A 111,104-nucleotide genomic window follows, 5' to 3' on the forward strand; every position below is an offset into this window, starting at 1 on the left:
TGCGGGACACGGGATCCGCGATCGGCAGCTCGATGTCGATCGTCGGGACGTTGTGGTCCTCGGTCGCGATGGTGAGGTCGGGGCGGCGCAGTTTCCGGCCCGCCAGGCGGAGTCCGTCGAACGCCTGCGGGCTGGTGACCTCGTGCAGCAGGTGGAGATCGATGTAGAGCAGGTCGGGCTCGGCCCCCTCGCCGCGCCGCACCAGGTGCGACTCCCACACTTTCTCGGCCAGTGTCCGGGGCATTTCCGGCTCCTCACATGCGGTGAAATCGGTACTTCCCACCATCTGGACATCTCAAACTTCGGGAAGATAGTATCGGCTTGTGGGACAGCATAGCGGTATCGGAGTACTCGACAAGGCCGTGGCCGTGCTTCAGGCCGTGGCCGAAGATCCTTGTGGCCTGGCGGAACTGTGCACGCGGACCGGTTTGCCGCGCGCGACGGCGCATCGGCTCGCGGTCGGCCTCGAAGTGCATCGCCTGTTGCGCCGCGGCCCCGACGGGCGCTGGCGTCCGGGTACCGCGCTCGCGGAACTGGCGGGCGGTTCGACCGACCCGCTGCTCGACGCGGCGAGTTCGGTGCTGCCGAAATTGCGCGACATCACCGGCGAAAGCGTTCAGCTGTACCGCCGCGACGGCGTCCAGCGCGTCTGCGTTTCGACCGCCGAACCGCCGAGTGGGCTTCGTGACACGGTGCCGATCGGTTCACGGCTGCCGATGACCGCGGGCTCCGGCGCGAAGGTGCTCGCCGCGTGGTCGGATCCGCACACGCAGCGCACGATCCTCACCGAGGCGGTGTACGGGGAGCGCACCCTGCTCGAAGTCCGCCGCCGCGGCTGGGCCCAGAGCGTGGCGGAGCGGGAACCCGGTGTGGCGAGTGTCTCGGCGCCCGTACGGGATTCGACGGGCACCGTCGTCGCCGCGGTGTCGGTTTCCGGGCCCATCGAACGTATAGGGCGTAAACCGGGGGCGCGCTGGGCCGCGGACCTCCTCGCCGCCGCGGACGCGCTACAGGAGCGTCTCTGAGCTCAAGACGAGTGAAGGCCCCCTGCGGCGCAGGGGGCCTTCACTGTTCCCGTCCCGAAAGGACGGGCCGGATCAGAACTCGTCGGCCTTGGTGAGCTCGTGTTCGAAGGTGTCGGCACGCGTGACGAGGGCCTTCAGCGGGTGTTCGAACTCGTTGACCAGATTCAGATCGACCAGCGGGATCGTGTGCTTCAGCAGCGCGACACCGTCGACCACCGCCGCGCCGCCGACCGAATTCCCGCCCGCCAGTTCGAGCAGGCGCCGCAGATCGATCTTGTCGGCCCAGCCGACCGGAGACGAGATCTCCACCCACTCCGCGCCGTCGTGGTCGGGCAGGTGGTGCAAGGAGACCTGCTGTCCGCGGCCGTCGCCGGTGTCGACCCGGAACCGGAGCCAGTCCCCCCGCTCTTCGAGCACCTCGTACCGCGCCCGGACGAAATTGATCACGCCTGCCCAGATGGACACCCTCGTCACCTCTCGGTTTCGCCGCCTCGTGCGCTGTCGAGCATGGCACATCCGGGGCGGGCGGGGCGCGCGGGAGGGAGCTGTGACCCCAGTGGCGTGAGTGACTACTGAAGCGGCGCCATCCGGTAACCCGACCCTCGCACGGTGTGGATCAGCGGCGGGTCCTTGAGCTTCCGCCGCAGCCGCGCGATCACGACGTCCAGCACGTTGGACGCCGGATCCGCCATCTCGTCCCACGCGTACCGGATGAGTTCCCGCCGCGAGACCGGCCGCCCGGTCGCGGCCATCAGCCGCTCCATGACGAGATACTCCTTGCGCGTCACGGTGAGCAGCACGCCCGCCCGGGAGATCTGATGCCTGCCGGTGTCGAGTTCGACGTCGGCGCAGCGCAGGACCACCGCCTGCCCGGCCATGTCGCGGCGGCACAGGCTGCGCACCCGCGCGATCAGTTCCGGCATCGCGAAGGGTTTGACCAGGTAGTCACCGCCGCCGACGCGCAGGCCGTCGATCCGGTCGGCGACGCTGTCGCGCGCGGTCAGGAACAGCACGGGCATCGGCCAACCGGCGCTGCGCCGGTTGCGCACGTAGGCCAGCGCGTCGCCCGAAGGCAGCATCCGGTCGAACACCGCGCAGTCGTAGGCGTTCACCATCAGCGCCTCGTCCGCGCCGGGGAGGTCGGCGGCGGTGTCCACCGCGAACCCGTCCCCGCGCAGCGCGAATTCCAGCGCCACCCGCAAGTTTTCGTCGTCCTCGGTCACCAGCACCCGCACACCGGAACGTTATCGCGCGATGGCCGCCTCCACGTCGGCCACGTGCAATCCGCGCAGTTCTTCGATCGCGGGCATCCGGCCCAGCAGCCGCAACCGTTGCGACTGAGCCGTGCGCGCCTTCTCGAACAACAGGCGCGCGTCCCGGGCGTTGCCGAAGTTGACGTCGCCGGAGACGCGCTGGAAATGGCCGGTGAGCACGGGGCCGGCGGCGGGATCGACTTCGTAGTCGCCCGCGGACGCCATCCGCCCGAAGATGGCGAGCAGTTCGTCGGGGCTGTAGTTCTCGAACTCGATCGTCTTGCCGAAACGGGACGCGAGACCGGGGTTCGCGGCGAGGAAATCGACCATCTCGCCGGTGTATCCGGCCACGATCACGGCCACTTCGTCGCGATGCTCCTCCATCAACGGGACCAGGGTGTCGATCGCCTCCTGGCCGAAATCGCCGCCGGAGCCGGCGAGCCGCGTCAGCGTGTACGCCTCGTCGATGAACAGGACGCCGCCCTTGGCCTCCTCGAACACCGTCGCGGTCTTTTCCGCGGTGTGCCCGATGTACTGCCCGACGAGATCCCGGCGGGACACCTCCCGGAACTGGCCGACCGGCAGGACTCCCAGCGCCTTCAGGAGTTTGCCGTAGATCCGCGCGACGGTCGTCTTCCCGGTGCCGGGCGCGCCCGCGAAGATCAGATGGTGCCCGGCCGCGCCGACGGGCAGCCCGGCCCGGCGGCGCCATTCGTTGACCTGCAACTCGTCGACCAGCGAGCGGACCTCTTCCTTGACCCCGGGAAGGCCGATCATCGCGTCGAGTTCGGCGAGCATCTCGTCCAGCGCGTTGTCCCCCACGGCGCCGGGATCCGCGGCCTCACCGATCGTCGGCGTCGCCCCTTCGGCGATCGCGATCCCCGGTTCCGCGGTGTTCGAGACGCGGCATCCGGAGATCTCGCCGCCGCAACCGGAAGCGAACGAGATCCCCGGACCCCGGGTGTCGGTGACCGTGCACCGCTTGAGAACCGGCACCCCGTGGTGCGCGACGGCGATGCCTTCGTGACCGGTGTGCGAGACGGTGCAGCCTTCGACGACCGGCCGGGCGTACTGGTAGACGTAGATCCCCCTCAGCCCGCAACCGGTGACCGTGCACCGGAGCACGACCGGATCGGCGCCCTGCCCGAGGGTGATGCCGTCGCCCGTCACGTCTTCGACGGTGGTGTCCTCGATCCGCCCCGGCGAGCCGTCGACGACGATCCCCTGTTCCGCCCCGGAGATCACGCAACCGCTCACGGTGAACGCCGTCGTGCCGCGGATCGCGATCGCCGGGCCGCGTCCGCCGGAGACGGTGCAGTTCCGGACCGCGAGTTCCGTGTCGTCGGCCTGGATCGCGGACGCGGCGCCCGCCAGGACTTCGATCCCTTCGAGGACTAGCGCTCCGCCGGTGGCGCGGAAAACGGGCCGGTCCGCACCCCGGCCGTCGACGACGACGGTGGCTCCGTCCGCCGCGGCCAAGGTCACCCGGAGGCCGGCCAGTTCGACGGTCTCCGCGTATTCACCGCCCGCGATGGTGATGACGGCGCCGTCGGACGCTTCCGTCAAAGCGTCACCGATGGTCGGGTACGCGCCTGGCCGCTGGGCCACCAGAAGGACACGGCCGGGAGTCGAAGTCGTCATCAGCCCGCCTTCGCCATCAGCCAGCCGCGGTCGACGGCCTTGGCGCCCGCCTGGAACCGGCTGCGCGCGCCGAGCCGGTTCATGATGTCGGCGACCATCCGGCGCACCGTGCGCACCGAGACACCGAGACGCGCGGCGGCGGATTCGTCGGTGGTGCCGGAGAAGAGCAGCGTCAGCAGTTCCTGCTCGCGGCAGGTCAGGATCGAGGCGTTCCCGGAGTCCGGGAGATCCAGCGGGACGAGCGGGGCGGCGGCCTGCCAGATCCGCTCGAACAGCCCGACCGTCGCGGTGACCACGCCGGGCAGCCGGAACACGGCGGAACCGGCCTGCCTGCCTTCCGCCGGGAGGACGACCGAGGTCCGGTCGATCACCAGCGCGTCCATCGGTACCTCGGCGTCGGTCCGCACCTCGGCGCCTGCCCGCGACAGGCGGTTGAGCGCGCCGGACATCCGCGCGGAGTCGGGGAAGAGCACCTTGTGCCGCACGCCGGGCCGGACGTTCGCGAGCGCGATCCGCTGGAACGCGGTGTCCGTTCCCGTGCTCATGACGAGCACCTCGCCGGTCGCTTCCGCGAGAAGCTCGCCGAGTCCCGCCCGGTCGCCGCCCGGGCCCGTTCCCGTGACCAGGCTGAGCTGGCCGGTCTGCACGGTCATCGCAGGTTCCTCCCTCTTCCCCCGGCGCGGTGCCGCCGACGACGTCCTGTTCATGCCAGTTCCCCGCCGTCCGGGCGGCCGCGGGCACCCGACGCGTTAGCGTTCAGGTGCTCCGGGAACTGCACGCGTCTACTTTCGCTGTCCGAACATGAGGTTTTGATGACACGGGTGATGGTCGTCGAAGACGACGAGAATCTGCGGCTCGCGCTGGTCACGCAGCTCCACGCGGCCGGCTACGTCGTCGACGAGGCGGGTGACATCGCGACCGCGGACCGGCTGCTGCGCGGAACGCACCACGACTGCGTGGTGCTGGACCGGATGCTGCCGGACGGCGACGCCATCGAGTACGTCCACATGCGACGGCAGCTGGGCTGGCGGGCGCCGGTGCTGTTCCTCACCGCCCGCGACGCGCTCGCCGACCGGGTGGCGGGGTTCGAGCACGGCGGCGACGACTACCTCGTGAAGCCGTTCGTGATGGCCGAACTGACCGAACGGGTCGCCAACCTGTGTCACCGGTCGGCCTTCGACCGGCCCTCGGTGCTGCATCACGAAGACCTGGTGATGGACTGCGCGCGGCGCGAGGTGCGCCGGGCGGGCGTGCTGCTCACCTTGACCAACAAGGAGTACGCGGTGCTCGAATACCTGCTGACCAGGGCGGGCCTGCCGGTGCAGCGGGCCGACCTGATCGAGCACTGCTGGGACGCGCAGGCCGATCCGATGTCCAATGTGGTCGATGTGGTGGTGAAGCGGTTGCGCCGCAAGCTGAAGGAACCCGAACTGATCCACGCCGTCCGAGGCCTCGGCTACCGGCTGGGCGCGCGGTGAACACCCACTCCTCGGCCGATCGGCTGCGCAAGCTGCGCTGGACGCTGACCGCGTTGTTCACCGTGATGAACACCCTCGGGCTGGTCGTCTTCGCGTGGCTGCTCATCACCGAGGACGGTGACCAGGGCGAGGAACGGACCGACGCCGCGCTGACCCAGGTCACTTCGTCGGTCAGCAGGCTGGTCGCCTACGACGACGGCACCGTCGGCTTCGGCTTGGTCAACACCGACGTGCTGAACGACCGCTGCCCCCAGTTCGCGATCCTGCCCGGTGGGGCGCCCGCGTTCCAGCCGCATTTTTCGCGGGCGAACTGCGTCCAGATGAGCATGCACCTGGTGAACGGCCTCGCCACCGAGGCGGTGAAGACCGGCAAGCTGGTGCTGGGGCATCAAAAGGCCGCCGACGGCGCCATGGTCAAGGTCCGCGCCGAACCGCTGCGCGACGGCGACGGCAAGACGTTCGCGGCCGTCGTCGCGGTGCAGTCCACCGAGGCCGAAGACGCCGCGCACACGCGGTTCACGCTGCTGGTGATCGGCGGCACCGTGCTGCTGGTCGCGGTACTGGGCTTCGCGGGCCACCTGCTGTCCGGCCGCTCGATCCGCCCCGCGGCCGCGGCCTTGCAGCAGCAGGAGGTCCTGCTCGCCGAAACCGCGCACGACCTCCGCACCCCGGTCGCCGCCCTCCGCGCGCTCGCCGAAACCGCGATGGCCAACCCCGCGCAGTCGGCGGAACTCCTGCCGCGCACCGTCCGGCTCGCCGCGAGAATGGGCGGGATCATCGACGACCTCCTCGTCCGCGCCCGGCTCGCCGCCGGGGTGGAACAGCTGAGCATCCAGCCGATCTGGCTCGATCAGCTGGTGGTCGGCATCGTCGAGGACACCGCGACCGAAAACGCCGAAGTCACCGTCACCGCCGCGCCCACCAAGGTCAACGCCGATCCCGCGCTGCTGCAACGGGCGATCGGCAACCTCCTCGACAACGCCATGCGCTACGGCCGCCACCCCGGCTCGAAGGCGTTCGTGCACCTGACCGTCGCCGGCGGCACCGTGACCGTCGCGGACCACGGCCCGGGTATCGACACGACGATGGCGGGCGACGCCTTCGACCGGTTCGCCAGCACCGGCGGATCTTCCGGGCTCGGGCTGTCGATCGTGCGATGGGTCGCGCAGGCGCACGGCGGCACCCTCGCGGTGTACAACGCCGACGAGGGCGGCGCGATCTTCGAACTGCGGTTCCCGGTCAGCCCGAACTGACCGGGAACGGCGTCGGCCTCACTGGTTCTTCGTGCCCGCGGCGGCCAAGCCGCGTTTGAACCAGTCCGGCATGTACTCCTCGCCGCGGGGGAACCGTTCCTGCTCCAGCGCGAACTCGTCCGGGGACGGGTACGGCTGGAAGTCGGGCTCGTTCTGCCAGTTGTACTGCACCCGGAATCGGGACGGAGGTTCGATGACGAGCCTGGCCGAGAACCAGGTTCCTTCGCCTTCCTGGTACATCCCGCCGCGCAGGCGCTGGAACATGCGCCACGTCTCGACGGACGGTTCCCACACCTGATAAGTGCCGTTCGGGTCGAGCACGCCGACCGCTACGTCGATGTTCTTGCCGACCACCCGGTAGTCCAGCACCACCTCACGCCAGCCCGGCGGCAGTGCACCGACCACGGACAAGGTGATCTCGCCCAGAAGCTCGTTCTGGGCGACGGGGTCGAGCTGAGGCCATTGAGCAGCCATCCGGTAGTCCTCCCGTTCAACCGTCACCGATCAGGCACGGCGTTTCATCATGGCACGGGGCCGTTCAGCCCCGGGTCTCTCGTTCCCGCTCGAGTTGTGCGCCCTGGACGAGCAGGTCCCGCAACCACGGCGGGATATGTGCCTCGTCGCGCGGAAAGGCTTCCAAATCACGGGTGAAGGCGGTCGGATGCAAGGGCGGCCACCACTGCGGGTCCTCGTCGAAATTGAACGAGAACTCCGGGGGCACACCGTCTTCCAGCACCAACGTCGCCGAGAACCAGGTCCCGCGATCCGGTTCGTACATCCGAGCACGCAGTTCCCGGAAGCCGCCGCGCACTTCGGCGGGCAGGTCGACGTCCCCGTTCCGGCCGTCGTCCAACCGGATTTCGGTGGCGTAGTCGTAGGCCGACACCGTCGCGGACACGGTGAGGCTGATCCGTGCCCAGTCGTCCGGCGCGGCATTCGCCAGCGCGGACACGATGCCGTCCGTGAGCTCGTCCATCATGAGTTCTCTCCGTAACGCGTACGTGGACCGTAGTTGACGTTGGAAGGATCGTTCGGGAAGTCCCGTTGCCTGGTCACCCTGGAAAGCTCGACCGGTTTCCCGTCCGCACCGAGGACGGGGTTGCCCTGAGCGTCGACCTCGTGCACGACCTCTTGCCAGCGCATGGTCACATTCTCCGGAACACCGTTGCTGTCGCCTTCCATCCGGACCTGGTAGTTCTCGATCTTCTGGCCGGGCCCATCGGCGAACTTGCCCAGCTCCGCCTCCTGAGCCCGCCATGACGCCTCATGGATCCAACCGTCCTTGTAGTGGCCGCTGTTGGACGCGGCCATCTGGGGGTGCATGTTGACGTACTCACCGGGGCCGCCCATCTCATGTGCCGCCAGGTGGCCACCCGCCCATTTGACATGGCCGAACAATTTCTTGTACACGGGGTGGTTCTTGTACGACGCCTTTCCTTCTTTGCCCGACCTGTTCTGCGACGCGTTGTCGCGGAAGTCGTCGTGGCTGCCCTTGAACACGGGTTCGCCGGTCATCGCGATCGGCTTCCGGTTCTCACCGACCTCGAAGGTCCAATGCTTGCTCGGATCATGGAAGTTGGGCACGCGATACTGCGTATTGGGCTGCAAGGGATGACGCAGATCGGGGTTGTGGAAGGGCTTCTTGTTCGCGAGCGTCGTTTCGACGTGGGTGACCCTCCCGTCTGCGTCGGTGAAGAAGCGGCTGCTCGCACCGTTCTTGTATCGGACGTCGTATTCGGCGTTCGCCGCCAGTGGTTTCTCACCTCGCAGCGCCTGCGGGATCCCGTCGGGATGCGGCTTGCGGTTCTGCTTGCGCGGTTCGACGTCCTCGATGACCCTGGGCGAGTCGATCGGACCGTGGCCATCGGGTCGTTCCCTCGGCCCGTCGAACGTCGAGTCGTCCGGACGGTTCCAGTCCGCGAACCGCTCGGAGAACTCCGGTGAGTCCGGGTCGATCGTCCGGGGCTTCGGTACCTCGTCGTACGGCGGGCGCCCGGTGTCATCGGGGACATGCGTGTCCTCGTGCGGAGTGTGCTGGTCCCCGCGGTCGTCACCGTCACGGTCACGGTGGCCGCCTTCGTGCGGTCCCTCTCCGTCGGGATGCGCCCGAGCCGGCTCCGGGTTGATGGCGGACTCGATGTCCCGTACCGGAGGAACGTGCTCCTCCGGAGCCCGTGCCGGGGGAACGTCTCCGTCCGGCGCGCGGGCCGGCTGCGGATGCCGGGGGTGGTCGCCGCCTCGCATGGGGGGCTCCGGCCGCCTGGAATGCCGGTCCAGGAAGGGATCGCCCATCGGCATCCTCGAACCCGGACGGCGCGGCCCGGGTTCCGGCCACAGGCCCCCCGAGCCCTGGGGCGAGCGGGTGGGCGGCCGCGGTGTCTCCGGAACCGGACCTTCCGCGCGCGCCGCCGCCCCGGCCGAAGGCGTTTGCCCGGCCAGTTCGGGCTCGCCCTTCGGGGGCGGCGTGTCCGGATGCTCGGCCGGGCGAGGTTTGCCGGCGTCCAGGTCGACGTCGACGAGGGTGGGGTCATGCCGCGGCGGCAGTCCGGGATCACCGTCCGGCAGGGATTTCGGCGGGGCCGCCTCCTCGGGCGCCTTTTCCTTGTCCTTGGGGGCGGTGTCCTTCGGGGTGGATTCCTTGGGCGGAGGCGTATCCGTCACCTTGCTGGTGGGCAGCGCGAAGTGACCTGCGGCGCCGTCTTCGACGGTGTGCACGAGGCCGAGCACCCTGGCGACCGTGTAGAGCGCCTTCTGCCTCGGCGTCTGTGGCTGGACCGGCGTGGTCCCCGCCCAATCCTCCTGCGCCTTCCGGACGGTTTCCTCCTCCGGGAGCCCCAGGTGTTCGCGGGTGTCGGCCGGGTCGACCCGGTCGGACAGCCTGACTTCCCCGGTCTCGGGATTGATGGTGGCCGTCGGCTCGTCGGCGTCCCGCGCGCGATGGCCTGTCGCTTCGGGGCTCCCCGACTGGGAGTGATGAGACGGCGCTTCGGCGGTGGCGGGGTTCTCACCGCGGGCCGGCGGCGCGGGAGTCTCGTTCGCCTTGGGGGCGGGGGAACCCTGCTCGGTTTCGGGGGTGCGGTGTGAGCCGGGGTCCATGGCTTCGCCGACCGAACCGGGTCGTGTCGGAGGCTCTGGCCGGGTGACGGGCTCGGGCCGTGTCGGTGGGTCAGGGCGGGTCGGCGGGTCAGGACGGGTCGGCGGGTCAGGGCGGGACGAAGGTTCGGGACGTGCGGAAGGTTCGGGCTCCCGTACCGGGTTTCGTTCCTCGGGCGCCCGACTCGGCCGCCGTTCGTCGGGAACGTGGTCCGGTGTCCGGTCCCCGGGCGGCCGGTTCGGCGGTCCCTCGGGCGGTGGTCCGTCCGGCGTCCGGTCACCCGGCGGATTCGTCGCTGGTGTCTCGTCGGGTGTACGCGGGGTGTGCGGTGGCGGCGGGGTGTCCCCGGCGTGCGCCGGCACCCCGGCGGGCGAATGTCCGAGCCCGACCTTCGCGAGCAGCGAGTCGACACCCGGGATCTTGCGGACGGCTTTCGCGGCCAGTTCGGTCCCGGTGGGGATCTTCGTGATCGCCGTTCCCGCCTTTTCGGCGACGCGGCCCGCGGCCGCGACGGCACCGACCTTGCTCCCGGCCGCCGCGGTGCCCGCGCCGCGGATCGCCGCGCCCGCGCCCTTGGTGCCGAGCACCGCGCTGGCGATGTTGAAGGTGGTCTTGCCCGCCGCCCGGGACGGATCCTCGCTCCAGGTGTCCCAGGCGACCATGGTCTTGCCCGCTTCGACCAGCGTCGAGCCCATTTCGCCGCGGTCGAACCCCGGGAGCCCGACGGTCTGGTCGAGCTGCGCCAGTCCCGGGGTCGAGTAGGTCGCCACGGCGAGGCCGAACTTGCCCAGTCCCTTCCACGCGTCACCGAAAGTGGACCAGGAGAAGTGGCCGTCACCGTAGCCCGCAAGCGCGGCGAAGCCCACGAACATCTCGACCGCGCCTTCCCACATGCCGACGAAGAACGAGCCGACCTCTTCCAAGCCGTCGACAAGTCCGCCGAGGAATCCCTCGCGTGGCTTCTTCGGCGGTTTGGTCTCCTCGCCCGCCGGTTTGCCGACCTTGCTCGCGTACTCGGTCAGCAGGGTGCTGAGCTGATGGGCGACCTGGATGGCGAAAACCGTCCGCGTCGCCCAGCAGGTGCATCGGTCGAAAAGTTCGTTGTTGTCGGAGATGTGCTTCCTGATCGCGTGCTTCGCGGCGACGATGAGGTTTCCGTAGTCCCGGCAGGCCAAGGACAGGCTGTCCATCATGACCGCCATCTCCTTGACCCCCGGTTCACCGAGCGAACCGTTGTTCAAGGAATGGATGGCGTAGAACAGCTCGAAACCGGCGGCGTCCGTCCAGACCTTGCGCAGTTCCGCCGCGGCGTTGTCGGAAAGTTGGACGGCGGCACGCAGCGCGTTCGCGGACGCGGTCCACGCCGTCGCGAGATCCCACGCGGCGGTCTCGCTGTCCGAGGGCCAGATGGCTTCCTTGGTCTGACCGCCGTTCTGGACCACCCAGTTCCAGAGATCCCCGTCCGGCTCGACGATATCGGTCATGTCACCGGTCGAACCGGCCGGCGATGGTGCCATCGGCGGCTTGGTAGGCCTGCACCGCCTGGCCGCCGTTGTCCGCCAGCTGCCGGTAGATTCCGGGGATCTGGTCCATGGCGGAGGCCACCGCGGTCCGCGGTGTCGTGTAGAGCGCGGTGAAGGCGCGCCCCAAGGGACCGGTGCCGATCTGCCCGGGAACGTCGATCTTGCCACGCTGGAGCACCCAGGCAGGGTCGAGTTCGTCCCCCGCGGCGCGCAGCCTGTTCAGCTGTGCCACCGTCTCGCCGGGAAGCATGTCGATCTTGCCGTTCCCGTCACGGTCGATGCCCGTCATCGAAGCCTCCGGTCCAGTTCGTGCAGCAGCGGGTCGAAGCGCAGGTCCGTCGTCTCGGGAGTGGCGTCGGCGGGCAGGAAGCCCGCGACGATCTCCATGACCTCTTCCTGGGAGCGTTCGACGGCCCGGTGGAAGGTCTCGGTGATGTCCCGCGCCAGCGCGGCCGAATCGGGCGCCCGGTAGATCCGCGGGTCCAGCCACAGTCCGATGAGCTCACCGGCCCCGCCGACGGTCACGCCGATCAGTCCGTCGTCCGATTCGGCGGTGGCCCGGATCTCGGCCATTCTCCGTTGAGTGGACCGGATGTCCTGGGCCAGTCGCCCGTACTCGGCCCGCATGTCCAGCTGGAACGGCGAATCCATGGCACCTCCCCTGTTCGCGTCCCCGTCAGCTTGTCCGCGTCCGGCGCTTCGCGGGGCCGCGTGACCTGTTGCTGTCACTCGGGTTCGTCGGGTCGCTTCGCGCACGACCATGGGAGACGAGGAAAGGAGCCGACCGGATGACCTTCGACGTCGTCGGCCTGTGCCGCCGGGAACCCGATGCCGAGACGCTGATCTCGGCGATCCGGGCCGCGAGTCCACTGTCCGAAGTGGAAGTGGACGAGGACCGCATGCTCTTCGTGCTGCGGAATCCCGGCGGGCAGGTGGTGCTGACCATTGAGAACGGCAGGTCGGTCCGGGTGCCGGGAGAAGTACGGCGACTGCTCGGCATCGACGTGCCGCCGCCGGTGTGGTGGGTGGAAAGCCGGGCCCCGGACGACGACGCCGAAGCGGAGACGGCCGCGCGGGAGTTCACCGCCGCCTTGGTCACCGCGACCGGCGGATCGTCGTGGTCGAGCCGGTGAACGGGCATCCCGCGGCCGACCGCGCCACGTCCGAAGCGATCGTCGTCGAACAGTTCCGTGCCGTGGTCCCGGCTTCCACCTGGCTCGTCGACGCGGCCAAGACGGCCGTGGAAAGCGGGCGAGTGCTGCAACTCGTCACCGGTGAGCGAAGCGGCCTCACTTTCCCGATGGAGTCGCTGCTGGGTGACGCGCGCGCCGGCTGGGTCGTCCGCGACGGAAGCGGTGGGCATCGCGACGGCTTCCTGGGGCTGCCCCTGGACTGGAACGGCACCAGGTTCGTCCCCGAGGCCGGCGCGACGATCCCTGCGCCGCGGAAGTACGCACCGGGCAGCGGGGACCTCGAAGTCCAGATCAGCACCCCCTTCCCGGCGGGGGAACCGCTCCGGCTCGGCAGGAGCACCGAAATCGCGATGCGTGCGCTCACCGGCGCCGGACCGCTCGGCTGGGGTGTCGCGGAACCGGTCACCGAACCCTGGTCCGCCCCCGACATCTCCGCCCATTGCCTCGCGCGGGCTCCGGGCCCCGTTTCGCTGGTCGTCGTCGGGGAGGGGGTGACCGGACGGCTGCGGGTGTCCCGAGTGGACGACGACGTCGTCGAGGAGCTCCGCATCAGCGGACCGGCCGCAGGATCGGTGGATACCCGCCGCATCGAAGATCTGGCCGCCGAATGCGCGGGCACCGCGAGGCGGATGACCGTCGGAGCGGCCCCCGGCCGGACCCACGGCGTGCGTTCCACGATCCCGGCGCCGCCCGCGTTGCCCTACGGAGTCCTCTTCGGACATGAACTCGTCTCCGCCGTCGGAGTGGCGCACGCGCACCGGACCCCGGCCGCACGGGTGAGGCTCCTCGGCATTGGCGACCGCAAGGCCGTCTGGTGCCGGCTCGACGGTGGCGCTTCGACGCCGTTCGAGCAACTCACCGACATCCTCCACCACTACGCGACGCCCGTCGGGAGCTGAACCCATGAAACGCACTCTCACGGCCGCCGCACTGGCCGTGACCGCCCCGTTCTTCGGAGCCGCGCCCCTCGCTCAGGCGGCGCCCCCGCCGGGGGCCTGTCACAACCCGGAACCGGCGAGGTCCGCCATACCGGCCCAGCCCTGGGCACAACAGGTGCTCGATCCGCAGCGGGCATGGCCGCACAGCCGGGGCGGCGGGGTCCTCATCGCGGTGGTCGACTCCGGTGTCGACGCCGACCATCCGCAGCTCCAGCGAGCGGGAAAGGTTCTCCCCGGCCGGGACTTCTATCTCGCCGGCACCTTTCCCGGCGCGTTCGACTGCGTCTCCCACGGCACCGGGGTGGCCGCCATCGCCGCCGCGGATCCCGTGTCCGGTATCGGTTTCCACGGAGTCGCGCCGGACGCGCGGATCCTGCCGGTGCGGATCAGCGATCGCGATGTCGGTGACCAGGGCGAGTCGTTGCGGATCGACCCCCAGGTCGTGGCCAACGGCATCCGATACGCCGCGGACCAGGGCGCCAGGGTGATGAACCTTTCGCTGTCGGGGCACGAGGACTTCGCCGTCATCCGTGACGCCGTCGCGTACGCGGTCGCGAGAGACGTCCTGGTGGTGGCCGCGGCGGGCAACGGGCAGCGGGACGTGCACACCGAATTGCCGTCGTATCCCGCTTCCTACCCCGGTGTGCTCGCGGTGGGCGCGGTGGACATCGACGGCGCGCGGATGCAGGGTTCCCAGGTCGGTCGTTATGTCGACCTTGTCGCCCCCGGGGCCAAGGTGCTGGCCGCGACGAGGGTGGCGGGGCACGCCTATGTCGACGGCACGAGTTTCGCCGCCCCGTTCGTCACCGGCACCGCCGCGCTGGTGCGGTCCGCCTGGCCCCGCCTCAGCGCCGCCGAAGTCGCGCAACGGCTGGTGGCCACCGCGAGCCCGGCCCGCGGCGGACGGGGCAGCTCCTCCTACGGGGCCGGTTTGGTCGATCCGTACCGGGCGGTGACCGACGGGCTCGATCCCCAGAAACCCGCGGCGCTGCCCGCTTTCGTCCCGTCACCACCCGACAAGGCGCGGCTCGACCGGGAAGCCGCAGACGAACGCGCGGCCGAGATCGCGAAGTGGCTCACCGTCGCCGCGGTGACCGGAATCGTGCTGGCCGCGCTGTTCGCGGTCGTCGTGCCGCGCGGACGCCGCCGTCGCTGGCGGCCCGCCCGTGCGGAGACGGTGCCCGATCAGCCCGCCGTCGTCGAACCGCCGGAGCAGGTCTTCCTGATCTCCGAGCCTTGACCCTCGCCCATGAAGAATCCCCGGAGCGATGTGCTCCGGGGATTCTTCATGGGCGAGGAATCACGCCTTGCCGAACAAGGCACTGCATTTCATGACGGTGTCGTAAAAACCGTCGGCCGCCCCATTGGTGACCACGCCCTTCTGCTGGCCGCGCTCGATGTCCTCGCCGGCGAGCTTCTGGTCGCACATCAGCGCGGCGTAGCCGTCGGTGTTGTTCTGTCCCTGCCAGAAGTCCTCCGCACGCAACGCCTCGTGACGCTGGTCGTCCAGCGACTGGCCGTGCTGGGCCATCGTGCTCTGCAGGTTGCCCGCGATCGCACGCAGGTCTTCGAACCTCGCCGAGATGAGTCCGTCAGGCATTTGATCTTCCTTTCAACCGGTACGTCAGCCGATGACCGAGCCGATGGCGTTACCCCACTCGTTGTCCACGTCGTCGTAGTTGACGTGCACCTGAGTGATCTTGTCGGACATGAGATCCACGTTCTGGGTGTTCCTCCCCCAGTTCTCGTGCCTGGTGATCTCACCGGCCTCGGACATCCGGCCCGCCTGCCCCTTCCAGCTAGCGCTGTAGCCTTGGACGCTGCTGAGGCTCGACTGGAGCTGAGCGTTGATGTCCTCACCGATCGCCCGCGTCTTCGCCGCATACGCGGCCATCGCCGCGGTTTCGCCGTAGAGATCGAAGCTCATTTCATCCTCCATTCCACGACACAGGTGTTTCTTACCCTGGCCAAATTAGTGAGCGATCGAGGCACTTTCCGGTGCTCGGCAGCTTCCTGCCAGCGCGGTCCCGAAGCCGCCGCGGTGGCCGACGATCGATGTCGTGTCGACAGTCGTGGTGAAGCGCCCCACCCGCAGGCCGGGCCCGGAGATGCCGTCCGGTGAGCTGATCCTTCAGCCACCGCCGGAGATCCCGCCCCCACCCGCGCGGCAGTGGGCCCAGGTGCTGATGGTGCTGCCGATGGTGGCGATGACGGCCGGGATGCTGCTCATGTACTCCGGCAGCATGAACGGGTCGATGCGCTTCGCGATCTACGGGATCATGGGCGTCGGCATGCTCGGCATGGTCGTCATGGGTTTCCTGCAGGGCGGTGGGCCGAGCAAACGGGAGATGGGGCACGCCCGCCGGAAGTACCTGCGGCATCTGGCCCAGCATCGGCTGCGCTTACGACGTTCGATCCGCAAGCAGCGCGAGGCGATGGAGTACCTCCACCCGGACCCGGCCTCGTTGTGGTCGCTGGCGGGAAGCTACCGGCTGTGGGAGCGCCGCAAGGAGGATCCCGACTTCGGTGTCGCCCGCATCGGGCGGAGCGCGCAGAACCCGGCCACCACCCTGGTCACTCCCGACACCAAACCGCTGGAAGAGCTGGAGCCGTTGTCCGCGCTGGCGCTGCGCCGGTTCATCACCACTTATTCCACTGTGGACAGACTGCCGATCGCCATCGCGATCAACGGCTTCAGCCGGATCTACCTTCGCGGGCACCGGGAAGCCTCCCTCGGCATGCTGCGCGCGACGCTGGCGCAGCTGGCCACCCTGCACTCCCCCGACGACCTGCGTGTCGCGGTCTGCGTGCACGAGGAGCACCGGGCCGCCTGGGAGTGGACCAAGTGGCTGCCCCACGCGCTGCACCCCGAGCGCTCGGACGCACTCGGCCCGCTTCGCCTGGTGGCGCCGAGCATCCCGGCGCTGGAGTCGATGCTGGAGGAGGAACTGGCCAAACGGCCGAGGTTCGACCCCGAATCGGACGTCCGGCTGGCCGGACCGCATCTGGTGGTGGTGCTCGACGGCGGCGCGGTCGCCGGCTCGTCCCATCTCATGACCGGAGGCGGTGTCGAAGGCGTGACCGTCGTCGACCTGACCACGATGCCGCCGAGGGCGTTGGACCGGACCACCGTCGTGCTCGCCGTCGACGCGGACGGTGGACTGCTCAGCGAGACGATCGATGGTGAGGCCCCGCTGGGGAAAGCCGACCTGCTGGGCCCCGTGGCCGCCGAAGGGCTCGCCCGCCAGCTGGCACCGCTGCGGCTGACCGCGGGCCTGCGGGGCGAGGCCCCGATGAGCACCGAACTCGGGCTGGCGGAACTGCTGGAACTGGGTGATCCGTACGAATTCGATCCGGCCGACACCTGGGAGCCGAGGCCGAACCGGGACCGGCTCCGGGTCCAGTTCGGCATCCAGGCCGACGGCGCCCCGATCGAACTCGACCTCAAGGAGTCGGCGCAGGACGGTATGGGGCCGCACGGTCTGCTGATCGGGGCGACCGGCTCCGGGAAGTCGGAACTGCTGCGCACGCTGGTCCTCGCGCTGGCGGTCACCCATCCACCGAGCTCGCTGAACTTCGCGCTGGTCGACTTCAAGGGCGGCGCCACCTTCGCCAGGCTGGACGCGTTGCCGCACACCAGCGCGGTGATCACCAACCTCGCCGACGAACTGCATCTGGTCGACCGGATGACCGACGCGATCAACGGCGAGCTGATCCGCCGTCAGGAACTGTTGCGGGCGGCGGGCAACTTCTCCTCCTTGCGCGACTACGAAAAGGCACGGGCCGCGGGCGCACCGCTGCCCGAAGTGCCGACGTTGCTGGTGATCTGTGACGAGTTCTCCGAACTGCTGTCCGCCAAGCCCGACTTCATCGACATGTTCGTCCAAATCGGACGGGTCGGGCGCTCGCTCGGCGTCCATCTCCTGCTCGCCTCGCAACGCCTCGAAGAAGGCCGGTTGCGGGGCCTGGAAACCCATCTGTCCTACCGGGTCGGGCTCCGCACCTTCTCCGAGATGGAGAGCCGGGCCGTACTCGGGGTCACCGACGCCTTCAAACTGCCGCGCGCGCCCGGGCACGGATTCCTCAAGGTCGGCACCGAGCCGATGGACCGGTTCCGCTCCGCGTACGTCTCCGGGGTGTACCAGCGGGCGACCGGCGGAAGCGTGCCCACGAACCCGGGGGAACGCCTGGTGCTGCAGGAGTACACCACCGCCTACGTCGCCGAGGAATTCGACATCGAGCCGGAAGAGTCCACCGAGCCGGACGACGACACCGCCGTCGGCGAAACGTTGCTGGACATCCTGGTCGATCGGCTCGAAGGCCGGGGAACCCCGGCTCACCAGGTCTGGTTGCCACCGCTGGCGGACTCACCGACCCTGGACGCGCTGCTGTCCCCGCTGGTCACCGATTCCCGGCGCGGGCTCTCCACCGGTGAGAGCGGTTCGCTGCGGCCGGTGCTGGGCATCGTGGACCGGCCGTTCGAGCAGCGGCGCGACCCGCTCGTACTGGACCTGTCCGGCGCCGCCGGACACGTGCTGGTCATCGGGGCTCCGCAGACCGGGAAGAGCACGGTGTTGCGGACGTTGATCGCCAGCCTCGCGCTCACGCACACGCCTCGCGAAGTCCAGTTCTATTGCCTCGATTTCGGCGGGGGAACGCTCGCGTCGATCGCGGGCCTGCCGCATGTCGCCGGCGTCTCGGGCAGGCTCGACACCGGTGCCGTCCGGCGGACGGTGGCCGAGGTGTCGACGATCCTGGCCCAGCGGGAACGGCTGTTCGCCGAGCAGCAGATCGACGGCATCGTCACCTATCGCAGGCTGCGTGCCGAAAACCGCTTCCCCGCGGAACCGCACGGCGACGTCTTCCTCGTCATCGACGGCTGGCAGACGCTGCGCAGTGATTTCCCGGAGCTCGAAGAGACGGTCGGCGACATCGCCGCGCGCGGCCTTTCCTACGGCGTGCACGTCGTGGCCGGGTGTTCCCGCTCGTTCGATCTGCGGATGAACGTCCGTGACCTGTTCGCCAGCAGGCTGGAGCTGAAGATCGGCGATCCGATCGACTCCGTCATCGACCGGCGTGCCGCGATGAGCGTCCCCGCCGACGCGCCAGGGCACGGAATCGCCATGAGCGGCCACCAGATGCTGATCGCGCTGCCCAGGATCGACGGCGTCACGGAGGCGGACGACCTCGCCGACGGCATCGGTGGGCTCGTCGAAGCGGTGAAGTCGGCGTGGCCGGGAGAGCCCGCGCCGTCGGTCCGGCTGCTGCCGGGAATCCTGCCGTACGAGGAGCTTCCTCCCGCCGACAACACGGACGGCGAATCGCCGGGGCTCGCGGTCGGGATCCACGAAAGCGACCTGTCGCCGATGCGGCTCGACTTCGCCACCGACCCGCACTTCTTCGTACTGGCCGACACCCAGAGCGGCAAGACGTCGTTCCTCCGGGTGCTCGCCAAACGGATCCAGAAGGCCTACCGGCCGGACGAAGCCCGCATCATCCTGGTCGACCATCGCCGGAGCCTGCTCGGCGAAGTGGGCGAGGAACACCTCCTCGGCTACGGCACCAACGACGAGCAGAGCGGGCGAATGCTCGTCGAGACGGCGAAGGCCCTGTCGAAACGGCTGCCGGGACAGGACGTCACCCCCGAACAGCTACGGAAGAGGAACTGGTGGGAGGGGCCCGAGATCTTCGTGCTCGTCGACGACTACGACATGGTGGCCACGCACAAGGAACATCCGCTCATGGCGTTGCTGCCGCTGGCCGCGCAGGGCTCGGACATCGGACTGCACGTGGTGCTGGCGCGCCGGACCGGTGGCGCGGGCCGCGGCCTGTTCGAGCCTTTCCTCGGCAGGTTGCGGGAAGTGGGCACACCCGGCCTGATGATGTCCGGCGATCGTGACGAAGGCCCGCTGCTGGGCGGAATGCGAGCGCAGGTCCTGCCCCCGGGACGTGGCTGGCTGGTGGACCGCCGCGGCCAGAAGGGGCTGGTGCAACTCGCCTGGCTCCCGGAGCGGGAGTGACCGGTTCCTGTCGCCACCCCCGGCCGGGAGCCCGGAAGTGGTTGCCTTTCCGCAAAACGACGTGAGGAGTCACGATGAGCGGTGACGAGATCAACGGCGACACCGACGCCATGCGGGAGTTCGCCTCCCGGATCATGAGCAGCCTCGACACGCCGCCGGTCAGCAACATTTCCCGGCTCGACGACCAGGCGACGCCTTGTCCCGGCGGGCTGGACAGCCTCTGTATGCATCTCACCGCCGCGGAAAACGCCACCATCCGGCAACTCCAGACCTTCATCACGCAGGCTGAGCAGGGATTCGCGGCGTACAGCGCCTTCGTCCAGCAAACGGCGGCGAGCTATCTCCGTGCCGACGAGACCGCCCGCCAGGAGATCTTGAACACGTTCGTCTCTCAGCGCCCGGAAGGCCTCCCGGTGATCGACCCCCGGCTCGTCGCGCCGCGCGCCGGCCAACACTGAGGGGACTTCATGGCGTCCATCGAGGAAATGTACAAGCAGGTCACGACCGAGACGCATACCCACGTCCCCAAGCTGGTGGCCGTCGGCTACCTGTGGCGGGAAGCGAGGGCCTGGATCGACGGGCAGGCGACTCTCCTGTACCAGCAAGCGAATCAGCTCGTCACCCAGGATCGGTGGCCCGACGAAGCCGGACGCCAGTTCATGGCGAGAGTGTCCAGGGACACCACCGTCATGCGGAGTTGGACCGACGACACCGGAATAGCCGAGTCGATCCTCGACAACCGGGGACTCGTACCGCAGTCGATGTCCACGCCGAACGTGCTCCAGAGCATCACCGATCTGGACACAGCGCTCTGGACAGCCGATCGCGAGGTGGAAAAACAGGTCATCCACTACAACGGGCTGTCCGAGGAGGAGAGGGGAAAGCAGCGGCAGGGCATCGAGAAGGCCATCGCCGACGAGATCGCCAAACTCGCCGCGCCGTACCAGGCCGCGGCACTGGCCATGACGAACGCCGTCGGCAGGCCCTGGGAAGGCCCGCTCGCCGCGACGTCCGGGCAAGGAAACCCCGGACCGGCCGCGAACGGCGTTCCCGCCTCCGGCGCGGCGTCGCCCAGTGCCTCGCCCTCGCCTTCCTCCCCGCAGCCACAGGAGCCCAGTCCCACGGAGGCGGAAGTCCCGGAGACGACGGATCCGGTCAAGGACGCACTCGAAGCGGCACCCGGTGCCCTGGACGCGCTGAGCCAGGCGATGCAGTCGGCACAACAGCTGATGGGCGGCGGCACGGGCTCCCCGAGTCCGACGCCGCTCGGCCCGATCGATCCGCTCGGGCCGGGAAACTCGCTCACGCCCGCGGAGGTCGCGGACCGGCTCGCGCGGCTCGACGGTGGTTCCGGCCTGCCGAGCCTCGCCGGGGGCGGGGTGAGCCCGGTCGGTGGTCCGGCGGGCGCGGCCGGTGGGGTGCCTTCCCCGACGGCGCCGATCAACCCGTCGTCTCCCGGCGGCGCAGGCAACGCCGCCTTCCCGGCGGCGGCTTCCTTTCCCGCCACGGGCTCCGGCGGCACCGGCGCGGCGGGCACTCCCGGTGCGATGCCGCCGGCACAGCAGCAACCGCAACACGGCGGGGCGAGGACGGGCAACGGCATCAAACCCGGCGCGGCCGAGCATGCCGCCACCGGACGGTCACGGGACCGCAAAACCGGCACGACGCCGGGGGTTTCCCTGCTCGGCCGGTCCGGACGTGGCCGCCCGGTCAACCGGGCCACCGAACCGGCTCCCGCGCCTCGGCGGTGGGACCGGGAGAACGACACGGTCCAGCTGCTCGACGAGGAGTTGTGGCAGGTCAACCAGGAAGACAGTGGTCCGCGCTATCGCGCCGGACAGTGAGGAGGGGTAGATGCCCGATCAAATCAACGCGGACACCGAGTCGATGAGCGCTTACTCGAGCAAGCTCACCGCCCCGGAAATGCCGCCGTCGCTGGCACGGCTGGGAACGCCGCCGAATCTGACCGGTCTCTTCGAAGGCATCGCGATGTCGGTGCTGGACAAGGCCGCCACCGCGAGTATGGCCGCGTTCATGGCGAAGATGACCGAAGAGATGGTCACCGACTCGACGAAGGTCAAGACCGCCGCGATCACCTACAGCGCGGCGGACGTCACCAGCGCGCTCGAACTCGCCACGTCCGCCACCAAGGTGCTCAAACAGGGCATCGATCTGGTGAAGCAGACGGCGGGCTCCGGGCAACAACCGTCCACCCCCACCGAAAAACCGGCCGACCCTTCCGCGGGCGGCGCCCCGCAGGACCTGGTCTGAGGAGCTGATCATGGCTGTTCCCTACAACCTGCTGCCGATCGAGGCGCATCTGGCGATGATCACCGCCGAGCAGGCCAACGTCGCCGTTCTCACCGACGCCGCCCGCATGTGGACCGAATCCCGTGCCTGGATCGAAAACGCGTCGACCGAACTGCACAACCGGGTGGGCGAGCTTTCGCCGACGTGGCAGGACGACGCGGGCCGCGCCCACGAAGAACGGGCGCAACGCTCACTCGCCGAACTCCAGTTCTGGGGTGAACGGATCGATCTCGCTCAGCCCGCCGAGACGCTGACGACACTGGCGAGCGGTATCCAGGAGACGATGCAGGAGGTGTCGTTGCTGCACAGCCAGTACATGGCGGCGATCGGCAACCCGCTGACCGCTTGGGCGGCTCCGCTCATCCAGCAGGCCTCGGGCGCGCGGATGACCGCGCTCGGCGCGCAGTTCGACATGTCGATGCTCAAGGTCGTCTCGGCTTCCGGGATCCAGCAGCCCGACCATCTGATGCCCGAGACCCCGCAGGCGTCCGCGGAGGGCAACTCGCCCGCCGACTTCATCAAGGCGGCCGAAGCGGGCATGAACGCGCTGTCGGAAGTGCAGGGGCTGGCCGAGTCGCTCGGTGTCGGCGGTGGGAGCGGCGGGACGGGAACGGACGTCTCGATGCCGGAAATCCCCGGCTACGACGGGACATCAGGTGTTTCGCTCGCCGGGCTCGCTCCCCTTCCGACCGCGGCCGGTGCGGTCCCTGGTATCGGTGGACTCCCCGGCGGCTCGGGCGCGCCGCCGGTCCCGACGGGGCTGCTCGGCGGGATCGGCGCGGCGGGCGGGCTGACCGGTCTCCCGGTCGCGGCGAAACCGATCGGCACGAAAAAGGCGCCCAGCCTGGCCGCCGAAATCCAGCCTGCGGCAGCGAACCCGTCCACCGCGAAGGCGGCGACAGGCCCGATGTCACCGATGGCACCTCCGCACGCCGGCGGGCAGAACACGGCGAGCACGCTCCGGCCGTCGACGAACGACCAGCCGGTCGGGCGGAACGGGTCCGCCCGCCGGGCCTCGTCCGGGGGAAGCGACGGCGTTCCGGCGAAGCTGCGCGGCCGGGCCGCCAACGGCAATCCGGACGCCGGGTTCACCCTGACGCGCGGCCAGCGGCCGGGTGAGTCGGAGTCGGGTTCGGTGCAGATGCTCGACGAAGACCTGTGGCGGCCGACCTCCCGCTGAGCCCCATGTACGTGAAGGCCCCCTTCACTGCGCTAGACGCAGTGAAGGGGGCCTTCCGTCTTCCCGCATCTCGCGTGATTGAAGGCGTAACTCGCGTGTTTGGAGGCGTAACTCGCGTGTTGCGCCTTCAAGCACGCGAGTTACGCCCCCAATCACGCGAGTTACGCCTCTGGCGGGTCAGCCGCCCAGGGTCTGGCGCCGCGCGGCGGCCGGGTCGAGGCTCGGGCCCTCGGGTAGGCGCGCGACCAAACCGGCGGGAAGCCGCACCGGTCGCGCCGACGGGTAGCCGAGCATCTTCAGCACGTCGGGGGAAGCCAGCGGATAGCGGCGCCCCATGTCGGTCACGACGGTCAGCGTCCCGGCCGGGGCCTGCGCGGAGGGCATCGCTTCGACGACGATCGCGCTGCCGGGCGGCACGTGGACGCGGTCCGCGAGCGGGGTCCCGGCGGCGGTCCGGCGGGCGGTGGTGGACATCGGGTCCGCGGCGGGCAGTGCGGGGTCGACGGTCAGCGCGGGGGCCGCGGAGCCGTCGCCGAAGGTGGCGCACACGGTGGCGTCCTGGTCGCGCAGGCGCGCGATGGCCGGCCGGGTCGCGGGCGCCGCGCCGGCGTCGGCACGGACCGGGTCCAGTTGCCGGGACATGGTCGCCAGCGAAGGCGGCAGCGGCACGGTTTTCGGTTCCGTGCCGGGATAGGCGGCCATCATCTGGGCGCTCGCGCGCTGCACGTCGTACTGCAGTTCGGTGATGGGCCGCAGGGCGTCCCGCTCGGCGAGGTAGTGCTGCCGCCCGCCGCCGGAGGTCTGCACCAGCAACAGCATCCCGTTCCGGATGTCGGTCCGGCCCGGTACCGCGGTGGACACCTCACCCGCCGCCGCCACCGGCAGCGGGCCGATCGGCGTGCCTTCCGGGAGCACGTCGAGCCACGCCCGCCCCACCCGCGCCCACGGTTCGGCGGTGAGCGCGAGCCCGGTGCCGACGGCGCCGTAGTCGGTGATCCGGTGCCGGTGCCCGCGCCACACGACGAAGCGGTCGCCGGTCGACGTCGATTCCACCAGCAGCGCCTGGTCGCCCAGTTCCGCGCCGCCCGACGGCGAAGCGCCCGCCAGCAGTACCGATTCCTCGATCCGGCTGCCCGCCAGGTCGCTCGCGGGCGCCGAGCACAACGACCACGCTCCGGTGAGCAGCTTTTCGGGGCCGGGCAAGCCGTCCGGCGCGTCGGCGATGCCGATCCGGGGCCCGCGCGGGACTCCGACGAGCGAATCGCGCGAAACCCGTTCCGTGGTGCCGTGTTCGCCGAGCAGCAGCAGCGCGGACGCGTAGTTCGCGACGGGGTGCAGCCGTTCGTCCAGGTAGACGTACCGCGTCCCGCTCTCCTTCTCCACGATGACGGCGGCGTTCTTGCGCCAGGCGTTGTTCCCGCCGGGCACGATCATCCCGTAGACCCCGACGCACGCCAGCGCCACGATCGCCAGCGCGACACTGGCGAACGCGGCACCCGACGGCCGCCGGAAGGGCGGCTGTTCCGGGTCGGTCTCCCTCGTCACGAGCGCGGAGATCGCGCGCTGCACCAGGAATTGGTACGCCTGCAGTTGATCCCGTTTGGACGCCATGGGTTCAGCCCCCCAGCCCGCGCACGTAGCCGTACAGGCCGAGCACCGAGCACGCCACCGGGACGACGGCGATCGTCACCAGGATCTCGAAGTACTCGGCGATCCGGCCGAGGTACGGGTTGGCGGCGCGGGTGCTCAGCACGACACCGGAGGCGATCACGCCCGCCGCCACCGCCAAGGACAGCGGTCCGGCGAGGACGAGCAGCAGCGAACGGTCCGCCATGAGCGGACCAGCCAGCAGGCAGCCGGCACCGAAGATCCCGGTCACCAGCACCAGCAGCCGCTGCCGCAGGATCGGGTACAACCGCGCCCGCACCAGGAAACCGGCCGCGAGCAGGGCGACGAGCACGACCGCGGCCTCGCTGTCGCTGCGGATCAGCTGCAGCTGGCAGTACATGACGACGATCGCCGCGCCGCCCAGCATCCCGGTGAGCAGCGCGTCCGCCCTGGCGACCGCGGCGTGCACGAGATCGAGCGGCGGCTGGGGATCGTCGCGGACCAGGTCCGCGGTGGACCGCGGCAGCACCGGCATCGGCACCCGGCCGAGCCGCAGCGCCAGCGGCGCGAACGTGGTCGAGAGCACGAGGACCCCGCCGCCGAGCACGGCAGCCGACCGGTATCCCGCCAGGTCGTCGAAGGTGGCGAGCCAGCCGCCGAGCACCCCGAGCAGGCCGACGGTGGCGGCCCCCGCGAACAGTTCGGGCGCGGCGATCACCCCGAGATGGCCGACGACGGCCGCGAGCAGCAGCGCCGCGCTCGCCAGCAGCAGATGGCCGGCCGACAGCGCGCCGATCGGGTCGTCACCCGCCAGCAGCAGACCGCCGCCGACGAAGGCGAACGGAAGCGCGACGGCGGCGAGCACCGCCCCGGCGCCGGCGTCGCGCAGCGCCCGCGCGAGCAGGACACCCGCGGCCAGAAGCAGCGCGGAGACCGCCAGCGCCCAGGACGCCGGTGACGTCCACGGCGGACCGGCGCGCAGCACGGCGAGCAGACCGAAGGACATCGCCACCCCACCGACCGCGAGTCCGGCCTGCCGCGTGTGCCGCGGCCCCCAGGCCTTGCCGGTGCGGCCGGAACCGGTGGCGATCGCGTCCACCAGGTCGTCGTACTCGGGTTCCGGCCATTCGGCGCGGCGCGGCGTCAGATGGAGGATCTCCCCGTCCCGGACCCGGTGCGCACCCAGCGTCCGGTCCAGATCGAAGGGTGTCCCGTCGGCGCGGCGCAACTGCCAGCCGCCGCCGGCGACCCCGTCGTCCGCCATGCCCTCGCCCGCCCGCGCGAGCAGGCCGGGGAGGATTTCGGCGACGGACGCGTGTTCCGGCAGCGCCATGTCGATGCGCCGGTGCGGAGTGGTGATGGTGACCCTGACCAGGCCGGCAGTCTGCATGGGAAAAGGGTCGGCCAGCGGTCCGCCCGCCGGGCCCTCGCGGCAGGAACCTGCCGCCGGGAAAGTACTCCGGATCCGGTCTTCTTGCGCGACAATGGGGTCATGAGCATCGAGACAGGAGTCGGCGGACCGAGGCTGCTCGCCCAGGGCCCCATCGCCACCGTCTACGCGGGCCGGGATCCCGCCGCGGGCAACGACTTCGCGATCAAGATGTTCCCCGGCGCCTTCGACCGCGAGACCTCCGCGTGGCTGGAACGCGAGCGGAAGGCGCTGGCCGCCGTGCGCTCGACGCGCTCGGTGCTGCAGATCGACGACGTCCTGACCGACGCGGGCGGCCGATCCGGTGTCCGCCGCGAACTGTGCCCTGGTTCACTCGCCGGTCTGCTGGATTCCGGTGCCAGGCTGGGTGTTCCCGACGTGCTCGCGCTCGGCGCCGCGATCGCGTCGGCACTCGCGGCGGCGCACGGCGCGGACGTCGTGCACGGCGGGGTGAGCCCGCACAACGTGCTGTACCGCGTTTCCGGCGAATTCGTGCTCGCCGATTTCGGGGTCGCCCTGCGGCGGCGTTTCCCGCGTGATCCGATGTACGCGGTGGAGTACACCGCACCGGAAACCCTGCGCGACGACACGCTTTCCCCCGCGTCCGACCTTTATGGACTCGGCGCGGTGCTCTACGCCGCGTTGACCGGCACCCCGCCCTTTCCCCGGCACACCGGGCAACAGCCCGGCGAACGGATCCTCCAGGTACTGCGGGAACCGGTCGCGCCGATCCAGGACCCGGGTGTCCCGAGGGAGCTTTCCGCCACGATCCTCCGGTTGCTGGCCAAGGAACCGGCCGACCGGCCGCAGGACGTCGCGTCGCTGGCGAGGTTGTTCACGAAGCTGCGGCAGCCCGGCGGCGAAGTCGTCACCGGGGAACCCGTCGACGTGCCGGCCGAAGAGGAAGACGCCGACGTCGAGTTCGACGACTTCGCCGTGGTCCAGCGGCAGCCCGCCGCCGCACCGTCGCCGGTCCAGGTGGTGCAGGCGCCGCCCTCGGGCGGCCGGACCCTGATCCGCGAGTTCAGCGGACCGCTCAAGACCGAGCGACGGCTTCCCTGGAAGCCCGTCGCGCTGGCGGGCGCCGGAGTGCTCGCCGCCGGGCTGGCCGTGGTGCCGCTGGTACTCGGCCCGGCGGAGATCGGCGGGCAGGCCGTCCCGGTCGCGGCCGCGATCCCGCCGCCCGCACCGGTTTCCGCGCCGGCGCCGGACGTCAAACTGGCGCTCGCCCCGCCGCGGGACCAGAGCGATCACGTGCAGCTGACCTGGACCGCGGAAGGCGAACTGGACTTCGTCGTGATCATGGCGGGCGAGCGGCTCGAGACGAAACAGCTCGTCGCCCACCGCCAGCGCAGCCTCGACGTCCCGGTCGACCCGGCGCGCCGGTACTGCTTCCAGCTCAGGGCGACCGACGGCCGCCACATCTACACCACCGAACCGGTCTCGATCCGCGGCGCCCGCTGCAGCCCGTGAGCTGAAGGGGACTTTCCCCGCATAGCACGCGGTGAAGGGCGCTTTCCCCCCATGCCATGCGGGGAAAGCGCCCTTCAGCCCTCTTTACGACCCTTGACCGGCACCAGGGTTCGCGGCTCGAGTGCCGCCAGCACCCGAGCCGCGAACGGTCTGGCGGCCAGGCCCCGGCGTACCTCGCCGACTTCCTGCCACGCCTTCCGGACCGCGCCGTCGCCGACCGGGACACCGGACCACAGCGTCACGTCCAGCACCTTGGCCAGCCTGGCGACCGGCTCGCGGATCCCTTCCCCGGCAAGCGATCCGGCCGATTCGGCGAGATCGCGCGGGGTCATCCCGATCCGGAACGGCACCCCGTGCGCGCGCAGCCGGTCGCGGATCTCGTCCCAGGCGCCGAGCACGCCTTCCTCACCGGTCCGGCGGCGGCGCCGTCGGGCGCGGACCGCCTTCGCCGCCGGAACCCCCACGAGCCACAGGAGTCCGAAAAGGACGATCGCACCCGCGAGGGCCGGCCACCACCAGCTCACCCCCGCTTCCGCGTTCTGGTCTTCGGCGGAGTCCGGCTGCGTTCCCGGCGGGAGCTGAGGCGGCCGCAGTTGCTGTTCGGCGGGCAGCTGGGCCCTCGCCTTGGCGACCGCCTTGCCGGGGCCCGCCTGGCTCCGGCTCGACCCGGCCGCCGCGGCGGTGGGGTCGAGCGCGACCCAGCCCGCCCCGGCGACCGCGACTTCGGGCCACGCCAGGACATCGCGGTTCCGGACGACGTGCGTGTCACCGTCCTTCTCGGCCGTACCGCGGAATCCGACGACGAGCCGCGCCGGGATACCGCTCATCCGCGCCAGGACCACATACGCGGCGGCGAACTGCTCGCTCGTCCCTCGCTTGCTTTCCAGCAGGAAGTGCCGAAGCTGCGGCCAGCCGTGCCCGGTCGGCAGTTCCTCCGTGCCCGTCGCGACCTGATAGTTCGTGCTGAGGAACCGTTCCAGCTGCAACGCGGACTGGAACGTCGGGCGCAGACCGCGCACGGCGTCTTTCGCCACCTGCTCGACGTCGGGCGGCACCGCGCCGAGTCCGCCGAGCCCGCCCGGCGCGCGCGCGTCGACTTCACCGGAACCGAGATCGACCTCGGGCGAGGACCAGCTGAGCCGGTAGTCCCGCACCGAGCCGGCCGACGGTGATTCCAGCATCAGCGTGCCCGCGGCCTGGTCCACCAGCGGGGTCAGACCGTCCACCCCGGTCAGATCCCGATGACTCGGCAGCCAGGGTCCCGAAAGCCCGCGCACCTTGAGTTCGGCGCTGCCACCCGTACCGCCGGGAGCACCGTCCAGACCGGCACCGAGCCGGTGGAGCCGCGAGTCGGAGAGCCAGTTCGCGCCGTCGAAACCGTTGAGCACGATCAGGCGCCACTGGTCGACCGGGGTGTCGCCGCGGTAGCGGAACACCTCCTCGCCGGGCTGGATGAGCCGCTGGGCGATCTCGTCCAGCGGGTTGCCGACCCTGCTCCGCGGCGGCGGCGCGGCCTGGGTGTCCTTGAGGGTCAGCGGATCGCGGCCGACGGGATCGAGCGCGGCGAACGCGACCGACCCGGCGACCAGGGCGACCACAGTGGACAGTGCGGGCCAGACCGCCGATCCCGTCACCCGCCAGGAGCGCGGCACGCCGGGTGCCCGGCTCACGGACCGGACGCGGCGCCCCGACCACAGCAGGAGCCCGGCGGGCAGCGCGAATCCCAGCGCCGCCGCCACCGCGACGAGACCCGTCAACGCCTGATACGCCTGCGCCAACCCGGCGACGGCCAGGCTGGGCACGAGCGCCACCAGTGGCTTCTTCAGCCGCAGCAAGACTTCCAGTCCGAGCACGACGGCGAGCAGCACCGACAGCGGGACGAACAGCAGCTGTTCGGGGACCGGCAGCGCGGGCCAGGTGGACTGCAACGTGAGCCGCCAGCCTTCGGTGAAGCCGCGCGCCAGCCCGCGCACCGAAGCGCCGGTCGGCAGGAAGGCGAGCGTGGTCGACGTCAGCACCGTCTCGATCAGCCCGAGCAGACCGAGCACCGCGACGAGCAGAGGCCGGTAAGGAGTCAGTTCGGGGAACTTCGCGGTCAGTTCGACGCAGCCGTACGCGAGCAGGACGACGACGAGCACCGGCACGAGCAGTTCCGCCCAGCCGAACACGGGCGCGAACAGCAGCCCGGCGACCCCCGTCGCGCCGAGCAGCCCGGCGACCGCGAGCCGATCGAACCGGGCGCTCATGCCTTCCCCACCAAGGAGTTCCACTGGGCCGCGGCACCGGCGGCGTCGACCGCGACGATCACGCCGCCGGAGCCGGCCGACGGCCGGAGGTCACCGAGCCGGACCACGGTGTCGGGCCGCCAGCGGGCCGTGTGGCCGAGATCGGCGTCCGGGCCGGTGATCACCACGAGCACCCCGCCGGGACGTTCGGCGGCGGCGAGGGCGGAGGGCAGCAACGGCGCGCCGTCCGCCGCGTCCTGGGTGACGAGCGCGAGTTCGTCCAGCAGCGTCCTCGCCGCGCGCACCCCGCTGTCGGTCAGCTTGTCCGCACCGGCGGAGGTGATCAGGCGGCAGTGCTGCCCCGCCGACGCCGACGCGTAGAACAGGGAGGCCGCCACCTCGACGGCCTCTTCGAAAACGGCGGGCGTCATCGACGCGGGCCGCGTGTCGAGCACGGTGGTGAACCGGGGCTGGGCGGGGTCGGCGTACTCGCGGACCATGAGCCGCCCGGTCCTGGCCGTCGCCTTCCAGTGCAGATGCCGGACCTCGTCGCCGATCACGTACTCCCGTACCGCGCGCAGATCCGCCGAACCGCGCAGCGGCGGGTCGGTGATCGGGCCTTCGTGGTGGTGCCTCGGGTGCCCGGCCTGCGCCGCGCGCACCGCGTGCCGTCGCGGGTGCACCCACAACCACGCGGAGTCCCCGACGGTCCGGTCGCCGCGGGCGAGGTCGAACAGGTCGGGCCGATGCACCACGAGCGGGCCGACGCGCAGCTTCCCGCGCGTCGTGGTCGGAAGCTCGTAGTGGTACGTCGCCTCGGCGCCGGGCGCGAGCGGGCGGACCCGCAGGCGATGCGTTTCGTTCCCGATCCCGTCCCCCGCGGCGAAACCGCCGTGCCGCCGCGAACCGGTGTTGCGCACGACGAGCGACGCCAGCGCGGGCTTCCCCCGCTCGACCCGGTCCGGCTGGACGGTCCGGCCGATCTCCACCTGTGGCTTGAACCTGGTGGTGACCAACGCGATCAGCACCGCGCCCGCCGCGATCCCCGCGAAGGCACGGAAAAACGTGTACCCGGCCAGTTCGCCGAGGGCGTAGGACCCGGCGGCGAAGGCCAGCACGATGACGCCGCGGCGGGTGAGCCGCACGCCTACCTCCCCATCGCGGCCATGGGAGCGGCCGTCGCGCCCAGGAGTTCGTCGACGATGTCGGCGGTCCGCCGCTGATTGAGTTCCGCGTCGGGGGTCAGCACGAGCCGGTGGTCGAGCACCGGATGCGCGACGTCCTTGACGTCGTCGGGGGTCACGAAGTCGCGGCCGAAGGTGGCCGCGAGCCCTTGCGCCGCCCGGATCAGCGCGATGCTGCCCCGCGGGCTCGCGCCGTAGCGGACGTCCGGATGCGACCGGCTCGACGCGGCCAGCCGCACCGCGTAGTTGACGATTTCCGGTGCCAGATGGGACTTCCGGACCTCGTCGATGACCGACTGGACGTCGGCGATGCTCAGCACCGGCTTCAGTTCGTCCGGCGTGACCCCGGCGCAGTCGCCCATCACCACGCGCATCTCGGATTCCAGATCCGGGTAGCCGACCGAAATACGCATGAGGAACCGGTCCAGCTGCGCCTCGGGCAGCCGGTAGGTGCCTTCCAGTTCGATCGGGTTCTGCGTGGCCACCACGAGGAACGGCCTCGGCACCGCCTGGCCGACCGAATCGACGGTGACGCGGCGTTCGGCCATCACCTCCAGCAGCGCGGCCTGCGTCTTCGGCGTACCCCGGTTGATCTCGTCCGCCAGCACCACGTTGGCGAAGATGCCGCCGGGGTGGAACTGGAAGCGTTCGGCGTTCTGGTGGTAGACCATCACGCCGGTGATGTCGCCGGGCAGCAGGTCGGGGGTGAACTGGATCCGGCTCCACCGGCCGCCGATGCTGGCGGCGACACAGCGCGCGATCGTCGTCTTCCCGACGCCGGGCACGTCCTCCATCAGCAGATGCCCTTCGGCGAACAGCGCCGCGACGGTGAGCCGGACGACCTCCGGTTTGCCGCGCACCACCGATTGCACGTTCTCGGCGATCTGCTCGTAGGCGACCCTGGGTGTGAGCGTCACAGAACTTCCTTTTCCTTTCGCCGGCGCAGGCCGACCAGTGCCATCGGGCCGAGCCAGAACAGCGCGCCGCCGTTCACCGTGGGCACACCTCGCCAAGTGTCCGTGGCGGTACCCGCGGAGGTCTTGATGGTCGCGGTGATCGTGATGGAGCCGACCCAGGCAACGCTGGGGATGGTCAGGGTCGTGGCCCCGGAACAGGCCGTCGGCTTGGTCTCGCTGAAGAACTCGGCCGTGCAGGTCGCGGGAACGCCCTTCCCGTTGGCGTTCACGGAAACGTACAGGGCGTTGTCCTTGCCCCGAACCTGGGTGATCGTGATGGTCGGCGGCCCCGAGGCCACCGGCACGGTGATCTTCCGGCTGCCGGCGGCGCCGTTGATCGCCGCTCCCGAGCCGAACTTCGTCACCGCGCGGACCGTGACGGTCGCGGTGCCGGTGACCCCGGTGAAGTCCGCGGACGTGCCCGAAACCGTGCGCTGGCCCTTGCCCGTCACGCTGACCAGGTAGTGCACCAGCGTGCCGCCGCGGAGGTCGGGCTGGGTCCAGCTCACCGACACGTTGCCGGCCGCGGTGGCGTTCGCGGTGACGACCGGCGCCCCGGCGGGCCGGTTCGCGGGTCCCGGGACGACCGCCTTGGCGCTGGCGCCGGGGCCGATCCCCGCCGAGTTCTCCGCGACCACGGTGAGCACATACGGGGTTCCGTTGCGCAGCCCGGAAATCGTCGTCCCTCGTGACGATCCCGCGACTCGCGTGGACCCTCCGGTCCAGGTCACCCGGTAGCCGGTGATCCGCGCGCCGTTGTCCGCGGCCGGGCTCCACGAGACCTTGATCGAGCCGTCCCCGGACGACGCGCTCACCTTCCTCGGCGCGCCGGGCGGAGTCGCCTTCGCCACCGGCGGGGGCGCTTGCTGGGTGTTCGGCGGAGCCTGCTGCTGGTGCTGCTGAGGCGGGGGCTGGTCGCCGGACGGTTCCGGTCCGGCCGACGGCGCGCCCGCCGTCTGGCTGTTGGCCGCCTTGTCGACGTCGACGTCGACCACCGTGCCGTTGTCGCCGTTGACGACCAGGACGTGCGAACCGTCGGAGCTGTCGACGTAGATCCGGTTGTCCTCGCCCTTGGCCAGCCTCGGCGCCGTTCCCTGGCCAGGGACCTTCGTGGTGGACCGGAGCTTGCCGGTGGCGTCGTAGGTCAGCACCTCGCCGCGGGTCTCGTCGACCATGGCGACGACGTTCGACGACGAGAGCGGGCCGTTGAACCGGCTGCCCTTGGACAGCTCGACCGAAATCGGCTTCGCGGACGGGCGATCCTGGTCGAGTCCGCTGATGTCGATGAGGTGGAGCTGGTTGCGCTCCGGGTCGGCGATGGCCAGCCGGTCACCGACGGCGCTGTTCGCGACCTGCGCCGACGGCGAGAGCTTGATGCCGAGCGGAAGACCGTCGCCGAGCCCGTCCGGGCCGACGCGGTGGAGGCTGTCGCCGGTGGTGTCGAGCACGACCGGCCGGTCGCCGACGAGCGTCAGCCCGCCGCCGTGTCCGGGCGGGAGCTGCGCGGGGCAGGTCATGACGGCGGCGCCCTTGGGCAGCTCGCAGACCGAGCCGTTGTCGACGCGGTGCGTCCACACCGTTCCCTCGGTCGTGGCGACCGGCCGGGACAGTGGCCCCCCTGCGGGCACTGTCGCGGCCGGGTCCCCGAGCCGCACGATCTGGCCGGCGTTGCGGTAGACCAGGTACGGACCGCCCGCGATCTCCAGCACGAACGGGGTTTCCGGCGCGGGCGGCGGCACGGACTCCTCCACGCTCAAGGTCGCCTTGTCGAACTCCGTGATGCGGTTCCGCTCGACCACGTAACCGGAACCGTCCCCCTGCGCGACCTGGCTGCCGTTCGCCCCCGGCACGTCCGCGCGCGCGTCGACGCGGTTCGTCGAGCCGTCGACGTGGAAGGCGGACTGGGCAGCGTCGTTGTAGACCCAGTGGCCGACCTGGACGAACTCCAGCCGTTCCGGGGTCGCCGCTTGTCCGGTCACGGCGAGGCCGACCAGCGCCAGGCAGCCCGCGACCACCAGCGCCACGGCCATCCGCGTCCTGGCCACCGCGCTGAACCGCTTCTCGGTGTTCACGCGATCAAGCTAGAGAACGACCATGAAATTTCGATGAAACAGCCTGTCTCGGGCTCGGGGCGCCGTGTCATCGAAACCTCATGTTGGGCGGGGCAGCCTGAGGCGACACGGTTGAGGAGGCAGGACGATGACCGATCCCGGCGCGGCCAGGACGAGCGGGCGGTATCACGCGCCGCCCCCGCCGCTTCCCCGAGCCGCACCGGCCGCACCGCGGGCCGCGGCCGTATCCGATCCGCTCGCCTACGCCGCGCCCGCGGCGCGGGCCGCCGCACGCGAGGCCGCGCTGGCGGCGCTCACCGCCGCTCGTCAGGCGGAGCAGCGACCGCGAGGATTCGCGGCGGTACCCGTCGCCTCTCCGATGCCCGGTACGCCGCGGCCGAATCCGCCGGCGCCCGTTCCGGTGCGGCGATCCGCACGGTTCGGCGGGATCGGGGTGCCGCAGATCGTCTGCTGGCAACTCGTCCTCGTCGCGGTCGTCCTGGTGTCGGGGCGGCCATGGCCGCTGGTGGCGACGGTGCTCACGGCCGCCGTCGTGGTCCTCGCGCTGACCACCGTGCGGATCCGCGGACGCTGGCTCTACGCCTGGCTCGGTTCGGCGTCCGGCTATCTGACGCGGGACCGCGACCGGGATCTCCGGAACGCAGGTGAAGCCGGCCGGGCGCTGCTGCGCCTGCTGTCGCCGGAAGCGACGGGGACGGCGGGCGAGATCGGCGACGAGACGGTGTTCATGGTCAGCCGCGCCGACGGGGTCACCGCTGTGCTGCAACCGAAATCGGCCGTCCGCGAGCAGCCGATGCCGTCACCGCTGACGTTGCTGCCGCCGGCCAGGGAACAGGCGTCGGACGTCGCCGCGCAGGTCATCCACCACGTCGGCGCGGACCGTTCACGGCCGCCGCGGGGCTGGGTCGCGTTGCAGGCGCTGCGCACCGTCGACGTCCACCGCGACGCCGACGTGCGGCAGGCGCTCGGGAACACGGTCCGGCGGGTGCGGCGGCTGCTCCGTCGCGACGGACTGCCGGTGCGGGCGCTCGCCGAGAACGAGGTCCTCGGCGTGCTCGCCTCGCTGGCGCACGTCACGGCGGGCCGGGCGCGCATCCGCGAGGACTGGCGGTTCTGGCACAGCGGCCCGATCTGCCAGGCGACCTTCCGCCTCGACGGCTGGGACACGCTTTCCCCGGTGCTCACGGCGGATCTCTCGCGACGGCTGCTCGCCGCCGCGCCCGGTTCCGCGGTGACCCTCGCCGTGACCGCCCGCCGGAGCGCCGCCGAGACCGAACCGCGCGTCAGCGCCTCGATCCGGATCGCCGCCGCCGGACCGCAGGCGGTGGAACACGCGGTGCGGGATCTGGAGCTGGCCGCCCGCCGGGGCGGGCTCACCCTGGACCGGCTCGACGGCAGGCACGCCAAGGGAGTGGCCGCCACGCTTCCGCTCGGGGTCAGTTGAGCACGACGATCGCGGCGGTGAGCGCGGTCGCGTACAGCGTCCAGGCGAGGTACGGCAGCAGCAACGCGGCCGAAAGCCGGGAGGACCGGCGGAAGTGGAGGGCGGTGACGACGATCGCGACGTCGAGCAGGACGATGTCGGCGAGGGCGAGGCCGTAGGCGCCGGCCGCGAAGAAGAGCGGCGTCCACGCGGCGTTCAGGAGCAGTTGGACCGCGTACCAGATCAACCCGCGGCGTTCGCCACCCGATTTCCAGTACAGCCAGCCCGACACCGCGATGGCGAGATACAGGACCGTCCACACCGGACCGAACAACCACGCGGGCGGCGCGAACGACGGCCGGTCGAGTCCACTGTAGACAGAACGCGCGCCGGCCGCGGCGAGCCCGCCGACGAGCGCGACCACCGCGACCGCGGCCAGGAACGGGAGTAACGCCAGCGGCGCGCGGAGTCGTCCTGGGATCGCGGTCATCTTTCGAGCGTACGGCCGAGGCCACGCTCCCGCGCGCTCAAAACCCGTCGCGTCCGGGCGGGCGCGACCCTAAACTCGTCCGCGCGATGAACGACGACACTTTCCTCGCCCACGTGGCGGACACCCTGGCCGCGCTCCCCGCGGTGCACGCCGTCGCCCTCGGCGGCTCACGCGCGCAGGACACGCACAGCCCGGGCAGCGACTGGGATTTCGCCGTCTACTACCGCGGCGGCTTCGACCCGGCGGACTTGCGCGCAGTCGGCTGGGACGGCGAGGTCTCCGAACTCGGCGCGTGGGGCGGCGGCGTGTTCAACGGCGGCGCCTGGCTCACGATCGACGGCAGGCACGTCGACGTCCACTACCGCGACCTCGGCTCGGTCGAGCACCATCTCGCCGAAGTCCGGGAAGGCCGGTTCCACTGGGAGCCGTTGATGTTCCACCTCGCGGGCGTCCCGAGTTACCTGCCCGTCGCCGAACTGGCGATCAATCGCGTGCTGCGCGGCGACCTGCCGCGGCCGGACTACCCGGAAGCGTTGCGGGAAACGGCCCCGGCGATGTGGCGAGGCCGCGCCGAGCTGACCCTGCGGTACACCCGGGGTGCCTTCGTCCCGCGCGGGCAGGCCACGGAGGTCGCGGGCGCGCTGGCCACCGCCGCGATGGAAACGGCGCACGCGATCCTCGCGGCCCGCGGTGAGTGGGTCACCAACGAGAAACGGCTGCTGCGGCGCGCGGGATTGCGCGAGATCGACGCGGTGATCGCGGGTCTGCGCGCGGATCCGGACGCCCTCGCCAAGGCGGTGGACGACGCGGAGGCGCTGTTCCGGGCGGCCGCCTGAGCCTTGTGGCGCGCGTCACGGAATGACCGGCGATCTTCAGCGCTACAGAGAGGTAAGACCCGTTCCGTACCAAGGGAGTGACATGTCCGCCACCGCCACGCCGGAAGAAACCACTCTGGCCGTCCCCGCTCTCGACGACTTCGACTTCCCGCTCACCGATGGTGCCGCCTGCCGCATCGACGACCCGGACTGCGAAGCCTGCCAGTAGGGCTTGCCGGTCGCGTAGTCCGTGAAGGCCTCCTTGCCTACCTTGAGGGTAGGGAAGGAGGCCTTCACGGCGTTCCCGGACCGAGTGGGCCAGCCGGGCATGTCGCCAAAGCCACTTTCGGGACGTCTGATGTCCCGAAAGTGGCTTTCGCAACACGCCATACCCGAACTGGCGCAGCGTTCCATGCTGTGGAAAGGCTGCCCCGCACGGCGGGCTGAAAGCGTCCTTCACCGCGTGACACGCGGCGAAGGGCGCTTTCGTCACATCTGATGCGGCGAAAGCGTCCTTCGGCCCACCTGGTCCCGTATGACGTCGCACAACTGGGTCGATGGCCAGCTTCGCCACCCAACCGCGTGCGGCCTTCAGTTCACGCGCCCGTCGACGGCCGCCACGATGAGTTCGGCGCACCGTTTGACCGGCAGCCCTCGTTCTCGCGCCATCGCCTCAAGGGCCGCATGGGCGGCCTGCCCGTGCAGGCCTTCCGCGGCCAGCACTTTCAGCGCCAGCTCCACGACGTCGGCGGCCGGCTGGGAATCGGGTCGGACCAGCATCGAAGACCTCCCGCGCGCTCGGCGAACGGCACCGGATACCCGCCCGGCGCCGTGTTCACACTCACCGTGAAGAGTTGCGATCCCTCCTGTCGTCGACGGCGGACCGCCGCACCTGCTCGGTGTGCATCCCGATCTCGCCGAGCCGCTCGGCGAAGCCGGTGTGCTCGCGAGGCAGATGGGCGCGCAGGTCGGCCAGCGGCGCCAGGAGTCCGGTGACGTCGTCCTCGCCGAGCACCGCGCTCAGCCGGTCGGCGCTTTCCCTGGCCTTGGCGTTCAACCCGTCCAGCGCACCCGCCTGACCGGCCAGCTGCCGCAGGATCGCCGAATTACGCCTCGCCCACTCGGCCACCGCGCGATCACCCGCCCGCCGGTCGCGTTCCGCGTCGACCCGCGCCTCCCCTGTGCTCTCCCCGCCGTCGGACGGCCGCAACCGCAGGAACCGCCGCTCCGCCGCCTGACGGCTCGCGACCCCCAGCGCGGGCGCGAGCGCCGTCCAGCTGGTGCCGCCCGCGCGAGCGGCCGCGATCAGCTCCGGCTCCCAAGCGGACAGTTGCTCACGGACCGCCTTCAACGCGACCAGAGCGGCCAGGAGCCGCTCTGGTTCCGAGACACCGGAACGGGCCTCGGCCACGACATCGCGCACGGTGCGCACGGTCTGGGCGGGGTCTTCGTCCATTCTTGTCATCCAATCGACGACTCGGTGGTTGTCATCGTTCCGATGACATGTTAGAACAGTAGTGCGTGTTGACACCAGTGACAACGACCCAGGAGGTGGAACCCGATGTTGATGCGCACCGACCCGTTCCGCGAGCTGGACAGGCTGACCCAGCAGATGTTCGGCGCCGCGAACCCGGGCACCTGGTCCAAGCCGGCCACCATGCCGATGGACGCGTACCGCGAGGGCGACCAGTTCGTCGTCTGCTTCGACCTTCCCGGCGTCACCGCCGACGCGATCGAGCTGGACGTCGAACGCAACGTCCTGACCGTCAAGGCCGAACGGCGGCCCATCGCCGGCAAAGACGTCCAGATGCAGGTTTCCGAACGTCCGCTCGGTGTCTTCTCCCGCCAGCTGTTCCTCGGCGAGGCCCTCGACACCGACAACATCTCCGCCGGCTACGAGGCGGGCGTGCTGACCCTGCGCATCCCGATCGCCGAGAAGGCCAAGCCGCGGCGTATCGAAATCACGGGTTCCACGGCCGACCGCAAGGAGATCCAGGCCTGAGTGCCTCGTCCGGTGCGGGCCGGGCGCCCGCACCGGACGAGGCCGGGGAAAGAAGGGAAGTCCTCGTTGCTCACCATGCCTGTCCGCCACCCGCACACGCGCGACGCCGTGTGGGGGTATCTCGCCGAAGTCACCGAGGCCCTCGGCGTCGGCCTCGAATCCTGTACCGTCGACCACGACAGCCCGGTTTCGGCGTACGTCGCGCTCGACGAGCGGCTCCCCACCCATCCGGAGCGTGACGTCGCCCTGCTGTGGGACGAGATCCACGGCTGGGCCGTGGCGATCGAGACCCACTCCGGCGAGGATCTCATCGTCCTCCGCTATCTGGGCGGGAAGACCGCCACCCCGCGCCCCGCGCAGGTCGCGCGTTTCCTCAAGGCCGTCCGCGGGGACGACCACCGCGTCGGGCAGCTCACCCCGCCGGATTTCGGCGTCCTGTCCGCCGCGCACGAGTGACCGCGGCTCGCGTCGGGTACCTCCGAAGGGCTTCGACCCGGAAGGAGTGAGCCGTGCCCAGGATCGGCCTGTTGTACCCGACGCGGGACTGCGGTGAGGACGATTTCCTCGCCCTGGCGGGAAAACTGGATCCAGACCTCGCCGTGGACTTCGCCTATGTCCCGTGGGGCGACGACATCGGCCGGGTCGAAGACCTCGACGCGGCCGGAAAACACGAAGCCGTCCGTGAGCTCGGCGAGCCTGGCTGGCTTGTGGCCGCCGCGCGGTTCGGCACGGCACCGGACGTCGTCAGCTGGGCGTGTTCCAGTTGCAGCTTCACGCGCGGCCTCGATGGCGCGCTCGAACAGTCCCGCGTGCTCGGCGAACGGCTCGGTGTTCCCGCGCGCAGCACTTCGCTGGCATATCTCACCGCGCTCGCCCACTTGGGCGCCGAGCGCGTGGCGCTCGCCTCGGTCTATCACCGCGACACGACCGCGGTCTTCGTCGATTTCCTCGCGGAGGCGGGTGTATCCACCGTTCACTCGGTCTCCGCCGACGCCCCCTCGGACCGGGCGCTCGCGGCCTGGGACGGCCGCCGCATCACCGAACTCGCCGCGGCGGCCGACCACGACGAGGTCGACGCGCTGCTGATTCCCGAAACGGCTCTGCACACGACGCCGTTGCTCGAAGAACTCGAAAACGGCCTCGGCAAACCCGTGCTCACGGCCACCGCGGTCACCCTCTGGGATTCCCTGCACGCGCTGGGGGCCCCGCCGGTCCGGCAGGGTCTCGGCGCGTTGTTCAGTCGTTGAGCTTGCCGCGCAGCTCTTGCAGGATCTTCGTGAGCAGACGGGAAACGTGCATCTGGGAGATCCCGACGCGTTCGGCGATCTGGGACTGGGTCATCCCGTCGAAGAACCGCATCGTGACGATCGCCCGCTCCCGCTCCGGCAGCCGCTGGAGCAGCGGGACCACGGTGTGCCGATCCTCGATGTGCTCGAAGCGGGAATCCAGCTCGCCCACCACGTCGGACAGCGGTAGCGAGCCCTCGCCGTCGTTGACCGGCCGGTCGAGGGACGACGTCTGATAGCTGTTCGCGGCGAGCAGGCCTTCGCGGACGGTGTCGACGTCCACGTCGAGATACCCGGCGAGTTCGGTGGGGGTCGGCGCACGACCGAGGGTCTGGGTCAGCTCCGTGGTCGCCCGCGAAAGCCGGGTGCGCAGTTCCTGCATCCCGCGCGGGAAGTGGACCGCCCAGCCGGTGTCACGGAAGAAACGCCGCACCTCGCCCATCACCGTCGGCACCGCGTACGCCAGGAAATCCCCGCCCTGACCGGGATCGAACCGGTCCACGGCCTTCATCAGGCCGATCCGCGCCACCTGGATCAGGTCTTCGCGCGGTTGCCCGCGTCCGCTGAACCGGACCGCGATGTGCTCGGCGATCGGCAGCAGTTCGAGGATCAGGCGTTCCCGCAGGTGTTCCCGTTCCGGGTGACCGGCGGGCAAAGCGGCCATCTCGTCGAACCAGGGACGGCAATGGGAGTAATCGTCCTTGCGCCGCGTACGGCGGGCGCGAGGAGCCGGGATCACGTCCTCCCGCAGGACGACGTGATCGATGTCTTCCATGAGCGACGTAGCGTTCACCAAAGTCACCTCTCCCCGTGTCGCCGTACCGATACCCGGCCTGCGGAATCGGTAAACATCGCCCGCGGCGCTGCCCTGGACGGGTGATCTTCCGATTGGCCGCTGGGCCGAACGGGTATCCGCAGGTCAAGACGAAGGAGGAGCCGTGCCTGAACAGAGCTGGAGCGACAAACGCGAACGTCAGTACGAGCACATCAAGTCCTCTCAGAAGAAACGCGGCGCGAGCAGCGGCCGCGCCGAGGAGATCGCCGCACGCACGGTGAACAAGAACCGCGCCCAATCCGGTGAATCCAAGACCGCGAGCAAGAGTTCGACCAAGGACAAGTCGCCGCAGAAACGCGGCGGCGAACGGTCCGGCAACCGGAAGGGTCCCGGCGGGCCGACCAAGGACCAGCTCTACAACGAAGCGAAGAAACGCAACATCAAAGGCCGGTCCAGCATGACCAAGAAGGAACTGCAGAACGCCCTCGGCCGCTGATCGGAGGCAGGATGGACCACTCGCGCGCACCGGTACTGGAAGCCATCGAGTCCTACCGCCGCGCGGGCGGGCTGGCCTTCACCCCACCGGGGCACAAACAGGGCCGCGGCGCGGATCCGCGCGTGCTGGACCTGCTCGGCCGTGACGCGTTCGCGTCGGATCTGCTCACCCTCAACGGGTTGGACGACCGCCGGATGTCGCGCGGCATCCTCAGCGAGGCGCAAAAGCTGATGGCCGACGCGGTCGACGCGGAACACACCTTCTTCTCCACCTGCGGGAGTTCACTCTCGGTCAAGAGCGCCATGCTCGCCGTCGCCGGCCCGGGTGAACGTCTCCTGGTGTCCCGCAACGCCCACAAATCGGTCGTCGCCGGGCTGGTGATCAGCGGGGTGCACCCGGTCTGGGTCCGCCCCCGGTACGACGAGGAGCACCATCTCGCGCATCCTCCCGGCCCGGAAGAGGTCGAGGCCGCGCTGGCGGAGGCGCCCGGCGTCAAAGGCATGTTGCTGATCACCCCGACCGACTACGGCACCTGCGCCGACATCCGCGGGGTCGCCCGCGCCTGCCATGCCGCGGACAAGCCGCTGATCGTGGACGAGGCGTGGGGTGCCCACTACCCGTTCCACGACGACCTGCCGACCTGGGCGATGGACGGCGAAGCCGACCTCTGCGTCACGAGCACGCACAAGATGGGCGGCGGGCTCGAACAGGCGTCGGTGTTCCACCTGCGAGGCGACCGGGTCTCCCCCGACGTGCTCAAGGCGAGGGAGGACCTTCTCGGCACCACGAGCACTTCCGCCCTGCTGTTCGCCTCCCTCGACGGCTGGCGCAGGCAGATGGTCGAACACGGCGAAGAACTGCTGGGCAACGCGCTGGTGCTGGCCGCCCGCGTGCGAGCGGAGATCGAAGACATCCCCGGGCTGCACGCCTTGGCCGGGGAATTCCACCCGCTCGCCTTCGAACACGACCCCCTCAAGATCGTGGTCGACGTCTCCGGGCTCGGCATCACCGGCTACCAGGCGGCCGACCATCTCGCCGAACGTCATCTGCACACCGGCCTGTCCGATCACCGGCGGATCGCGGTGCAGATCACCCACGCGGACGACGAGGAAACGGTGTCCGCTCTGCTGCACGGCCTGCGCGGGCTGGCAGGTCACGATTTCGAGCGGCGACCGGCGGTCGACCTGCCTTCGGCCGCCGAACTGACCCTGGAGATGCGGATGCTGCCCCGCGACGCGTTCTTCGCCGACGCCGAGCATGTGCCGCTCGACAAGGCCGAGGGACGCGTCAGCGCGGAGATGGTCAGCCCGTACCCGCCGGGTGTCCCGGCGATCGCTCCCGGTGAAGTGTTCACCGACGCGATCATCGATTATCTCCACACCGGCGTCCGCTCCGGCATGTTCATCTACGACGCCGCGGATCCCGAGCTGGGCACGGTCCGCGTCGTCGCTTAGGTGGTCATCTTCAGGGTCGGCGACAGGCCGGTGAGCTCGATGGCCCGCCGCAGCACCTTGGACGGCGCGAAGGTCAGGTCGATCCCGGCTTCCTCGCAGTGCTGATTCAGCTGCACCAGCACGGAAAGACCCGAGGAATCGCAGAAGCCGACGCCGGTCATGTCGATCACCGCGGCGCCGGGACCGTCGGCCAGCAGCTTGGCGAGCTCGGCCCGGAGCCGAGGGCTGGTCGCTATGTCGATGTCACCGGCCACCTCGACGGTGATCGCGTCTTCCGAGCGGGCCGTCTCGACCACGACGAGAGGAGCGGCCTGCCCGGCTTCGGTATCGATCGCCATCCATCGAAGGTAGAAGGGCGCAGGCAGGACCGCAACCGTCGCGCCGGGACCGGGCTATCCTCGCCGGATGGCCTGCCGTATCACCGAACTCGTCCTCGACTGCGCCGACCCGGTCCGGATGGCGGCCTTCTGGTGCGAAGTGCTCGGCTACGTCGAAATCGGCAAGGACGGCGACGACATCGAGATCGGGCCGCCCGGCGTCGGCTTCGGCGGACCTCAGCCCACGGTGATCCTGAGCCGCAGCGACGATCCGAAGCCGGGCAAGCTTCCTCTGCACCTCGACGTGAACCCCACCGACCGCGATCAGGACGCGGAACTGGAGCGGTTGCTCGCCGCCGGGGCGCGGCCCGCCGACGTCGGCCAGACGGGGGAAGAGTCGTGGCATGTGCTCGCCGACCCCGAGGGAAACGTGTTCTGCCTCCTCCGCGCCAGGGTCGACCCCTGACGCACTGTCCACATAGGACTCGATTGACGGATGGCGCCGCGGGGTATCCGGTGGAGAACACCGAATACGACTGGATGGTCAACGATGGCGGACGAACGACGGTGGCAGCGCGACAAGGCCGGTTTCGGCTCCGGCGAGGACACGTCGGCCGGTCCGCTGGCCGAGCAGTTCGTCGAACTCACACGTCTGCTGCTGACCGCTTCGACGCCGGCCCAGGTGCTGCACCAGATCGTCGCCGCCGCGTACCGGGTCGTCCCGGGCGCGGACCTGGTGTCGGTCACCCTGCGTGCCCCGGACGGGACCTTCCACACCCCCATCTCGACCGGCGAAGTGGCGCTGGAGCTCGATGAAGTGCAGTACCGGGCGGGCACGGGCCCGTGCGTCGACACCGCCGACGGCGAAAGCCCCGGGTACGTCCGCAGTGAGGACCTGAAGGCCGAGAAGAGGTGGCCGGACTTCTCCCGGGCCGCCGTGCGGCACGGGTACACCGCGATCCTGTCCACCCTGCTGGTGCCCGACGCCGCTCCCCCGAGGCTGCCCGGCGCGCTGAACATCTACAGCAGCCGCCCCGGGGCCCTCGATTCGCAGGCCCAGGACACCGCGTTGCTGCTGGCGACCCACGGCTCGCTCGCGCTGGCGACCACCAGCGCCGTGAGCCGGGCGGAACTGGAAGCGAGCCATCTCCGGCGAGCCGTCGAATCACGCGACGTCATCGGGCAGGCGAAGGGGATCCTCATGCAACGACGCGGCCTGACCGCCGACGAGGCCTTCGACCTGCTGCGGCGCACCTCCCAGGACCTCAACGTCAAACTCGCCGAACTCGCCCGCACCCTGGCCGCCCGGCACACCGAGCTCGACACCCCGTGAAGCGCGTGAAGGCCCCCTTCCCGCGGCTGAGCCGAGGGAAGGGGGCCTTCACGCGCGACGACCTCAGCCGAGGTCGAACCGGTCCAGTTCCATGACCTTGGTCCAGGCCTTGGCGAAGTCGGCGGCGAACCGCTCGCGCCCGGCCTGGCCCGCGTAGACCTCGGACAGCGCCCTCAGCTGGGAGTTCGAGCCGAAGACGAGGTCGACCGCGGTGGCCGTCCACTTCACCGCGTCCGTGCCGACGTCGCGGATCTCGTACACGTTCTCCTCGGACTCCGACACCTTCCACTGGGTGCCCGGTGAGAGCAGGTTGGTGAAGAAGTCGTTGGTGAGCACGCCCGGCCGGTCGGTGAACACACCGTGCCGGGTGCCGCCGGTGGTGATCCCGAGCGAACGCAGGCCGCCGACGAGGACGGTCATCTCCGGGGCGGTCAGGTCGAGCATGTACGCGCGCTCGACGAGCAGGACCTCCGGCTGGAGCTTCTCCTCGGGACGCAGGTAGTTGCGGAACCCGTCGGCGCGCGGTTCGAGCAGCTTGAACGACTCGACGTCGGTGTCCTCCTGCGTGGCGTCGGTGCGGCCGGGGTGGAACGCCACGTTCACCTCGGTGCCGGCGTCGCGCGCGGCCTTCTCGACGGCGGCGGTGCCCGCCAGCACGATCAGGTCGGCCAGCGAGATCTTGGCGCCACCGGCTTCGTTGAACTCGCGCTGGATGCCTTCCAGCTTCTCCAGGACCGTCCTGAGCTGCTCCGGCTGGTTGACCTCCCAGTCACGCTGGGGTTCCAGACGGATCCGCGCGCCGTTGGCGCCACCGCGTTTGTCGGTGGACCGGAAGCTCGCCGCGGCCGCCCACGCCGTGCCGACCAGCTGGGCGACCGTGAGCCCCGACTCGAGCACCTTCGTCTTGAGGGCGGCGATGTCGGCGTCCCCCACGAGCTCGTGGTCGACGTCCGGCACCGGGTCCTGCCACAGCTGCGGCTCGGGGACCCACGGTCCCAGGAAGCGGCTGACCGGGCCCATGTCGCGGTGCAGCAGCTTGTACCAGGCCTTGGCGAAGGCGAGGGCGAACTCGTCCGGGTTCTCCAGGAAACGGCGCGAGATCTTCTCGTACGTCGGGTCGACGCGCAGCGCCAGATCCGTCGTGAGCATGGTCGGCTTGTGCTTCTTTGCCGGGTCGTGCGCGTCCGGGATGATCGCCTCGGCGTCCTTGGCGACGTACTGCTTCGCGCCGCCGGGGCTCGTGGTGAGCTCCCACTCGTAGCCGAAGAGGATCTCGAAGAACCGGTTGCTCCATTGCGTCGGCTTGTCGGTCCACGTCACCTCCAGACCGCTGGTGATCGTGTCGGCGCCCTTGCCGCTGCCATGAGTGCTCAGCCAGCCGAGGCCCTGTGTCTCGATCGGGGCGGCTTCGGGCTCCGGGCCGACGTGGTCGTCGGCGATACCCGCGCCGTGGGTCTTGCCGAAGGTGTGGCCACCGGCGATGAGCGCGACGGTCTCCTCGTCGTTCATCGCCATCCTGGCGAAGGTCTCGCGGATGAAATGCGCCGCCGCGGCCGGGTCCGCGTTGCCGCGGGGTCCCTCGGGGTTGACGTAGATGAGGCCCATCTCGGTCGCGCCGACGTCGGGCACCATCTCGGTGTCAGTGGCGTAGCGCTCGTCACCCAGCCAGGTGTCTTCCGGACCCCAGAAGATCTCCTCGGGCTCCCAGGTGTCCACCCGGCCGAAGCCGAAGCCGAACGTCTTGAACCCCATCGATTCCAGCGCGACGTTCCCGGCGAGCACGAGCAGGTCGGCCCACGAGATCCGCTGGCCGTACTTCTCCTTGACCGGCCACAGCAGCCGCCGCGCCTTGTCCAGGTTGGCGTTGTCGGGCCAGCTGTTGAGCGGCGCGAACCGCTGCGCGCCGTCCCCGGCGCCGCCGCGGCCGTCGTGGATGCGGTAGGTACCCGCGGCGTGCCAGCTCATCCGGATCATCAGGCCGCCGTAGTGGCCGAAGTCGGCGGGCCACCAGTCCTGCGAGGTGGTGAGCACCTCGACGATGTCCCGTTTCAGGGCTTCGACGTCGAGTTTGGCGAATTCCTTGGCGTAGCTGAAGTTCTCGCCGAGCGGGTTGGCCTTGGGCGAGTGGGCGTGCAGCACCGACAGATCGAGCTGGTTGGGCCACCAGTCCTTGTTGGTGCGCGGGCGGCCCCCCGTTTTCGGGGTCGGCGAGTCGATCGCCGGGTTCTCGCTCTCGCTACCGTGCGCGGTCACGGAGTCGTGGGCCACCGGGCAGCCCTTCTCCGGGGTGTCACTCATTTCTTTCCTTCCGGGCAGGCGAATTCATCGCTGGACGGGGTCGGCCGCGCAGCCGGGGCACAGGCCCCAGTAGACGACCTCCGCCTCGTCGATCACGAACCCGTGATCGGCCGAGGCGGTGAGACAGGGGGCATGGCCGACGGCGCAGTCGACGTCCGCGATCGCACCGCAGGAACGGCAGACGACATGGTGATGGTTGTCCCCCACCCGGGTCTCGTAGCGGGCGAGCGCGCCGGCCGGCTGGATACGCCGGATCAGACCCGTTTCGGTGAGCGCTCGCAACACGTCGTAGACCGCCTGGTGGGAGACCGTGGGGAGGTCGGCCCGCACCAGCGCTAGCACCGTTTCGGTGTCGACGTGAGGATGATCGCGCAGCGCCGCGAGCACGGCCAGCCGGGGCCGAGTCACGCGCAGCGAAACCGCTCGCAGCTGTGCCTCGAAGTCGGACATCACCAAGGACGATAAGAGCGTCTTTGGAACGGGTCAAATCAAGCACCCCGAGGAGTGACGGCCGGTTTCGGACCGGGCCACGCCGGGTAGCCGGTGAACCGGGCCATGACTTGCGTGAGGTGAGTCCATGACAACGACCCGGATCGAGGTCGCCGACGTCGAACGTCTCGAAAAAGCCGTCGACGTCTTGCGCGCACTGGATTACCGGCAGGGCGGTGCTTTTTCCCACGACGCCGTGCACGTCGTGAAATCGGTCAGCCTGCTGCTCAATGGGGGGACCGTCCCCGGCACGCTCCGGTCGCGGCTGCTGACCGTGCTCGCCGATCTGCACAATCTGCTCGGGTGGACGGAATTCGACATCGGCCGCCGGATTCCGGCGCGGATCCGGTTCGACCGCGCGCTCGGTCTCGCCGCCGAAGCGGGAAACGACAATCTCGTCGCCAACATCCGTTACCGCCTCGGCAGGCTGGCGCTGCACCACGACGACGTCGAGGGCGGGTTGGTGCAGCTCCGCCAGGGCCAGGCCGCCGCGAACCGGTCCGGCTCCCGGCGGGCGCTGGCGATCCTGACGGTCAACGAGGCATGGGCGCTCGCCAAGGCCGGTGACGAACGCGCCGCCCTCGAGAGTCTCGCGCGGGCGGAGTGCCAGTTCGAGCACGCGGACACCTGGGCGCCCGCGCGTCCCTGGGAAGCCTTCTTCGGCACCACGGACATGGCCGCGATGCGAGGGACCGTCCTGACCGAACTGGCCAGGACGGTCACCTCGCGGCACAGCGACGAGGCGATCGCGCGGCTACGCGACGCCGTCGGCGGTTACGGCGCCGAAATGTCCCGCAGCCTGGCGCTCACCCTGATCATGCTCGCCCAGAACCACGCGCTCCAGGGCGATTTCGACGAAGCCGTCCGCACCGGCTCCGAAGCGGTGGACCTGGCTCGCGGCCTCGGTTCCACCCGCACCAAGGACCGGCTCGCGCCGCTGGCGGCACTCCTGCGCGGACACGCGACCGGCCCCGCCGCCCGCGACCTGCTCCACCGGATCGACCGTTACCGCGCCGAACCGGGCCCGTGAGCGGCGACCCGCCGTCCGAGCAGGACCGCGGTCGCCGCGAAACCGAGGCACAGACCGGTCCAGACACCCCAGCCGGGCTCAACGACAATGCTTGTCTTTTCAGTGAATGTGGCTTTTGCCACGCTAAGCTGGCGACCGTGAGTGGACCTTGGAGCGCTTCGGAAAGCCGCTCGCGCGCGGAAAAAGCCCGGCACCTCAACGCGATCAGCCATCTCGCGCCCGACGACGGCACACCGGGGACGAGTGGCCCGCTCGCCGGTATCCCGGTGGTGGTCAAGGACAACATCCACGTCGCGGGCATGCCGAGCACCGCGGGCACCCCGGCTCTCGCGCACCACGTTCCGCGCGAACACGCGGAGGTGGTCCGGCGTTTGGTCGACGCGGGCGCCGTGGTCGTCGGCAAGGCGGCCATGCACGAACTCGCGTTCGGCATCACCTGCGACACGACCCCGCTGGGCCCGGTGCGCAACGCCCGCGACCCGTCCCGGTTCGCCGGGGGCAGCAGCGGCGGGACCGCGGTCGCCGTCGCGGCGGGCATCGTCCCGGCGGGCCTGGCCACCGACACCGGGGGTTCGGTGCGTGTTCCCGCCGCGCTCAACGGGGTTTGCGGTTTCCGGCCGACGTCGGGCCGCTACCCGTCCGGCGGCATGACCCCGTTGAGCACCACCCGGGACACGGCAGGGCCGATCGCCCGCACCGTCGCCGATCTCGCCCTTCTCGACGCGGTGCTCGCGGGAGAACAGCCGGAACCGCTGACCTAGAGGTCACCGATCCGGCTGGGTGTGCCGCACGGTTTCTTGACCGGCGACCTGGCCGAGGACGTCGAAGAACTGTGGCACTCCGCGCTCGCCCGCTTGCGTACGGCAGGAGCCGAGCTGGTGCCGATCGACGACACGCCCCTCGCCGAACTCGTCGCCGACCAGGGAATGCCGCTGGTGGTCCACGAAGCGGGCGTCGCGCTCCGGTCCTACCTCGCCGAATACGTGCCCGAGGTCTCCTTCGAGCGGCTCGTCGCCGAGGTCGCCTCGGCCGACGTCCGGGCGATCTTCGCCGAGGCGATCGTGCCGGGCGTCGAGCCCGCCGTCTACGAGGCGGCCCTCGCCACCCGCTCGGCCTTGCGTGACGCCTACGCGAAGATCTTCACCGACAGCGGGATCGACGCGCTGGCCTTCCCCACCACACCCGCGACGGCCCGGGATTTCTCGGCCGTCGAGAAGTTCGTCCACCGCGGGCGCGCGGTCCCGACCTTCTCGACCTTCATCCGCAACTGCCAGCCCGGCAGCATCGCGGGCTTCCCGGGGCTGACCGTCCCGATGGGGCGCGACCGCGACGGCCTGCCCGCCGGGTTCGCGCTCGACGGCGCCATCGGCGACGACCGGAAACTGCTGGCCGCCGGCGCCTTCGTCGAACGGATCCTGACTGTCCACAAGTGACAATTCCCGGGTGCGGTTGTTCCCGGTCCGTGAACCTCAAGTCCGGATGCTCGCCCGAAGTGCGTCGATGAGCGCCACCGCGGCGGGCGGGTCCGGCGGATCGCCGTAGGTGACGGCATAGATCTGACGCGGATCTTCGGCCAGTTCGGTGGCGTGGACGCCCGGCATCCGATGGGCGCGGAGGGCCAGCCGCGGCAGCGTGGTCACCCCCATCCGGGCCGCGACCAGCGCCTGCATGACGACGATGTCGTCGCTCACCATCGAGATCCGCGGCGCGAACCCGGCCCGCCCGCAGATCGTGACGAGTTCGTCCTGGCAGCGGGCGCAGCCGCCGATCCAGGTCGAGTCGCGGTGATCGGCGATGGTCTGCCCCGGTTCGCTGGTGAGCAGGTAGATCGGGTCGTCCAGCAGGTGCACCAGCCGGAGTCCCCGCTCCTCGCGCGGAGTGTCCGCGTACCGGAAGATCAGGGCGACGTCGATCCGCCCTTCCCGCAGCATGCGCAGCGCCTCGCCCGGATGTTCGTCGACCAGCCCCAGTTCCAGTCCGGGATGGTCGCGGGCCAGCGCGGCGGCCGCACCGGGGACGATGGTGCTCAAGATCGACTGGAACCCCGCCAGCCGGACCCGCCCGGCGCGCAAGCCCACCTGCGCGGCCAGCTCGGCCTCGGCGCCTTCGACCCGGCCGACGATCTCGGCCGCGCGGGCGGCGAGCAGTTCCCCCTCGGGGGTGAGCCGGATGCCGCGGCCGATCCGCTGGACCAGCTTCGCCCCCGTCGCGGCCTCCAACCTCGCGAGATGGTGACTCACCGCCGGTTGCGTGTAGTGCAGTTCCTTCGCCGCCGCGGTCATCGAACCGTGCCTGGCGACCGCCGCCAGCACCGTGAGCTGCACCAGGTTCAGCATGGATAAAGAATACCTATGCGAAAGGAAGAACGTCGTCATTGGACGCCGGCCCGACAACGGACCACGATGAGAAGCGACGAGAAGGAGTGAAAATGACCGTCGCATCCGAAACCACCGCCAGACCTGGCCTCGCCGAGCTGATAAAACGTCTTCGCCAATGCACCGGAAGAACGTCCGAACCCCTGGCCACCGCGCAGGCCGTGGCGGCCGTTCTCACCGAACTCCGGCCGACTTCAGGCCTGCTCACCGAGGCGGAACGAGCCGGGTCCCCCGAGGGGTACACCCGCACCACCCTGCACACCGAGTCCGATTTCTCGATCGTCGCGCTGGTCTGGCGGCCCGGCCAGCTCACCGAGATCCACGACCACCTGGTGTGGTGCACATTCCTTGTCCTCCAAGGAACCGAGACCGAGAACATCTTCGACATCGACGGCGACCGGCTGGTCCGGACGGCGCAGCGGCAACGACCCGCCGGGTCGGTCAGCGGCGTCGCGCCACCCGACGACATCCACCAGGTGCACAACGAAGGCGACACCGTCGCCATCACCTTGCACGTCTACGGCGCCGACCTCGACAAAGGGACCAGCGTCCGCCGCAATTACCGGATGCGCACCGCTTCGCAGTAAAAGGCGTAAGCATTTGGGGCCATTTCGCCTATTGCCCTCAGCGCCGTCGCACGGTCGATTATCGGCGACATCGAGAAATGACATACCCCCGGCGCGGACTTTGTCAGGAGTTCGCCTCGTACCGATGATTCCGGGGACGGTCTCGACGAACCCTTGCCGCCGATGAATCGGCCGGAGGCCGTCGTCGACCGGCCGGCGGCGTTGCACCCGGCGCGTGCGATCGTAAACTGTGCCACTGACGGCTACAGGAAGAAGTACGGGTGATGACAGGTCGACGGCGCTGGTCCAGCGACGACATCCTCGACGCGGCGGGAAAACTCCTGGAGGGCGGCGACGCGGAGGCGTTCAGCGTGCGCAAGCTCGCGGCGGCGCTCGGCACCGATTCCTCGAGTCTGTACCGGCATTTCCGGAACAAGGCCGAACTCCTGCGCGCCGTCGCCGATCGCGCCCTCCTCACGGCCATAGAGGGCTATGAGCCCGAAGGTGACTGGAGGCAGTGCGTCACCGACATCGCGTTCCGGCTCCGCGAGGTCTTCGCCAGGCAGCCCCAGATCGCCACGGTCTGGGGGCGCTACGCCTCGGGGGGCAGCGGATCGCGCGCCGTCCTGGAAGCGCTGCTCCAGGCTTTGCGCTCGTCAGGCCTGCCCGACGAGCGCGTTCCCGTCCACTGTCACCGGCTCGCGGTCCTCGTGACCGCGCTGATCGCCTCCGACGGCGGCATCAGCACCCTCGCCGCGGAGGATTTCGAGCACGGCATGGAGTCGTTCCGGGTCGCCGTCCTCGGCGCCGACCCGGAACGTTTCCCCGCGGTGGCCCATTTCGCCCGGGAGATCCGCCCGCTCGGCGCCGACCGCCGGAACGCCTACGAGGACATCCTCACCGCGCACCTCGATCAGATCGAGGCCGAAGCGAACGCCTCGCGCAGGAACTCGGATATCTCCGCCTGAGCGGCCCCGGCCTGCGGCTCCACCCCGGGCAGCGTGAGGAATCCGTGCCTCGCGCCCGGATATTCGGAAAGGCGCAGCTCGGTCCCGGCTTCGCGCAGCCGTTCCGCGTAGCGGCGGCCGTGATCGGCGAGCGCGTCGCGGGTGGGCACCACCACGAGCGCGGGCGGAAGCCCGCTCAGGTCGTCGGCGCGGATGGGCGACCACGCGCGGGCGTCGACCCCCGGCGGGACCGAAAGCCGTTGGACGAGCCGGAGTTGAGGCAGCGCCCGGGTCGGGCTGTAGGCGTACTCGGTGATCGAGGGATAGTCGAACATCGACTCGGTCACGTCGACCGCCGGATTGACCAGCACCTGCGCCTTGAGCCGCGGCCCGCCTTCCCTGGCCCGGAGGGCGGTCAGCGCGCTGATCAACCCTCCGAAACTCTCGCCGACCACGGCCACCCGTTCCGGGTCGACGCCCCATTCGGCGGCGTGACGCACCACGTGCACCAGCGTGTCCCAGCCGTCGTCGGCCGCGAACGGGAGCGGGATGTCCGGCGAGACAAGGCGATGCTCGACCGAGACGACCACCGCGGGCAGCCGCGCGGCGAAATGACTGTTGGGCCAGTCGCATTGCACCGCGGTACCGACGAAGCAGCCTCCGTGGACGTGGACCACGAGCGGCAGCGCGGCGTCGCCGCCGACGGCCGGGCGGTACACCCGGACCGGCAGATCGCGGCCGGGCAACGCGATCTCCCGCCAGTCGATCAGGGCACCGGCGTCCGGTTCCCCGAGGAACGCCCGGGCCTCTTTGGACGCCCTGGCCCGGTTTTCCGCTTCACGGTAGGCGATCAGCTCCTCGGTCGTGATCGTCGAGAAGTCCGGTTCCGCCGGTCGTAGCCCGGCGGCGATCTCGTCAGTCATCTCTTCGCTCCCCTTCGTCATGGCCTGCACCGTCATTATGCACGCGGTGCGTGCAACATCAAGTGCATCACCGGCGGAGGTAGCCGGCCGCGTGCGGCGACAGGCTCGACACCAGGAGTAACCAGATGTCGGAAGTCGCTGCCGCGCGGCACTCCCGTGGCGGGCGGATCTCCTCTCTGGACCTGCTGCGAGGGGTGGCGATACTCGGCGCGTTCGGCACGAACGTGTTCCTGTTCGCGCATCCCGGCGGGCCCGCGGGTTCGGCTTCGGCGTCGGCCCTGCCCCTCAACGTGCTGACCGGTTTCAGCGGCCCGGACTGGCTGCTCGTCGACCGGTTCCTGGCGCCTCGCTCGTCGCGGTGGGCCTGCTCACCCTGGTCGCCCACCTCACCCTCCGGATGCGGGACCGGCCCGGAATGGTCCGAAGTGGACTGATCGCGGTCGGCCGCACCGCGCTCTCCTGTTACGTGCTCCAGAATCTGCCGGCCGGCGGCCCACTCGAACTGCTCGTGCATCGCCTCTACGCGCGATGACCGCGTAGTCCTTCGGCACCGAAGCGGAACGTGTCCGGTTCGCCCCCCTTGGTGGCCGTCGATGCCCTCCGTCCGAAGACCCCTCGCGCGGTGAACTGGTTCCCGGAAGGCAACGACGATGCGGCGGAGGAGAAACGATGAAGATCACCCCAGGCAGGGTCACGCATCAGTACGACGGGGAGCTGGTGGTGTTCCACATCGGCATGACGTTCAACAAGTGGTGGCGGCCCGATCTCTCTCTTCCGGTCTTCTTCGCCATGCCGGCGATGATGCGCGAACTCGCCGAGGACCCGGACTCGGGACTGCTCGGCTACGAATTCCTGTTCAACCGCAGAGGGCCGTTCGCCGTGCAGTACTGGTCCTCGATCGACAAGCTCTACGCCTACGCGTCAGCCGGTTCGCTGAGTCACCGCCCGGCGTGGACCAGGTTCAACGCGATGGCGAGGAAGAACCCCGAGGCGGTGGGAGTCTGGCACGAGACCTTCGTCGTCGAGCGTGCCGAGAGCATGTTCGTCGGGACACCGTCCATGGGGCTGCCCAAAGCGACGAAGACCGTACCCGTCGAGAAGCGAAACCACCGCGCCCGGACGCGTCTGGAGGACGGCGCCACCGCACTGCCCGCGAGCCCGGAGGGTCGGCCGGTCAGTCCTCCGTGCGGGCGGCCAGGGGCGTCCGGCCGGTCCAGCGCCGATACGCACGACGGAACTCCCGTCCATCGCTGAAGCCGACTTCGGCGGCCACGGCCGAGATCGCCAGGGTCGAGTTCTTGAGCAGCGCGGTCGCGTGCCGCTCGCGGACACGGTCGCGGATGGCGGCGAACTGCTCGCCCGCTTCGGCGAGCTGCCGCCGCAACGTGCGTTCGCTGAGGTGCATCTGCGCGGCGATCTCGGCCATGGTGAGCGGGCGGTGGAGGTGCGCGTTCAGCAGCGCCTCCACCGCGGCCACGACCCCGGGCCTGGTCCGCTCCGGCGCGATCAGGCTCCTGCACACCGCGAGAGCTGTCCGCAGCGTCGGTTCGTGATGAGTGGGGATCGGCACTCGCAGGACGTCCGAACCGATCACGAGGCGGTCGGCGTCGGCGGCGAAGTGCACCGGGCAACGGAAGAACCGCTGGTACCGGGCGGCATAGGCCGGCGGCCGATAGGTGAGGTACACCCGGGTGGGCGCCCAGGTCTCACCGAGGACGGAGCGCAGGAAAGCGATGGTGCTGGAGAACGCCTCCTCGGCGAGGAACGGGAGCAAGGCGGGATCCGGCCAGCGCTCCCGGAGATACAGTTCGATCTCGTCCCCGTCGAGCCCCTCCGCGGTGAAGTCGGCGAGGCTGCCCGAAGCCCGATGCATTTCGTCGACCACCCCGAACGCGTCGCCGACCGTCGCGGACGATCTCATCGCCACGCCGACGAAGCCGAAGGACAGCAACGCGTCGCGGGCTCCGACCTCGAGGCCGAGAGGCCGGTCCGGCATCGCCGCGACGGCCCGGCGGAGCACCGTCCTGGCTTGATCGAGCGACACGCGGACATCGACGTCGTCGAGGAGCCCGGGCTCCAGCCCGGTTCCCGAGAACCAGGCCGAAACCGGCAGCCCGGCTTGGCGGCCGATCGCCACCACCGCGCTCAGCAGCGTCGGGGGAATGGCCGCCTCAGCGGATGTCATACCGCGCCCGGCGCACTCGACAGGGGGCGCACGAAGCCCGCGATCCGCGGTGTGACGACAGCGGTGCCGTCGTCGATCATGGCGCGCATCCCCGCCAGCACCCGTTCGTCCGGCGAGCCGTGCACCTGGAAGTCCACCACCGTGCAGTGCTCCGACACGGCGTTGATGTGGTTCTCGGAGATCCGCCAGTGTTCGAGGACCGCGTCCGAATCGGCGTACATCTGATAGCTGTAGGCCAGCATGCGGTCGGCGTCCACGAACGTCTGCACCATGACCTGCGGCGCGTTGCGCTCCACGAAGTCGATGGCCTCCTGGACGGCGGCGGTGAACTCCTCCAGGTGGCCGTCGGTGATCCGCATGGTGTTCCGGAACAGGAGCATTTCGTCGGGTTCGAGAGTCATGGCCTCATGATCGGACCTCGACCGGACTGGAGGTCAACACGGTGCCCCGTGCGGTCCGTCACCGGGGCCGGGCCCCAGTGACGGACCGGAGATCAGGCCACGGTCCTCTTCCGCTGGAGCAGCAGGAGAAGCGCGGTCGCCAGGCCGATCGCGGCGAAGACCGCGCAGGCGAGGAAGGCGGCGCTGAAGCCGTCGGTGAGCGCGGCCTTGTCGGTGGAGCCACCGGTCACCGCGAAGGCCACCGAGGAGGTGATCGCCACCCCCAGTGCCGCGCCGATCTGGAAGGTGGCGTTGTTGAGCCCCGAAACCAGACCGGACTCCTCCGGCCGGGCGCCGGACAGCGAGGCGATGGACGCCGCCACGTTGGTGCTGCCGATACCCGCGCCGAAGACCACGAGCCCGATGAACAGGTCGGTCCAGTAGCCGCCCTGCGGCGAGATGGCGGTCAGCAGCAGCAGGCCGGTGCCGAGGAACGTCATGCCGACGATCGCGATGGCCTTGTAGCCGACCTTCGCCGCCAGGCGGGCCGCGACGTTGGCGCCGATGATGGACATGACCGCGTAGACGGCGGTGCTCAGCCCGAAGCGGACCGCGCTGTAGCCGAGGACCTGCTGCGCGTACAGCGAGGTCACGAAGGCTCCGCCGTAGACGCACATCGCCACGAGAAGCATCAGGATGTTCCCGCCGACCAGCGAGCTGGAGCGGAAGATCCGCAGCGGCACCAGCGGTGACTTCCCCCGGCTCTCGACGACGACGAACAGGACCAGCAGGGCCGCCGCGCCGGCCAGCATCCACAGGGTGCGGCCGGACAGCCAGCCCGCCTCGGGCGCGACCACGACGGCGTACACCAGCAGCCCGATCGCGGCGGTGATCGTCAGCGCGCCCAACGGGTCGAAGGATTTGCGACCCTGGCGGACCGGCGTCTCCCGCAGCAGGCGCGGGCCGAGGAACAGCACCGCCAGCACGACGGGGATGTTGATGTAGAAGATCCACTCCCAGCCGAGTCCGTCGGTGATGGGGCCGCCGATCAGCAGGGCGGCGGTGGCGCCGAACGCGCCGATGCCGGTCCAGATGCCCAAGGCCTTGTTGCGTTCGGCGCCCTCGCCGAAGGTGTTCATCAGGACGGCCATCGCCGTGGGCGTCATGATCGCCGACGAGAGCCCCTGGAGCAGGCGGGCACCGATGAGCACCTCACCGGACCAGGCGAGTCCACAAAGGATGGACGCGACCCCGAAGAGGGCCGCGCCGATCAGGAACATCCGGCGGCCGCCGAGCAGGTCCGCGGTCCGGCCGCCGAACATCAGCAGGCCGCCGAAGGCCAGCAGGTAGGCGCTCATCACCCACTGGGCGTTGCCGGGGCCGAAACCGAACTCGGTCTCGATCGCCGGAAGCGCCAGCAGGACGATCTGGGAGTCGACGATGACCATGAAGAAGGCCGCGCACAGCAGCGCGAGGGCCTTCCAGCGTCTGGGGTCGGGGATGGCCGCCGCCGGGGTCGCGGCGCCGGGGAGATGGGTGGTGCTCATCGTTTCTCGCTTCGTTCAAGGATTTCCGTGCTGGATCACCGGGGCATGACGGCATGGCCTCCACCACCCGGCGGAGGCGTCCGATCACGGATTCGTGCAGGAGCCCCAGTGCTGCCGAGTCTTGGTCACCCGACGTGCGGGAACAACGCCGAAGCCTGCAACAATCGGTAACCCGCGCTTACCGATCGGAGACACCGCCGTGGAGTGGAGGGAGCTGGAGTGCTTCCTGACCTTGGCCGAGGAGCTGCACTTCGGCCGCACCGCCGAGCGGCTGTACACCTCGCGCGCCCGGGTCAGCCAGAACATCCAGGCCTTCGAGCGGCGTATCGGAGCCCGCCTGTTCGAGCGCACGAGCCGCAAGGTCACGCTGACCGCGATCGGGCGGCGGCTGTCCCTGGAGCTCGAGTCCCACCACCGGGCGATCGTGGAGGCGATCGAGGACGCCCGCGAGGCGGCACAGGGACGCGGGAAACCGCTACGCGCCGGATTCTCCGGGCCCTGGTGCGCCGAGTTGCTGAATCTGGCGGGTGACGGCCTGGCCGCCGAGTACCCCGACACGTTCGTCGACGTCCGGGAGATCCACCTGTCCGACCCGCTGGGGCCGCTGCGCGCCAGGGAGGTCGAGGTGCAGCTGACCGAGTTCCCGGTCTCCGAGCCGGATCTGCGCACGTCCGCGCCGCTGATCGTCCAGGAGCGTTTCCTGGCGGTCTCCACCCGGCACCGTTTCGCCGAACGCGCCGAGATCACCCTGGAGGATCTGGCGGGCGAGGAGATGATCGTGTTCGGGGACCTGATGCCGGACTACCAGCGCGAGCACTTCTTCCCGCACCGCACGCCCCAGGGCAGGCCGATCCGCCACAGCCACAGCGTCCGGTACTGGCAGGACGCGATGTCACTGGTCGCCGCGGGCAGAGGGGTGTGCCTCGCCGGCGGCGACGCCCGCCGGTACTACTTCCGGCCCGACATCACCTACCTGCCCATCAGCGGCGCTCCCCCGATCCGGTACGGCCTCGTCTGGCGCCCCGATACCGAGAACCCCAGGCTGATGGCCTTCATCGCCGCCGTGGAGCACGCCGCCGCGCTCAGCTGAGTGCGGCCACGAGCAGGGCGAAGGCGGCGATGATGACCGCGACACGGGCGTAGTGGAAACGGTCCCAGCGGTTCATCTGCTCCTTCCAGTCGGCGGGCCGGTTCTCGGCGGTCCACGTCTTGCCGCGGTTGTTGATCGGGACGAGCAGCAGGACCGACATGACCACGCTGACGATCAGCAGCGCACCGGCGGTGACGACGAGCCCGGAGGCGGGGTCCTGCCATCCGGCGATGGCCCAGACCGCGACGAGGACGAGCGACCCGATGTACCAGACCGGCATGACGGCGCCGAGCATCCGGCCCCCGTGGGCACGGCCACGCACCATGCTGTCCTCGGGGAGGGCGCCGAGGATCCGGTTGAGGACGAAAGCGACGGCGAACTCCACCCCCACCATCACGCCGACCACCACGGTCGTGACGATCTCGAGTGCGTTGAGCATGACTACCCCTCCAGAAACCTAGCGTTGCTAGCTCGTCCTGCGACGCTAGCACTAGCGTCGCTAGATTGTCTAGCAGCGCTAGATCTCAAGCGGGGAGGCCGGTGAGATGCCCGGAGAGGTCCACCACGCGGGAACAACGGTCGGCCACGGCGTCATCGTGCGTCGCGACGACGATGGTCTTGCCGGACTCGTTCAGTTTCCCCAGAAGGTCGAGCACGACATCGCGGTTCTCCGCATCGAGGGAGCCTGTCGGCTCGTCGGCGAGGACGATGTCACAAGGCTTCAGCAGCAGCCGTGCCACAGCGACGCGCTGCTGCTCGCCACCGGACAACGAGAAGATCTTCCGCTCTTCCGCTCCCGGCAGCCCCACCCGCTCGAGCGCCTCGGCGATCCGTTCCCGCTTCGGGGTTCCGCGCTCCGCATAGGTGAGTGCGACACGGAGATTGTCCGCCACCGACTCGTTGTCGATGAGGGCGAAGTTCTGGAACAGGTACCCCAGCCGGTACCGGCGCTGGAGATTCGCCGCCCGGGACCGCGGCCTCGGCGCTCTTTCGCCGAGGATGCGGACCTTGCCGGCATCCGGCGCGTCCAGCAGCCCGATGAGGTTGAGGACGGTGGACTTCCCGGTTCCGCTCGCGCCGGCGAGGACGACGAATTCCCCCTTTTCGATCCGGAGATCGAGATCGTCCAAGACCCGGCGGTCGCCGTAGCTTTTCCGGACTCCCAGGAGTTCACAAGCACATTCCACGGTCACAGCTCCTTCAATCGCCTGCTCGCGTTTCGGCGTTCCACGATGAGGACGGTCACGACGACGAGCAGGGCCTCGACGAACAAGGTCACGGCGGCCACGGCCGTCAGTGCCGGCGCCTGGTCGAACGAACTCACTCGGTCGCCGGGCATCGAGCCGGCGTTCGTCGCCAGTACGACGAGCGCGAGACCGGCGAGGAGGGTTTGCCCGAGCCAGGTCCCGCCCAGTGTCAGCAGCAATTCCCGGTGGGTTCGAGCGAAACCGACGCCGTGGAGCCTGCGTACGGCCAGCCTTCTCCGCAGCCGGTCGGAGCCGATGATCGCGATCGTCGCGGTCAGCGCCACCATGACGAACAAGGCCACGCCCCCGAAAACCCCGGCTTGAGTCATGCCACCGCGAACGTCGTTGACCTGTGTGGTCAGTGCCTCGTGCACGCTCACGAGGTGCTGGAGATTGTCGGCGAGCTTGAGTTCCTTCAACTTCGGGGCGAGCCCGTTCAACACCACCGCGGGGTCTTCGCCGACGCGGACCTTCAGCCCGGTGTTCACCCCGCCGGTGATCGAGTTGAGCCGGTCCACGGTCAGGCTGTTCGACGGCGTCATGATCTGGATGACGGGATCCGTGATCAGGTTCCCGTCCCCGGGGTTGACTCGGGGATCGAAGCTGAACACCTTCTGCCCGGCGGCCGTCCAGACGATCCGGACCCGTTGCCCGGTGAACCATTCCGGCGGCCGTTCCCCGGTGATCCGCTCTTCCGCCTGAACCGCGCCGGTGATCCCCTCTGCCCCGGTGCGCGTTTCCTGCAGCAGTTTCCTGATCTCTGCTTCGCGCGGCTTGAACTGCTCGGGCACGGCGACCACCCAGGCCCGTTCGCCGTCTTCGATGTCGACGACTTTCCGGGATTCGTCCAGGATCGGGTACTGCTTGAGGTAATTGGTGTTCACCTGGATCGGCGCGACCGGCCAGCGTCCCGTGGGGTCCGGGGGCGCGCTGGGCTCGTAGTTCGCGGCGTCGATGAAGATCGCTCCCGCGCGGTCGAGTACGGGATAGAGGTCACGCGCCTCCGCGACCGACGAGGCGTTGCCCCCGGTTTCGAACTCCTGCTGGTCTTCCCCGATGAGCCGGGGGTAGAAGATTCCGTAACCCTGGACCTTCTCCCACGGCGCGATCTGTTCCCGCTGACTCTCCAGATCGGCGAATTGCTGCCACACCAAGACGGTCAGGACGGCCACCACCGCCCCGCAGACGGCTTTCACGACCGCGAGCGCCGAGATGGCGAAGCCGGAGGACGAACGACTCCGGGGAGCGGTGTGCCGCGTTCGATCGTTCACTGCAGGCTTCCTTTGACGAGGTCCGAGACTTGCACACGATTGATGACGATCAGCCCGATCCCCAGCGTCGCGGCGAAACCGGCCGCCGTCACCGGGATCACCGTGATGGCGAGGGAACGCAGGAACACCGGGTCGGCGCCGGGAACGGCGAGGACGATGGCCACACAGGCGACCAGCCCGAAGAGGATCGATGCGATCTGCACTCGCCCCACGACTTCGTACCAAATCCGCGTCGCGGGGTGGCCGAGCAACCGCAGCACGCCGATCCGCCTCCCCTCACGCAGGAGGACGAAGAGGATGATCAAGGTCGCCGCGACGGCGAGAAGGGCCGTCAGGGTTTCCAGGCTCGTCCGGTCTTCGGTCGGTGATCGGCTCGGATCCGGCGTCAGGTCCGCGGTCGTCAGGCCGGCGACCCCCGCCTCGGCCAGTCGCTCCTGGACGATGGCGAGGAAGCGGTCCGTGGCGGCGCGGTCGGGGGCCTCGACCGCGTACCGGCCGGCGGCCGGCAAGGCGTCGAAGGCCCGGGGCAGTGGCGCGAACGTGAGGTCGTACCCGTCGCCGAGGACCGAGGGCACACCCACGTTGCCCGCTTCCCCGGCGCGCGCCGAGGACACGGTCGCCGGACCGCCGCGCGATTCGGCCGCGGTCAGCCAACGCCCCTCGCTCAACGTGAATTCGTCGGTCAGGGCCGTCCTGTCCTGGCCGAGGAGAACGTAATGCGTGATGCGCTTCCGGTCCGAGGGGGACGTGTTCACGGCGGTGCGCAGCACGGTGGAGCGGGTCACCGTGGCCGCCTCGGTGAGAATGCGCAGCGCCACGCCGGGATCGCCGGCCCGTGGACTCTCGGGCCAGACGAACGCGACTCCGACGCGATACGCGGCGGTTTCGCCTTCCGATTCCCGCTCGAGGACCTTGTCCAGGAGAATCACCACCGGAATGGCGAGCATGACTCCCGCGAAGAGGAGGCACAAAGTCAGTCTCATCTGCGATCACTCTCGTCGAGCGGGCCGACGCGCACCTTGAAAGGAATTCGGATCGCGTTTACCTCCGCCGAGGGAAACGCGGGTGCCGGATCCGGATCACCGAATCCGGCACCCGCTTCACGCGATCATTCCCAGTGCGTCAGGACGGAATCACGCGTTCGGGTTGTACCAGGTGTTGCAGGTCCACTTGAAGCCGTTCGTGACATAGGCGTTGGACCAGGAACCCGCGTTGGCGTACCTCTTGTCGTTCCGGGCTCCGAGGGCCGCGGTCGAGCTGTGGTAGTTCTTCGGGTGAACGTAGTTGGAATGGCACGACTTCGAGGTGCCGCTGACCCCGGAGCCACGGCACCAGGTGCCGCCACCAGCGCTGACGCAGTCGGCCGACACGGACGCCGTCCGACTCGGAGCGGCCTGCGCGGTCGAGACCGCGCCCACGGACATGAGCAGTGCGAACGAAGCGACCGCCGCCACCTTCGCGGTTTTTCCGGACGTGAATACCATTGACACTTTCAACCCCATTCTGCTTGTTTGCACATTCCCTGAAGCGGGGTGCACATAGTGCGATCCTGTGCAGTGGATCAGCCGACATTCCCGGCCTCGCCAGGAAATAGCTGAAGAGACAAGCGAAGCATGAATCGCGCACGCTCGTATATATTCGGTGTTGCCCCCACAAGCGCACCGCGAATTCAGCGAAACATCCCCAGTTCCACCCCCGTCGAGTCAAAGTATTCCCGGCGATCACGATCGGCAAGTGACTGGCGGCAAGTTCCCCGGGATGGCCCAATGCCGGTCCCCGATCGGATGACGGGTGTCCGGCGGGTCGCCTGCCGCATTCGCAGCGTTCCCTCTTCGAAAATGTGGAAACACGCGCATGCGCCGTGTGCCGGCAGGAGAACCGCGGTACTGACCATCGGCAGCCGTGCGGCGGCGCCGTGTCAGCGCCGTGACTGCGCGGTGTCAGCGCGGCCGGTGATCGTGGTCCCAGTTCCATGACCAGGCCATCCCGACCGGGGAGTTCGAAAATGCTCAGGAGAACCACGAACGACAGGGGCCGGACGCCGCGGCTCTTCCGGCACATCGGAGTCACGGCGGCGGCGGTCACGCTGCTGGCCGGGGCGGCCACGCCCGGGGTGGCGAACGCCGACCAACGCCGTCCGGACCTTCAGAAGGCCGTCCAGGAGTTCGTCGACGCCGGTTACGCCGGGATGCAGCTGCGCGTGCGCGACGAACGGGGCGAGTGGACCGGCAGTGCCGGGGTGCGCAAGCTGGGCCAGGCCGCCAAGCCGTCCACCGACGGCCACTTCCGCATCGGCAGCACCACGAAGACCTTCACCGCGACCCTGGTATTGCAACTGGTGGCCGAAGGCAAGGTCGGCCTGGACAAGCCCGCGGCCGCCTACCTGCCCGAGTTCGCCTTGAACCCGGACATCACGGTGCGGATGCTGTTGCAGCACACCACCGGGTTGTTCGACTTCGTGAGCGGCGGAGTCTACGACGGCGTCTACGTGCCGGGAATCCCTTGGCAGGGCAAGGAATGGGTCGAGAAGCGGTTCCACACCTACCAGCCGGAGGAACTGGTCCGGTTCGCGCTGTCCAAGCCGCCGCACTTCACGCCGGGGACGAGCTGGAGTTACTCCAACACCAACTACGTGCTTGCCAGGCTGCTGGTGGAAAAAGTCACCGGCCACCACTTCGCCGACGAACTGGAGGTGCGGATCCTGCGGCCGCTCAAGTTGGAGGGCACCTTGTCGCCGGGCGCCTGGCCGGGGATGCCCAGCCCGTACGCCCACGGCTACTACCGCTACGAAGACGAGGCCAAGCAGTGGAAGACGATCGACGTCACCCGCCAGAATCCGTCGTGGGTATCCAGCGCGGGTGACATGATCTCGACCACGCAGGACCTCCAAACGTTCTTCTCCGCACTGCAGAGCGGAAAGCTTCTGCCCGCCCCGCTGGTGGCCGAGATGCGAAAGACGCGCTCGGACAGCGCAGGCCTCTACGGCCGCTACGGCCTCGGGCAGTACGTGCAGAACACGGGGCTGGGCTGCGCCGTCACCGTCCTGAACCACAACGGCAGCAACAACGGCTACGGCGCGCTCATGTACAGCACGCCCGACGGCAGCAAGACCATGACCGCCTCGATCACCATGGGCGACGCCGCGATCGACCAGGCGAAAGTATTCCCGGCCGAGCTGAAAAAGCTGCTCGACGTGGTGTTCTGCGGCAAGTAGAACGCCAGGCAGCGCCGGATTCACGGCGCTGCCTTGAGCGGCACCCCCGCCTGACTGATGGATACGGCATGCGAGTCGGGATCGCGAGTGGTGATCCGGCCACCGGGCGCGCAGGCCGGATAGCCGACCGGGCTGGTGTCGATGCCGTCCGCACACAGGCGACCGCACAGATGCAGAAGGTTACCGGTTCTCAGGTCGGGAACACCGTCCCCGGAGCGACCATCGCTGCCGTGTTCTTCCAGGACGAACAGGGTATCGGCGTTGCGCAGCTGCACCCAGCCAGCACCGGACAGCCGGACTTCGCAATCCAGGGCGAGGTAGAACCTCAGCGATCGCATCAGCTGCACGGCACGAATACGCCGCGCACTCACGGAAATCGACATGTCCACAACGATGCTCCTGACGCCACGGGTTCGGGTACGACCCGCCACGGTCTGGAGCGGTGACGGCACAGCCACGGTGAGACCGGGACAGGTGGCCGTCGGCACCTACCGTCGCATCCACCGGCTCAGGACGCAACCAAGCGTCGATGTCACACCGGTGCCGTTTCCGCGTGGGAATGTCTCCCTTTCCTTACGGGGCAAGGGTGGCTCTCGGTCGCGACGCGCGGAGTCGTGGCCATCCGCCGCGCCGAGTCGACCCGAACGTGTCAGCATGCGTTACTTGTCCACTTCGGACCGGCACTTCCCGACAATGCCGTTCTGCGGCGGCACCATCTCCAGGTGCCGCCGCAGATCGGGACCGCGGGCCCACTGGTCAGCAGGTGCAGATGCCGCCGTTGTTGATTCCGGCGATGCCGTTACCGCCCGCGAAGCCGCCGGCACCGGACGGCGTGGCGATGGTGTCCGCCCCGTCGTTGATGGTTCCGGAGTTCCCGAGGCCGCCGGCGCCGAGTCTTGCCGCTTCACAGTTCCGCGTCGAGGCGATCTCCCCGGATGACGGCGACGGGACACTCGGCGTGGGCGATCAGCGCCTGGCTGGTCGACCCGAGGAGCATGCCCTCGAATCCACCGCGCCCCCGGCTGCCGACGACGAGAAGCCGCGCCCCCACACCGATTTCGAGCAATGTGCGGACAGGCCTTCCCTTGCGGACGACGATCTCGACCGGAACCTCCGGGTACTTTTCCCGCCAAGGAACCACCTGCTCCTCGGTCGACTTCCGGTCGGCGGCCTCGATCTCGGCCGGATCGACGGCGAGGAAACGCGGCCGGATCGCGCCGTGGTCGACCAGTTCCGACCAGGTCCGGACGACGACCAGGTGAGCGTTCCACAACCTCGCTTCGTCGAACGCGAACCCGAGGGCGGCCTCGCTGACCGGTGAACCGTCCGTGCCCACGACGACCGGCCCCGCCTGAGGCGCGGCACCGTCCGGTCGCCGATCCCTGGCCACGACGATCGGGCAATGGCCGTGGTGGGCGAGCGCGACCGCGGTGGAGCCCACCAGCATCCCGGTGAAACCGCCGAGTCCTCGCGATCCGAGCACGACCGCCGTCGCCCTCGCCGACTCCTGGATCAGGGCCGCCGCCGGATTCCACTCGCGGAGCGCGGTCTCGATGACGAGATCCGCATGCCTGGCGAGCACTGCTTCCTTCACCTCGGAAATCCATGCTCGGCCGCGGCTCTCGAAACCCTCACGGACCCCTTCGAACGAGGGGATCACCCCCGGCATCTTCACGACCGGGATCGTGAACACGTGGACGAGCCGCAAGGGCAGCCCGCGTTTCGCGGCCTCGTCCGACGCCCAGATCGCGGCGGTCCTGGCAGACCGTGACCCGTCGATCCCAGCGACGATGGATCTCTCCGTGCCGACCGGCATTTTCACTCCTCATGCGTTGGCTTCGTTCGACGATGGGCCCTGCCGTCCGGCGGCATCCGGGAATTCACCGGCCTGCTCCGGCGACGTCGCCACGACCGCCTTCGGATTCCCAGCAGGAGAGGGCGTTCTCCAGTGCGAGTGGCATGCCGGACCCGTCGAGGAGGGTCTCCGGGCAAGCCACGTTGTTCTGCCCGGAGGCCGCCGCCAGCACCCGCCCGGCAGCCACCGGATCCGCCTCCGGAGGGATCACGACGAGGGTGACCCGCCGCATGTTCCCTCCGGTCACATGCACGACATGGACGTTCTGCGAGCCGATTCCCTCGAGTTTGACCAGCCGCCCATGGCAGATCAGCTCGCGAACCGTGACCTCCCAGGCCGACGGCGGGAACGCCACCCGCCACACCGGGCCGATCGGGCCGTTGAGCGCGATGGCGAGTTCGGGCACTTCGGCCGTCAGGTCACGGGACCGGGGCCACCAGGCACCGTCGACGAACCCGCTCTCCGAGTTGCGGGGCTTGAGGCTGAGCCGTTCACCTGCATCGCGGGCGAGGGAGTCGGCGCGCATATCCGGGTCCGGTCTCCGGCCGGGAAGGCCGGCGTAAATGAAGAGCCGAAGGTGACATCGGTCGTTCTCCGACGCGCGGAATACTTTCGGTGTTTCCATGGTACACGGGAAAAACGTGCTGCCACGCGAACGACGTAGAGTCGAGCGTATCCCGCAATCATTTGCGGGCAAACGGAAGAAGGCGACATGACCGCCGATCGGAAAGACCTGGGCCTGATCATCGAACGGCTCCATCTCGGTGCCGGATTCTCCGCCTCCGAACACGATTGGGTCGCCGAACGGCTGGCCGCGCTCGGTTCCAGGCTGCGTTCCTTCAGCGAAGGACAGGTCGACCTCGAAATCAGCGTCAAGGACCGGCGCGGGGCGGGACAGCAGCTCACTCTCGAATGCCGGCTCCATCGCTTTCCCGGCCTGCATCTGGTGGCCGGTTCTTCGGCGCCGGATCTGCCGGTCGCGCTCAACGAGGTCCGCACCGACATGATCCGCCAGGTCGACCACGCCAAGACCCGCACCGAACCACGGCACAACCGCGCGCTGCGTCAGGAGCGCGACCGCGAGGCGTAGGCGAGGATCGCGTCGATGTCCGCGGTGCCGTCGGCGACCTCACGGGACACGTCCGCCAAGCGCAGATGGTGGCTGCGAGCGTAGCCGCGCAGGGCGGTGAAGGCGGTCTCCATGTCCGGATCATCGCTGCGTGCGGACAAGACGCCCTTCGCCTGTTCGATGATCACCCGGCTGTTCAGCGCGGACTGCAGTTGCTCGGTGAGGAGTTCGCCGCGGACGATGGCGCGGTGCTGCAGCAGCCCGATGGTGGCGACGTCGGCGAGGGCCTGGCTGAGCGCGGTGCGATCGGCGTCTTCCCGCACGGGTTCGGTGTGGAGCAGGGTGAGGCTGCCGATGACCATCCGGCGCAACCGCATCGGGACCGCTTCCGCGGCGCGGAATCCGGCCGCCGCCGCCGCGGCCGCGAACCGGGGCCAGCGGATGGCGTCCTCACGGAGATCGGTGCTGCGCACCGGACGGGCGTCACGGAGGCAGTCGATGCACGGTCCGTCTTCGGCCTGTACCGCCAAGCTTTCCAGCAGCCCGGCCCGTTCGGAGGACGCGGCGGCCATCCGGAGCCTGCCCTGGGAATCGACCAGTACGACACCGGCGGCGGACACCTCCATCAGCCGCACGCACTGTTCGACGAGGGTGCGCAAGAAATCCGCTACGTCGAATTCGGTCACCAGGGTGTCGGCGAGTTCGACGAAGGTGCGCGCGAGCAGCCTTTCCCGCCCCACGGCCGCCGCGGTGCGATCGTCCGCGATTTCCGGTGGTTTTCCTGTCATGATTTCATTCTCCCGTCTCGAGAACCAGTTCGCGCCGCACGATGCGCCCGCCCACCTCGTTCAGCGACAACTGGTGGGCATAGGCGTACGCGCGAATCCTGATGAGGGCTTCTTGAAGACTCACGTCGAGGTGGACGGTCACGATGCCGGTGGCCTGATGCACCACGCTGTGCAGTTCGCCTTGTCCCAGCAGCCTCGCGCCCTGTGCCGCGTCGGTATCGTCCAGCAAGGCCACCGTCCCCGCCTCCGCCAAGGTGAGGGCGCCGGAAAGCCGTGGCGCGCTGAGCGGGCCCGAGGTGGTGCGGTACAGGTCCAGCACACCCAGGCGCGCGGCGCCGACCTGTAACGGGAACGAGAACACCGCCGCCACGCCGAGTCCCGTCGCCCCCGGCGCGTAGGCGGGCCACCGGTCCTGCTCGGCGTCGAGATCCGGCACCAGTACCGCCTCACCCGAAACGTAGGCGTCCACGCTCGGTCCCTCGCCCACCGTCAGCTGCAGATCTTCCAGGTGTTTCCCCGCCTCTCCGGTGGAGTGCACCAGGATCTGGGTGCCATCGGCCGAGGCGCCGGTCATCACACTCAGCCCGGCCCCGGAGACGGCCAGTTCGGTGACGCACAGTTCGCAGATGCGCCGTACCAGTTCGAGACCGCCGTCGGCATCACCGAGAAGCGCGAGAAGCCGGTCGGTCATGGCAAGGCGAGGCGGAAGATCTTGCGGATGACCGAGCCGAGCTGTTTCGACAGCGGGCCGGTGTTGTAGGGCAGGCCGTGCTTCTCGCAGATCTCCCGCACCTCGGCCGCGATCCTCGGATAGCGGCGGGACGGGATGTCCGGGAACAGATGGTGCTCGATCTGGTGGCTGAGGTTCCCGGACAACAGGTGGAACAGCGGGTTTCCGGTGATGTTCGCGGAGCCGAGCATCTGGCGCAGGTACCACTGCCCCTTGCTCTCGTTCTCGCTCTCCTCTTCAGTGAACACCTCGGCGCCGTCGGGGAAATGCCCGCAGAAAATGATCGAAAACGCCCACAGGTTGCGGATCAGGTTCGCGCTGACGTTCGCCGCCAGGGTCACTGGGAACAGCGGCCCGGTCAGCGCCGGGAAGAGCAGATAGTCCTTGCTCGCCTGCCGCCCCACTTTGCGCAGCATCGGGCCGAGCAGCGGGCGGACGTCGGCCCATGACCGGCGGCCTTGCACGATGCGGTCCGCTTCGAGGTCGTGCAGCATGATGCCGTACTCGAAGAACAGCGCCTGCGCCGCCGCGTAGAGCGGATTGCCGAGGTAGTACGGATTCCACTTCTGGTCTTCGGTGATCCGGATGATGCCGTAACCGACGTCGCGGTCCTTGTCGAGGATGTTGGTGTAGGTGTGATGCATGAAATTGTGCGAACGACGCCACTGCTCACTCGGGCAGACCATGTCCCATTCGAAGGTCCGCGAATTCAGCGTCGGATCCTTCATCCAGTCGTACTGACCGTGCAGGACGTTGTGCCCGATCTCCATGTTGTCCAAGATCTTCGACAACGACAGTGCGCCCACACCGGCGATCCACGCCGGCGGGAACCAGCCCGCGAACAGCAGCAGCCGTCCCGACACCTCACTGAGCCGTTGCACCGCGACGACCCGGCGGATGTAGTCGGCGTCGTCCTCGCCGAGATCCGCCACCACCCGCTGTCGCAGCGAATCCAGTTCCTTGCCGATGAGCTCCACCTGGCTCTGGTCGAGTCGTCGGGTCGTCGTGGTCATGGGGCGTCTCCTTGGTCGGGTTCGGGTGGGCCGGACTCCGCGGGTCTGCTCGCGTGGACGTCGGCCGGGTCGACGTTTTCGTCGGCCTCGCTGCGCAAGGACCGGATGGCGGAATTGAGCACCGCCAGCAGCGGGACCGCCAGCAGAGCACCGGCGATACCGCCGACGAGCAGCCCGGTCGCGATGGCCAGCACCACCGCGAGCGGATGGAGCTTCACCGCACGTCCGAGCAGGAACGGTTGCAGCAGATGGCTTTCCAGTTGCTGGACGACGAGCACGACGCCGAGCAGGATCAGCGCCGGGACGAGACCGTTGGCGACCAGCGCGATCAGGACCGCGACCGTGCCCGCCACCACCGAGCCGATGATCGGCACGAACGCGCCGAGGAACACCAGTGCCGACAAGGGCACGGCCAGCGGCACACCCAGCACGGCCATGCCGATACCGATGCCGACCGCGTCCACCGTGGCGACCGCGATGGTCGCCCGCACGTAACTGACGAGCGCCGCCAGGCTCCGCCGCCCGGCGACGTCGGCCCGGGTCCGCGTCGCGGCGGGCGCCGCGCGCAGCAGGAACGCCCAGATCCCAGGCCCGTCCGCGAGCAGGAAGATCAAGACGAACAACACGAGCAGCGCCTGCGCCAGCACTCCGCCCACCGTCGCCGCCGTGCTCAGCGCGCCGGAGGTCAAGCCGGTCCGGGAATTGGTCAGCGTGGTCACCAGGTCGTTGACCGAATCCCGGAGCTGTGCGGCGCTGAGGTGGAGCGGACCGGTGGTGAGCCAGTTCGCGATGGCGTCAACGCTCGTCGTGAGCTGGACCCGCAAGGCCGGCAGGCCGTTGACGAACGTGAGCACCACGAAGGTCAGCAAGCCGCCCAGCACCGCGAGCCCGCCGACCAGGACCATCACGACGGCGAGACCGCGGGGAACCCGGTGACGGGCGAGGAAGGTCACCGCGGGTGCGAGCATCGCGGCCAGCAGCAAGGCGATCGCCACCGGCACGACCACCGCGGCCAGAAAGCCGGCGACCAGACCGAGGACGTACAGGGTCGCGCCGACGACGAGCAACCGCCACCCGAACTCCGCGGTCACCCGCAAAAGGCGCGGGACCACCAGCCGGGCATCGTCGGGAACGTTCGGCTCGTGCCGGGGATCGGCCATGAGCAGGCCTCTCGTGCGCTGCGGACGGCTTGTCGGCTCATTCGGTCGTCACTGTGACGACACCGAACGTGCGCCGCCGGGTCCGGAGCGGTCCTTCAGATCATCGGGCGATGGCCGTCCTGCTCGTGAAGGCAACGTTGTGCTGTCTTCGACGATAGTCCCCTGTACCCCGGAACGCCGGGTCAGGCCGTGGCCGACGAAAAGTCCATGATGCCGGTGGCTTGCGACCAGACACAACGCCACGTGCCGCCGTCATGGGTGTAGACGTCGGTGTGCCAGGCCTCGTGGCGCGGGATGTCCGCGCCGTCGACGGTGAGTTCGATGAAGCACCGGTAGCGGAGGACGACGACGTCGGTGCCGACGATGGCGTCCACGTCGCCGGCCGGCTCCAGTTCCCGGTAGGCGACGCGCCCGGTGGTGAGGAGTTCCAGGTATTCGGCCTTGGTCCACACGGTGCCGGTCGGGTTGCACAACCGGTATTCCGCGGCGTGCAGCCGGTCGTAGGTGCCGCGATCCACGTCGAGGAGACACTGGATCCGGTCCCGCTCGGCCTTGATCACTCGGCCGGCCACATCGTCGGTCATACCCGCTCCTGTTCACTCGTCCGGTTCCGGTCGGCGAGAAGTCTCCGAACTCGACCGTACGTCCATTTTGGAAGCCGACCCGGCCACAGTGGACGACACCGTCTCCAACGACAGGGTTTGAACCGCTACCAGAGCAAATAACCTGCGACGGCGGGAGCAGGAAAAGGATCAACGACGCGATGCCGGCTCCTGAAACAGCGAAAAGCGCCGATCGAAATGATCGACGCTTTTCGCGAAGTACCCCCGATGGGATTCGAACCCACGCTACCGGCGTGAGAGGCCGGCGTCCTAGGCCGCTAGACGACGGGGGCTAGGAACTTCCTCCTTCAGAAGGAGGTTTTCAGTTGTTCACCTGCTGTGTTGCTGTGGAGAAACTTACCAGACCGGGTTTCCCGCCTTCGCAGGGGGGTCACTCTGTGTTCACTCCGGAGAGTTCTCCAGCTGGGGTACCAGGACTCGAACCTAGACTAACTGGACCAGAACCAGTCGTGCTGCCAATTACACCATACCCCAGTGAGGTACCGTTCCGATCTTGACCGGCTCGGTGCCGCACGAGAAAGAATACTAGAGCACGCCGTTCCGCACCGTGAAAGCGGGGGTCTCCGTAGCGCGCTGGGCGGGGACGCCGAGCTTCGCGAACTCGGAAACGAGCAGCTCAGGCAGCTCGTCGAGGCCGGCGATGGTGTGCACACCCGCCGGGGCGCGCTCGGCGATGCCGTCCCGGTCGAGCCAGACGGCGCCGAGGCCGGCGTCGCGTGCGCCGATGGCGTCGGTGTCGAGCTTGTCGCCGACATGGACCGCCTGGGCGGGGTCGCAGCCGAGGCCGAGGCAGACCGAGTGGAACATCGCCGGGTCCGGTTTGGCTACTCCGAGTTCACCGGCGATGGCCACGTGGTCGAAGAACCGGGCGAGTCCGAGGTCGGCGATCTTCTTGCGCTGATGCGCGCCGGAGGCGTTCGTGACGGCCGCGACGAGGACGCCCGCGGCTCTCAGCCATTCCAGGCACGGGAGGACATCTTCGAACAATTGCCACGAACGCGTGAGAATTTCACGACGGCGTCTTTCGAAGCCCTTGACCTGGTCTTCGTCGGCCAGAATGCCGATCTCGGCGAGGAAACATTCAGTACGCTTGTGATGCATGGTCGCGTAATCGATTTCGCCTGCCACCACCAGCGCGACATGCTCTTCGGTGATGAGATCCCATAGTGGCCAAAGGTCGTTCTGGCCGGTGAGCGCGCTCAGGCTGTACCGGATCGCCGCCGTGCAGTCGATCAACGTGTCATCGATGTCGAGGCACACCAACCGTAACTCCGGCGGCTCCCACGGCGCTCCGTCCGGAGCGTCCGGCGTGGTTCGTGACGGGGTCCGGGGCACGAGAGCGAAATCCACCAAGTGAGGCTAGGGCACTCAGCGCGATCGCGACTCTGCCGATGAGGTGATTAAGGCTGGTCTGTTCCGGCGCGGGCACTCTACTCCCAGTTGGTGAGATGACGTGTTTTAGTTACCGGACAACGGCTAACGCGGGCGGGCGGGTGAAATACCGGCACCCGGCGCCATGACCGATTCACGGCGCGCACACCCTGTGACGACAACGAAATCCTTACCCGGCTTCGAGTCGTGGACCGTCCACATGGGCATTTCCGCGATCGCCGTCCTTCCGGGACTTTCCCGCCCCACGTCTAGTCCTTTTTGGACAGTCAACCCCGGCACCCGGACCGGTGAGACCCGGGTCATAGCCCGAACGGCGTATCCGCCCGGATGGCGCTTGACGAGCACGTCGGGCGGGTGCATGCTGAGCTTATTCAACAGACGATGAATAAGGGTTTCGAAGGGGTGGGACGGATGAACGAACGCACGAACTGCGTGGTCGTCGGCGGTGGCCCCGCGGGCATGGTCGCCGGATTGCTGCTGGCCAGGGCCGGGGTCGAGGTCACGGTGCTGGAGAAGCACAAGGACTTCCTGAGGGACTTCCGCGGCGACACCGTGCACCCGTCGACGTTGACGTTGCTCGACGAACTGGGCCTCGGGGAGAAATTCCTCAGCCTGCCGCACAGCGAGATCTCCTACGCCGGATTCCCGGCCGAGGACGGCACGATGATGCGCCTGGCCGACCTGACCAGGCTGAAGGTGGCGCACCCGTACATCGCGATGGTCCCCCAATGGGATTTCCTGGACCTGCTCGCCGACGCCGGCGCGAAGGAGTCCAAGTTCACGCTGCGGCAGAGCACGGAGATGACCGGGCTGATCTTCGAGCAGGGCCGGGTCAGCGGCGTCCGCTACCGCGACGCTGACGGAAAGACCGGCGAACTACGCGCCGACCTGGTGATCGCCGCCGACGGGCGCTGGTCGCTGGCCCGCCGCGAGGCCGGGCTGACGACGAAGGACTACCCCATCCCGTTCGACGCGTGGTGGTTCCGGATCTCGCGGCGGGACGGCGAACGCGAGGGCATGCTGACCCCGAAGATGCGGGATCGCCGCTTCGCCGTGCCGCTGCCGCGCAAGGGCTACTTCCAGATCGCCTATCTCAGCCCCAAGGGCCGGGATCTGCGCGAAAACGGTATCGAGGCGTTCCGGGAGAACGTGGCCGCGATCCTTCCCGACCTGGCCGACCGGGTCGACGAGCTGAAGACGACCGACGACGTCAAGTTCCTCGACGTCAAGATGAACCTGCTGCGGAAGTGGCATATCGACGGGCTGCTGTGCATCGGTGACGCGGCGCACGCGATGTCGCCGGTCGGCGGGGTCGGCATCAACCTCGCGGTGCAGGACGCGGTCGCGGCCGCCACCCTGCTCGCCGAGCCGCTGCGCCGGGGCAGGCCGTCGGTGACGGACCTGGCGAAGGTCCGCAAGCGCCGTCTCGCGCCGACGATGCTCGTACAGGGACTGCAGCGCATGCTGCACAAGAACGTCATGAAGCCGGTCATGGAGGGCAGGCGCAACGGTCCGCCCGCGGTGATGGTGAAGCTGTTCGGCCGGTTCCCCGTGCTGTCCTACGTCCCCGCCCGGCTGCTGGGCCTGGGGCTGCGACCCGAGCACGCCCCGGCCTTCGCGCGGCGGGCGATGGAACCGGCCGGGAGCTGACGGGTCACGAACGCCATGAAAGGTCCTTTCCTTGCAAATTTTGCAAGGAAAGGACCTTTCATGGCGCGCTAGATGTCCTGCACCGGGTTGGTCAGCGTGCCGATGCCTTCGATGGTGATCGAGACCGACTGGCCGTCCTCGATGGGGCCGACGCCTTCGGGCGTGCCGGTCAGGATGACGTCGCCGGGCAGCAGGGTCATCACGCCGGACACGAACTCGACCAGCTCGGGGATCTTGTGCACCAGGTCCGACGTCCGGCCGTCCTGCTTGAGGACACCGTCCACCTCGGACTTGAGCGCGAGGTCGGCCGCGTCGAGCGAGGTCTCGATCCACGGGCCCAGCGGGCAGAAGGTGTCGAACCCCTTCGCCCGGCCCCACTGGCCGTCGGACTTCTGCAGGTCACGCGCGCTGACGTCGTTCGCCACGGTGTAGCCGAGGATCGCGCTCGCCGCACGGGCGGCGGGCACGTTCTTGACCGGCTGGCCGATGACGATCGCCAGTTCGCCCTCGAAGTCGACGCGGCCGACCCCGCGCGGACGGCGGATGGGCGCGTTCGGGCCGATCACCGTGGTCGACGGCTTGATGAACAGCATCGGGTCCTGCGGGACCTCGTTGCCGAACTCGGCCGCGTGCTTGGCGTAGTTCCGGCCGACCGCGATCACCTTCGACGGCAGGATCGGCGCGAGCAGCCGGACGTCGGCGAGCGGCCAGCGTTTGCCGGTGAAGTTGGGGTTGCCGAAGGGGTGCTCGGCGATTTCCAGTACCTGGGCGTCGTCGCCGTCCCCTTCGATCGAAGCGAACGCGACACCACCGGGATGAGCAATTCGGGCTAGACGCACTCCCCCACTGTACGACTCCTCACGCCGGGCCTTCCCTGAGGGACTTGTGCACGAGCGCGTCGCACAACGCGAGCCAGCTCGCCTCGACGATGTTGCCGTGCACGCCGACGGTGGTCCATTCCCGTTCGCCGTCGCTGGTCTCGACGAGCACGCGCGTGACGGCGTCGGTGCCCGGGTGACCGGGCAGGATCCGCACCTTGTAGTCGGCCAGTTCCACAGTGTCCAACCAGGACAGATGCGGGCTGAGCGCCTCGCGCAGGGCGGCGTCGAGCGCGTGCACGGGGCCGTTGCCCTCGGCGGTCGCGATCACGCGCTGCCCGGCGACGTGCACCTTCACCGTGGCCTCGGACACGACCTCGCCGTCGGACCGGTGGTCCAGCACGACCCGGTACGACTCGAGTTCGAACGGCGGTTCGTCGAGGACGTCGCTCTGCGGGCCGTCGACCTCCCGCCGCAGCAGCAGTTCGAGTGAAGCGTCCGCGGCTTCGAAGGACCAGCCTTCGGATTCGAGCCGCTTCACCTTCCGGACGGCGCTCGTCAGCGCCTCGGGCTGGCCGGCAAGGTCGACCCCGAGCTCACGTCCCTTGAGCTCCAGGCTGGCCCTGCCGGCCATCTCGGTGACCAGTACCCGCATGTCATTGCCGACCGAAGCTGGATCGATGTGGTTGTACAGCAACGGATCCACCTTGATCGCGCTCGCGTGCAGTCCCGCCTTGTGGGCGAAGGCCGACGCCCCTACGTAAGCCTGGTGGGTGTAGGGGGCGATGTTCGCGATTTCGGCAAGGGCATGGGAGACCCGGGTGAGCTCGGCGGCGCCTCCGGTCGGGAGCACCTCCATACCGAGCTTGGTCACCAGATTTCCCGTCACGGCGAACAGATCGGCGTTACCCGCCCGTTCGCCGTAACCATTGGCGGTGCACTGGACGTGCGTCACGCCGGCCTGCACGGCGGCGACGGAATTCGCCACCGCGCAGGAAGTGTCGTCCTGGCAATGGATTCCGAGCCGGAATCCGGTCCGTTCCTTGACCTCGCGGACGGTTTCCGCGAGCCCGAGCGGCAGTTGGCCGCCGTTGGTGTCGCACAGCACGGCGACGTCGGCGCCCGCGTTCACTCCCGCGTCGAGCACCTTCAGCGCGGTGTCCGGGGAGAACGCGTAGCCGTCGAAAAAGTGTTCCGCGTCAAGGAAGACGCGACGTCCTTCGCCGACGAGGAGAGCGACGGTGTCCCGCACCATCTCGCACGCCTCGTCGACATCGACCCGCAGTGCGCGCTCGATATGGCGTAAGTCCGATTTGGCCACCAGGGTGATCACCGGCGCCTGGGAATCGAGCAGCGCCCGCACCTGCTGATCCTGCTCGGCCTTGGCGCCCGCCTTCCGCGTCGCGCCGAACGCGACGAGCGCCGCGTGGCGCAGTTTCAGTTCGCCCGAAGCGGCCCGGGCGAAGAATTCCGTGTCCTTGGGCAGCGCTCCCGGCCATCCGCCTTCGATGAACCCGACCCCGAGATCGTCGAGCAGCCTCGCCACCGCCAGTTTGTCCGTGACGGAGTAGGAGATCCCCTCGCGCTGCGCGCCGTCGCGCAACGTCGTGTCGTAGAGGTGGAAGGCGTCGCCGAGCGGTGTGCCGTCGGGCTCCGTGCGAGTCACGGGGAACTCCTCATGGTGGTGGCAAAACGTGTTCAGGCAACAAAAAAACCTCCCGCATGGGTGCGAGAGGTTGCGCGCCGGGGGCTCTTGTGGAGCTGTTATCCGGCGCGCTCGGCGATAATGATGGTGCAGGAGGTCACGGACGCATCATGGCACACGGCCCGACGGGCGTCCACAAGCCGGGCGGAACTTCCCACGGGCTGGGAGCGGGCGAAGGGACTTTCCCCTCGTCCGATGCGACAAAGGGGCCCTTCACCGCGTGAGATGCGGTGAAGGGCCCCTTCAGCCCAAAAGGAACTACTGGGTGACCGGGCGCACGTTCGACGACACCAGCGCCGCCAGCCGGTCGCCGATCGCGTGCGTCGCGCCGGGCGACGCCTGGTCGCGGGTCGCGAGGTCGAAGGCCACGGAGGCCTCGATCCGCCGCGCCGCTTCCTTCTGTCCCAAGTGGTCCAGCAGCAGCGACACCGAGAGCACCGCGGCGGTCGGGTCGGCGAGACCCTGGCCCGCGATGTCCGGCGCGCTGCCGTGCACCGGCTCGAACATGCTCGGGTTCCGCCGGGTGATGTCGAGGTTCCCGCTCGCCGCCAGCCCGATGCCGCCGGTCACGGCCGCCGCCAGGTCGGTGATGATGTCGCCGAACAGGTTGTCCGTCACCACGACGTCGAAACGGGACGGGTCGGTCACCAGGTGGATGGTCGCGGCGTCCACATGGGAGTACGCGACGGTCACCTCCGGGTGCTCCAGCGAGACCTCTTCGACGATCCGCGACCACAGCGAACCCGCGTACTCCAGCACGTTCGTCTTGTGCAGGAGCGTCAGGTGCTTGCGGGGCCGCGCCTCGGCGCGGTTGAACGCGTCGGTCACCACGCGCCGGACGCCGAACGCCGTGTTGACGCTGACCTCCGTCGCGATCTCGTTCTCGGTGTCCTTGCGCAGCAGGCCACCGTTGCCCGCGTACGGGCCTTCGGTGCCTTCACGCACGACGACCATGTCGATCTCGCCCGCCTCGGCGAGCGGACCGCGCACCCCCGGGTACAACCGCGCGGGGCGCAGGTTCACGTGGTGGTCGAGCTCGAACCGGAGGCGCAGCAACAGCCCGCGCTCCAGGATGCCGCTCGGCACCGTCGGGTCGCCCACCGCGCCCAGCAGGATCGCGTCGTGCTGACGGAGTTCACCGAGTACCGACTCCGGGAGCAGCTCACCGGTGGAGTGCCACCGGGCGGCGCCGAGGTCGTAGTTCGTGATCTCCGCCGTCGGTACGACCTCACCGAGCACCTTGAGCGCCTCGGAGACCACTTCGGGCCCGATCCCGTCTCCTGGGATCACCGCGAGCCGCATCCACACACCTCCGTAGACCAGGCCACCGGCAGTCCGGATGGCCCATCCGCAAGAAAACGCCAGCAGCGGAAGGTTACCGGCCGTAGCCCGGTAGCCGTAGCCGCACCACCCTTATGCCGGAATCTCCCACAGAGCGAGACAGCCGAAAGGGTGAATACAAGAAGGGACGCCCTGGCGGAAAGCATGCCGCCAGGGCGTCCCTCACCTCATCGAACGCGGATTACCGCACTACCGCGTCAGCCCACACCGATCGGCTGACGTCCGGTGTGCCGCCCGCCGTTGCCCGGCCGGTCGACACCGGTGTCGCCGCCGCCGGCGTTCGTCTGGATCTTCACCACGTTCGCCCGGTTGCCCGAGGCGTTGTGGTGCTCGATCGCCAGCAGGCCCAGCACGGTGTCCTGCGCGGCCGCGTTGCGGTTGACCACCAGCGCCGTGCCCGGCTTCGCGACGTAGCCCAGCGCGGAGTCGCCGCCGCCCTGGACGGTGTACGCGGGAGCCAAGGCGTCGAACGAAAGCGGCGTGCCGACGTAGTCGATCGTCGACGAGTCCGCACCCGGCGCCGCGTAGAACCCGGAGGTCCCGACGGTGTAGCTGATCTTGTGCGAAGCGGCGTTCGGGTCGATGCCCAGTGCCGCGATGCTCACCGGCAGCACGACGACGTTGGTGTCGTACACGTTCGTGTCGACGTCGCCGAGCTGGCCGTTGATCGGCTGGATGTCCACCTGCGGGAAGCCCGGCTTCAGCGCCACGGTGACCGCCACGAGGACGTCGGTGGACGTCACCTTGGTCACATAGGTCTCGAAGTCCGGCTGCCCGTCGCCCGTGGTGTCGATGTCCACGAACGGCGAGGTGTTGCTGCCCAGGTTGGCCAGGTCGCTCCAGGTGGTGAGACCGAAGGCCAGCAACGCGTTCTCCGGCTCACCCTGCGCCTTGGCCAGCGGAGCCGTCGACGCGGCGCCGATGTAGCGCAGGTCGGCGCCCTTGGCGGTCTGGTTCAGGGTGCAGTCGGTGGTGACGTCGCCGTCGCATTCGGGCAGCTGCGGGGATTCCGCCTGCAGTTCGAGCACGCTGATCAGCGAGCGGTACCGCTGCGAACCGGTGCCCTGGTCCACGCCCTTGCCGGTCAGGTTCAGCACGGCCTGGTTCTGGCCGGCGCCGAAGTTGACGTTGCCCGGGGTGTTGATGGACGAGACGGGCTTCGGCGCGGAGTACACCGAGAGCCGCAGCGGAACGGTCGTGCCGCTCTTCGGGGTGAACGCGATCCGGCCGGAGGCGTCCGCCACGAACTGCCGGGCGAGGCCGACCTGCGTGGTCGCCATGGTCGGGTCGATGACCTTGCGGAGCGCCTTGGGGTCGGCGATCTTCAGGGTGACCTTGACCAGCGCGATACCACGCGGGCTCAGCTTCACGGTCGGCTTGTCCACTGTGTACTCGACACCGGGGAGCGCGTTCACGGCTTCGTAGCCCACCGAGTACTCGACCGGCTTGATGCCCTTGTTGACCACCTTGACCGTCTTGGTCAGGGTGACCGGGCCGCCCGCTTCGACGACGCCGAAGTTGACCGAGACGAAGCCGGGGTTGTCGACGACGTAGGCCAGGACCTGGTTGTCCAGCGCGGCCTTCGCGTCGATCCGGCCGCTGCCGACGCGCTGCGGGCCGTAGACCCGGCCCGACGCGTCACGGATGTCATGCCCGGCGGTGTTGATGACCGAGGCCTTGACCTCCTCGACCGACCAGTCCGGGTGCGCCTGACGGATCAGGGCGGTGATACCCGAGGTGTGCGGAGCCGCCATCGACGTCCCGGAGATGACCAGGCGACCGGCCCCGCTTCCGCTCAGCGCGGACGCGATCGAGTCACCGGGCGCCGCGACGTCCGGCTTCACGGCCGGGCCGCGCCCGCCACGCGAGGTGAACGAGCTCGGGGTGTCCACAATGGACTGGTCGGTGGTCGGCACGGACACGCGGCCCTTGCCGGTCATGCGGACCTGCAGCGTTCCCGCGGTCACCGCGGGACGGATCGAAGCGGTCGCGCTGCCGGTCAGCTGGAACGTCGGCAGGGCCGCGTTGCCCGCGATCCCGGCCGAGAAATGCTCCAGCGTCGACGAGAACAGCGCGCCCTTGGCACCGGCGGCCTGCGCGTTGTTCGAACGGGCGCCCGAACCGCAGGCGCGGGTCGCGTCGTTGTCGTCCCATTCGAGGAACACGATCTTGCCCGCGGCCTTGGCCTTGTCGGCCTCGGAGTACGGCTTGCAACCGGCGGCGTTGTCGGCCGACAGCGTGACCACCGGCGCGGTGACGTCGAGCGTGTCGTAGGTCGCGTAGTTCTGGCTGAACTGGCCGGTCTTCGCGCCCTTCACACCGTCGGGAGCGACGGCTTCGACGGCGTCACGCAGGACGGACGCGTCACGGCTGCTGGCGACGGTCAGTGCCTCGGGCGTGTTGCCCGGCGCGCCGCCGACGTCGTTGAGGTCGCCGCCGTTGCCCGCGGAGAACACCGGGACGACGTTGTTCGCGGCGATCTTGCGCACGAACAGCGAGTCCGGGTCGTCCGGGGTGGCGAAGTCGCCGCCGAGGGAAAGGTTGACCACGTCGAGGTGATCGGTGAAGTCGCCGTCACCGTCCGGGTCGAGCGACCAGTCGAGCGCCTGCGAGGTGACGTTGGTCGAGCCGTCGCAGCCGAAGACCTTGATCGCGTACAGCAGGGCCTTGGGCGCGGTGCCCGGGCCGATCTGCATCGCCTCGAGCTTCTTCTTGTTCAGTTTTTTGTAGTCACCGGTGAAGGTCTTGCCCGCTTCGTCCACACCGAATCCGGCGACCGTGCCCGCGACGTGCGTGCCGTGGTGGCCGCACGAGATCGGGTTGGGGTCCGGCTTCGGGGTGTTGAGGGCCGGGTCGTCGCTGCCCGAGTCGTAGGCGTCGCCGACCAGGTCGATACCGCCGACGACCTTGTCCGTCGGGAAGGCGGGGGTGGCCTGGTCACGGTTGATCGCGTTGTACGCCTCGGCCGTGCCCGGACCGCCGAAGGTGGCGTGGGTGTAGTCGATGCCGTCGTCGATCACGCCGACGCGGATGCCGTCGCCGTAGCGGCCGGTCTGCTGCCAGGAGGCGAGCGTGTTGGTCAGCTGGACCGCGCTGGAGTTGGTGCGGGTCTTCGGCACGACCTTCTTGACCGAAACGACGTCCGGCCGCTTCGCCAGTTCGCGGATCTTCGCCGCGTCGGCCGTGACGACCGCGCCGGCGACCGCGTTGGAGGTCTGCGTGACCAGCTGGGTGCCGGCGTCGGCGGCCTTGAGCTGCCCGACGACGGAGTTCACCGTCGCGGCGGCGTCGGCCTTGGCGTCTTTCGCGGCCTTCTTGGCCTTCTCCTTGCCGGCGCCCTTGTTCTGCTCGGCGTTGAAGGCGTCGACGGCGGGCTGCTTGGCCAGCTCGACGAAGGCGGTGATCTTGCCTTGGGCGGCCTTGAGCTTCGGCTCGACCTTCCCCTGGAATCCGTTACGGTCGATCTTCGCCGGCGTGACGCCGTCCGCGAGAGGGACATCCTGCGCGGCAGCGGACGCCCCGGTCACGGACGTCACGAGCAACGCGGCGAAGACCGCGGCCGACGAGCGGATCGCCCATCGGGGTACGCGGGATCTGTTCATGAGTACGTGCCCTCACTCGAGGCCTGGACTCGGAACCTGCCTGCCGCTCGAACACACCCCCGACGGTGAGCCCCGGCGCCGCGCCGTGCCCTTGACGACGCGATGGTTCGGCCTCGCCGGAAGAACCTATCGGCCCATCCGCCCGACTTCAGTAGGCAATTTTCACCGTTATTGAATCTTGCTCTGCGTTCTCGCGAACCCCGCACATACAACGAACGCACTTAGTCGACTAATTGCGAAAAAGTACATGAAGGCCCCCTTCCTGTACCTAGGCGCAAGGAAGGGGGCCTTCATGTACTCGGAGGTCAGCCGAAGTTGACGGCGCGAATCGTGTGCGCGCCGACGGTGGCGCCGATCGGCTCCAGCAGATGCGAGTCGACGGAACGGTCCACGCGCAGCAGCATGACCGCGTCCGCGCCGTCGGTGGTCTGGCTGATCTGCGCGGCCTCGATGTTGAGCCCCGCCTCGCCGAGCAGCGTGCCGACGCGGCCCATGATGCCCGGGCGGTCCGGGTATTCGAGCAGCAGCACATTGCCCTCGGCGCGCAGATCGAAGTGGCGGCCGTTGACCTCCACCAGCTTCTCGACCTCGTCCTTGCCGGTGACCGAACCGGAGACCGAAAGGGTGGTGCCGTCGGCGTGGACCGCGCGGACGGTGACCAGGCTGCGGAACTTGGGGCTTTCGGTCTCGGTGACCAGGTCGACCTGCACGCCCAGCTCTTCGGCCACGCGCGGCGCGTTCACGAAGGTGACCTGGTCCTCGACGACGCCGGAGAACACGCCGCGCTCGGCCGCGAGCGGCAGCACGCTGACATCCTCGGTGGACAGCTCGCCCTTGACCACGACGGTGACCGAGGCCGGGGCCTTCGGGTTCAGCGCGGTCAGCAGGGTGCCGAGCTTCTGGGTGAGCGAAAGGTACGGCCGGACGTGCTCGCCGACCGTGCCGCCGCCCGCGACGTTCACCGCGTCCGGCACGAAGTCGCCGCGCAGCGCGAGCAGCACGGACTTCGCGACGTCGGTGCCCGCGCGGTCCTGCGCCTCGGCGGTCGACGCGCCCAGGTGCGGGGTCACGACGACGTTCGGCAGGCCGAACAGCGGGCTTTCGGTGGTGGGCTCGGTGACGAACACGTCGATACCGGCACCGCCGACGTGGCCGGAGCTGACCGCGTCCGCCAGCGCCTGCTCGTCGATCAGGCCGCCGCGCGCGGCGTTGACGATGATGACGCCCTGCTTGGTCTTCTTGAGCGCCTCGGCGCCGATCAGGCCCTTGGTCTCCGGGGTCTTCGGCAGGTGGATGGAGATCGCGTCGGCGCGCTCCAGCAGCTCGTCCAGCGTGACCAGCTCGATGCCGAGCTGCGCGGCGCGGGCGGCCGAGACGTAGGGGTCGTACGCGATGAGCTTCGTGTCGAACGCGGCGAGCCGCTGCGCGAACAGCTGGCCGATCTTGCCGAGGCCGACCACACCGATGGTCTTGCCCTGGATCTCGACGCCCGAGTAGGCGCTGCGCTTCCACGCGCCACCCTGGAGGCTCTGGTCGGCGGCCGGGACCCGGCGGGCGACGGCGAGCAGCAGGGCGACGGCGTGTTCGGCGGCGGAGACGATGTTCGACGTCGGCGCGTTGACCACCAGGACACCGCGTTCGGTGGCGGCGGGGACCTCGACGTTGTCCAGCCCGACGCCGGCGCGGGCGACGACCTTGAGCGAGGTGGTGGCGCCGAGGACCTCGGCGTCGACCTTCGTCGCGGACCGCACGAGCAGCGCGTCCGCCGTCTTCACGGCCTCGAGCAGCGCGGGGCGGTCCGTGCCGTCCACATGCTGGACCTCGACCTCGTCGGAGAAGACGCTCAACACGGAGGGCGCGAGCTTCTCGGCGATGAGGACGACGGGCTTGTTCGGCTTGGTCACGATACGGCTCCCACTATCTGGTCTGTGCCTGCGACTCACTGTTGACGGTCACGCCGTTGTGCCCGGTTGCGCCGCAGTTTAGACCTGGTTACAGGGGATTGTTAACTCGCCCGTAATCCCGCGAAAACGAGATCGAGGAGCCGTTCGAGGCCCTTGTCACCCGAAAGGTGTTCGCTGGCCCAGGAAAGCGCGTGCAGCATGACCAGGATTTCGGGCACTGTGACGTCCGCCCGGAGCTCCCCCGCGGCCTTCGCCCTTTCCACCAGGTGGGACACCTGGTCCCGCATGGCGTGACAGGACGCGTAGAGCGGCGAAGTCTCGTCGTTGAGGACGTCGACCATCAGTTCGGGTAGTCCGCGGTAGCGCGCCGACTGTTCACCCATCCCGGCGAGCCAGGCCTTCAGCGCGTTCAGCGGCTCGGGTGAGTCGAGAAGTTCGCGGGCCGCCTCGGCCTGCGTGTCGAAGCCTTCGCGAAGCACCGTCTCGACGAGCGCTTCCCGCGTCGGGAAGTGCCGGTAGAGCGTCCCGATGCCGACACCGGCCTGGCGCGCGATCTCTTCCAGCGACGCCTCGACCCCGTGCGCGGCGAAGGCACGCCTCGCCTCTTCGAGGAGGCGCTCGTAGTTGCGCCGGGCATCCGCCCGCAGTGGCTTCTTCTCGGTGTCCATCGCGCTCCCGAGCTTAGTCTCGACAAATCGGAGGCTGCCTCCGTATAGTCGGCCAGGTAAACGGAGGCAGCCTCATGTTAGCTGGGGAGACGAGAATGACCTTGCTCGAAGAAACCCGGGAGCGGCTGGGCCCGGTGGGTGTCTGGCTGCCGGTCGGCATGTTCACGCCGACACCGGAGGAGGAACGGCGGGCGATACAACGGCTGGAAGAGCTGGGTTACCGCACCGTGTGGGGTGGTGAGGGGCCGGGGAACCGGGAGCTGTTCGCGTACAGCGCCATCACACTCGCCGCCACCGAACGGGTGGTCGTCGGCACCGGGATCGCGAACATCTGGTCGCGGCCCGCGTACACCACCCACAGCGGCGGACGGACGCTCGCGCAGGCCTTCCCCGGCCGGTTCGTGCTCGGCGTCGGGATCGGACACTCGCATCAGGCGGAGAAGGCGGGTTCGGACTACCGTCCGCTCGAACAGACCCGGGAGTACCTCGTGGCCATGGCCGCGGCGGCGGAGGAATTCCCTCCGCCGGTGCCGTTCCCGCGCGTCCTCGCCGCCGTCGGGCCGAAGATGCTCGAACTCGCGCGGGAACTGACGGACGGCGCACACCCGTTCGCCCAGCCCTTCGAGCACACGCCGTACGCCCGCGAAATCCTCGGCGGGGACAAGCTGCTCATCCCCACCCATTCGGTGCTGCTCAGCGACCGCGAACAGGCGCGGGCGAGCGTGGCGCGGGATATCGGACTGATGAAGCAGTACGGCATCCCGCACTACTTCAAGGGCTGGAAGCGGCTCGGCTACACCGACGCCGACATCACCGAGGTCAGCGACCGGCTCGTGGACGGGCTGACCGCCTGGGGCGACGAGGAGCGGATCGCCGGGCGGATCAAGGAACTCGTCGACGCCGGCGCGGACACCGTGCTCGTCAACCCCGTCGGGGACGATCTCCGGTCCATAGTGGATCAGCTGGAACGGCTGGCCCCGGCACTGACGGCGGTGACCCGATGAGCGTCGGGATCTGGACGTTTTCGTTCGACGGCAAGGAAATCGATGAAGTCCGCGAGGCAGCCGCGGAGGTCGAGGAACTCGGCTTCGACACGCTGTGGTTCGGGGAGTATCTGGGACGGGAGGCGTTCACGCAGGCAGGACTGCTGCTGGCGGCGACGTCCCGGCTGACCGTCGCCACCGGTATCGCGCGGTTCTCCCACCGGGCGCCCGTCGCCGCGGCCGCCGCCGAACGGACCCTCGCGGAGGCCTATCCGGGCAGGTTCATCCTCGGCCTGGGCGGTCATCTGCCGGGCGCGAAACCGCTGGAGGGCATGCGCGGCTATCTCGACGAAATGGACAAGACCGATCTGTCCACACCGGACTCCCCGCGCCGGCGCTTGCTGGCCGCACTGGGGCCTCGGATGCTGTCGCTGGCAGCGGAACGCGCGGACGGGGCGCATCCTTATTTCGTTCCTGTCGAACACACCGCTCTCGCCCGGGAGATCATGGGTCCGTCGGCTTATCTGGCCGTCGAGCAGGCCGTCGTCGTGGGATCGGATCGCGAGATCGCGCGGCGGCACGTGTCGACGTACCTGGACCTGGCCGCCCACCATCGGGCGAATCTGCGGCGGTTCGGCTTCACCGAGGAGGACTACGGCTCCGACCGGCTCGTGGACGCGCTGGTCGCCGTCGGGGAGGACGAGATCGACGCCCGGGTGCGGGCGCATCTGGACGCGGGCGCGGATCACGTCTGCCTGCAGGTCCTGACCGGGGACGACCGGATCCCGCTGGCCGAATGGCGGGTTCTGTCGGGGGTCGGGGGTAGCGTGCGGGAGCGTGACGTCACCGGCTGAGCTCGCCTTCGAGAAAGCACGGGAGCTGATCGACGCGCGCGACCTCGCCGGGCTCGCGCGCCTGATCGGTGACCTGCCCACCCTCGTCCACGCACACGGGAAGAACGGGAACGACCTGCTCGGCATGGCCGCGGCGACCCGCGACGAACGGGTGGTCCGGATCCTGCTCGACCACGGCGCCGATCCGGCGTCGGCCAACGTCCACGGCTGGACGGCGTTGCACCAGGCCGGATACGTCGGGCTGCCGCTCCTGGTCACGATGCTGCTCGACGCCGGCGCGCCGGTCGACGTCCCGGCGCGGGGCGACGGCGGGACACCGCTGGTGGTCGCGCTGTTCTGGGGACATCGCGAGGCGGCGGAGCTGCTGGCTTCGCGCAGCGTCTCCCCCGGCAACCTCCGGGTGGCGGCGGGCCTCGGCCGGGCGGACCTGCTCGACGAACTGCTCGCCCCGGACGGCACGCTCTCCCCCGCTGCGGGCGCGCATCGCGAATTCCACCGGCCGCACAGCGGTTTCCCGGAATGGCAGCCGAGCGACGATCCGGCCGAGATCGTCGACGAGGCGCTTTCGTGGGCCGCGCGGAACGATCGCTCCGATGCCGTGCGGATCCTGGTGGCGCGTGGCGCCGATGTGGACGCCGACGTCTACCGGGGCACGGCGCTGACCTGGGCCGCCGCTCAGGGCAAGGCTTCGGTGATCACAACGCTGGCGGAACTCGGCGCATCGGTGAACCGCCAGGGCACCTTCGGCGGGCTTTCGCACGGGGAAGGCGTCACGGCGCTGCACCTCGCTGTGCAGGGAGGGCATGTGGACGCGGTGCGGGCTCTGTTGGCGGTGGGGGCCGATCCTTCACTTGAGGATTCGCTGTACGCGTCGTCGGCTTTGGGGTGGGCTGAGCATTTCGAGCAGACGGAGATCTTGGCGGTGCTGCGGGACGCTTGAGCCCGCTCGCGCACGCGTCGCGAAAGCCACTTTCGGGACGTCTGATGTCCCGAAAGTGGCTTTCGCGACACCCTGGAGAGGCGTGAAGGTCACGCGCCCCCCGGCCGACCGCCGGGTGTCGGCAGGCGGGCGAGCAGGTGAATCGCCACTGTCGCTCTTCCCGCCGTGGCCATGGCGGGTGTCGCCACGGTGCCCATGTTGCGAAAGCCACTTTCGCAACGTTGAAGGTTGCGAAAGTGGCTTTCGCAACGCCCGCGGCAAGCGAGACGGTCACGAAGGGCACAACCGGGCCTCACCTCGTGCACCCAGCACTCAAGACATCCGCGCGGCTGTCCCGATCCTGACGCCTCCTGGCCCGCCCGGACCTCGCCGAAAGTACGACGCGCGCCGAACAATGAACCCATGCGAGCGATCAGCCAGAACCGCCTCGGCGGCCCCGAAGTCCTCGAACTCGTCGACGTCGAACGACCCGTCCCCGGCCCGACCCAGATCCTGGTCCGGGTGCACGCCGCCGGCGTCAACCCGGTCGATGGGAAGACCCGCGAGACCGGCGGCATCGGGCCGATGGGCGACCCGCCGTTCATCCTCGGCTGGGACGTGTCCGGCGTGGTCGAGGAGGTCGGCGCGGGCGCGTCCCTGTTCTCCCCCGGCGACGAGGTCTTCGGCATGCCGTCGTTCCCGTTCCAGGCCGGCGCGTACTCCGAGTACGTCGCCGCGCCGAGCCGTCACTTCGCGCGTAAACCGTCCACTTTGGACCATGTGCACGCGGCCGCGGTCCCGCTCGCGGGGCTGACCGTCTGGCAGAGCCTCGTCGACACGGCGGACATCCAGCCGGGGCAACGGGTGCTGATCCACGCGGCGGCGGGCGGGGTCGGGCATCTCGCGGTCCAGATCGCCAAGGCGCGCGGCGCGTACGTGATCGGGACGGCCAGCGCGGCCAAGCACGACTTCCTCCGCGGCCTCGGCGCGGACGAGCTCATCGACTACCGCACGACGGACTTCGCCGAGGAGGTCCGCGACGTCGACGTCGTCCTCGACACGATCGGCCAGGAGTACGGACCGCGGTCGCTCAAGACGCTTCGCCGCGGCGGCAGGCTCATCCAGCTCACCCGCACGAACGACGAGCGGGTGCCGGAGTTGGCCGAAGCCGCTGGAGTCACCGCCGGGTTCACCCTCGCCGAGCCGGATCGCACCGGACTGCTCGCGCTCGCCGGACTCGTCGACAGCGGGCGCCTCAAGCCGACGATCGACACGGTGTTCCCGCTGGAAGAGGCCGCGAAGGCCCACGAACTCGTGGCCGCCGGGAAGACCACGGGGAAGGTCGTGCTGGCCATCGCGGAGTGACCAGTGGACAAGCGGAGTCTGCAGTCCGTATCGTCAAATGCGGACTACAGACTCCGCTTATGTCTGACTGGGAGAACCTCATGACCACACCCCGCGACGTTTTCGACGAGCTTTCCGCGCACATCACCGCTCGGCGCTGGGAAGAGATCTTCGCGCTCTACGCGGAGGACGCCGTCGTCGAAAACCCGCAACGCCCGCCGGTGCCTGCCAGGTACGAGGGCCGCCAAACCCTCCGTAAGAACTTCGGCGGCGGACTGAACGTGCGCATGGACAGGTCGGATGTCCTGATTCACGGGACAACCGACCCGGAGGTGATCATCGCCGAGTACCGCAACGTCGGCGAGGCACTGGACACCGGGAAGTCCTTCGACATCGCCAACATCCAAGTCCTCCGCGTGCGCGACGGGCTCATCGCCCACTCTCGCGACTACCACGACTACCTGCGCCTCATCGCGGCACAGGATGGTCTGGACGACCTGAAGAAGAGCTTCGAAACCGCGGAACGGGAACTCACGCCGGTTCCCCCACGCCCGGCGTCGACGGCGGATCCGAGGAGCCCACGCGGCGTCTTCGAGCGGCTCGCCTACGGTGTCGCGGACGGCGATTGGGCCGGGCTACCGGATCTCTACGCCGAGGAAACCCATGTCACGCACCCGTTTCTGCCCGGGGCGGAGGCCCTGAAGACCAGGGAAGACCTGCGGGAACATTTCAAGTTCGGCGAACAGGGCAAGGTCCGGTTCCAGGTCCGGGATCTCGTGCTCCACGAGACCCTCGACCCGGAGGTCGTGATCGGCGAATTCGATTACCAGGGAACGGCGGGCGACAGCGCGGAATTCAGGCTTTCCAACATCTTCGTGCTGCGTGTGCGTGACGGGCTGATCGTCGAATCGCGTGACTACGCCGACCATCTCGCCATCGCGGCCGCGACCGGACGGCTCGGCGAACTGTTCGCGCGCCGCTAAGGCGGGAATGGCGCCATCCGGGTGATCGTGCTTGCCGGACGGCAACGACCGCGTCGGCGAGCGCGTGAACCCGATGGCGAGTTCGGATCCGCCGGATCTCGCCACCCCGAGGGAGGACTGATGACGAGCATCCGGTTGAAAACGCGCGGAGGGTTCGCGGCGGCGGTGATGGCGATCGCCGCGGGCTCGCTGGTGTCGATGGCACCGGCCGTTTCCGCGTCGACCCAGGCCATCCCGCCCGACTGCAAGGTGTGGCGGAGTACGGGCTCCTGGGCGGTTTCGTCGAAGTGCACCCAACGCGCGCACCGAGCCGCGGCGGAGTGCCGTACGTATACCCAGCCCTCCTACCGGTGGTACTTCGGCCCGTGGGCGAACAAGAACGAGGAATCGAAGGTGAACTGCCCCCAGGACACCACGAATCTGCGAGGAATGAGCGTGGACTACCCGGACTGATCAAGGGCGAAGACTAGTCGCGGGCTTCCAGCAGGCCCGCCGCCCGCGCGGTCCGCTGGTACAGCACATAGCGCCCGTCTCTGACCTTGGTGACGAGACGGGCGCGGTGCAGCGCGCCGAGATGGTAGGAGACGGTGCCAGGGGTGTATCCGAGCCGGACGGCGAGTTCCGCCGTGGACCGGGCGGTTTCGAGATCCGCCAGGATGGCCGCCCGGGCGTTGCCGACCACTTGCGCGAGGGTTCCGGACCTGCGGTCCCGGCCGGTTCCGACCCGCTGGGCGGGGTAGTAGAGGACGAGCTGCCCGGGGGTGTCGACCTGGATGATGACGTCGGGCCAGTTGAGCACGCCGGGTGCGAGGACCAGGTCCCGGCCGGTGCCGTCGATTTCGCCGTCCCACGTCTTCTCGATGGTGACCGCGTCGCCGGTCCAGGCGATGTCGGGGTGGAGCGTTCCGAGCATCCGGCCGACGCCGTGGGCGGCGATACCCGTCGCGCGATGGGCGATGTCCTGATCGAGGATCGAGCGCAGGTCGGGCCAGCCCTCGGAGAGGGTGTCCCGCCAGAACCGGGCGAGACCGTTGGCGAGACGTCGCTGCATCCGTCCCGATTCGGCGATCCGGCGGGTCTCGGCCTCCAGCGGCCTGCTCCAGTGGGTCCGGGTGTAGTGGAAGACCTGGCTTTCGAGGTCGTCCTGCGCGACCGCCTCGATCCGGGCGATCTGTTCGTCGAGCAGGTCGCGGCGCTGCGTGTCCGTGCCCGGCTGCGGGGTGAGCAGGTCGGGCGTGTAGGTGTCGCCGTCCCGCGGCAACAGGTCCGCGAGCAGGGCGACGTCCGGATGGGCGAGTGACGCGCGGGCGAGTGGTCCGGGGTCGCCGAACACCGGGTGCCGTCCCGACGCGGCGGTGAGTTTCAGCCACGCCAGGGATTCCGCCGCGGGGGAAGGGGAAAACCGCGTTCTGGACACCGTATCGGCGTCGACACGCAACGTGAGCACCGGGCCGACGCTAGCAGTCTTCGCGATGGATTTGAACGGGCTCGAATCCTTTCCGGTGCGGGGCCTGCCCGGGGTTGAGTGGTGTCTCCGAACAAAACGAACCGGGGAGTGATCGTCATGGACACAACGAAGGCGAAGAGCCGCTTGAGAAAGGTCGGTGCCGCCGTCGCCGCGGTCGCGTCGGCGGGCGGGATGGTCTTCGCGGCGACACCCGCCACCGCCGCCGACTACCCCACCAGCAAGTTCCGGATCGAGGTCGGCGAGAGCTACTACATCGGCACGGTCACCTGGTACAACCGGTCGGTCGGCGTCAACGGGGCGTTCAAGGCCTCCGGTTGCCGACGGGTCTACGCGGAGGCCAGGGCGGGCACGAGATGGCTGGGCTGGCAGAGCTCCAGCACCTGGTGCGACGAATCCGGGCCGGCGCCCCTCACCGTCAGCGCGGACATCGACGGCGGGGCCACCAAGGTCTACGTCTGGATGACCACCGAAGACCCCGCCAAAGGCCTCGAATACTTCACCTGCTTCCGCACCTTGAGCGCTTGCGCCGGTCCTTCCGTGGGAACGCCGCCGGACAACTGACCGATCGGAACCGCACCGAGAAGCACCGACAAGGAGGGTCCACTTGAACGTCCGTTCCCTGGCCACGACAGCGGTTTTCGCGCTGATCGCCTGCCTGCTGGCCGCCACCCCCGCGCAAGCGGCGACATTCGTCACCTTCACCCCGCAAACGATCTCGGTGCCCAAACAGGTCCGGCCTGTCGTGCACAGCGTCACTCCCGTAGGCACCGTCTCGCTGGACATGACCGCCACGCAGACCGCATACGTGGTCTCGAAGATGCGGGTCAACGGCGCCACCATCCGCAGCCTCTTCGACAACGAAATCGTCTGCCAGGGCCCGGGCGGCTGGAGCAAGAACATGGTGATCGGGCAGAACGTCTACGACACGAACTCGGGCTCCCCGAACCAGGACGTGACGCTCTACACCCGCTTCCTCGTCCATCCCGGCGTCGAGGGCAGGGTCACCTGCACCGCGAACGTGCGGGGCAACTCGCTCAGCTCGACCAGTGACGCCACCTACCGCTTGGTCAGCGGGTACCTCACGTTCGCCGACACCTCGGTCACCAACGCCACCGACGGGCAACCGGTGCAGTCCAGCGTGAGCTCGGGAGTCCGTGGTCTCCACACCGATTCCCCGAAGGTGTGGGAGCCCAAGCTCGACTACTTCACCCTCCCGTCGACCGTGCAGGGCCTCAACGTGGTGGGCGACGTCGAGCTCCAGGTCTGCCTACGGGGCATCACCTGCGACGAATACAAGTCCACACAGGTGAAGTTCACGCTTTTCGTCAACCAGTGGAAGGCGGACGGCACACTCTGCAAGACCGACGACAGCATCCAGGTCACGCATGAGGTGCCGTACTGGGTGCACCACAAGTACGTGCCGCTCAACAAAGCGGACTTCGCCGTGAGCAAGGCGCCGGGCTGCGTCCCCCGGTTCAACGCCTACGTCAAGGCCGAGTGGCTGGGCGGCGAGGCCGCCGGCATCCAGGGAACGGCCACCGGACTCACCGACTCGGAAGGCTCGGCCACCACGCACGACTCCGACATGAGTCACGCGTACGTCCTGCCCTACTGATCCGGGTTCAGGCGGGAAGGTCGAATTCGCCGTCCCGCACGCCTTTCACGAAGGCGTCCCATTCGGTCGGCGTGAACACGAGGACATGGCCGTCCGGATCCGACGCCTGGCGCATGGCGGTATAGGTGACGCCGTCGGTGTGCGGGACCAGCGCGTACTCGGCGCGGTCTTCGAGGTTCGCGCCTTCCGGTTCCGCCCGGATCCACACCGCGTCGCTCAGGTCCAGATCGGGCCTGACATGAGCCTTGTCGTCCACCGGCTGCTCACTCATGGTGTCCACGCTATCGCTTTCCGATACGCAAAACGAAGGGGCCCTTCGCGATGAAGGGCCCCTTCGTGGTGACAACTAGGCGGTCTCGGTGATCGGCCGGTCCACCCACGACATCAGGTCGCGCAGCTTCTTGCCGGTCTCCTCGATCGGGTGCTGGTTGCCCTGCTCCTCGAGCTTGGTGAAGTTCGGCCGCCCGGCCTCGTCCTCGGCGACCCATTCGCGGGCGAAGGTGCCGTCCTGGATCTCGCCGAGGATCTTCTTCATCTCTTCCTTGACCGCCGGCGAGATGACGCGCGGGCCGCGGGTCAGGTCGCCGTACTCGGCGGTGTCGGAGATCGAGTAGCGCTGACGCGCGATGCCGCCCTCGTACATGAGGTCGACGATCAGCTTCAGCTCGTGCAGCACCTCGAAGTAGGCGATCTCCGGGGCGTAGCCGGCCTCGGTGAGCACCTCGAAACCGGTCTGCACCAGAGCGGAGGCGCCACCGCAGAGGACGGCCTGCTCGCCGAAGAGGTCGGTCTCGGTCTCCTCGGTGAAGGTCGTCTTGATGACACCGGCGCGGGCGCCACCGATGGCGGCCGCGTAGGAGAGCGCGAGCGCCTGCGCGTTGCCGGAGGCGTCCTGCTCGACCGCGATGAGCGCCGGGACGCCCTTGCCGTCGACGAACTGGCGGCGGACCAGGTGGCCGGGGCCCTTCGGCGCGACCATGGCGACGTCCACATTGGACGGCGGCTTGATCAGGTCGTAGCGGATGTTGAAGCCGTGGCCGAAGAACAGCGCGTCGCCGTCCTTGAGGTTCGGCGCGATGTCCTGCTCGTAGATGAAGCGCTGCTTGGTGTCCGGCGCGAGGATCATGATCAGGTCGGCTTCGGCGCTGGCCTCGGCCGGGGTGAGCACGCGGAGCCCCTGCTCCTCGGCCTTGGCCCGCGACTTCGAGCCCTCGGGCAGACCGATGCGGACATCGACGCCGGAGTCGCGCAGGCTCAGCGAGTGCGCGTGACCCTGGCTGCCGTAGCCGATCACGGCGACCTTGCGACCCTGGATGATCGAAAGGTCCGCGTCGTCGTCGTAAAAGATTTCCACTGCCATGAGGGGTACTACTTCCTTTCCTGACTTACAAAGATTTTTATCGAGCGGAGGTGGCGGTGATGGACCGGGCGCCCCGGCCGACCGCGACCATTCCGGACTGGACCAGTTCGCGGATGCCATAGGGCTCCAGCATCCGCAGCAGGGCACCGATCTTGTCCGAGGTCCCGGTGGCCTCGACGGTGAGCGCCTCGGGCGACACGTCCACCACTTTCGCGCGGAAAAGCTGGACTGTCTCGAGGACCTGGCTGCGCACGGTGGCGTCGGCCCGGACCTTGACCAGCAGCAGTTCACGCTGCACGGCTGTGGACTTTTCCAATTCCACGATCTTGATGACGTTGACCAGCTTGTTGAGCTGTTTGGTCACCTGTTCGAGCGGTAGCTCTTCGACGGCGACCACGATCGTCATCCGGGACACCTCGGGATTCTCCGTGGGCCCGACGGCGAGGGATTCGATGTTGAAACCACGCCGGGAGAACAGTCCGGAAACCCGCGCGAGGACACCGGGCTTGTTCTCGACCAGAACGCTCAGGGTGTGCACGCTCATCGGGCGTCTCCTTCTGTGGCGGCGTTCAGCTCCGCCTCGGCGGCGACCTCGTCGTCGTCGAAGAGCGGGCGGATCCCGCGCACGGCCATGATTTCGTCGTTACCGGTGCCCGCGGCCACCATGGGCCACACCTGGGCATCCTTCCCCACCACGAAATCGATCACGACGGGGCGGTCGTTGATCTCCATGGCACGCCGGATGGTGGCGTCGACGTCCTCCTTGGTCTCGCAGCGGAGCCCGGCGCAGCCGAGCGCCTCCGCCAGCAGGGTGAAGTCGGGGATGCGGTGCTTGTGGGTACCGAGATCGGTGTTGGAGTACCGCTCGGAGTAGAAGAGGTTCTGCCACTGGCGGACCATGCCCAGGTTGCCGTTGTTGATGACGGCGACCTTGATCGGCGCGCCTTCGATGGCGCAGGTGGCCAGTTCCTGGTTCGTCATCTGGAAACAGCCGTCGCCGTCGATGGCCCAGACCTGCTTGTCCGGCACGCCGAACTTGGCGCCCATCGCGGCGGGGACGGCGAAGCCCATCGTGCCGAGACCGCCGGAGTTGATCCAGGTGCGCGGGTTCTCGTACTTCACGAACTGCGCGGCCCACATCTGGTGCTGGCCGACGCCCGCGGTGTAGACCGCGTCCGGGCCGACGAGCGAACCGATGCGTTCGATGACGTACTGCGGGGAAAGCGTCCCGTCGTCGGGCCACTCGTAACCGGCCGGGTAGTCGTCACGCCAGGCGCTCGCCTGCGTCCACCAGTCCTTCAGGTCCGGCTTCGCGGACTTGTCGGTCTCGGCGCGGACGGCCTCGATCAGCTCGGTGATGATCTCCGCGCAGTCGCCGACGATCGGCACGTCCGCCTTGCGGTTCTTGGAGATCTCGGCCGGGTCGATGTCGGCGTGGACGATCGCGGCGTCCGGCGCGAACGACGACAGCTGCCCGGTGACGCGGTCGTCGAAGCGGGCGCCGAGGGCGATCAGCAGATCCGCCCGCTGCATCGCGGCGACCGCGGCGACCGAACCGTGCATACCCGGCATGCCGAGGTGCTGCGGGTGCGAGTCGGGGAACGCGCCGCGTGCCATCAGCGTGGTGACGACGGGGATCCCGGTCAGCTCGGCCAGTTCCATCAGCTGACGCGAGGCGTCGGCCTTGATCACGCCGCCGCCGACGTAGAGGACCGGGCGACGCGACTTGCTGATCAGCCGGGCGGCCTCGCGGACCTGCTTGCCGTGCGGGCGCAGCGTGGGCCGGTAGCCCGGCAGCCGCAGCTCGGTCGGCCAGGAGAAGGAGGTCATCTCCTGCAGGACGTCCTTGGGGATGTCCACCAGGACCGGGCCGGGGCGGCCGGTCGAGGCGAGGTGGAAGGCCTCCGCGATGGTGCGCGGGATGTCGGCCGGGTCGGTGACCAGGAAGTTGTGCTTGGTGATCGGCATCGTGATGCCGCAGATGTCGGCTTCCTGGAAGGCGTCCGTGCCGATCAGCGCGCGGGACTGCTGCCCGGTGATGGCGACGACCGGGACCGAGTCCATGTTCGCGTCGGCCAGCGGGGTGACCAGGTTGGTCGCACCGGGACCCGAGGTGGCCATGCACACGCCGACCTTGCCGGTGGCCTGCGCGTACCCGGTGGCGGCGTGGCCGGCGCCCTGTTCGTGGCGGACCAGGACGTGGCGGACCTTCGTCGAGTCGAGCAGCGGGTCGTACGCCGGGAGAATGGTGCCGCCCGGAATACCGAACACGACCTCCGCGCCCACCGACTCGAGCGAGCGGACGAGCGACTGCGCGCCCGTGACCCGCACCGGGGTCCCGGCGGGCGGCGCCGGCTTGGGTCGGGCACCGGAGGTACCGGAGTTCGCTTCAGCTCGCGAGGTGGCACTAGTCATCGCTGTTTGCCTCGTCTTGTCTAGTCACTCGTTCGGGTATTCATTGGCTGGTCGGGCAAGTGAAATTGTTCCAGGCAACAAAAAACCCCCGCCGACCGGAGTGGTCGCACGAGGGTCGCGCGTCGACGCAGCGGAGACTTCCCTAAGCGTCGACGCGCTGGGGAAGTACGAGGCCGGTCTGCGTTGTCACGAGAGTGAAGCTAGCCGGTCGCCGTCAAGAGTGTCAACTCTGCGGGACGGCGATTCCGCATGCTGGACACCATCGGTGCGTCGCGCGACCCGCGTTCGGGGCCTTCGAGGCGGCGGTGCACCATCTTTGACGTGGCAGAAGAAAAGCAGCAGGAACAGGCGAACGAGGACCGCAAGGCCGTCTTCAAAATCCCGAACACGGCGTTGCTGGCGATCGCTTTCCTCGTCGTTTGTGTGACGCCTGTCGCGTTCGGCGACGTGCCGTATCTCCAGTGGCTCTATCTCTTCCCGATCGCGCTGGCGGTGTTCGTCATCCGGACCCGCACGACCGCGACGGCCAAGGGGCTGGAGGTCCGCACGATGTTCGGGCGGCGGGACCTGCCGTGGACCTCGCTCAAGGGCCTCGCCATCACCGACAAGGCGAAGGTGCAGGCGGTGCTGAAGGACGAGACCAAGATCCCCCTTCCCGCCGTGCGCACCCGTCATCTGCCGGTGATTTCGCTGGTCAGCGCGGGCCACATGGCCGATCCGTCCGGGCTGACCGACGACGTCGCCAAGGCTCCGGAAAAGAGCGACGATTCCGGGGAGTAGGATTGGTAGGACCAGTTTGGCGCTCGTTCGCCCTGGTCCCCATCCCGAACCTTGGAGTCAGCCGTGCCTCAACTCCGTTCCCGGACCACCACCCACGGCCGCAACGCGGCGGGCGCCCGCTCGCTCTGGCGCGCCACCGGAATGACCGACAGCGACTTCGGCAAGCCGATCGTCGCCATCGCGAACTCCTACACCCAGTTCGTGCCGGGGCACGTGCACCTCAAGGATCTCGGCGAGATCGTGGCCGGCGCGGTGAAGGAGGCCGGCGGGGTCGCCCGCGAGTTCCACACGATCGCCGTCGACGACGGGATCGCCATGGGGCACAGCGGAATGCTCTACTCGCTGCCCTCGCGCGAGATCATCGCCGACTCCGTCGAGTACATGGTGAACGCGCACCAGGCCGACGCGCTGGTCTGCATCTCCAACTGCGACAAGATCACCCCGGGCATGCTGAACGCGGCCATGCGGCTGAACATCCCCGTGGTGTTCGTCTCCGGTGGGCCGATGGAGGCCGGGAAGGCCGTGGTCGTCGGCGGGGTCGCGCAGGCGCCGACCGACCTGATCACCGCGATCGCCGCGTCGGCCAGCAGCGAGGTCGACGAGGACGGGCTGTCCATTGTGGAACGTTCCGCCTGCCCGACCTGCGGTTCGTGCTCGGGCATGTTCACCGCGAACTCGATGAACTGCCTCACCGAGGCGCTCGGGCTCTCCCTGCCGGGCAACGGTTCGACCCTCGCCACGCACGCCGCCCGCAAGGCGCTCTTCGAAGACGCCGGGCGCACGGTCGTCGAGTTGTGCAAGCGCTGGTACGAGCGGGATGACGAGTCCGCGCTCCCGCGCTCGATCGCGACGAAGAAGGCGTTCGAGAACGCGATGGCCCTCGACATGGCGATGGGCGGTTCGACCAACACGGTGCTGCACATCCTCGCCGCCGCGCAGGAGGGCGAGGTCGACTTCACCATCGACGACATCGACGCCATCGGCCGCCGTGTGCCGTGCCTGTCGAAGGTCGCGCCGAACTCGGACTACCACATGGAGGACGTCCACCGCGCCGGCGGAATCCCGGCCATCCTGGGCGAACTGCACCGCGGCGGCCTGCTGAACACCGACGTCCACTCCGTGCACTCGCCGGATCTCGAGTCCTGGCTGTCCACTTGGGACATCCGCGCGAAGGAACCGTCGGAGCGCGCGATCGAGCTGTTCCACGCGGCGCCGGGCGGGGTCCGCACCACCGAGGCGTTCTCCACCGAGAACCGCTGGTCCTCTTTGGACACCGACGCCGCGGACGGCTGCATCCACGACGTCGAGCACGCGTACACCAAGGACGGCGGGCTCGCGATCCTGCGCGGCAACCTCGCCGAGAACGGCGCCGTCATCAAGTCGGCGGGTATCGACGAGGAACTCTGGCACTTCGAGGGCCCGGCCCGGGTGCTGGAAAGCCAGGAGGAGGCGGTTTCGGCCATCCTCAAGAAGGAGATCCAGCCCGGTGAGGTGCTGGTGATCCGCTACGAAGGCCCGGCGGGCGGCCCCGGTATGCAGGAGATGCTGCACCCGACGGCGTTCCTCAAGGGCTCGGGGCTCGGCAAGAAGTGCGCGCTGATCACCGACGGCCGGTTCTCCGGTGGCTCGTCGGGCATCTCGGTCGGGCACATCTCGCCCGAGGCCGCCGCGGGCGGGACGATCGGCCTGGTCCAGAACGGCGACCGGATCCTGCTCGACGTCCACGAACGCCGTCTCGAACTGCTCGTCGACGAGGACGTCCTCGCCGAGCGGCGCGCGAAGATGGAGGCGAGCGAGCGGCCGTGGCAGCCGGTCTCGCGGGACCGGAAGGTCACCGCCGCGCTGCGGGCCTACGCGCGGATGGCGACGTCGGCCGACACCGGCGCCGTCCGCGACCCGAACAAGTAGCACGCATCGAGAGGACTAAATGCGCCCTTCGCTCGCTCCCCGTGGGGCGGGGACTAGCGCATTTAGTCCTCTCAATGCGGGTCAGCGGCAGAGGACGATCACCACGACCGAAGCCGCCGCCGTCAGCAGCAACCCGATCAGCCCGAACGAGAGCGGCCGCTTCCGCCACGGGGTGTTGACGTCCAGCGCGATCCGCCCGGAACCCGCGAGCAGCACGGTCAGCGAGGCCGCGGCCAGCAGGAGCTCGAACTCGAAGCCCTGCCCCTGCTTCTGGAAGAACCCGCCGCCGAACTTGACGTAGACGATATTCGCGCAGACCCCGAGGAGCGCCGCGGCACCGACCGGGGTGAACAGGCCCACCAGCACGAGCGCGCCGCCGACCACCTCGCTGATCCCGGTGATCCACGAAAGCAGCGTGGTCTGGCTGGTGTACCCGAAGCCGCCGAGCACCTTGGCGAAACCGCCGACCCCGGGCCCGCCGAAAGCGCCGAAGAGATGCTGGAGCCCGTGCGCGCCCATGGTCACGCCGAGCACCACTCGCAGGACGAGCAGACCGAGGTCGATCCCGCCCCTGGTCTCCACCGGGGCCGGGCCGTTGTCGGGCTCGGCCACGTCCGAGATCATGCTGGTCTGGTAGTCATCGCTCACGCGCGAAGGGTAGGCGAAACCGGCCCGTCAGGCGACCGAACCGCCGGACCGGCTCAGAACAGGGTCGCGGGTTCGACCGGTTCGGGCTCGGGCAGCGGGACGAGACCGGGCACCAGGGCGCGCACGTCGTCGTGGAACCGGCGGGCGAGCGCCGGGGCGTCGTCGTTGTCGGGAGTGTGCACGAAGACCGTCGGCGACCGGCCGCCCCGCAGCCACCCGGCGACCACCTCGGTCCACGGCTCCCATCCCCGCGCGGTCTCCTCGGCCGAATCCCGGCCGAGGTAGCGGACGATCGGCCGGTCGGTCAGCGCCCGCGTCCGCCGCGGCAGCCGGGGTTTCTTGGCCCAGGCGTCCTGTTCGGCCTCGCTGACCGGCGGGCGCGCGAAGAAGACCGTGGTGTCGAACGGCACCCACTCGGTGCCCGCGTCGGCGAGGGTCCTCTCCAGCAGCGACGTCGCATGGGTGTCGGTGTAGAACGCCGGGTGACGCACCTCGACGGCGCGCCGGAGGCCGGCCGGGAGACGACGCAGGAAGCGGCCGAGGGCGTCGGCGTCCGGCGGCCCGAACGAGCCGGGCAGCTGGGTCCACAGGACCGCCCGGTCGCCGAGCGGTTCGACCGCCTCCAGGAACGCCCGCATCTCGGTCTCGACACCGGCGAGCCGCCGCTCGTGCGTGACGACCTTGGGCAGCTTGACCACGAACCGGAAACCGGCGCCGGTCTGCCGCGCCCACGCCGCGACGGTGTCCCTGGCGGGCGTCGCGTAGAAGGTGGTGTTGCCCTCGACCGCGTTGCACCAGCCGGCGTACGCCCGCAGGCGCTCCCCGGCAGGCAGCGACTTCGGGACGAACCGCCCGGCCCACGCCTTGTGCGTCCACATCGCGCAACCGACATGAAGATTCGCCACGATGCTCAGTATTCGCCGTGGACCAGGTTCTTCGGCAGCTCCCCACCCAAATAGTGGCTCAGTTCCCGGACCGCCACCGCGTAGGCACGCTGTCGTCTCCCGCTCACCGAGCCCGCGACGTGCGGTGTCAGCAGCAGTCCCGGACAGTCCCACAGCGGGTGCCCGTCGGGCAGCGGCTCCGGGTCGGTCACGTCGAGCGCGGCGCGCAGCCGTCCCGACGCGAGTTCCGCGACGAGCGCGTCGGTGACCACGACCGGCCCCCGCGAGACGTTCACGAGGATCGCGTCGTCCGGCATCGCGGCCAGGAACTCCGCGTCGACCATGCCGCGCGTGTGCTGTGTGAGCGGCACCATGAGCACCGTGACGTCGTGGTCGGGCAGCAGGGCGGGCAGTTCGTCGGTGCCGTGGACACCCTCGCGAGCGCTCGCGCCCACCATCGTGCAGCGCACGTCGAACGTCTCCAGCCGTCGACGCAGATGCCTGCCGAGGTCGCCCGCGCCGATGATGAGGACCCGCTTGCCCTGCAGGGTGTCGGTGGTCCGCCGTTCCCAGTGCTTCCGCCGCAGGCCTTCGGCGAAGCCGTCGAGACCGCGGTAGATCGCCAGCAGTACCGCGACGACCCACTCGGCCGAGCTTCCGCCGTGCGCGCCGCGGCAGGTCGAGAGCAGGACGCCGTCCGGCACCTTGCCGATCCAGTCCTCGGCACCGGCCAGCAGCAACTGCACGAGTTTGACGTTCGGCAACTCCCGCCAGAGCTCGTCGCTGGGCCGGTCACCGGTCACGAGGACCTCGGCCTCGGCGGCTTCGGCGGGCGCCGGTTCCCCGTGGCGGTACACCACCGGACGCACGCCCTCGATCTCCGAAAGCGCGGCCACTCCCTCTTCGTCGGGCACGAGAACGGTGACAGTCATGATCACCACGGTATCGAGAGGCTCTTACCCGTGGCTCACGCACGCCCACCTAGGCTTGCCCTGTGCGTACCCGGTACCGGCGGAAATGGACCGCGCCGCTGGCCATGCTGGCCTGCGGCGCGCTGATGCTCTCCGGCTGCGCCGACTTCGACAACACCGCCGCCGGACAGAAGTTCACCCCGGTCAACCCGCCGTCCCCCGAGGTCCCGCCGCAGGTCGGGCCCGGCGGTGAAGCGGGCGACTCCGGCCCCGGCCGCGGCAACGGGCGTAACCAGACGCCGACGCCGGTCCCGCCGCCGCAGGGCTGCAAGGACTTCGACAAGGCCGTCATCGCGACCTGCCTGGACACCGTCGCCGCCGTGGCCGCGATCCCCGGCGACGGCACCGCGCCCAGCGCGCTCGCGGGCGAACGCAAGAGCGGCCGGATCCTGCTCGCCGCCGCGGAGAAGGACCCCGCCGACTGGGCGACCGTCCCCGTGGACGGCTCCGGCGACGGCGGCCTCACCTCGCTGGCCCTCTCCCCCGGCTTCGCCGAAGACCAGCTCGTCTTCGCCTACATCACCACCCCGACCGACAACCGGGTCGTCCGGCTGGCGAAGGGCCAGTCGCCGAAACCGGTGCTGACCGGCATCCCCAAGGGAGCCACCGGCAACCGCGGCGCGATCGGCACCGACGCCAAGGGCGCGCTCCTGGTCGCCACCGGCGACGCGGGCAACGCCGGACTCGCGGCCGACCCCGCGTCGCTCGCCGGGAAGGTGCTGCGCATCGACACCTCGGGCAAACCGGCGGCGGGCAACCCCACACCGGGTTCGGCGGTCTTCTCGACCGGCGTGCACTCCCCCGGCGGGATCTGCCGCGACCAGACCGGCTCCCGCGTATGGCTGACCGACAGGCTGGCTGACAAGGACGTCCTGTACCGGCTTCGCGGCGGCCAGCCGCTGACCACCCCGGCCTGGAGCTGGACCGACAAGCCCGGCGTGGCGGGCTGCGCGGATTTCGTCGGCGCCACCGGCTATCTCACGGTCACGACGTCGATCGCGGGCAACCTGCAGAACCTGCCGGTCACCCCGGACGGCGCGGTGACCGGCAAGCCGAACGTCTTCATGGACGGCAAGGTCGGCAAGCCGCCGAAGACCTTCGGCAGGCTGTCCGCGATGAGCATGGTCAATCCGCAGATCGCGCTCGCCGGGACGGTCAACAAGGACGGCGGCACCCCGGTTTCGAGCGACGACCGCGTCGTCATCATCACGCCGTCGGCCAGCTCCGGCGGGGGCGGCAAGGACTGAGCGCGGCTCAGGAGTCCACGCGGTATTCCGTCCGCCGCCCGCACATCCCGTAACCGTCCACTTCGGACGGGCCGGTGACCCGGACCCCGGACCGTTCGAGGTGGCTCGCGTCGCCGTTCGCCAGCGCTTCCAGGTGTTCCCCGGTCAACTCGGCGGCGGCCAGGGCACCGGCGCGCCACCGCGGGATCCAGGCGTAGACCTTCGGCGCGGACAGCGCGACGGCCGCGCGGTGGAAGTCCCTCAGCGGGCCGGGATCTCCCGCGACGAGCGCGTCCCGGATCGGCAGGTAGCCCTCGATCGCGAGATCGCGACGACGGCGGGCCGCGTCGTCGTCCTCCGGCATCGCGGCGGCCTCCGCGTACGCGGCCGGGTCGGCGAGGATCGACGGCGGGAACGTGAAGACGGCGTCGCCCGCTTCGGGCAACCCGCTGTTCTGCATGAGCACGGTGATCCGCAGGTCTTCGCGCTGCACCATCCGGTGGACCGTGCCGGGCGCGAACCACGCGACGACACCGGGTTCGAGTTCGGTCTCCCGGTAGCCGCCGACGTCGAGCGTCTGCACCGCGCCGCGTCCGCCGGTGACGACGTAGGCCTCGGTGCAGGCGAGGTGCAGATGCGGGCTGCCGCCGCACACCCCGTCCGCGGCCTCCCATTCGTAGGCGCACAGATGGGAGAGGCCGATGCCTCCGGGAAGGGGGAACATTGGGTGACCTCCTCAAGAAAGCGCTTTCTCACGGTATCCCCACGCATCCCGAGGACTAAACGCGAAGAAGAACTCAGGGGCGGCGGGTGCGGGTCTCGGCGCGCAGGAGGCGGACGTCGAAGAACGCGACGACCGCGGAGACGACGGCGGCGAGCAGGCCGAGGTAGCGGCCGAGACCGGTCCCGATCTCGATGCCGGCGGCGGAGAAGATCCCGCGCTGATCGGCGTCGAACTGCCAGTCGAGGGTGGTCCAGCCGAGCACCATCAGCAGCAGCGCGCCGATGGCCGCCATCAGCCACAGATGCGGCAGGCCCGCGCGGCGGACGGCGTCGACGCGGCCGAACAGCACGACGGCCACACCGGGCAGGAACAGGAGGAAGGGCGGCGCCCAGGCGAGGAAACCCGCGTGCCACGCGTCGCGCGTGACGTCGTCGGCGGGCAACGTCGTCAGCACGTCCTCGATTTCCGGGCGCGAGGCGGTCAGCGTCGTCCACGGGAGGAACAAGGCCACCAGCGCGAGCAGCCCGGCCGCGAGGCCGAGCCACTCACGCCAGGTGACCTTCTTCAAAGCGAGATCAGGCACCGACTCGCTCGACGATCAGTTCGCGCACACGCTTGGCGTCGGCCTGGCCCTTGGTGGCCTTCATGACCGCGCCGACGATCGCCCCGGCCGCGGCCACCTTGCCGCCGCGGATCTTCTCGGCGACATCGGGCTGCGCGGCCAGCGCCTCGTCGACCGCCGCGATGAGCGCGGAGTCGTCGGAGACGACCTTCAGACCGCGCTTCTCGACGACCTCGGACGGCGAACCCTCGCCGGCGAGCACGCCCTGCACGACCTCCTTGGCCAGCTTGTTGGTCAGCTCGCCGGCGTTGACCAGCGCGATGACCTCGGCCAGCTGCGCAGGCGTGATCGCCAGCTCCGCCAGTTCGATCTCGCGGGAGTTGGCCTCCTGCGCCAGCGTGTTGACCCACCAGCTGCGGGCCTCGTCCGGCGTCGCGCCCGCCTCGACGGTGGCGGCGACCAGGTCGACCGCGCCGACGTTGAGCAGATCGCGCAGCGCCTCGTCGGTCAGGTTCCACTCGCGCTGGATGCGCTTGCGGCGCTCCGACGGCATCTCCGGCAGCGTCTTGCGCAGCTCCTCGACCCATTCGCGCGACGGCGCGATCGGGACCAGGTCGGGCTCCGGGAAGTACCGGTAGTCCTCGGCGGTCTCCTTGGTGCGGCCCGGCGACGTGGTGCCGTCGGCCTCCTGGAAGTGCCGCGTCTCCTGCTTGATGGTGCCGCCCTCGGCGAGGATCGCCGCCTGGCGGGTCATCTCGTAGCGCACGGCGCGCTCGACGCTGCGCAGCGAGTTGACGTTCTTGGTCTCGGTGCGCGTGCCGAACTCGGTCGCGTCCTTGGCCATCAGCGAGACGTTCGCGTCGCAGCGCAGGGAACCCTGGTCCATGCGGACGTCGGAGACGTCCAGCGCGCTCAGCAGATCCCGCAGGGCACTCACGTACGCGCGGGCGACCTCGGGGGCGCGGCCGCCGGTGTGCTCGATCGTCTTGGTGACGATCTCGATCAGCGGCACGCCGGCGCGGTTGTAGTCGAGCAGCGAGTGCTCGGCGCCGTGGATACGCCCGGTGGCGCCGCCGACGTGCAGCGACTTGCCGGTGTCCTCCTCCATGTGCGCGCGCTCGATCTCGACGCGCACGACCTCGCCGTCGTCCAGCGTCACGTCGAGGTAGCCGTTGAAGGCGATCGGCTCGTCGTACTGCGAGGTCTGGAAGTTCTTCGGCATGTCCGGATAGAAGTAGTTCTTCCGGGCGAACCGGCACCATTCGGCGATCTCGCAGTTGAGCGCGAGACCGATACGGATCGCGCCCTCGACCGCCTTGCCGTTCACGACCGGCAGCGAACCGGGCATGCCGAGACAGGTCGGGCACACCTTGGTGTTCGGCTCGCCGCCGAACTCGTTGGCGCAGCCGCAGAACATCTTGGTGTTCGTGTTCAGCTCGACGTGCACCTCGAGGCCCAGCACCGGGTCGAACCGCTCGATGACGTCGGCGTAGTCCATGAGTTCCACCACGGCGGTCACTTCTTTCCTCCACTTTCGATGAACCCGAGCTTTCGCAACCCGGCGACGGTCTCCGTGTGCCATTCGTCGAACGACGGCACGCTCTGTAGTTTCGTCAAGCTGGCGCGCTCAGCCAGGGTCTGCAGGTGCAGGTGTACGGAATCCGATCTCCGCCGTCCTGACCGCAGCGCATCGGTCAGTGTCCGCTTCGGATCTGACAAGCGCTCCACCTTCGGCAGGTATCCGGCCTCGAAAATACGTGAAGAACCGACGTCTCGTCCGACCAGCCGATTCACCGCGGCGAGATCGGCGAGCGCCCAGCTCTCCATCTCTCTGATCGGCACGAGTTGCTGCAACAAGGGTTTCCCGCCGGGTACACGTTCCCACTCACGCAACATGGGCTCCCAGCACTTCTTCGCCTCACGTTCCGGTCTCGACGTACCGTCGTAGTGAAAGAACGCCAGATCGAGGTTGGCTGAGGAGTTGCAGAACTCCCTGCACAACGTCGACCAGGTATCGGGCCCTCTGCGGAACACCAGCGGCTCGGCGACCCTGAAACCACGCCCAGGCCACATCTCGGCAATGTCACTCAGGACACGCAGGACAAGCGGCCTGAAGAAGCTCTCGTCCGACGAGCCCTCCACCGCGATCGCGGTATTCAACGACCGCACTCAAGCCTCCAGTAGCCGGAGAGCTTCATCCCGGCCAATACCCGGGAGTGCCCGCTGCTCGTGGTCGGAGACTCGTTCGAGGGTTTCCGATTCGGTCAACGCTCGTACCCGGGAAACCGTGCTGGCCTTGCGCTCCTCGGGCCCGACCTGCGTGACCGTGTCCATGACCACGACTTCCGCCGGATCGAGCTCGAACAGCATCAACGGCGAATGGCTGGACAGGATCACTTGGAGTCGCGGTCCATCTGACACGGACGCCATGACCATGTTCCTGAGTACATGAAGCAATTCCCTCAGACGCTGAGGAAAGATGCCGTTCTCCGGCTCTTCGAAACACATCAGCCCGCGATGCTGCGGATCATGCAGTGCGGCGAGCAACGCGAGTACCCGCAAGGTGCCGTCCGACGCGACCCTCGCGCTGATCGGCCCGTCACGGGTGACCAGCCGGATTTCCCATCGTCCGGTCGCGGTCTCATCGACACCGACGTCCGAGATCCCTCGTACCACAGCACCGAGGTCCACGACGATGTCGTCGAGCCCGCTACCGTATTCATCACGGGTTTCGAGCCCGATACGGCGCAGGACCATCGCCAGGTTGCCCCCGCCGGGCTCCAGGTATGCGTCCGATTGCCCGGTCGCACCGGACAGCCGGAGCGCGCTGGGATCCAGCTGCAGGAACCGCCAGAACTCCAGCTCGTTGCGGATCGCGAACAGCACCGGGAACTCCGCGGCCAGCCTGATCGTCGACAGCACGGTCGCCCTGGCCGCGTTCGCCGGAGAACGTCTCCCCTTCCCGCCGTTCTCGGAACTCAGCACGAACTCTCGTGAATCACCGGTACCGACGGTTTCCAGGAATGGCGCATCCGGACGTCCGATGGGGTAAGCGACCTCACGCGCGACATAGATCGCGATGCTGTCCCGCACCCGATCGAGCCTGAGCTCGAGGTCGAGCTCGTAGCGAACCTGATCGTGTTCGACTGCGACTTGCTCACCGAACTGATCGGTGACCGCGGAATCCAGCAGCATCTCCGCGGCGAAACGCATGGAGGTCGTGATTTCCCGACCTCCCTTGGCACGGAACTGCTCCGTCAGGCTGCCGCGCGTCTCCGCGAAGGCTTCGACGAGCGTCGAGGAGTTTCCCAGGCGGCCAAGCAGCCGGATCGCATCGAACAGGTTGGACTTACCGCTGGCGTTCTGGCCGAGGACGACCAGGAACGGCGGCAAGTCCAACCCGAAGCGATCGAACGACTTGAAGCCGTCGATCTCGATGCGTGTCAGCAAGTCACGCCTTTCCCAGCTCCGGAACCTCGTGCACCAGCGAGCCACCGTTGGCGGCGTCGCGTGCGACCTCGTAGGCGGCGCCGACGCGGTACAGCCGGTCGTCGGCCATCGCGGGGGCCATGATCTGGAGGCCGACCGGCAGGCCGTCCTCGTGCGACAGTCCACTCGGGACGCTCATCGCGGCGTTGCCGGCGAGGTTCGACGGAATGGTGCAGAGGTCCGCCAGGTACATCGCCATCGGGTCGTCGACGCGCTCGCCGATCTTGAACGCGGTGGTCGGCGTGGTCGGCGAGACCAGCACGTCCACCTTTTCGTAGGCGGCTTCGAAGTCGCGTGTGATGAGCGTGCGGACCTTCTGCGCCGAGCCGTAGTAGGCGTCGTAGTAGCCCGAGGACAGCGCGTACGTGCCGAGCATGATGCGGCGCTTGACCTCGGGGCCGAAGCCCTTCTCTCGGGTCAGCGACATGACCTCTTCGGCGCTGTGCGCGCCGTCGTCGGACACGCGCAGGCCGTAGCGCATGGCGTCGAACCGGGCGAGGTTCGACGAGCACTCGCTCGGCGCGATCAGGTAGTACGCGGGCAGCGCGTAGGTGAAGTTCGGGCACGAGACCTCGACGACCTCGGCACCGAGCGCGCGCAGCTGCTCGACGGCGGCCTCGAAGGACCGCAACACGCCCGGCTGGTAGCCGTCGCCGGCGAATTCCTTCACCACGCCGACACGCACGCCCTTGAGGTCACCGGTCAGGCCCTGTCGGGCCGCGGCGACCACCGGCGGGACCGGCGCGTTGATCGAAGTCGAGTCCATCGGGTCGTACCCGGCGATGACCTCGTGCAGCAGGGCGGCGTCGAGCACCGTCCGCGCGCAGGGACCGGCCTGGTCGAGCGACGACGAGAAGGCGACGAGACCGTACCGGGAGACACCGCCGTACGTCGGCTTCACGCCGACGGTGCCGGTGACCGCGCCGGGCTGGCGGATCGAACCGCCGGTGTCGGTACCGATCGCGATCGCGGCCTCGAACGCCGCGATGGACGCCGAGGAGCCACCGCCGGAACCGCCCGGGATACGGGCGTGGTCCCACGGGTTGTGCGTCGGGCCGAACGCGGAGTTCTCCGTGGAGGAGCCCATCGCGAACTCGTCCATGTTGGTCTTGCCGAGCACCACGACACCGGCCTCGCGCAGCTTGCGCGTCACGGTGGCGTCGTACGGCGGGATCCAGTTCTCCAGGGTCTTCGAACCGACCGTGGTGGGGATGCCCTTGGTGGTCAGCACGTCCTTGAGCGCCAGCGGCACCCCGGCGAGCGGCGACTTCGGCGCCTTGCCCTCGGCGACGTCGGCGTCCACCGCGCGGGCCGCTTCGAGCGCGCCCTCGGTGTCGACGTGCAGGAACGCGTGGATGTGGTCGTCGACCTCGGCGATCCGGTCCAGGTGGGCCTGGGCGACCTCGACGGCCGAGACCTCACGGGACTGGATCTTCTCCGCGAGCTCGGCGGCGGTCAGCTTGATGAGTTCGGTCACTGTTCTTCTCCCAGAATCCGCGGCACCCGGAAACGACCCTCTTCGCTGGCCGGCGCACCGGCCAGCGCCTGCTGCTGGGTCAGCCCCGGTCGGACCGTGTCCTCACGGAACACGTTGGTCAGCGGCACGGCGTGCGACGTGGGCGGGACGTCCTCGCCTGCGACCTCGCTCACCTTGGCCACCGAGTCCAGGATCTGGTCGAGCTGGCCTGCGAAGACGTCCAGCTCCTCTTCGGTGACGGCAAGCCTGGCCAGCTTGGCGAGGTGTGCGACCTCGTCGCGGGAAATGTTGGGCACGCGGGTGACTCCCGGGGTGTGCTGTGCGGGTTCTGTCGGAAGCTGCAAGTCTATGGTGGCGGCGTCGGCGGACTCGACTGGGTTATGCCGCGGCCTGCGCTCCCATGTCGGGTAAGGAGTGCCTGGTTCGTTATCCCGCGCCCCGGACGTCGGTCCCCATTACCTCGTCCGGTCTGTCACAATCGGCGCCCGGCGTAGCGCGTTCCACGGCGAGGCTGGGACGCCTGAGGCGAGAGGGGCGCGTGTGTCGTTCCTGATCCGGGTCCAATTACCGGACACCCCGGGGACCCTCGGCGCGGTCGCCACCGCGCTCGGCACCGTCGGCGCCGACATCCTGAGCGTGGACGTGGTCGAACGCGGCGGCGGTATCGCCGTCGACGACCTCGTCGTCGAAATCCCGTCCGGCAGGCTGCCGGACGCGCTCATCACCGCCGCCGAAAGCGTCGACGGGGTCGAGGTCGACGCCGTCCGCCCGTACGCCGGGGTGCTCGACACGCACCGCGAACTCGAACTGGTCGAGGAGATCGCCGCGAAGCCCGCTTCGGGGCTGGAGATCCTCGCCGAGGGTGTGCCGCGGATCATCCGCGCGGGCTGGGCGGTCGTCGTCGAGCACGCCGACGCCGGCGCGACCCGGCTCGCGTCGTCCAACGCCGCTCCCGAGACGCCGATCACCGACCTGCCGTGGCTGCCGCTGGAACGCGCCACCATCCTCGACGCCGAGGAGGCCTGGGTGCCGGAGACGTGGAAGGAACTGGGGACCGAACTCGCGGCGACGCCGCTGGGGAAGCCCGGGAAGGCGCTGCTGGTCGCCCGGCCGGGCGGGCCGAACTTCCGGGCCGCCGAGGTGGCGCGGCTGGCGCATTTCGCGGGCATCGTCGCCGTCGTGCTGGACAGCTGACCCCTCGCGTTCAGTCCTCTGAATGCGGTGGTTGGTATCACGAACTACCGCATTCAGAGGACGAAATGCGTAATCAGGCAAGCTCCAGGCCGTAGGCGATCAGGGTCACCCCGGGATGCGGCTCCCAGTCTCGCTCGGGCAGCCGCACGAAGCCGAGCCGCTCGTAGAGCCGGTGCGCCCGCTCCATCGTGACCAGGCTGCACAGCACCACCCTCGCCACGCCGAGCTCCCGCGCCCGCGCGATGACCGCCCTGGTCAGCGCCTCGCCGATGCCGCGTCCGGTCGCCGAGGGCAGCACGGCGAGCATCCGGAACTCTAGTTCGCCCTCGCGGGACAGCTCGGCGAACTCGGTCCCCGGCCGGGCGATGGTGACCGTGCCGACCAGTGCGCCGTCCCCGTCCACCGCGACCAGCAGCTCGGCCAGCTCCGCTCGTTTGGCGGCGTCGACGAGTTCCGCGGCGTAGCCGACGCCGTCGACAAGGCTCCGCTCCGCGGAGTACGCGGCCAGCGTGAGCTCCCCGACCTCGGTCAGCTCGTCGGCCAGGGCGGGCCGGATCTCCAGATCACTCACCGGTTTCCTCCTCGGTCGGCAGCGCGAGCTCGGCGGCGGCCTCGGGGCCGCTTTCCAGCAGCACGCGGAAGCCGTTCTCGTCGAGCACCGGCACCTTCAGCTGGACGGCCTTGTCGTACTTCGTGCCCGGAGCGTCGCCGACGACGACGAACGCCGTCTTCTTCGACACCGAACCGGCCGCCTTCCCGCCGCGGGCCATGATGTATTCCTTGGCCTCGTCGCGGGAGTAGTCGTTCAGCGAACCGGTGACGACGATCGACAGGCCTTCGAGGTTGCGCGGGATGGACTCGTCGCGCTCCTCCTCCATCCGCACGCCCGCCGCGCGCCACTTCTCGACGATCTCGCGGTGCCAGTCGACCTCGAACCACTCCTTCGCCGCACGCGCGATGGTCGGGCCGACGCCGTCGACACTGGAGAGCTCCTCCTCCGAGGCGTTCTCGATCCGTTCCAGCGAGCCGAATTCCCGCGCGAGCGCCTGCGCCGCCGTCGGGCCGACGTGCCGGATCGACAGGCCGACGATGACCTTCCACAGTGGACGGTCCTTCACCGTTTCCAGGTTGTCCAGCAGCTTGCGCCCGTTGGCCGACAGCTCCCCCGCCTTGG

At 69.3% G+C, this 111,104-nt stretch carries 110 protein-coding genes, 2 tRNA genes and 1 pseudogene (2 of these 113 only partly in view); 44 read left to right on the plus strand and 69 right to left on the minus strand.

All coding sequences use genetic code 11. From position 1 onward, the window contains the following. On the minus strand, positions 1 to 244 hold the 5' portion of the coding sequence (leuC, locus tag DMH01_RS01885; protein ID WP_125673389.1) for a 3-isopropylmalate dehydratase large subunit. 1,175 nt of this gene lie to the left of the window's left edge; only the first 244 of its 1,419 coding nucleotides appear in the window; it begins with the start codon at positions 242 to 244; its stop codon lies off the left edge, out of view. 79 nt (positions 245 to 323) lie between these two features. Here leuC and DMH01_RS01890 point away from each other — a divergent pair, with 79 nt between their 5' ends. Then, positions 324 to 1,025: an IclR family transcriptional regulator gene (locus DMH01_RS01890; protein ID WP_007031477.1), complete on the plus strand. Its 702-nt coding sequence runs from the start codon at positions 324 to 326 to the stop codon at positions 1,023 to 1,025. A 72-nt stretch (positions 1,026 to 1,097) separates the two neighbouring features. On the opposite strand, the gene DMH01_RS01895 is transcribed toward DMH01_RS01890, so the two are convergent. The 4 genes from DMH01_RS01895 to DMH01_RS01910 form a co-directional block, all read right to left on the minus strand. Next, positions 1,098 to 1,490 (minus strand): hypothetical protein, encoded by a 393-nt coding sequence (locus DMH01_RS01895; RefSeq protein WP_125673390.1) that lies wholly within the window; start codon positions 1,488 to 1,490, stop codon positions 1,098 to 1,100. Between the two features lie 104 nt (positions 1,491 to 1,594). Beyond that, positions 1,595 to 2,260, minus strand: a complete 666-nt coding sequence (locus DMH01_RS01900) for a response regulator transcription factor (protein WP_125673391.1) — start codon at positions 2,258 to 2,260, stop codon at positions 1,595 to 1,597. Between the two features lie 9 nt (positions 2,261 to 2,269). Then, positions 2,270 to 3,919 carry a right-handed parallel beta-helix repeat-containing protein gene (locus DMH01_RS01905; protein WP_125673392.1) on the minus strand — a complete coding sequence of 550 codons (1,650 nt, stop codon included), beginning with the start codon at positions 3,917 to 3,919 and terminating at the stop codon, positions 2,270 to 2,272. Beyond that, positions 3,919 to 4,572: a helix-turn-helix transcriptional regulator gene (locus tag DMH01_RS01910; protein WP_125673393.1), complete on the minus strand. Its 654-nt coding sequence runs from the start codon at positions 4,570 to 4,572 to the stop codon at positions 3,919 to 3,921. Before DMH01_RS01910 ends, DMH01_RS01905 begins: the two co-directional genes overlap by 1 nt. A 159-nt stretch (positions 4,573 to 4,731) precedes the next feature. Here DMH01_RS01910 and DMH01_RS01915 point away from each other — a divergent pair, with 159 nt between their 5' ends. Further along, on the plus strand, positions 4,732 to 5,397 hold the full coding sequence (locus DMH01_RS01915; RefSeq protein ID WP_199745336.1) for a response regulator transcription factor: 666 nt from the start codon (positions 4,732 to 4,734) through the stop codon (positions 5,395 to 5,397). Beyond that, positions 5,394 to 6,650: a sensor histidine kinase KdpD gene (locus tag DMH01_RS01920; protein ID WP_125673394.1), complete on the plus strand. Its 1,257-nt coding sequence runs from the start codon at positions 5,394 to 5,396 to the stop codon at positions 6,648 to 6,650. Before DMH01_RS01915 ends, DMH01_RS01920 begins: the two co-directional genes overlap by 4 nt. 18 nt (positions 6,651 to 6,668) lie before the next feature. Here DMH01_RS01920 and DMH01_RS01925 read toward each other — a convergent pair whose 3' ends face one another. The 5 genes from DMH01_RS01925 to DMH01_RS01945 all read right to left on the minus strand — a co-directional run bounded on the left by DMH01_RS01925 (position 6,669) and on the right by DMH01_RS01945 (position 11,918). Beyond that, positions 6,669 to 7,124 carry a hypothetical protein gene (locus DMH01_RS01925; RefSeq protein ID WP_125673395.1) on the minus strand — a complete coding sequence of 152 codons (456 nt, stop codon included), beginning with the start codon at positions 7,122 to 7,124 and terminating at the stop codon, positions 6,669 to 6,671. 64 nt (positions 7,125 to 7,188) lie between these two features. After that, positions 7,189 to 7,629 carry a hypothetical protein gene (locus tag DMH01_RS01930; RefSeq protein WP_125673396.1) on the minus strand — a complete coding sequence of 147 codons (441 nt, stop codon included), beginning with the start codon at positions 7,627 to 7,629 and terminating at the stop codon, positions 7,189 to 7,191. Beyond that, a complete protein-coding gene (locus tag DMH01_RS01935; RefSeq protein ID WP_125673397.1) occupies positions 7,626 to 11,261 on the minus strand; it encodes a hypothetical protein in 3,636 nt (1,211 codons plus the stop codon). The genes DMH01_RS01930 and DMH01_RS01935 overlap by 4 nt, the downstream gene beginning before the upstream one ends. Continuing rightward, positions 11,230 to 11,556 (minus strand): hypothetical protein, encoded by a 327-nt coding sequence (locus DMH01_RS01940; RefSeq protein ID WP_125673398.1) that lies wholly within the window; start codon positions 11,554 to 11,556, stop codon positions 11,230 to 11,232. Before DMH01_RS01940 ends, DMH01_RS01935 begins: the two co-directional genes overlap by 32 nt. Beyond that, a complete protein-coding gene (locus DMH01_RS01945; protein WP_125673399.1) occupies positions 11,553 to 11,918 on the minus strand; it encodes a YbaB/EbfC family nucleoid-associated protein in 366 nt (121 codons plus the stop codon). Before DMH01_RS01945 ends, DMH01_RS01940 begins: the two co-directional genes overlap by 4 nt. A 137-nt stretch (positions 11,919 to 12,055) precedes the next feature. Here DMH01_RS01945 and DMH01_RS01950 point away from each other — a divergent pair, with 137 nt between their 5' ends. Genes DMH01_RS01950 through mycP form a run of 3 tightly spaced genes read left to right on the plus strand, consistent with a single transcriptional unit; the run spans position 12,056 to position 14,638 of the window. Beyond that, positions 12,056 to 12,400: a hypothetical protein gene (locus DMH01_RS01950; protein WP_125673400.1), complete on the plus strand. Its 345-nt coding sequence runs from the start codon at positions 12,056 to 12,058 to the stop codon at positions 12,398 to 12,400. Continuing rightward, positions 12,385 to 13,359, plus strand: a complete 975-nt coding sequence (locus DMH01_RS01955; protein WP_125673401.1) for a DUF6177 family protein — start codon at positions 12,385 to 12,387, stop codon at positions 13,357 to 13,359. The genes DMH01_RS01950 and DMH01_RS01955 overlap by 16 nt, the downstream gene beginning before the upstream one ends. Positions 13,360 to 13,363: 4 nt before the next feature. Continuing rightward, on the plus strand, positions 13,364 to 14,638 hold the full coding sequence (gene mycP, locus DMH01_RS01960) for a type VII secretion-associated serine protease mycosin (RefSeq protein ID WP_125673402.1): 1,275 nt from the start codon (positions 13,364 to 13,366) through the stop codon (positions 14,636 to 14,638). A gap of 60 nt (positions 14,639 to 14,698) precedes the next feature. On the opposite strand, the gene DMH01_RS01965 is transcribed toward mycP, so the two are convergent. Continuing rightward, complete coding sequence (locus tag DMH01_RS01965; protein WP_125673403.1) at positions 14,699 to 14,998, minus strand: hypothetical protein; 300 nt, start codon at positions 14,996 to 14,998, stop codon at positions 14,699 to 14,701. 24 nt (positions 14,999 to 15,022) lie between these two features. Then, positions 15,023 to 15,325, minus strand: coding sequence for a hypothetical protein (locus DMH01_RS01970; RefSeq protein WP_125673404.1), 303 nt, complete (start codon positions 15,323 to 15,325; stop codon positions 15,023 to 15,025). A gap of 133 nt (positions 15,326 to 15,458) precedes the next feature. Between DMH01_RS01970 and eccCa the strand changes: the two genes are divergently transcribed. The 5 genes from eccCa to DMH01_RS01995 all read left to right on the plus strand — a co-directional run bounded on the left by eccCa (position 15,459) and on the right by DMH01_RS01995 (position 22,908). Then, positions 15,459 to 19,418, plus strand: a complete 3,960-nt coding sequence (gene eccCa / locus DMH01_RS01975) for a type VII secretion protein EccCa (RefSeq protein ID WP_125673405.1) — start codon at positions 15,459 to 15,461, stop codon at positions 19,416 to 19,418. A gap of 74 nt (positions 19,419 to 19,492) precedes the next feature. After that, positions 19,493 to 19,876: a hypothetical protein gene (locus DMH01_RS01980; RefSeq protein WP_125673406.1), complete on the plus strand. Its 384-nt coding sequence runs from the start codon at positions 19,493 to 19,495 to the stop codon at positions 19,874 to 19,876. Between the two features lie 9 nt (positions 19,877 to 19,885). Next, complete coding sequence (locus DMH01_RS01985; protein WP_125673407.1) at positions 19,886 to 21,262, plus strand: hypothetical protein; 1,377 nt, start codon at positions 19,886 to 19,888, stop codon at positions 21,260 to 21,262. Between the two features lie 10 nt (positions 21,263 to 21,272). Further along, positions 21,273 to 21,689: a hypothetical protein gene (locus DMH01_RS01990; protein ID WP_125673408.1), complete on the plus strand. Its 417-nt coding sequence runs from the start codon at positions 21,273 to 21,275 to the stop codon at positions 21,687 to 21,689. A 10-nt stretch (positions 21,690 to 21,699) separates the two neighbouring features. Then, positions 21,700 to 22,908 (plus strand): hypothetical protein, encoded by a 1,209-nt coding sequence (locus DMH01_RS01995; RefSeq protein WP_125673409.1) that lies wholly within the window; start codon positions 21,700 to 21,702, stop codon positions 22,906 to 22,908. A gap of 177 nt (positions 22,909 to 23,085) precedes the next feature. On the opposite strand, the gene eccB is transcribed toward DMH01_RS01995, so the two are convergent. Together eccB and eccD are read right to left on the minus strand one after the other, a co-directional pair. Continuing rightward, complete coding sequence (eccB, locus tag DMH01_RS02000; RefSeq protein WP_125673410.1) at positions 23,086 to 24,519, minus strand: type VII secretion protein EccB; 1,434 nt, start codon at positions 24,517 to 24,519, stop codon at positions 23,086 to 23,088. 4 nt (positions 24,520 to 24,523) lie between these two features. Next, positions 24,524 to 25,906, minus strand: coding sequence for a type VII secretion integral membrane protein EccD (gene eccD, locus DMH01_RS02005; protein ID WP_125673411.1), 1,383 nt, complete (start codon positions 25,904 to 25,906; stop codon positions 24,524 to 24,526). 102 nt (positions 25,907 to 26,008) lie between these two features. Between eccD and DMH01_RS02010 the strand changes: the two genes are divergently transcribed. Next, positions 26,009 to 27,418 (plus strand): protein kinase, encoded by a 1,410-nt coding sequence (locus DMH01_RS02010; RefSeq protein ID WP_125673412.1) that lies wholly within the window; start codon positions 26,009 to 26,011, stop codon positions 27,416 to 27,418. 74 nt (positions 27,419 to 27,492) lie between these two features. On the opposite strand, the gene DMH01_RS02015 is transcribed toward DMH01_RS02010, so the two are convergent. From DMH01_RS02015 to DMH01_RS02030, 4 genes are read right to left on the minus strand one after another with little or no spacing between them, the layout of a single operon-like run. Further along, the gene (locus DMH01_RS02015; protein WP_125673413.1) at positions 27,493 to 29,664 is read right to left on the minus strand and encodes a transglutaminaseTgpA domain-containing protein; all 2,172 of its coding nucleotides are present in this window, start codon (positions 29,662 to 29,664) and stop codon (positions 27,493 to 27,495) included. Beyond that, positions 29,661 to 30,788, minus strand: a complete 1,128-nt coding sequence (locus tag DMH01_RS02020) for a DUF58 domain-containing protein (RefSeq protein WP_125673414.1) — start codon at positions 30,786 to 30,788, stop codon at positions 29,661 to 29,663. The genes DMH01_RS02015 and DMH01_RS02020 overlap by 4 nt, the downstream gene beginning before the upstream one ends. A 2-nt stretch (positions 30,789 to 30,790) precedes the next feature. Next, positions 30,791 to 31,744 carry a MoxR family ATPase gene (locus DMH01_RS02025; protein WP_125673415.1) on the minus strand — a complete coding sequence of 318 codons (954 nt, stop codon included), beginning with the start codon at positions 31,742 to 31,744 and terminating at the stop codon, positions 30,791 to 30,793. Continuing rightward, positions 31,741 to 33,855 carry a fibronectin type III domain-containing protein gene (locus DMH01_RS02030; RefSeq protein WP_125673416.1) on the minus strand — a complete coding sequence of 705 codons (2,115 nt, stop codon included), beginning with the start codon at positions 33,853 to 33,855 and terminating at the stop codon, positions 31,741 to 31,743. Before DMH01_RS02030 ends, DMH01_RS02025 begins: the two co-directional genes overlap by 4 nt. 127 nt (positions 33,856 to 33,982) lie before the next feature. Between DMH01_RS02030 and DMH01_RS02035 the strand changes: the two genes are divergently transcribed. Next, positions 33,983 to 35,299, plus strand: a complete 1,317-nt coding sequence (locus DMH01_RS02035; protein ID WP_125673417.1) for a type VII secretion protein EccE — start codon at positions 33,983 to 33,985, stop codon at positions 35,297 to 35,299. Here DMH01_RS02035 and DMH01_RS02040 read toward each other — a convergent pair. Continuing rightward, positions 35,292 to 35,768 (minus strand): TspO/MBR family protein, encoded by a 477-nt coding sequence (locus DMH01_RS02040; protein ID WP_125673418.1) that lies wholly within the window; start codon positions 35,766 to 35,768, stop codon positions 35,292 to 35,294. The genes DMH01_RS02035 and DMH01_RS02040 overlap by 8 nt on opposite strands. An 86-nt stretch (positions 35,769 to 35,854) precedes the next feature. Between DMH01_RS02040 and DMH01_RS02045 the strand changes: the two genes are divergently transcribed. After that, positions 35,855 to 36,604: a nucleotidyltransferase domain-containing protein gene (locus tag DMH01_RS02045; protein WP_125673419.1), complete on the plus strand. Its 750-nt coding sequence runs from the start codon at positions 35,855 to 35,857 to the stop codon at positions 36,602 to 36,604. A gap of 82 nt (positions 36,605 to 36,686) precedes the next feature. After that, complete coding sequence (locus tag DMH01_RS43485; protein WP_005159680.1) at positions 36,687 to 36,812, plus strand: hypothetical protein; 126 nt, start codon at positions 36,687 to 36,689, stop codon at positions 36,810 to 36,812. A gap of 362 nt (positions 36,813 to 37,174) precedes the next feature. On the opposite strand, the gene DMH01_RS02050 is transcribed toward DMH01_RS43485, so the two are convergent. Both DMH01_RS02050 and DMH01_RS02055 read right to left on the minus strand, forming a co-directional pair. Next, the gene (locus tag DMH01_RS02050; protein ID WP_125673420.1) at positions 37,175 to 37,363 is read right to left on the minus strand and encodes a hypothetical protein; all 189 of its coding nucleotides are present in this window, start codon (positions 37,361 to 37,363) and stop codon (positions 37,175 to 37,177) included. A 61-nt stretch (positions 37,364 to 37,424) separates the two neighbouring features. After that, positions 37,425 to 38,039 (minus strand): HSP18 transcriptional regulator, encoded by a 615-nt coding sequence (locus tag DMH01_RS02055; protein WP_125673421.1) that lies wholly within the window; start codon positions 38,037 to 38,039, stop codon positions 37,425 to 37,427. A gap of 105 nt (positions 38,040 to 38,144) precedes the next feature. On the opposite strand from DMH01_RS02055, the gene DMH01_RS02060 reads away from it, so the two are divergent. From DMH01_RS02060 to DMH01_RS02070, 3 genes are all read left to right on the plus strand, one after another. Next, positions 38,145 to 38,585: an Hsp20/alpha crystallin family protein gene (locus DMH01_RS02060; protein WP_125673422.1), complete on the plus strand. Its 441-nt coding sequence runs from the start codon at positions 38,145 to 38,147 to the stop codon at positions 38,583 to 38,585. A gap of 75 nt (positions 38,586 to 38,660) precedes the next feature. Continuing rightward, complete coding sequence (locus DMH01_RS02065; RefSeq protein ID WP_125674285.1) at positions 38,661 to 39,041, plus strand: DUF6292 family protein; 381 nt, start codon at positions 38,661 to 38,663, stop codon at positions 39,039 to 39,041. 53 nt (positions 39,042 to 39,094) lie between these two features. After that, entirely contained in the window at positions 39,095 to 39,832 is a 738-nt protein-coding gene (locus DMH01_RS02070; RefSeq protein ID WP_125673423.1) for a decarboxylase, read from the plus strand. On the opposite strand, the gene DMH01_RS02075 is transcribed toward DMH01_RS02070, so the two are convergent. Beyond that, a complete protein-coding gene (locus DMH01_RS02075) occupies positions 39,822 to 40,607 on the minus strand; it encodes a SigB/SigF/SigG family RNA polymerase sigma factor (RefSeq protein WP_199745380.1) in 786 nt (261 codons plus the stop codon). The genes DMH01_RS02070 and DMH01_RS02075 overlap by 11 nt on opposite strands. 202 nt (positions 40,608 to 40,809) lie before the next feature. On the opposite strand from DMH01_RS02075, the gene DMH01_RS02080 reads away from it, so the two are divergent. Together DMH01_RS02080 and DMH01_RS02085 are read left to right on the plus strand one after the other, a co-directional pair. After that, the gene (locus DMH01_RS02080; RefSeq protein ID WP_125673425.1) at positions 40,810 to 41,142 is read left to right on the plus strand and encodes a plasmid stabilization protein; all 333 of its coding nucleotides are present in this window, start codon (positions 40,810 to 40,812) and stop codon (positions 41,140 to 41,142) included. A gap of 11 nt (positions 41,143 to 41,153) precedes the next feature. After that, on the plus strand, positions 41,154 to 42,596 hold the full coding sequence (locus DMH01_RS02085; protein ID WP_125673426.1) for an aminotransferase class I/II-fold pyridoxal phosphate-dependent enzyme: 1,443 nt from the start codon (positions 41,154 to 41,156) through the stop codon (positions 42,594 to 42,596). On the opposite strand, the gene DMH01_RS02090 is transcribed toward DMH01_RS02085, so the two are convergent. Further along, a complete protein-coding gene (locus tag DMH01_RS02090; RefSeq protein ID WP_125673427.1) occupies positions 42,593 to 42,934 on the minus strand; it encodes an STAS domain-containing protein in 342 nt (113 codons plus the stop codon). The genes DMH01_RS02085 and DMH01_RS02090 overlap by 4 nt on opposite strands. A gap of 67 nt (positions 42,935 to 43,001) precedes the next feature. Between DMH01_RS02090 and DMH01_RS02095 the strand changes: the two genes are divergently transcribed. Together DMH01_RS02095 and DMH01_RS02100 are read left to right on the plus strand one after the other, a co-directional pair. Beyond that, on the plus strand, positions 43,002 to 43,379 hold the full coding sequence (locus DMH01_RS02095; RefSeq protein ID WP_125673428.1) for a VOC family protein: 378 nt from the start codon (positions 43,002 to 43,004) through the stop codon (positions 43,377 to 43,379). Positions 43,380 to 43,463: 84 nt separating this feature from the next. After that, positions 43,464 to 44,246, plus strand: a complete 783-nt coding sequence (locus DMH01_RS02100; RefSeq protein WP_125673429.1) for a GAF and ANTAR domain-containing protein — start codon at positions 43,464 to 43,466, stop codon at positions 44,244 to 44,246. A 63-nt stretch (positions 44,247 to 44,309) separates the two neighbouring features. Here DMH01_RS02100 and katG read toward each other — a convergent pair whose 3' ends face one another. Then, positions 44,310 to 46,544: a catalase/peroxidase HPI gene (gene katG / locus DMH01_RS02105; RefSeq protein WP_125673430.1), complete on the minus strand. Its 2,235-nt coding sequence runs from the start codon at positions 46,542 to 46,544 to the stop codon at positions 44,310 to 44,312. 24 nt (positions 46,545 to 46,568) lie between these two features. Next, positions 46,569 to 46,994, minus strand: coding sequence for a Fur family transcriptional regulator (locus DMH01_RS02110; protein ID WP_125673431.1), 426 nt, complete (start codon positions 46,992 to 46,994; stop codon positions 46,569 to 46,571). Between the two features lie 127 nt (positions 46,995 to 47,121). Here DMH01_RS02110 and DMH01_RS02115 point away from each other — a divergent pair, with 127 nt between their 5' ends. Together DMH01_RS02115 and DMH01_RS02120 are read left to right on the plus strand one after the other, a co-directional pair. Then, entirely contained in the window at positions 47,122 to 48,063 is a 942-nt protein-coding gene (locus tag DMH01_RS02115) for a hypothetical protein (RefSeq protein WP_125673432.1), read from the plus strand. A gap of 137 nt (positions 48,064 to 48,200) precedes the next feature. Beyond that, positions 48,201 to 49,496, plus strand: a pseudogene (locus DMH01_RS02120) (amidase family protein). Positions 49,497 to 49,532: 36 nt separating this feature from the next. Here DMH01_RS02120 and DMH01_RS02125 read toward each other — a convergent pair. Beyond that, positions 49,533 to 50,399: a LysR family transcriptional regulator gene (locus DMH01_RS02125; RefSeq protein ID WP_125673433.1), complete on the minus strand. Its 867-nt coding sequence runs from the start codon at positions 50,397 to 50,399 to the stop codon at positions 49,533 to 49,535. A 92-nt stretch (positions 50,400 to 50,491) separates the two neighbouring features. On the opposite strand from DMH01_RS02125, the gene DMH01_RS02130 reads away from it, so the two are divergent. Together DMH01_RS02130 and DMH01_RS02135 are read left to right on the plus strand one after the other, a co-directional pair. Further along, a complete protein-coding gene (locus DMH01_RS02130; protein WP_125673434.1) occupies positions 50,492 to 51,025 on the plus strand; it encodes a cysteine dioxygenase family protein in 534 nt (177 codons plus the stop codon). A gap of 263 nt (positions 51,026 to 51,288) precedes the next feature. Continuing rightward, positions 51,289 to 51,972: a TetR/AcrR family transcriptional regulator gene (locus tag DMH01_RS02135; RefSeq protein WP_125673435.1), complete on the plus strand. Its 684-nt coding sequence runs from the start codon at positions 51,289 to 51,291 to the stop codon at positions 51,970 to 51,972. Here the strand turns inward: DMH01_RS02135 and DMH01_RS02140 are convergent. Further along, a complete protein-coding gene (locus tag DMH01_RS02140; protein WP_125673436.1) occupies positions 51,918 to 52,874 on the minus strand; it encodes an alpha/beta hydrolase in 957 nt (318 codons plus the stop codon). The two genes, DMH01_RS02135 and DMH01_RS02140, sit on opposite strands and share 55 nt — an antisense overlap. A gap of 125 nt (positions 52,875 to 52,999) precedes the next feature. Between DMH01_RS02140 and DMH01_RS02145 the strand changes: the two genes are divergently transcribed. Beyond that, positions 53,000 to 53,308 carry a hypothetical protein gene (locus DMH01_RS02145; protein WP_233621377.1) on the plus strand — a complete coding sequence of 103 codons (309 nt, stop codon included), beginning with the start codon at positions 53,000 to 53,002 and terminating at the stop codon, positions 53,306 to 53,308. Positions 53,309 to 53,543: 235 nt separating this feature from the next. Then, positions 53,544 to 54,128, plus strand: coding sequence for a DUF4188 domain-containing protein (locus DMH01_RS02150; RefSeq protein ID WP_125673437.1), 585 nt, complete (start codon positions 53,544 to 53,546; stop codon positions 54,126 to 54,128). Here DMH01_RS02150 and DMH01_RS02155 read toward each other — a convergent pair. The 3 genes from DMH01_RS02155 to DMH01_RS02165 all read right to left on the minus strand — a co-directional run bounded on the left by DMH01_RS02155 (position 54,049) and on the right by DMH01_RS02165 (position 56,986). Then, positions 54,049 to 55,059: an AraC family transcriptional regulator gene (locus DMH01_RS02155; protein WP_125673438.1), complete on the minus strand. Its 1,011-nt coding sequence runs from the start codon at positions 55,057 to 55,059 to the stop codon at positions 54,049 to 54,051. The two genes, DMH01_RS02150 and DMH01_RS02155, sit on opposite strands and share 80 nt — an antisense overlap. Beyond that, a complete protein-coding gene (locus tag DMH01_RS02160; RefSeq protein ID WP_125673439.1) occupies positions 55,056 to 55,460 on the minus strand; it encodes a hypothetical protein in 405 nt (134 codons plus the stop codon). The genes DMH01_RS02155 and DMH01_RS02160 overlap by 4 nt, the downstream gene beginning before the upstream one ends. A gap of 92 nt (positions 55,461 to 55,552) precedes the next feature. Next, the gene (locus tag DMH01_RS02165; protein WP_125673440.1) at positions 55,553 to 56,986 is read right to left on the minus strand and encodes an MFS transporter; all 1,434 of its coding nucleotides are present in this window, start codon (positions 56,984 to 56,986) and stop codon (positions 55,553 to 55,555) included. Between the two features lie 199 nt (positions 56,987 to 57,185). Here DMH01_RS02165 and DMH01_RS02170 point away from each other — a divergent pair, with 199 nt between their 5' ends. Beyond that, on the plus strand, positions 57,186 to 58,076 hold the full coding sequence (locus DMH01_RS02170) for a LysR family transcriptional regulator (protein ID WP_158633178.1): 891 nt from the start codon (positions 57,186 to 57,188) through the stop codon (positions 58,074 to 58,076). Here DMH01_RS02170 and DMH01_RS02175 read toward each other — a convergent pair. From DMH01_RS02175 to DMH01_RS02195, 5 genes are all read right to left on the minus strand, one after another. Then, positions 58,069 to 58,515, minus strand: coding sequence for a DUF1772 domain-containing protein (locus DMH01_RS02175; protein ID WP_125673442.1), 447 nt, complete (start codon positions 58,513 to 58,515; stop codon positions 58,069 to 58,071). The genes DMH01_RS02170 and DMH01_RS02175 overlap by 8 nt on opposite strands. 85 nt (positions 58,516 to 58,600) lie before the next feature. Continuing rightward, positions 58,601 to 59,269, minus strand: coding sequence for an ABC transporter ATP-binding protein (locus DMH01_RS02180; RefSeq protein WP_199745337.1), 669 nt, complete (start codon positions 59,267 to 59,269; stop codon positions 58,601 to 58,603). Continuing rightward, positions 59,266 to 60,594, minus strand: coding sequence for a hypothetical protein (locus DMH01_RS02185; protein ID WP_125673443.1), 1,329 nt, complete (start codon positions 60,592 to 60,594; stop codon positions 59,266 to 59,268). Before DMH01_RS02185 ends, DMH01_RS02180 begins: the two co-directional genes overlap by 4 nt. Then, a complete protein-coding gene (locus DMH01_RS02190) occupies positions 60,591 to 61,577 on the minus strand; it encodes a hypothetical protein (protein ID WP_125673444.1) in 987 nt (328 codons plus the stop codon). The genes DMH01_RS02185 and DMH01_RS02190 overlap by 4 nt, the downstream gene beginning before the upstream one ends. 150 nt (positions 61,578 to 61,727) lie before the next feature. Then, positions 61,728 to 62,078: a lactococcin 972 family bacteriocin gene (locus DMH01_RS02195; protein WP_233621427.1), complete on the minus strand. Its 351-nt coding sequence runs from the start codon at positions 62,076 to 62,078 to the stop codon at positions 61,728 to 61,730. A 521-nt stretch (positions 62,079 to 62,599) separates the two neighbouring features. On the opposite strand from DMH01_RS02195, the gene DMH01_RS02200 reads away from it, so the two are divergent. Next, positions 62,600 to 63,808, plus strand: a complete 1,209-nt coding sequence (locus DMH01_RS02200) for a serine hydrolase (RefSeq protein ID WP_125673445.1) — start codon at positions 62,600 to 62,602, stop codon at positions 63,806 to 63,808. Positions 63,809 to 63,828: 20 nt separating this feature from the next. Here DMH01_RS02200 and DMH01_RS02205 read toward each other — a convergent pair whose 3' ends face one another. The 3 genes from DMH01_RS02205 to DMH01_RS02215 form a co-directional block, all read right to left on the minus strand. Beyond that, entirely contained in the window at positions 63,829 to 64,191 is a 363-nt protein-coding gene (locus DMH01_RS02205; RefSeq protein WP_125673446.1) for a hypothetical protein, read from the minus strand. A 521-nt stretch (positions 64,192 to 64,712) separates the two neighbouring features. After that, positions 64,713 to 65,624, minus strand: a complete 912-nt coding sequence (locus DMH01_RS02210; RefSeq protein ID WP_125673447.1) for a universal stress protein — start codon at positions 65,622 to 65,624, stop codon at positions 64,713 to 64,715. A gap of 64 nt (positions 65,625 to 65,688) precedes the next feature. After that, complete coding sequence (locus DMH01_RS02215; RefSeq protein ID WP_125673448.1) at positions 65,689 to 66,189, minus strand: DUF5994 family protein; 501 nt, start codon at positions 66,187 to 66,189, stop codon at positions 65,689 to 65,691. Positions 66,190 to 66,375: 186 nt separating this feature from the next. Between DMH01_RS02215 and DMH01_RS02220 the strand changes: the two genes are divergently transcribed. Then, positions 66,376 to 66,753, plus strand: a complete 378-nt coding sequence (locus DMH01_RS02220; protein ID WP_125673449.1) for an HPF/RaiA family ribosome-associated protein — start codon at positions 66,376 to 66,378, stop codon at positions 66,751 to 66,753. Here the strand turns inward: DMH01_RS02220 and DMH01_RS02225 are convergent. From DMH01_RS02225 to DMH01_RS02260, 8 genes are all read right to left on the minus strand, one after another. Further along, positions 66,729 to 67,520, minus strand: a complete 792-nt coding sequence (locus DMH01_RS02225) for a GAF and ANTAR domain-containing protein (RefSeq protein ID WP_125673450.1) — start codon at positions 67,518 to 67,520, stop codon at positions 66,729 to 66,731. The genes DMH01_RS02220 and DMH01_RS02225 overlap by 25 nt on opposite strands. Positions 67,521 to 67,524: 4 nt before the next feature. After that, positions 67,525 to 68,211 carry a GAF and ANTAR domain-containing protein gene (locus DMH01_RS02230; RefSeq protein WP_125673451.1) on the minus strand — a complete coding sequence of 229 codons (687 nt, stop codon included), beginning with the start codon at positions 68,209 to 68,211 and terminating at the stop codon, positions 67,525 to 67,527. Continuing rightward, entirely contained in the window at positions 68,208 to 69,263 is a 1,056-nt protein-coding gene (locus DMH01_RS02235; protein WP_125673452.1) for an acyl-CoA desaturase, read from the minus strand. The genes DMH01_RS02230 and DMH01_RS02235 overlap by 4 nt, the downstream gene beginning before the upstream one ends. Continuing rightward, positions 69,260 to 70,423 carry an AI-2E family transporter gene (locus DMH01_RS02240; protein WP_125673453.1) on the minus strand — a complete coding sequence of 388 codons (1,164 nt, stop codon included), beginning with the start codon at positions 70,421 to 70,423 and terminating at the stop codon, positions 69,260 to 69,262. The genes DMH01_RS02235 and DMH01_RS02240 overlap by 4 nt, the downstream gene beginning before the upstream one ends. 182 nt (positions 70,424 to 70,605) lie before the next feature. Continuing rightward, positions 70,606 to 71,007: a nuclear transport factor 2 family protein gene (locus DMH01_RS02245; protein ID WP_125673454.1), complete on the minus strand. Its 402-nt coding sequence runs from the start codon at positions 71,005 to 71,007 to the stop codon at positions 70,606 to 70,608. Between the two features lie 238 nt (positions 71,008 to 71,245). After that, positions 71,246 to 71,318 (minus strand) — tRNA-Glu (locus tag DMH01_RS02250). Positions 71,319 to 71,448: 130 nt separating this feature from the next. Then, positions 71,449 to 71,520: transfer RNA gene (locus tag DMH01_RS02255), tRNA-Gln, on the minus strand. A 51-nt stretch (positions 71,521 to 71,571) separates the two neighbouring features. Then, positions 71,572 to 72,306 (minus strand): HAD family hydrolase, encoded by a 735-nt coding sequence (locus tag DMH01_RS02260; protein WP_199745381.1) that lies wholly within the window; start codon positions 72,304 to 72,306, stop codon positions 71,572 to 71,574. Between the two features lie 543 nt (positions 72,307 to 72,849). Between DMH01_RS02260 and DMH01_RS02265 the strand changes: the two genes are divergently transcribed. Then, the gene (locus DMH01_RS02265) at positions 72,850 to 74,088 is read left to right on the plus strand and encodes an FAD-dependent oxidoreductase (RefSeq protein ID WP_199745339.1); all 1,239 of its coding nucleotides are present in this window, start codon (positions 72,850 to 72,852) and stop codon (positions 74,086 to 74,088) included. A gap of 68 nt (positions 74,089 to 74,156) precedes the next feature. On the opposite strand, the gene DMH01_RS02270 is transcribed toward DMH01_RS02265, so the two are convergent. The 6 genes from DMH01_RS02270 to DMH01_RS02295 all read right to left on the minus strand — a co-directional run bounded on the left by DMH01_RS02270 (position 74,157) and on the right by DMH01_RS02295 (position 84,126). After that, positions 74,157 to 74,927, minus strand: a complete 771-nt coding sequence (locus DMH01_RS02270; RefSeq protein ID WP_034315680.1) for a fumarylacetoacetate hydrolase family protein — start codon at positions 74,925 to 74,927, stop codon at positions 74,157 to 74,159. A 19-nt stretch (positions 74,928 to 74,946) separates the two neighbouring features. Continuing rightward, a complete protein-coding gene (gene cimA, locus DMH01_RS02275) occupies positions 74,947 to 76,572 on the minus strand; it encodes a citramalate synthase (RefSeq protein ID WP_125673456.1) in 1,626 nt (541 codons plus the stop codon). 297 nt (positions 76,573 to 76,869) lie between these two features. Continuing rightward, positions 76,870 to 77,913: a 3-isopropylmalate dehydrogenase gene (locus DMH01_RS02280; RefSeq protein WP_007031599.1), complete on the minus strand. Its 1,044-nt coding sequence runs from the start codon at positions 77,911 to 77,913 to the stop codon at positions 76,870 to 76,872. A 236-nt stretch (positions 77,914 to 78,149) separates the two neighbouring features. After that, positions 78,150 to 81,554 (minus strand): S8 family serine peptidase, encoded by a 3,405-nt coding sequence (locus DMH01_RS02285; protein ID WP_125673457.1) that lies wholly within the window; start codon positions 81,552 to 81,554, stop codon positions 78,150 to 78,152. 305 nt (positions 81,555 to 81,859) lie between these two features. Next, positions 81,860 to 83,458 carry a phosphoglycerate dehydrogenase gene (gene serA / locus DMH01_RS02290; protein ID WP_125673458.1) on the minus strand — a complete coding sequence of 533 codons (1,599 nt, stop codon included), beginning with the start codon at positions 83,456 to 83,458 and terminating at the stop codon, positions 81,860 to 81,862. Between the two features lie 101 nt (positions 83,459 to 83,559). Continuing rightward, the gene (locus DMH01_RS02295) at positions 83,560 to 84,126 is read right to left on the minus strand and encodes a TetR/AcrR family transcriptional regulator (RefSeq protein WP_125673459.1); all 567 of its coding nucleotides are present in this window, start codon (positions 84,124 to 84,126) and stop codon (positions 83,560 to 83,562) included. Between the two features lie 95 nt (positions 84,127 to 84,221). On the opposite strand from DMH01_RS02295, the gene DMH01_RS02300 reads away from it, so the two are divergent. From DMH01_RS02300 to DMH01_RS02325, 6 genes are all read left to right on the plus strand, one after another. Next, positions 84,222 to 85,130 (plus strand): TIGR03620 family F420-dependent LLM class oxidoreductase, encoded by a 909-nt coding sequence (locus DMH01_RS02300; RefSeq protein WP_125673460.1) that lies wholly within the window; start codon positions 84,222 to 84,224, stop codon positions 85,128 to 85,130. Next, positions 85,127 to 85,963: a TIGR03620 family F420-dependent LLM class oxidoreductase gene (locus DMH01_RS02305; RefSeq protein WP_125673461.1), complete on the plus strand. Its 837-nt coding sequence runs from the start codon at positions 85,127 to 85,129 to the stop codon at positions 85,961 to 85,963. Before DMH01_RS02300 ends, DMH01_RS02305 begins: the two co-directional genes overlap by 4 nt. After that, the gene (locus DMH01_RS02310) at positions 85,947 to 86,903 is read left to right on the plus strand and encodes an ankyrin repeat domain-containing protein (protein WP_125673462.1); all 957 of its coding nucleotides are present in this window, start codon (positions 85,947 to 85,949) and stop codon (positions 86,901 to 86,903) included. Before DMH01_RS02305 ends, DMH01_RS02310 begins: the two co-directional genes overlap by 17 nt. A 402-nt stretch (positions 86,904 to 87,305) precedes the next feature. Beyond that, entirely contained in the window at positions 87,306 to 88,247 is a 942-nt protein-coding gene (locus tag DMH01_RS02315; protein ID WP_125673463.1) for an NADP-dependent oxidoreductase, read from the plus strand. A gap of 80 nt (positions 88,248 to 88,327) precedes the next feature. Continuing rightward, complete coding sequence (locus DMH01_RS02320; protein WP_125673464.1) at positions 88,328 to 89,209, plus strand: nuclear transport factor 2 family protein; 882 nt, start codon at positions 88,328 to 88,330, stop codon at positions 89,207 to 89,209. Between the two features lie 120 nt (positions 89,210 to 89,329). Beyond that, positions 89,330 to 89,662 carry a hypothetical protein gene (locus DMH01_RS02325; RefSeq protein WP_125673465.1) on the plus strand — a complete coding sequence of 111 codons (333 nt, stop codon included), beginning with the start codon at positions 89,330 to 89,332 and terminating at the stop codon, positions 89,660 to 89,662. Between the two features lie 13 nt (positions 89,663 to 89,675). Here the strand turns inward: DMH01_RS02325 and DMH01_RS02330 are convergent, their stop codons facing one another. Continuing rightward, positions 89,676 to 90,656, minus strand: coding sequence for a helix-turn-helix domain-containing protein (locus tag DMH01_RS02330; protein ID WP_125673466.1), 981 nt, complete (start codon positions 90,654 to 90,656; stop codon positions 89,676 to 89,678). 117 nt (positions 90,657 to 90,773) lie between these two features. Between DMH01_RS02330 and DMH01_RS02335 the strand changes: the two genes are divergently transcribed. Both DMH01_RS02335 and DMH01_RS02340 read left to right on the plus strand, forming a co-directional pair. After that, on the plus strand, positions 90,774 to 91,238 hold the full coding sequence (locus tag DMH01_RS02335) for a hypothetical protein (RefSeq protein ID WP_125673467.1): 465 nt from the start codon (positions 90,774 to 90,776) through the stop codon (positions 91,236 to 91,238). Positions 91,239 to 91,281: 43 nt separating this feature from the next. Next, on the plus strand, positions 91,282 to 92,292 hold the full coding sequence (locus DMH01_RS02340; RefSeq protein ID WP_125673468.1) for a hypothetical protein: 1,011 nt from the start codon (positions 91,282 to 91,284) through the stop codon (positions 92,290 to 92,292). 7 nt (positions 92,293 to 92,299) lie between these two features. Here the strand turns inward: DMH01_RS02340 and DMH01_RS02345 are convergent, their stop codons facing one another. The 4 genes from DMH01_RS02345 to DMH01_RS02360 all read right to left on the minus strand — a co-directional run bounded on the left by DMH01_RS02345 (position 92,300) and on the right by DMH01_RS02360 (position 96,067). Next, positions 92,300 to 92,563: a DUF397 domain-containing protein gene (locus DMH01_RS02345; protein ID WP_125673469.1), complete on the minus strand. Its 264-nt coding sequence runs from the start codon at positions 92,561 to 92,563 to the stop codon at positions 92,300 to 92,302. 75 nt (positions 92,564 to 92,638) lie between these two features. Next, complete coding sequence (ilvC, locus tag DMH01_RS02350; RefSeq protein WP_016336537.1) at positions 92,639 to 93,652, minus strand: ketol-acid reductoisomerase; 1,014 nt, start codon at positions 93,650 to 93,652, stop codon at positions 92,639 to 92,641. 37 nt (positions 93,653 to 93,689) lie between these two features. Continuing rightward, positions 93,690 to 94,196 carry an acetolactate synthase small subunit gene (gene ilvN, locus DMH01_RS02355; protein WP_076162709.1) on the minus strand — a complete coding sequence of 169 codons (507 nt, stop codon included), beginning with the start codon at positions 94,194 to 94,196 and terminating at the stop codon, positions 93,690 to 93,692. Further along, positions 94,193 to 96,067: an acetolactate synthase large subunit gene (locus DMH01_RS02360; RefSeq protein WP_125673470.1), complete on the minus strand. Its 1,875-nt coding sequence runs from the start codon at positions 96,065 to 96,067 to the stop codon at positions 94,193 to 94,195. The genes ilvN and DMH01_RS02360 overlap by 4 nt, the downstream gene beginning before the upstream one ends. Before the next feature lie 321 nt (positions 96,068 to 96,388). On the opposite strand from DMH01_RS02360, the gene DMH01_RS02365 reads away from it, so the two are divergent. Continuing rightward, a complete protein-coding gene (locus DMH01_RS02365) occupies positions 96,389 to 96,847 on the plus strand; it encodes a PH domain-containing protein (RefSeq protein ID WP_125673471.1) in 459 nt (152 codons plus the stop codon). A 63-nt stretch (positions 96,848 to 96,910) separates the two neighbouring features. Beyond that, positions 96,911 to 98,755 carry a dihydroxy-acid dehydratase gene (ilvD, locus tag DMH01_RS02370; protein ID WP_125673472.1) on the plus strand — a complete coding sequence of 615 codons (1,845 nt, stop codon included), beginning with the start codon at positions 96,911 to 96,913 and terminating at the stop codon, positions 98,753 to 98,755. A gap of 81 nt (positions 98,756 to 98,836) precedes the next feature. Here ilvD and DMH01_RS02375 read toward each other — a convergent pair whose 3' ends face one another. The 3 genes from DMH01_RS02375 to DMH01_RS02385 all read right to left on the minus strand — a co-directional run bounded on the left by DMH01_RS02375 (position 98,837) and on the right by DMH01_RS02385 (position 101,219). Continuing rightward, a complete protein-coding gene (locus tag DMH01_RS02375) occupies positions 98,837 to 99,379 on the minus strand; it encodes a DoxX family protein (RefSeq protein ID WP_125674289.1) in 543 nt (180 codons plus the stop codon). Positions 99,380 to 99,456: 77 nt separating this feature from the next. Next, on the minus strand, positions 99,457 to 100,281 hold the full coding sequence (locus tag DMH01_RS02380; protein WP_125674290.1) for a DUF72 domain-containing protein: 825 nt from the start codon (positions 100,279 to 100,281) through the stop codon (positions 99,457 to 99,459). A gap of 32 nt (positions 100,282 to 100,313) precedes the next feature. Next, entirely contained in the window at positions 100,314 to 101,219 is a 906-nt protein-coding gene (locus DMH01_RS02385) for a 2-hydroxyacid dehydrogenase (RefSeq protein ID WP_125673473.1), read from the minus strand. Positions 101,220 to 101,281: 62 nt separating this feature from the next. On the opposite strand from DMH01_RS02385, the gene DMH01_RS02390 reads away from it, so the two are divergent. Next, entirely contained in the window at positions 101,282 to 102,505 is a 1,224-nt protein-coding gene (locus tag DMH01_RS02390) for a sorbosone dehydrogenase family protein (protein WP_125673474.1), read from the plus strand. A gap of 7 nt (positions 102,506 to 102,512) precedes the next feature. Here DMH01_RS02390 and DMH01_RS02395 read toward each other — a convergent pair whose 3' ends face one another. The 7 genes from DMH01_RS02395 to gatC form a co-directional block, all read right to left on the minus strand. After that, the gene (locus DMH01_RS02395; RefSeq protein WP_125673475.1) at positions 102,513 to 103,208 is read right to left on the minus strand and encodes a cupin; all 696 of its coding nucleotides are present in this window, start codon (positions 103,206 to 103,208) and stop codon (positions 102,513 to 102,515) included. Between the two features lie 73 nt (positions 103,209 to 103,281). Next, entirely contained in the window at positions 103,282 to 103,791 is a 510-nt protein-coding gene (locus DMH01_RS02400; RefSeq protein ID WP_125673476.1) for a hypothetical protein, read from the minus strand. Further along, positions 103,784 to 105,289 carry an Asp-tRNA(Asn)/Glu-tRNA(Gln) amidotransferase subunit GatB gene (gene gatB, locus DMH01_RS02405; RefSeq protein WP_125673477.1) on the minus strand — a complete coding sequence of 502 codons (1,506 nt, stop codon included), beginning with the start codon at positions 105,287 to 105,289 and terminating at the stop codon, positions 103,784 to 103,786. Before gatB ends, DMH01_RS02400 begins: the two co-directional genes overlap by 8 nt. Continuing rightward, positions 105,286 to 105,930: a DUF4276 family protein gene (locus tag DMH01_RS02410; protein ID WP_158633179.1), complete on the minus strand. Its 645-nt coding sequence runs from the start codon at positions 105,928 to 105,930 to the stop codon at positions 105,286 to 105,288. Before DMH01_RS02410 ends, gatB begins: the two co-directional genes overlap by 4 nt. A 9-nt stretch (positions 105,931 to 105,939) precedes the next feature. Beyond that, entirely contained in the window at positions 105,940 to 107,220 is a 1,281-nt protein-coding gene (locus tag DMH01_RS02415; protein WP_125673479.1) for an AAA family ATPase, read from the minus strand. Between the two features lies 1 nt (position 107,221). Next, on the minus strand, positions 107,222 to 108,736 hold the full coding sequence (gene gatA, locus DMH01_RS02420; RefSeq protein ID WP_125673480.1) for an Asp-tRNA(Asn)/Glu-tRNA(Gln) amidotransferase subunit GatA: 1,515 nt from the start codon (positions 108,734 to 108,736) through the stop codon (positions 107,222 to 107,224). Then, complete coding sequence (gene gatC / locus DMH01_RS02425) at positions 108,733 to 109,032, minus strand: Asp-tRNA(Asn)/Glu-tRNA(Gln) amidotransferase subunit GatC (RefSeq protein WP_005162012.1); 300 nt, start codon at positions 109,030 to 109,032, stop codon at positions 108,733 to 108,735. The genes gatA and gatC overlap by 4 nt, the downstream gene beginning before the upstream one ends. A 244-nt stretch (positions 109,033 to 109,276) precedes the next feature. Between gatC and DMH01_RS02430 the strand changes: the two genes are divergently transcribed. Continuing rightward, on the plus strand, positions 109,277 to 109,930 hold the full coding sequence (locus tag DMH01_RS02430; RefSeq protein WP_125673481.1) for an ACT domain-containing protein: 654 nt from the start codon (positions 109,277 to 109,279) through the stop codon (positions 109,928 to 109,930). A gap of 73 nt (positions 109,931 to 110,003) precedes the next feature. Here the strand turns inward: DMH01_RS02430 and DMH01_RS02435 are convergent, their stop codons facing one another. Both DMH01_RS02435 and ligA read right to left on the minus strand, forming a co-directional pair. Continuing rightward, positions 110,004 to 110,501, minus strand: a complete 498-nt coding sequence (locus tag DMH01_RS02435; RefSeq protein WP_125673482.1) for a GNAT family N-acetyltransferase — start codon at positions 110,499 to 110,501, stop codon at positions 110,004 to 110,006. Continuing rightward, positions 110,494 to 111,104: the final stretch of an NAD-dependent DNA ligase LigA gene (ligA, locus tag DMH01_RS02440; RefSeq protein ID WP_125673483.1), read on the minus strand. The gene runs 1,522 nt beyond the window's last position; the window shows 611 of its 2,133 coding nt (coding positions 1,523-2,133); the start codon falls outside the window, past its right edge; its stop codon occupies positions 110,494 to 110,496. The genes DMH01_RS02435 and ligA overlap by 8 nt, the downstream gene beginning before the upstream one ends.

This window comes from Amycolatopsis sp. WAC 04182, from assembly GCF_003947465.1.
Classification (GTDB): Bacteria; Actinomycetota; Actinomycetes; order Mycobacteriales; family Pseudonocardiaceae; genus Amycolatopsis.

Excerpts from the sequence above, each read along its gene's own strand:
- DMH01_RS02210 (WP_125673447.1), bottom strand. The coding sequence starts at position 65,624 with ATGCCGGTCGGCACGGAGAGATCCATCGTCGCTGGGATCGACGGGTCA.
- DMH01_RS02150 (WP_125673437.1), top strand. The coding sequence starts at position 53,544 with ATGAAGATCACCCCAGGCAGGGTCACGCATCAGTACGACGGGGAGCTG.
- DMH01_RS02100 (WP_125673429.1), top strand. The coding sequence starts at position 43,464 with ATGGCGGACGAACGACGGTGGCAGCGCGACAAGGCCGGTTTCGGCTCC.
- DMH01_RS02395 (WP_125673475.1), bottom strand. The coding sequence starts at position 103,208 with ATGTTCCCCCTTCCCGGAGGCATCGGCCTCTCCCATCTGTGCGCCTAC.
- DMH01_RS01950 (WP_125673400.1), top strand. The coding sequence starts at position 12,056 with ATGACCTTCGACGTCGTCGGCCTGTGCCGCCGGGAACCCGATGCCGAG.
- DMH01_RS01925 (WP_125673395.1), bottom strand. The coding sequence starts at position 7,124 with ATGGCTGCTCAATGGCCTCAGCTCGACCCCGTCGCCCAGAACGAGCTT.
- DMH01_RS02130 (WP_125673434.1), top strand. The coding sequence starts at position 50,492 with ATGACCGTCGCATCCGAAACCACCGCCAGACCTGGCCTCGCCGAGCTG.
- DMH01_RS02305 (WP_125673461.1), top strand. The coding sequence starts at position 85,127 with ATGAGCGTCGGGATCTGGACGTTTTCGTTCGACGGCAAGGAAATCGAT.
- DMH01_RS02315 (WP_125673463.1), top strand. The coding sequence starts at position 87,306 with ATGCGAGCGATCAGCCAGAACCGCCTCGGCGGCCCCGAAGTCCTCGAA.
- DMH01_RS02230 (WP_125673451.1), bottom strand. The coding sequence starts at position 68,211 with ATGACCGACCGGCTTCTCGCGCTTCTCGGTGATGCCGACGGCGGTCTC.
- DMH01_RS01945 (WP_125673399.1), bottom strand. The coding sequence starts at position 11,918 with ATGGATTCGCCGTTCCAGCTGGACATGCGGGCCGAGTACGGGCGACTG.
- DMH01_RS02135 (WP_125673435.1), top strand. The coding sequence starts at position 51,289 with ATGACAGGTCGACGGCGCTGGTCCAGCGACGACATCCTCGACGCGGCG.
- ilvC (WP_016336537.1), bottom strand. The coding sequence starts at position 93,652 with ATGGCAGTGGAAATCTTTTACGACGACGACGCGGACCTTTCGATCATC.
- DMH01_RS02220 (WP_125673449.1), top strand. The coding sequence starts at position 66,376 with ATGACCGCCGATCGGAAAGACCTGGGCCTGATCATCGAACGGCTCCAT.
- DMH01_RS01970 (WP_125673404.1), bottom strand. The coding sequence starts at position 15,325 with ATGAGCTTCGATCTCTACGGCGAAACCGCGGCGATGGCCGCGTATGCG.
- DMH01_RS02140 (WP_125673436.1), bottom strand. The coding sequence starts at position 52,874 with ATGACTGACGAGATCGCCGCCGGGCTACGACCGGCGGAACCGGACTTC.
- DMH01_RS02325 (WP_125673465.1), top strand. The coding sequence starts at position 89,330 with ATGACGAGCATCCGGTTGAAAACGCGCGGAGGGTTCGCGGCGGCGGTG.
- DMH01_RS01905 (WP_125673392.1), bottom strand. The coding sequence starts at position 3,919 with ATGACGACTTCGACTCCCGGCCGTGTCCTTCTGGTGGCCCAGCGGCCA.
- DMH01_RS02235 (WP_125673452.1), bottom strand. The coding sequence starts at position 69,263 with ATGACCACGACGACCCGACGACTCGACCAGAGCCAGGTGGAGCTCATC.
- DMH01_RS02240 (WP_125673453.1), bottom strand. The coding sequence starts at position 70,423 with ATGGCCGATCCCCGGCACGAGCCGAACGTTCCCGACGATGCCCGGCTG.
- DMH01_RS02335 (WP_125673467.1), top strand. The coding sequence starts at position 90,774 with ATGGACACAACGAAGGCGAAGAGCCGCTTGAGAAAGGTCGGTGCCGCC.
- DMH01_RS02160 (WP_125673439.1), bottom strand. The coding sequence starts at position 55,460 with ATGACTCTCGAACCCGACGAAATGCTCCTGTTCCGGAACACCATGCGG.
- DMH01_RS02010 (WP_125673412.1), top strand. The coding sequence starts at position 26,009 with ATGAGCATCGAGACAGGAGTCGGCGGACCGAGGCTGCTCGCCCAGGGC.
- katG (WP_125673430.1), bottom strand. The coding sequence starts at position 46,544 with ATGAGTGACACCCCGGAGAAGGGCTGCCCGGTGGCCCACGACTCCGTG.
- DMH01_RS01910 (WP_125673393.1), bottom strand. The coding sequence starts at position 4,572 with ATGACCGTGCAGACCGGCCAGCTCAGCCTGGTCACGGGAACGGGCCCG.
- DMH01_RS01915 (WP_199745336.1), top strand. The coding sequence starts at position 4,732 with ATGACACGGGTGATGGTCGTCGAAGACGACGAGAATCTGCGGCTCGCG.
- DMH01_RS02385 (WP_125673473.1), bottom strand. The coding sequence starts at position 101,219 with ATGACTGTCACCGTTCTCGTGCCCGACGAAGAGGGAGTGGCCGCGCTT.
- DMH01_RS02085 (WP_125673426.1), top strand. The coding sequence starts at position 41,154 with ATGGACCACTCGCGCGCACCGGTACTGGAAGCCATCGAGTCCTACCGC.
- DMH01_RS02320 (WP_125673464.1), top strand. The coding sequence starts at position 88,328 with ATGACCACACCCCGCGACGTTTTCGACGAGCTTTCCGCGCACATCACC.
- DMH01_RS02300 (WP_125673460.1), top strand. The coding sequence starts at position 84,222 with ATGACCTTGCTCGAAGAAACCCGGGAGCGGCTGGGCCCGGTGGGTGTC.
- DMH01_RS02360 (WP_125673470.1), bottom strand. The coding sequence starts at position 96,067 with ATGACTAGTGCCACCTCGCGAGCTGAAGCGAACTCCGGTACCTCCGGT.
- DMH01_RS02175 (WP_125673442.1), bottom strand. The coding sequence starts at position 58,515 with ATGCTCAACGCACTCGAGATCGTCACGACCGTGGTGGTCGGCGTGATG.
- DMH01_RS02090 (WP_125673427.1), bottom strand. The coding sequence starts at position 42,934 with ATGGCGATCGATACCGAAGCCGGGCAGGCCGCTCCTCTCGTCGTGGTC.
- DMH01_RS02380 (WP_125674290.1), bottom strand. The coding sequence starts at position 100,281 with ATGTGGACGCACAAGGCGTGGGCCGGGCGGTTCGTCCCGAAGTCGCTG.
- DMH01_RS02155 (WP_125673438.1), bottom strand. The coding sequence starts at position 55,059 with ATGACATCCGCTGAGGCGGCCATTCCCCCGACGCTGCTGAGCGCGGTG.
- DMH01_RS02050 (WP_125673420.1), bottom strand. The coding sequence starts at position 37,363 with ATGCTGGTCCGACCCGATTCCCAGCCGGCCGCCGACGTCGTGGAGCTG.
- DMH01_RS02040 (WP_125673418.1), bottom strand. The coding sequence starts at position 35,768 with ATGACCGCGATCCCAGGACGACTCCGCGCGCCGCTGGCGTTACTCCCG.
- eccD (WP_125673411.1), bottom strand. The coding sequence starts at position 25,906 with ATGCAGACTGCCGGCCTGGTCAGGGTCACCATCACCACTCCGCACCGG.
- DMH01_RS01940 (WP_125673398.1), bottom strand. The coding sequence starts at position 11,556 with ATGACGGGCATCGACCGTGACGGGAACGGCAAGATCGACATGCTTCCC.
- DMH01_RS02115 (WP_125673432.1), top strand. The coding sequence starts at position 47,122 with ATGACAACGACCCGGATCGAGGTCGCCGACGTCGAACGTCTCGAAAAA.
- DMH01_RS02285 (WP_125673457.1), bottom strand. The coding sequence starts at position 81,554 with ATGAACAGATCCCGCGTACCCCGATGGGCGATCCGCTCGTCGGCCGCG.
- DMH01_RS02345 (WP_125673469.1), bottom strand. The coding sequence starts at position 92,563 with ATGAGTGAGCAGCCGGTGGACGACAAGGCTCATGTCAGGCCCGATCTG.
- DMH01_RS43485 (WP_005159680.1), top strand. The coding sequence starts at position 36,687 with ATGTCCGCCACCGCCACGCCGGAAGAAACCACTCTGGCCGTCCCCGCT.
- DMH01_RS02045 (WP_125673419.1), top strand. The coding sequence starts at position 35,855 with ATGAACGACGACACTTTCCTCGCCCACGTGGCGGACACCCTGGCCGCG.
- DMH01_RS01995 (WP_125673409.1), top strand. The coding sequence starts at position 21,700 with ATGGCTGTTCCCTACAACCTGCTGCCGATCGAGGCGCATCTGGCGATG.
- DMH01_RS02110 (WP_125673431.1), bottom strand. The coding sequence starts at position 46,994 with ATGTCCGACTTCGAGGCACAGCTGCGAGCGGTTTCGCTGCGCGTGACT.
- DMH01_RS02060 (WP_125673422.1), top strand. The coding sequence starts at position 38,145 with ATGTTGATGCGCACCGACCCGTTCCGCGAGCTGGACAGGCTGACCCAG.
- DMH01_RS01985 (WP_125673407.1), top strand. The coding sequence starts at position 19,886 with ATGGCGTCCATCGAGGAAATGTACAAGCAGGTCACGACCGAGACGCAT.
- DMH01_RS02125 (WP_125673433.1), bottom strand. The coding sequence starts at position 50,399 with ATGCTGAACCTGGTGCAGCTCACGGTGCTGGCGGCGGTCGCCAGGCAC.
- DMH01_RS02015 (WP_125673413.1), bottom strand. The coding sequence starts at position 29,664 with ATGAGCGCCCGGTTCGATCGGCTCGCGGTCGCCGGGCTGCTCGGCGCG.
- DMH01_RS02190 (WP_125673444.1), bottom strand. The coding sequence starts at position 61,577 with ATGAGACTGACTTTGTGCCTCCTCTTCGCGGGAGTCATGCTCGCCATT.
- DMH01_RS01980 (WP_125673406.1), top strand. The coding sequence starts at position 19,493 with ATGAGCGGTGACGAGATCAACGGCGACACCGACGCCATGCGGGAGTTC.
- DMH01_RS02145 (WP_233621377.1), top strand. The coding sequence starts at position 53,000 with ATGTCGGAAGTCGCTGCCGCGCGGCACTCCCGTGGCGGGCGGATCTCC.
- DMH01_RS02295 (WP_125673459.1), bottom strand. The coding sequence starts at position 84,126 with ATGGACACCGAGAAGAAGCCACTGCGGGCGGATGCCCGGCGCAACTAC.
- ilvN (WP_076162709.1), bottom strand. The coding sequence starts at position 94,196 with ATGAGCGTGCACACCCTGAGCGTTCTGGTCGAGAACAAGCCCGGTGTC.
- DMH01_RS02245 (WP_125673454.1), bottom strand. The coding sequence starts at position 71,007 with ATGACCGACGATGTGGCCGGCCGAGTGATCAAGGCCGAGCGGGACCGG.
- DMH01_RS01935 (WP_125673397.1), bottom strand. The coding sequence starts at position 11,261 with ATGGCACCATCGCCGGCCGGTTCGACCGGTGACATGACCGATATCGTC.
- DMH01_RS02200 (WP_125673445.1), top strand. The coding sequence starts at position 62,600 with ATGCTCAGGAGAACCACGAACGACAGGGGCCGGACGCCGCGGCTCTTC.
- DMH01_RS02375 (WP_125674289.1), bottom strand. The coding sequence starts at position 99,379 with ATGATCTCGGACGTGGCCGAGCCCGACAACGGCCCGGCCCCGGTGGAG.
- DMH01_RS02280 (WP_007031599.1), bottom strand. The coding sequence starts at position 77,913 with ATGCGGCTCGCGGTGATCCCAGGAGACGGGATCGGGCCCGAAGTGGTC.
- DMH01_RS02215 (WP_125673448.1), bottom strand. The coding sequence starts at position 66,189 with ATGCGCGCCGACTCCCTCGCCCGCGATGCAGGTGAACGGCTCAGCCTC.
- eccB (WP_125673410.1), bottom strand. The coding sequence starts at position 24,519 with ATGGCGTCCAAACGGGATCAACTGCAGGCGTACCAATTCCTGGTGCAG.
- DMH01_RS02055 (WP_125673421.1), bottom strand. The coding sequence starts at position 38,039 with ATGGACGAAGACCCCGCCCAGACCGTGCGCACCGTGCGCGATGTCGTG.
- DMH01_RS01965 (WP_125673403.1), bottom strand. The coding sequence starts at position 14,998 with ATGCCTGACGGACTCATCTCGGCGAGGTTCGAAGACCTGCGTGCGATC.
- DMH01_RS01990 (WP_125673408.1), top strand. The coding sequence starts at position 21,273 with ATGCCCGATCAAATCAACGCGGACACCGAGTCGATGAGCGCTTACTCG.
- DMH01_RS02225 (WP_125673450.1), bottom strand. The coding sequence starts at position 67,520 with ATGACAGGAAAACCACCGGAAATCGCGGACGATCGCACCGCGGCGGCC.
- DMH01_RS02065 (WP_125674285.1), top strand. The coding sequence starts at position 38,661 with ATGCCTGTCCGCCACCCGCACACGCGCGACGCCGTGTGGGGGTATCTC.
- DMH01_RS02195 (WP_233621427.1), bottom strand. The coding sequence starts at position 62,078 with ATGGTATTCACGTCCGGAAAAACCGCGAAGGTGGCGGCGGTCGCTTCG.
- DMH01_RS02165 (WP_125673440.1), bottom strand. The coding sequence starts at position 56,986 with ATGAGCACCACCCATCTCCCCGGCGCCGCGACCCCGGCGGCGGCCATC.
- DMH01_RS01930 (WP_125673396.1), bottom strand. The coding sequence starts at position 7,629 with ATGATGGACGAGCTCACGGACGGCATCGTGTCCGCGCTGGCGAATGCC.
- DMH01_RS02035 (WP_125673417.1), top strand. The coding sequence starts at position 33,983 with ATGACCGATCCCGGCGCGGCCAGGACGAGCGGGCGGTATCACGCGCCG.
- DMH01_RS02205 (WP_125673446.1), bottom strand. The coding sequence starts at position 64,191 with ATGTCGATTTCCGTGAGTGCGCGGCGTATTCGTGCCGTGCAGCTGATG.
- mycP (WP_125673402.1), top strand. The coding sequence starts at position 13,364 with ATGAAACGCACTCTCACGGCCGCCGCACTGGCCGTGACCGCCCCGTTC.
- DMH01_RS02265 (WP_199745339.1), top strand. The coding sequence starts at position 72,850 with ATGAACGAACGCACGAACTGCGTGGTCGTCGGCGGTGGCCCCGCGGGC.
- DMH01_RS02095 (WP_125673428.1), top strand. The coding sequence starts at position 43,002 with ATGGCCTGCCGTATCACCGAACTCGTCCTCGACTGCGCCGACCCGGTC.